This window comes from Kosakonia sp. CFBP8986, from assembly GCF_034044935.1.
In the GTDB taxonomy this organism is placed as follows: domain Bacteria; phylum Pseudomonadota; class Gammaproteobacteria; order Enterobacterales; family Enterobacteriaceae; genus Kosakonia; species Kosakonia cowanii.
The window spans coordinates 57,672-144,851 of the sequence record NZ_JAXCXB010000009.1; the positions used below are offsets into that span (position 1 = coordinate 57,672).

At 54.9% G+C, this 87,180-nt stretch carries 92 protein-coding genes and 3 pseudogenes; 70 read left to right on the plus strand and 25 right to left on the minus strand.

Annotated features, from left to right (window positions below):
* Positions 1 to 95 precede the first annotated feature (95 nt).
* The 9 genes from cheR to bglB all read left to right on the plus strand — a co-directional run bounded on the left by cheR (position 96) and on the right by bglB (position 9,935).
* A complete protein-coding gene (gene cheR, locus SOM48_RS18725) occupies positions 96 to 965 on the plus strand; it encodes a protein-glutamate O-methyltransferase CheR (RefSeq protein WP_023480021.1) in 870 nt (289 codons plus the stop codon).
* Positions 962 to 2,011, plus strand: coding sequence for a protein-glutamate methylesterase/protein-glutamine glutaminase (locus tag SOM48_RS18730; protein WP_042712785.1), 1,050 nt, complete (start codon positions 962 to 964; stop codon positions 2,009 to 2,011). Before cheR ends, SOM48_RS18730 begins: the two co-directional genes overlap by 4 nt.
* A 16-nt stretch (positions 2,012 to 2,027) precedes the next feature.
* Positions 2,028 to 2,417, plus strand: a complete 390-nt coding sequence (cheY, locus tag SOM48_RS18735; RefSeq protein WP_023480048.1) for a chemotaxis response regulator CheY — start codon at positions 2,028 to 2,030, stop codon at positions 2,415 to 2,417.
* 11 nt (positions 2,418 to 2,428) lie between these two features.
* A complete protein-coding gene (gene cheZ, locus SOM48_RS18740) occupies positions 2,429 to 3,073 on the plus strand; it encodes a protein phosphatase CheZ (protein WP_054803260.1) in 645 nt (214 codons plus the stop codon).
* 210 nt (positions 3,074 to 3,283) lie between these two features.
* The gene (flhB, locus tag SOM48_RS18745) at positions 3,284 to 4,435 is read left to right on the plus strand and encodes a flagellar biosynthesis protein FlhB (protein WP_076770066.1); all 1,152 of its coding nucleotides are present in this window, start codon (positions 3,284 to 3,286) and stop codon (positions 4,433 to 4,435) included.
* Complete coding sequence (flhA, locus tag SOM48_RS18750; RefSeq protein ID WP_076770065.1) at positions 4,428 to 6,506, plus strand: flagellar biosynthesis protein FlhA; 2,079 nt, start codon at positions 4,428 to 4,430, stop codon at positions 6,504 to 6,506. The genes flhB and flhA overlap by 8 nt, the downstream gene beginning before the upstream one ends.
* Positions 6,506 to 6,919 (plus strand): flagellar protein FlhE, encoded by a 414-nt coding sequence (flhE, locus tag SOM48_RS18755; protein ID WP_076770064.1) that lies wholly within the window; start codon positions 6,506 to 6,508, stop codon positions 6,917 to 6,919. Before flhA ends, flhE begins: the two co-directional genes overlap by 1 nt.
* Before the next feature lie 291 nt (positions 6,920 to 7,210).
* Entirely contained in the window at positions 7,211 to 8,785 is a 1,575-nt protein-coding gene (locus SOM48_RS18760) for an MFS transporter (RefSeq protein ID WP_200133662.1), read from the plus strand.
* A 10-nt stretch (positions 8,786 to 8,795) separates the two neighbouring features.
* Positions 8,796 to 9,935: a beta-galactosidase BglB gene (gene bglB, locus SOM48_RS18765; protein WP_320512751.1), complete on the plus strand. Its 1,140-nt coding sequence runs from the start codon at positions 8,796 to 8,798 to the stop codon at positions 9,933 to 9,935.
* 138 nt (positions 9,936 to 10,073) lie between these two features.
* Here the strand turns inward: bglB and argS are convergent, their stop codons facing one another.
* Complete coding sequence (gene argS / locus SOM48_RS18770; protein WP_313277072.1) at positions 10,074 to 11,807, minus strand: arginine--tRNA ligase; 1,734 nt, start codon at positions 11,805 to 11,807, stop codon at positions 10,074 to 10,076.
* 145 nt (positions 11,808 to 11,952) lie between these two features.
* On the opposite strand from argS, the gene SOM48_RS18775 reads away from it, so the two are divergent.
* Together SOM48_RS18775 and cutC are read left to right on the plus strand one after the other, a co-directional pair.
* A complete protein-coding gene (locus SOM48_RS18775) occupies positions 11,953 to 12,513 on the plus strand; it encodes a VOC family protein (protein ID WP_054803262.1) in 561 nt (186 codons plus the stop codon).
* A gap of 51 nt (positions 12,514 to 12,564) precedes the next feature.
* Positions 12,565 to 13,308, plus strand: coding sequence for a copper homeostasis protein CutC (cutC, locus tag SOM48_RS18780; RefSeq protein ID WP_320512752.1), 744 nt, complete (start codon positions 12,565 to 12,567; stop codon positions 13,306 to 13,308).
* Between the two features lie 82 nt (positions 13,309 to 13,390).
* Here the strand turns inward: cutC and cmoB are convergent, their stop codons facing one another.
* From cmoB to SOM48_RS18805, 5 genes are read right to left on the minus strand one after another with little or no spacing between them, the layout of a single operon-like run.
* Positions 13,391 to 14,362: a tRNA 5-methoxyuridine(34)/uridine 5-oxyacetic acid(34) synthase CmoB gene (gene cmoB / locus SOM48_RS18785; RefSeq protein ID WP_289746120.1), complete on the minus strand. Its 972-nt coding sequence runs from the start codon at positions 14,360 to 14,362 to the stop codon at positions 13,391 to 13,393.
* Positions 14,359 to 15,099, minus strand: coding sequence for a carboxy-S-adenosyl-L-methionine synthase CmoA (gene cmoA, locus SOM48_RS18790; protein ID WP_128482730.1), 741 nt, complete (start codon positions 15,097 to 15,099; stop codon positions 14,359 to 14,361). Before cmoA ends, cmoB begins: the two co-directional genes overlap by 4 nt.
* 39 nt (positions 15,100 to 15,138) lie before the next feature.
* Positions 15,139 to 15,534: an MAPEG family protein gene (locus tag SOM48_RS18795; protein ID WP_054803264.1), complete on the minus strand. Its 396-nt coding sequence runs from the start codon at positions 15,532 to 15,534 to the stop codon at positions 15,139 to 15,141.
* Between the two features lie 52 nt (positions 15,535 to 15,586).
* Positions 15,587 to 16,405, minus strand: coding sequence for a DUF72 domain-containing protein (locus SOM48_RS18800; protein WP_312203607.1), 819 nt, complete (start codon positions 16,403 to 16,405; stop codon positions 15,587 to 15,589).
* Positions 16,402 to 16,968 carry a hydrolase gene (locus tag SOM48_RS18805; RefSeq protein ID WP_289746126.1) on the minus strand — a complete coding sequence of 189 codons (567 nt, stop codon included), beginning with the start codon at positions 16,966 to 16,968 and terminating at the stop codon, positions 16,402 to 16,404. Before SOM48_RS18805 ends, SOM48_RS18800 begins: the two co-directional genes overlap by 4 nt.
* A 267-nt stretch (positions 16,969 to 17,235) precedes the next feature.
* Between SOM48_RS18805 and aspS the strand changes: the two genes are divergently transcribed.
* From aspS to ruvC, 4 genes are all read left to right on the plus strand, one after another.
* Entirely contained in the window at positions 17,236 to 19,014 is a 1,779-nt protein-coding gene (gene aspS, locus SOM48_RS18810) for an aspartate--tRNA ligase (RefSeq protein ID WP_139965907.1), read from the plus strand.
* A gap of 1 nt (position 19,015) precedes the next feature.
* Complete coding sequence (nudB, locus tag SOM48_RS18815) at positions 19,016 to 19,459, plus strand: dihydroneopterin triphosphate diphosphatase (RefSeq protein ID WP_042714264.1); 444 nt, start codon at positions 19,016 to 19,018, stop codon at positions 19,457 to 19,459.
* A gap of 27 nt (positions 19,460 to 19,486) precedes the next feature.
* Positions 19,487 to 20,227, plus strand: a complete 741-nt coding sequence (locus SOM48_RS18820) for a YebC/PmpR family DNA-binding transcriptional regulator (protein ID WP_023480072.1) — start codon at positions 19,487 to 19,489, stop codon at positions 20,225 to 20,227.
* Between the two features lie 147 nt (positions 20,228 to 20,374).
* The gene (ruvC, locus tag SOM48_RS18825; protein ID WP_023480016.1) at positions 20,375 to 20,896 is read left to right on the plus strand and encodes a crossover junction endodeoxyribonuclease RuvC; all 522 of its coding nucleotides are present in this window, start codon (positions 20,375 to 20,377) and stop codon (positions 20,894 to 20,896) included.
* A gap of 24 nt (positions 20,897 to 20,920) precedes the next feature.
* On the opposite strand, the gene SOM48_RS18830 is transcribed toward ruvC, so the two are convergent.
* Positions 20,921 to 21,742, minus strand: a complete 822-nt coding sequence (locus SOM48_RS18830) for a helix-turn-helix transcriptional regulator (RefSeq protein ID WP_320512753.1) — start codon at positions 21,740 to 21,742, stop codon at positions 20,921 to 20,923.
* A gap of 93 nt (positions 21,743 to 21,835) precedes the next feature.
* Here SOM48_RS18830 and SOM48_RS18835 point away from each other — a divergent pair, with 93 nt between their 5' ends.
* From SOM48_RS18835 to ruvB, 3 genes are all read left to right on the plus strand, one after another.
* Positions 21,836 to 22,717, plus strand: a complete 882-nt coding sequence (locus tag SOM48_RS18835; RefSeq protein WP_320512754.1) for an SDR family oxidoreductase — start codon at positions 21,836 to 21,838, stop codon at positions 22,715 to 22,717.
* 100 nt (positions 22,718 to 22,817) lie between these two features.
* Complete coding sequence (gene ruvA, locus SOM48_RS18840) at positions 22,818 to 23,429, plus strand: Holliday junction branch migration protein RuvA (protein ID WP_023480105.1); 612 nt, start codon at positions 22,818 to 22,820, stop codon at positions 23,427 to 23,429.
* An 8-nt stretch (positions 23,430 to 23,437) separates the two neighbouring features.
* Positions 23,438 to 24,448: a Holliday junction branch migration DNA helicase RuvB gene (ruvB, locus tag SOM48_RS18845; RefSeq protein ID WP_076770056.1), complete on the plus strand. Its 1,011-nt coding sequence runs from the start codon at positions 23,438 to 23,440 to the stop codon at positions 24,446 to 24,448.
* A gap of 43 nt (positions 24,449 to 24,491) precedes the next feature.
* On the opposite strand, the gene znuB is transcribed toward ruvB, so the two are convergent.
* On the minus strand, positions 24,492 to 25,277 hold the full coding sequence (gene znuB, locus SOM48_RS18850) for a zinc ABC transporter permease subunit ZnuB (protein ID WP_076770055.1): 786 nt from the start codon (positions 25,275 to 25,277) through the stop codon (positions 24,492 to 24,494).
* Positions 25,274 to 26,029, minus strand: a complete 756-nt coding sequence (znuC, locus tag SOM48_RS18855) for a zinc ABC transporter ATP-binding protein ZnuC (protein WP_054803270.1) — start codon at positions 26,027 to 26,029, stop codon at positions 25,274 to 25,276. Before znuC ends, znuB begins: the two co-directional genes overlap by 4 nt.
* Before the next feature lie 78 nt (positions 26,030 to 26,107).
* On the opposite strand from znuC, the gene znuA reads away from it, so the two are divergent.
* From znuA to lpxM, 3 genes are all read left to right on the plus strand, one after another.
* Positions 26,108 to 27,052, plus strand: a complete 945-nt coding sequence (gene znuA / locus SOM48_RS18860; protein WP_320512755.1) for a zinc ABC transporter substrate-binding protein ZnuA — start codon at positions 26,108 to 26,110, stop codon at positions 27,050 to 27,052.
* A 15-nt stretch (positions 27,053 to 27,067) separates the two neighbouring features.
* Complete coding sequence (mepM, locus tag SOM48_RS18865; RefSeq protein ID WP_320512756.1) at positions 27,068 to 28,393, plus strand: murein DD-endopeptidase MepM; 1,326 nt, start codon at positions 27,068 to 27,070, stop codon at positions 28,391 to 28,393.
* A gap of 126 nt (positions 28,394 to 28,519) precedes the next feature.
* Positions 28,520 to 29,491: a lauroyl-Kdo(2)-lipid IV(A) myristoyltransferase gene (gene lpxM, locus SOM48_RS18870; RefSeq protein ID WP_289746136.1), complete on the plus strand. Its 972-nt coding sequence runs from the start codon at positions 28,520 to 28,522 to the stop codon at positions 29,489 to 29,491.
* 52 nt (positions 29,492 to 29,543) lie between these two features.
* Here the strand turns inward: lpxM and pyk are convergent, their stop codons facing one another.
* Positions 29,544 to 30,986 (minus strand): pyruvate kinase, encoded by a 1,443-nt coding sequence (gene pyk / locus SOM48_RS18875; RefSeq protein WP_094420719.1) that lies wholly within the window; start codon positions 30,984 to 30,986, stop codon positions 29,544 to 29,546.
* Positions 30,987 to 31,108: 122 nt separating this feature from the next.
* A complete protein-coding gene (locus SOM48_RS18880; RefSeq protein WP_023480183.1) occupies positions 31,109 to 31,978 on the minus strand; it encodes a MurR/RpiR family transcriptional regulator in 870 nt (289 codons plus the stop codon).
* A gap of 342 nt (positions 31,979 to 32,320) precedes the next feature.
* On the opposite strand from SOM48_RS18880, the gene zwf reads away from it, so the two are divergent.
* The 3 genes from zwf (at position 32,321) to kdgA (ending at position 36,517) form a co-directional block, all read left to right on the plus strand.
* On the plus strand, positions 32,321 to 33,796 hold the full coding sequence (gene zwf / locus SOM48_RS18885; protein ID WP_042713375.1) for a glucose-6-phosphate dehydrogenase: 1,476 nt from the start codon (positions 32,321 to 32,323) through the stop codon (positions 33,794 to 33,796).
* Positions 33,797 to 34,027: 231 nt separating this feature from the next.
* A complete protein-coding gene (gene edd / locus SOM48_RS18890; protein WP_320512757.1) occupies positions 34,028 to 35,839 on the plus strand; it encodes a phosphogluconate dehydratase in 1,812 nt (603 codons plus the stop codon).
* A 36-nt stretch (positions 35,840 to 35,875) separates the two neighbouring features.
* Positions 35,876 to 36,517 carry a bifunctional 4-hydroxy-2-oxoglutarate aldolase/2-dehydro-3-deoxy-phosphogluconate aldolase gene (gene kdgA / locus SOM48_RS18895; protein WP_054803274.1) on the plus strand — a complete coding sequence of 214 codons (642 nt, stop codon included), beginning with the start codon at positions 35,876 to 35,878 and terminating at the stop codon, positions 36,515 to 36,517.
* Positions 36,518 to 36,580: 63 nt separating this feature from the next.
* Here kdgA and purT read toward each other — a convergent pair whose 3' ends face one another.
* Positions 36,581 to 37,759, minus strand: coding sequence for a formate-dependent phosphoribosylglycinamide formyltransferase (gene purT, locus SOM48_RS18900; RefSeq protein ID WP_320512758.1), 1,179 nt, complete (start codon positions 37,757 to 37,759; stop codon positions 36,581 to 36,583).
* 128 nt (positions 37,760 to 37,887) lie between these two features.
* Here purT and SOM48_RS18905 point away from each other — a divergent pair, with 128 nt between their 5' ends.
* From SOM48_RS18905 to ptrB, 4 genes are all read left to right on the plus strand, one after another.
* The gene (locus SOM48_RS18905) at positions 37,888 to 38,226 is read left to right on the plus strand and encodes a YebG family protein (protein ID WP_313354177.1); all 339 of its coding nucleotides are present in this window, start codon (positions 37,888 to 37,890) and stop codon (positions 38,224 to 38,226) included.
* Positions 38,227 to 38,284: 58 nt separating this feature from the next.
* Entirely contained in the window at positions 38,285 to 38,635 is a 351-nt protein-coding gene (gene yebF, locus SOM48_RS18910; RefSeq protein WP_320512759.1) for a protein YebF, read from the plus strand.
* A 92-nt stretch (positions 38,636 to 38,727) separates the two neighbouring features.
* A complete protein-coding gene (locus SOM48_RS18915; protein WP_320512799.1) occupies positions 38,728 to 39,396 on the plus strand; it encodes a tellurite resistance TerB family protein in 669 nt (222 codons plus the stop codon).
* A gap of 79 nt (positions 39,397 to 39,475) precedes the next feature.
* On the plus strand, positions 39,476 to 41,530 hold the full coding sequence (gene ptrB / locus SOM48_RS18920) for an oligopeptidase B (protein ID WP_320512760.1): 2,055 nt from the start codon (positions 39,476 to 39,478) through the stop codon (positions 41,528 to 41,530).
* On the opposite strand, the gene exoX is transcribed toward ptrB, so the two are convergent.
* Both exoX and SOM48_RS18930 read right to left on the minus strand, forming a co-directional pair.
* Positions 41,531 to 42,193, minus strand: a complete 663-nt coding sequence (gene exoX, locus SOM48_RS18925) for an exodeoxyribonuclease X (protein ID WP_320512761.1) — start codon at positions 42,191 to 42,193, stop codon at positions 41,531 to 41,533. It abuts the gene before it with no gap.
* An 11-nt stretch (positions 42,194 to 42,204) separates the two neighbouring features.
* Positions 42,205 to 42,435: a DNA polymerase III subunit theta gene (locus SOM48_RS18930; protein WP_034813210.1), complete on the minus strand. Its 231-nt coding sequence runs from the start codon at positions 42,433 to 42,435 to the stop codon at positions 42,205 to 42,207.
* Positions 42,436 to 42,571: 136 nt separating this feature from the next.
* Here SOM48_RS18930 and yobA point away from each other — a divergent pair, with 136 nt between their 5' ends.
* From yobA to SOM48_RS18945, 3 genes are read left to right on the plus strand one after another with little or no spacing between them, the layout of a single operon-like run.
* Complete coding sequence (yobA, locus tag SOM48_RS18935; protein ID WP_054803279.1) at positions 42,572 to 42,946, plus strand: CopC domain-containing protein YobA; 375 nt, start codon at positions 42,572 to 42,574, stop codon at positions 42,944 to 42,946.
* A 1-nt stretch (position 42,947) separates the two neighbouring features.
* A complete protein-coding gene (gene copD, locus SOM48_RS18940) occupies positions 42,948 to 43,817 on the plus strand; it encodes a copper homeostasis membrane protein CopD (RefSeq protein WP_320512762.1) in 870 nt (289 codons plus the stop codon).
* Positions 43,818 to 43,835: 18 nt separating this feature from the next.
* Positions 43,836 to 44,180: a YebY family protein gene (locus tag SOM48_RS18945; RefSeq protein WP_139965924.1), complete on the plus strand. Its 345-nt coding sequence runs from the start codon at positions 43,836 to 43,838 to the stop codon at positions 44,178 to 44,180.
* A 326-nt stretch (positions 44,181 to 44,506) separates the two neighbouring features.
* On the opposite strand, the gene SOM48_RS18950 is transcribed toward SOM48_RS18945, so the two are convergent.
* From SOM48_RS18950 to SOM48_RS18985, 8 genes and pseudogenes are all read right to left on the minus strand, one after another.
* Positions 44,507 to 45,589 carry a tyrosine-type recombinase/integrase gene (locus SOM48_RS18950; protein WP_320512763.1) on the minus strand — a complete coding sequence of 361 codons (1,083 nt, stop codon included), beginning with the start codon at positions 45,587 to 45,589 and terminating at the stop codon, positions 44,507 to 44,509.
* Positions 45,561 to 45,830 (minus strand): excisionase, encoded by a 270-nt coding sequence (locus SOM48_RS18955; protein WP_054803282.1) that lies wholly within the window; start codon positions 45,828 to 45,830, stop codon positions 45,561 to 45,563. Before SOM48_RS18955 ends, SOM48_RS18950 begins: the two co-directional genes overlap by 29 nt.
* Positions 45,831 to 45,895: 65 nt before the next feature.
* Entirely contained in the window at positions 45,896 to 46,138 is a 243-nt protein-coding gene (locus SOM48_RS18960; protein WP_187799165.1) for a DUF4060 family protein, read from the minus strand.
* Positions 46,135 to 46,311 (minus strand): hypothetical protein, encoded by a 177-nt coding sequence (locus tag SOM48_RS18965; RefSeq protein ID WP_167552474.1) that lies wholly within the window; start codon positions 46,309 to 46,311, stop codon positions 46,135 to 46,137. Before SOM48_RS18965 ends, SOM48_RS18960 begins: the two co-directional genes overlap by 4 nt.
* 34 nt (positions 46,312 to 46,345) lie before the next feature.
* Positions 46,346 to 47,422 carry a RecT family recombinase gene (locus SOM48_RS18970; RefSeq protein ID WP_320512764.1) on the minus strand — a complete coding sequence of 359 codons (1,077 nt, stop codon included), beginning with the start codon at positions 47,420 to 47,422 and terminating at the stop codon, positions 46,346 to 46,348.
* An 11-nt stretch (positions 47,423 to 47,433) separates the two neighbouring features.
* Entirely contained in the window at positions 47,434 to 50,832 is a 3,399-nt protein-coding gene (locus SOM48_RS18975) for a RecE family exodeoxyribonuclease (RefSeq protein ID WP_320512765.1), read from the minus strand.
* 140 nt (positions 50,833 to 50,972) lie between these two features.
* Positions 50,973 to 51,148, minus strand: a pseudogene (locus tag SOM48_RS18980) (YdaE family protein).
* A pseudogene (locus SOM48_RS18985) lies at positions 51,141 to 51,290 on the minus strand (hypothetical protein); the annotation flags it as partial. The pseudogenes SOM48_RS18980 and SOM48_RS18985, both read right to left, overlap by 8 nt.
* A gap of 306 nt (positions 51,291 to 51,596) precedes the next feature.
* Here SOM48_RS18985 and SOM48_RS22705 point away from each other — a divergent pair.
* Positions 51,597 to 51,776: an ECs_2282 family putative zinc-binding protein gene (locus tag SOM48_RS22705; protein ID WP_414672796.1), complete on the plus strand. Its 180-nt coding sequence runs from the start codon at positions 51,597 to 51,599 to the stop codon at positions 51,774 to 51,776.
* An 835-nt stretch (positions 51,777 to 52,611) separates the two neighbouring features.
* On the opposite strand, the gene SOM48_RS18995 is transcribed toward SOM48_RS22705, so the two are convergent.
* Both SOM48_RS18995 and SOM48_RS19000 read right to left on the minus strand, forming a co-directional pair.
* Positions 52,612 to 54,219, minus strand: a complete 1,608-nt coding sequence (locus SOM48_RS18995; protein WP_320512767.1) for an SIR2 family protein — start codon at positions 54,217 to 54,219, stop codon at positions 52,612 to 52,614.
* 157 nt (positions 54,220 to 54,376) lie between these two features.
* On the minus strand, positions 54,377 to 55,069 hold the full coding sequence (locus SOM48_RS19000; protein WP_414672797.1) for a S24 family peptidase: 693 nt from the start codon (positions 55,067 to 55,069) through the stop codon (positions 54,377 to 54,379).
* Between the two features lie 104 nt (positions 55,070 to 55,173).
* Here SOM48_RS19000 and SOM48_RS19005 point away from each other — a divergent pair, with 104 nt between their 5' ends.
* The 8 genes from SOM48_RS19005 to SOM48_RS19040 all read left to right on the plus strand — a co-directional run bounded on the left by SOM48_RS19005 (position 55,174) and on the right by SOM48_RS19040 (position 59,728).
* Positions 55,174 to 55,407: a transcriptional regulator gene (locus SOM48_RS19005; RefSeq protein WP_320512769.1), complete on the plus strand. Its 234-nt coding sequence runs from the start codon at positions 55,174 to 55,176 to the stop codon at positions 55,405 to 55,407.
* Positions 55,408 to 55,437: 30 nt separating this feature from the next.
* The gene (locus SOM48_RS19010; RefSeq protein ID WP_320512770.1) at positions 55,438 to 55,983 is read left to right on the plus strand and encodes a toxin YdaT family protein; all 546 of its coding nucleotides are present in this window, start codon (positions 55,438 to 55,440) and stop codon (positions 55,981 to 55,983) included.
* Between the two features lie 85 nt (positions 55,984 to 56,068).
* Positions 56,069 to 56,887 (plus strand): ParB/RepB/Spo0J family partition protein, encoded by an 819-nt coding sequence (locus SOM48_RS19015; RefSeq protein ID WP_320512771.1) that lies wholly within the window; start codon positions 56,069 to 56,071, stop codon positions 56,885 to 56,887.
* Between the two features lie 59 nt (positions 56,888 to 56,946).
* The gene (locus SOM48_RS19020) at positions 56,947 to 57,918 is read left to right on the plus strand and encodes a replication protein (protein ID WP_320512800.1); all 972 of its coding nucleotides are present in this window, start codon (positions 56,947 to 56,949) and stop codon (positions 57,916 to 57,918) included.
* Positions 57,915 to 58,601 carry a replication protein P gene (locus SOM48_RS19025; RefSeq protein WP_320512772.1) on the plus strand — a complete coding sequence of 229 codons (687 nt, stop codon included), beginning with the start codon at positions 57,915 to 57,917 and terminating at the stop codon, positions 58,599 to 58,601. The genes SOM48_RS19020 and SOM48_RS19025 overlap by 4 nt, the downstream gene beginning before the upstream one ends.
* Positions 58,602 to 58,712: 111 nt before the next feature.
* Positions 58,713 to 58,859, plus strand: coding sequence for a hypothetical protein (locus SOM48_RS22710; protein ID WP_414672795.1), 147 nt, complete (start codon positions 58,713 to 58,715; stop codon positions 58,857 to 58,859).
* A 255-nt stretch (positions 58,860 to 59,114) separates the two neighbouring features.
* Entirely contained in the window at positions 59,115 to 59,267 is a 153-nt protein-coding gene (locus SOM48_RS19035; RefSeq protein ID WP_320512773.1) for a hypothetical protein, read from the plus strand.
* Positions 59,252 to 59,728, plus strand: a complete 477-nt coding sequence (locus SOM48_RS19040; RefSeq protein WP_320512774.1) for a type II toxin-antitoxin system YafO family toxin — start codon at positions 59,252 to 59,254, stop codon at positions 59,726 to 59,728. The genes SOM48_RS19035 and SOM48_RS19040 overlap by 16 nt, the downstream gene beginning before the upstream one ends.
* 341 nt (positions 59,729 to 60,069) lie before the next feature.
* On the opposite strand, the pseudogene SOM48_RS19045 reads toward SOM48_RS19040, so the two are convergent.
* Positions 60,070 to 60,408: pseudogene (locus SOM48_RS19045) on the minus strand (hypothetical protein); the annotation flags it as partial.
* 149 nt (positions 60,409 to 60,557) lie between these two features.
* On the opposite strand from SOM48_RS19045, the gene SOM48_RS19050 reads away from it, so the two are divergent.
* The 30 genes from SOM48_RS19050 to SOM48_RS19190 all read left to right on the plus strand — a co-directional run.
* Positions 60,558 to 60,800 carry a hypothetical protein gene (locus SOM48_RS19050; protein WP_320512775.1) on the plus strand — a complete coding sequence of 81 codons (243 nt, stop codon included), beginning with the start codon at positions 60,558 to 60,560 and terminating at the stop codon, positions 60,798 to 60,800.
* A 173-nt stretch (positions 60,801 to 60,973) separates the two neighbouring features.
* Entirely contained in the window at positions 60,974 to 61,423 is a 450-nt protein-coding gene (locus SOM48_RS19055; protein ID WP_320512776.1) for a recombination protein NinB, read from the plus strand.
* Positions 61,416 to 61,583, plus strand: a complete 168-nt coding sequence (locus tag SOM48_RS19060; RefSeq protein WP_320512777.1) for a NinE family protein — start codon at positions 61,416 to 61,418, stop codon at positions 61,581 to 61,583. The genes SOM48_RS19055 and SOM48_RS19060 overlap by 8 nt, the downstream gene beginning before the upstream one ends.
* Positions 61,576 to 62,181 (plus strand): recombination protein NinG, encoded by a 606-nt coding sequence (locus SOM48_RS19065; protein WP_320512778.1) that lies wholly within the window; start codon positions 61,576 to 61,578, stop codon positions 62,179 to 62,181. The genes SOM48_RS19060 and SOM48_RS19065 overlap by 8 nt, the downstream gene beginning before the upstream one ends.
* Positions 62,178 to 62,981 carry an antitermination protein Q gene (locus SOM48_RS19070; RefSeq protein WP_320512779.1) on the plus strand — a complete coding sequence of 268 codons (804 nt, stop codon included), beginning with the start codon at positions 62,178 to 62,180 and terminating at the stop codon, positions 62,979 to 62,981. Before SOM48_RS19065 ends, SOM48_RS19070 begins: the two co-directional genes overlap by 4 nt.
* A gap of 759 nt (positions 62,982 to 63,740) precedes the next feature.
* The gene (locus SOM48_RS19075) at positions 63,741 to 64,100 is read left to right on the plus strand and encodes a phage holin, lambda family (protein ID WP_223284278.1); all 360 of its coding nucleotides are present in this window, start codon (positions 63,741 to 63,743) and stop codon (positions 64,098 to 64,100) included.
* Positions 64,084 to 64,521: a lysozyme gene (locus SOM48_RS19080; protein ID WP_320512780.1), complete on the plus strand. Its 438-nt coding sequence runs from the start codon at positions 64,084 to 64,086 to the stop codon at positions 64,519 to 64,521. The genes SOM48_RS19075 and SOM48_RS19080 overlap by 17 nt, the downstream gene beginning before the upstream one ends.
* 288 nt (positions 64,522 to 64,809) lie before the next feature.
* Positions 64,810 to 65,139: an Rz1-like lysis system protein LysC gene (gene lysC / locus SOM48_RS19085; protein WP_320512781.1), complete on the plus strand. Its 330-nt coding sequence runs from the start codon at positions 64,810 to 64,812 to the stop codon at positions 65,137 to 65,139.
* A 431-nt stretch (positions 65,140 to 65,570) separates the two neighbouring features.
* Complete coding sequence (locus SOM48_RS19090; RefSeq protein WP_054803298.1) at positions 65,571 to 65,771, plus strand: hypothetical protein; 201 nt, start codon at positions 65,571 to 65,573, stop codon at positions 65,769 to 65,771.
* A 367-nt stretch (positions 65,772 to 66,138) separates the two neighbouring features.
* The gene (locus SOM48_RS19095) at positions 66,139 to 67,146 is read left to right on the plus strand and encodes a terminase small subunit (protein WP_320512782.1); all 1,008 of its coding nucleotides are present in this window, start codon (positions 66,139 to 66,141) and stop codon (positions 67,144 to 67,146) included.
* A complete protein-coding gene (locus tag SOM48_RS19100; RefSeq protein WP_320512783.1) occupies positions 67,121 to 68,431 on the plus strand; it encodes a terminase large subunit domain-containing protein in 1,311 nt (436 codons plus the stop codon). Before SOM48_RS19095 ends, SOM48_RS19100 begins: the two co-directional genes overlap by 26 nt.
* Position 68,432: 1 nt before the next feature.
* Positions 68,433 to 69,839 carry a DUF4055 domain-containing protein gene (locus SOM48_RS19105; RefSeq protein ID WP_320512784.1) on the plus strand — a complete coding sequence of 469 codons (1,407 nt, stop codon included), beginning with the start codon at positions 68,433 to 68,435 and terminating at the stop codon, positions 69,837 to 69,839.
* Positions 69,823 to 70,908 (plus strand): structural protein, encoded by a 1,086-nt coding sequence (locus SOM48_RS19110; RefSeq protein WP_320512785.1) that lies wholly within the window; start codon positions 69,823 to 69,825, stop codon positions 70,906 to 70,908. Before SOM48_RS19105 ends, SOM48_RS19110 begins: the two co-directional genes overlap by 17 nt.
* A gap of 81 nt (positions 70,909 to 70,989) precedes the next feature.
* On the plus strand, positions 70,990 to 71,760 hold the full coding sequence (locus tag SOM48_RS19115; protein WP_076770036.1) for a hypothetical protein: 771 nt from the start codon (positions 70,990 to 70,992) through the stop codon (positions 71,758 to 71,760).
* 12 nt (positions 71,761 to 71,772) lie between these two features.
* Entirely contained in the window at positions 71,773 to 72,726 is a 954-nt protein-coding gene (locus tag SOM48_RS19120) for a major capsid protein (RefSeq protein WP_320512786.1), read from the plus strand.
* A gap of 38 nt (positions 72,727 to 72,764) precedes the next feature.
* Positions 72,765 to 73,007 (plus strand): Ig-like domain-containing protein, encoded by a 243-nt coding sequence (locus SOM48_RS22715; protein WP_414672798.1) that lies wholly within the window; start codon positions 72,765 to 72,767, stop codon positions 73,005 to 73,007.
* Positions 73,008 to 73,044: 37 nt separating this feature from the next.
* Positions 73,045 to 73,527 carry a DnaT-like ssDNA-binding protein gene (locus SOM48_RS19125; protein ID WP_320512787.1) on the plus strand — a complete coding sequence of 161 codons (483 nt, stop codon included), beginning with the start codon at positions 73,045 to 73,047 and terminating at the stop codon, positions 73,525 to 73,527.
* Between the two features lies 1 nt (position 73,528).
* On the plus strand, positions 73,529 to 73,879 hold the full coding sequence (locus SOM48_RS19130; RefSeq protein WP_320512788.1) for a hypothetical protein: 351 nt from the start codon (positions 73,529 to 73,531) through the stop codon (positions 73,877 to 73,879).
* 1 nt (position 73,880) lies between these two features.
* A complete protein-coding gene (locus SOM48_RS19135; RefSeq protein WP_320512789.1) occupies positions 73,881 to 74,489 on the plus strand; it encodes a hypothetical protein in 609 nt (202 codons plus the stop codon).
* On the plus strand, positions 74,461 to 74,871 hold the full coding sequence (locus tag SOM48_RS19140) for a phage tail terminator-like protein (RefSeq protein ID WP_320512790.1): 411 nt from the start codon (positions 74,461 to 74,463) through the stop codon (positions 74,869 to 74,871). Before SOM48_RS19135 ends, SOM48_RS19140 begins: the two co-directional genes overlap by 29 nt.
* A 53-nt stretch (positions 74,872 to 74,924) precedes the next feature.
* Complete coding sequence (locus SOM48_RS19145; RefSeq protein ID WP_320512791.1) at positions 74,925 to 75,602, plus strand: phage tail protein; 678 nt, start codon at positions 74,925 to 74,927, stop codon at positions 75,600 to 75,602.
* Between the two features lie 52 nt (positions 75,603 to 75,654).
* A complete protein-coding gene (locus tag SOM48_RS19150; protein WP_320512792.1) occupies positions 75,655 to 75,966 on the plus strand; it encodes a phage tail assembly chaperone in 312 nt (103 codons plus the stop codon).
* A gap of 47 nt (positions 75,967 to 76,013) precedes the next feature.
* The gene (locus SOM48_RS19155) at positions 76,014 to 76,277 is read left to right on the plus strand and encodes a DUF1799 domain-containing protein (RefSeq protein ID WP_320512801.1); all 264 of its coding nucleotides are present in this window, start codon (positions 76,014 to 76,016) and stop codon (positions 76,275 to 76,277) included.
* The gene (locus tag SOM48_RS19160; protein ID WP_320512793.1) at positions 76,277 to 79,993 is read left to right on the plus strand and encodes a phage tail tape measure protein; all 3,717 of its coding nucleotides are present in this window, start codon (positions 76,277 to 76,279) and stop codon (positions 79,991 to 79,993) included. The genes SOM48_RS19155 and SOM48_RS19160 overlap by 1 nt, the downstream gene beginning before the upstream one ends.
* Before the next feature lie 69 nt (positions 79,994 to 80,062).
* Positions 80,063 to 80,413 carry a phage tail protein gene (locus SOM48_RS19165; RefSeq protein ID WP_320512794.1) on the plus strand — a complete coding sequence of 117 codons (351 nt, stop codon included), beginning with the start codon at positions 80,063 to 80,065 and terminating at the stop codon, positions 80,411 to 80,413.
* Positions 80,414 to 80,421: 8 nt separating this feature from the next.
* On the plus strand, positions 80,422 to 81,195 hold the full coding sequence (locus tag SOM48_RS19170) for a phage minor tail protein L (protein ID WP_312480880.1): 774 nt from the start codon (positions 80,422 to 80,424) through the stop codon (positions 81,193 to 81,195).
* Positions 81,196 to 81,207: 12 nt separating this feature from the next.
* Positions 81,208 to 81,939, plus strand: coding sequence for a C40 family peptidase (locus SOM48_RS19175; RefSeq protein WP_320512795.1), 732 nt, complete (start codon positions 81,208 to 81,210; stop codon positions 81,937 to 81,939).
* The gene (locus tag SOM48_RS19180; protein ID WP_320512796.1) at positions 81,927 to 82,526 is read left to right on the plus strand and encodes a tail assembly protein; all 600 of its coding nucleotides are present in this window, start codon (positions 81,927 to 81,929) and stop codon (positions 82,524 to 82,526) included. The genes SOM48_RS19175 and SOM48_RS19180 overlap by 13 nt, the downstream gene beginning before the upstream one ends.
* A gap of 55 nt (positions 82,527 to 82,581) precedes the next feature.
* On the plus strand, positions 82,582 to 86,364 hold the full coding sequence (locus SOM48_RS19185) for a TipJ family phage tail tip protein (protein WP_320512797.1): 3,783 nt from the start codon (positions 82,582 to 82,584) through the stop codon (positions 86,362 to 86,364).
* Positions 86,364 to 87,180: hypothetical protein (locus tag SOM48_RS19190; protein ID WP_320512798.1), on the plus strand; the 817-nt coding region annotated here is incomplete at its 3' end. The genes SOM48_RS19185 and SOM48_RS19190, both read left to right, overlap by 1 nt.

Genomic DNA, 87,180 nt, shown 5'->3' on the forward strand with positions numbered 1-87,180 from the left:
GGTATCAGAATAAAGATGAAAAATATGTCACACCACAAAAGTGGCACCGCCAAAAGCCGTGCTCGTTGCATCCTGAACTGAGTTGAGAAGGCGCTATGACAACATCTATCCCTAACGGGCAAACGTCATCAATATTGCAGCAGATGACCCAGCGCCTGGCGCTCTCCGATGCGCATTTCCGTCGGATATGCCAATTAATTTACCAGCGCGCCGGGATCGTTCTTGCCGATCATAAACGCGACATGGTCTACAACCGCCTCGTTCGCCGCTTGCGCACGCTGGGGTTAGATGATTTTGGCCGCTATCTGAGCATGCTGGAAGCGAACCAGAACAGCGCCGAGTGGCAAGCGTTTATCAACTCGCTGACCACCAACCTCACGGCATTTTTCCGCGAAGCGCACCACTTTCCGGTGCTGGCTGAGCATGCGCGTAAGCGCACAGGGGAGTATCGCATCTGGAGCGCGGCGGCCTCAACCGGGGAAGAGCCCTACTCGCTGGCGATCACTCTCGCCGATGCGCTGGGCATGGCGCCTGGCCGCTTCAAAGTCTTTGCCAGCGATATCGATACCGAAGTGCTGGAGAAAGCACGCAGTGGCATCTACCGGCTTGATGAGTTGAAAACGCTCTCGCCGCAGCAGATGCAGCGCTACTTTATGCGTGGTACCGGGCCGCACGCGGGCTTGGTGCGCGTACGCCAGGAGCTGGCGAACTATGTTGAGTTCACCACCCTCAACCTGCTGGATAAGCAGTACAACGTTCCGGGACCGTTTGACGCGATCTTCTGCCGTAACGTGATGATTTATTTTGATAAAACGACGCAACAGGACATTCTGCATCGTTTCGCTCCGCTGCTTAAACCGGACGGATTACTGTTTGCCGGGCATTCGGAGAATTTCAGCAACCTCGTGCGCGAGTTTAGCCTGCGTGGGCAAACAGTTTATGCGCTGAGTAAGGATAAAGCATGAGTAAAATCAGGGTGTTGTCCGTCGATGATTCCGCATTGATGCGGCAAATCATGACCGAAATTATCAATAGCCACAGCGATATGGAGATGGTGGCAACCGCGCCGGATCCGTTAGTGGCGAGGGATTTGATTAAGAAATTCAATCCGGATGTCTTAACCCTGGACGTGGAAATGCCGCGCATGGATGGGCTGGATTTTCTTGAAAAACTGATGCGTCTGCGTCCGATGCCGGTGGTGATGGTCTCCTCACTGACCGGTAAAGGCTCAGAAGTGACGCTGCGCGCGCTGGAACTGGGAGCGATTGATTTCGTTACCAAACCGCAAATCGGCATTCGCGAAGGCATGCTGGCCTACAGCGAAATGATCGCTGAGAAAGTACGCACCGCATCGCGCGCCCGTATCGCGGCGCACAAACCGATGCCAGCACCGGTAACGTTAAAAGCCGGTCCGCTGCTTAGCTCGGAAAAATTGTTGGTGATTGGCGCGTCAACGGGCGGAACAGAGGCAATTCGCCATGTACTCCAGCCATTGCCGCTCTCAAGTCCCGGTATTCTGATTACGCAGCACATGCCGCCGGGCTTTACCCGCTCGTTTGCTGAACGCCTGAATAAGCTCTGTCAGATCAGCGTGAAAGAGGCAGAAGACGGCGAACGTGTATTACCAGGGCACGCGTACATTGCGCCTGGTGATAAGCATATGGAGCTGGCCCGTAGCGGTGCCAACTACCAGATTAAAATTCACGATGGCCCGCCGGTAAACCGGCACCGGCCATCGGTTGATGTGTTGTTTCATTCGGTGGCGAAACATGCGGGGCGCAACGCCGTGGGAGTTATTCTCACAGGCATGGGCAACGATGGTGCCGCCGGGATGTTAGCGATGCACCAGGCGGGCGCCTGGACCATTGCACAGAACGAAGCAAGTTGTGTGGTGTTCGGCATGCCGCGTGAGGCCATCAATATGGGTGGCGTCAGCGAAGTGGTCGATCTTAGCCAGGTAAGCCAGCAGATGCTGGCGAAAATCAGTGCCGGACAGGCAATACGTATTTAACGAGGAGTGAAGTTATATGGCGGACAAAGAGCTCAGATTTCTGGTTGTGGACGACTTTTCCACTATGCGTCGAATTGTGCGCAACCTGTTAAAAGAGCTGGGATTCAACAACGTCGAAGAAGCTGAAGACGGCGTTGATGCGCTCAATAAACTCCAGGCCGGTGGTTTTGGTTTCGTCATCTCTGACTGGAACATGCCAAACATGGACGGTCTGGAACTGCTTAAAACCATTCGTGCAGACAGCAACATGGCCTCTATGCCGGTGCTGATGGTCACGGCCGAAGCGAAAAAAGAGAACATCATTGCTGCAGCGCAGGCGGGTGCAAGCGGCTATGTGGTGAAACCATTCACGGCGGCAACCCTCGAAGAGAAGCTTGGCAAGATCTTCGAGAAACTTGGCATGTGAGGACTGGACAAATGATGCAACCTTCAATTAAACCCACGGAAGAGCATTCACCCAGCGAGATCATTGCCCGCATTGGTAGCCTGACGCGCATGCTGCGCGACAGCCTGCGCGAACTGGGTCTTGACCAGGCGATTGCTGAAGCAGCGGAAGCAATTCCGGATGCCCGTGACCGTCTCGACTATGTGGTGCAGATGACCGCCCAGGCGGCAGAGCGCGCGCTGAACAGCGTTGAAGCCTCACAGCCGCACCAGGATGAGATGGAAAAAGGCTCGAAAGCGCTGACCAAACGCTGGGATGAGTGGTTTGAAAACCCGATCGAGCTGACCGATGCCCGTGAACTGGTTACCGACACGCGTCAGTTCCTCGCGGAAGTGCCGGGTCACACCAGCTTTACCAATGCCCAACTGCTCGACATCATGATGGCGCAGGATTTCCAGGATCTGACCGGTCAGGTTATCAAGCGCATGATGGATGTTATCCAGGAGATTGAGCGCCAGCTGTTGATGGTGCTGCTGGAGAACATGCCGGAGCAGTCCGCGCGTCCGAAACGTGAAAACGACAGCCTGCTCAATGGCCCACAACTCGACGTGACCAAAGCGGGTGTTGTGGCAAGCCAGGATCAGGTGGACGATCTGCTGGATAGCCTCGGCTTCTGATTTCGCATCAGACGTGGCGTTAAAAGCGGGAAGGGGAGAGCCTTCCCGCTGTTTCAAAAACAGACGTACTCATCCCCCCTTTACGTGGCCTGCGCGTGAATCATTCCTGCCCAAAAGGCGAAAACCCCCTCTTTTTATGCCTTACTCCGCCCATTAGACCCGCTTGACTCTGGCAATATGACGTCACACCTGTAACCCCGGACGTTGAACGTGGCCTCTGAAGATAACGACGACAAAACAGAATCGCCCACCGCGCAACGGTTGCAAAAAGCGCGTGAAGAGGGGCAGATCCCGCGATCCAAAGAGCTGACCTCGGTGCTCATTATGCTGGTCGGCGTCTGCATCCTCTGGTTTGGCGGCGCGTCGTTTGGTCAACGTCTCACCATGGTGCTCTCTTCCGGGTTACGTTTCGATCACAAGATTATTAGCGACCAGAACCTGATCCTCGGCCAAATCATCATCATGCTGAAGACGGCGCTGATCGGCATGCTGCCGCTGCTGGTCGGCGTGGTGATTATCGCGCTGGTGGCACCGGTAATGCTGGGTGGGCTGGTGTTCAGCACCAAAACGCTGGCGTTTAAGTTCTCCAAACTTAACCCGATTAGTGGCATTGGACGTCTCTTCTCTGCCCAGGTCGGCGCAGAGCTGGTTAAAGCGTTGATGAAAGCCCTGCTGATGGGCGGTGTTGCTGGCCTGTTTCTCTGGCATCACTGGCCTGACATGATGCGCCTGATGAGCGAATCGCCGCTGACGGCGATGGCCAGCGCCATGAACCTTGCCGGGCTCTGCGCGCTGCTGGTTTCGCTGAGCATCATCCCGATGGTTGGCTTCGACGTTTTCTGGCAGATCTACAGCCACCTGAAAAAATTGCGCATGTCACGCCAGGATATTCGCGACGAATTTAAACAGAGCGAAGGCGACCCTCATGTGAAGGGGCGTATTCGCCAGATGCAGCGCTCCGCCGCCCGCCGTCGCATGATGGCGGACGTGCCGAAAGCGGATGTGATTGTCACTAACCCGACGCACTACTCCGTGGCGCTGCAGTATGACGAGAACAAAATGAGCGCGCCGAAAGTGGTCGCCAAAGGCGCGGGTGCCGTGGCGCTGCGTATTCGTGAGCTGGGCACTGAAAACCGCGTGCCGATCCTTGAAGCACCGCCGCTGGCGCGTGCGCTCTATCGTCACGCTGAAATTGGTCAGCAAATCCCGGGCCAGCTCTATGCGGCAGTTGCCGAAGTGCTGGCGTGGGTATGGCAGTTGAAACGCTGGCGTCTGTCCGGCGGACAACGACCTGTTAAACCTGAGAATCTCCCGGTGCCAGAGGCGCTGGACTTTTTGAAAGAGAAGGACACTGATGGCTAATCTGGTGGCAATACTGCGTCTGCCGAACAATTGGAAATCGACCCAGTGGCAAGTGCTCGCCGGGCCGGTGCTCATATTGCTTATTTTGTCGATGATGGTGCTGCCGTTGCCGGCGTTTGTCCTCGACCTGCTGTTTACCTTTAACATTGCGCTGTCGATCATGGTGCTGCTGGTGGCAATGTTCACCCAGCGCACGCTCGAATTCGCCGCGTTCCCGACCATTCTGCTGTTCACCACGCTGTTGCGTCTGGCACTGAACGTCGCCTCCACCCGTATCATCCTGATGGAAGGGCATACCGGCGGCGCGGCGGCAGGTCGCGTGGTGGAAGCGTTTGGACACTTCCTCGTTGGCGGTAACTTCGCCATCGGTATCGTGGTCTTTATCATCCTCGTGATCATCAACTTTATGGTTATCACCAAGGGTGCGGGGCGTATCGCTGAAGTAGGTGCGCGTTTCGTACTGGACGGGATGCCGGGTAAACAGATGGCGATCGACGCCGACCTTAACGCCGGGATTATCGGCGAAGAAGAGGCCAAGCGTCGTCGTAGCGAAGTGACCCAGGAGGCGGATTTCTACGGCTCCATGGACGGTGCGAGTAAATTCGTGCGTGGTGATGCCGTCGCCGGGATTTTGATCATGGTGATCAACGTCATCGGCGGCCTGATGGTCGGTGTGATCCAGCATGGTATGTCGATGGGCGATGCGGGCTCAACCTACACCTTGCTGACCATCGGTGATGGCCTGGTTGCGCAGATCCCGGCACTGGTGATCTCTACCGCTGCGGGCGTTATCGTGACCCGCGTCAGCACCGATCAGGACGTTGGCCAGCAGATGGTGGGCCAGCTCTTCAGCAACCCGCGCGTCATGATGCTGAGCGCCGGCGTACTCGGTCTGCTCGGCATGGTGCCGGGCATGCCAAACTTTGTCTTCCTTCTCTTTACCGCCGCGCTGCTGGGGCTTGCCTGGTGGCTGCGTGGCAAAGAGGAGAAAGCGCCGCTGGACGCCGCGCCGGTGAAATTGCCAGAGAATACCCAGGCGGTGGAAGCCACCTGGAGCGATGTGCAGCTGGAAGATAACCTCGGGATGGAAGTGGGCTACCGCCTGATCCCGATGGTCGATTTCCAGCAGGATGGCGAACTGCTTGGGCGTATTCGCAGTATTCGTAAGAAATTTGCGCAGGATATGGGCTTCCTGCCGCCGGTGGTGCATATCCGCGACAATATGGATCTGCCGCCTGCGCGCTACCGTATTTTGATGAAAGGCGTAGAAATTGGCAGCGGCGAAGCCTATCCGGGGCGCTGGCTGGCGATTAACCCTGGCACGGCGGCAGGCTCGCTGCCGGGCGAAGCGACCGTCGATCCGGCCTTTGGCCTCGCGGCAATCTGGATTGAGAGCGCCCTGAAAGAGCAGGCGCAGATCCAGGGCTTTACCGTCGTGGAAGCGAGTACAGTGGTCGCGACCCACCTTAACCACCTGATTGGGCAGTACGCGCCTGAGCTGTTTGGCCGTCAGGAAGCGCAGCAGCTGCTTGATCGCGTCAGCCAGGAGATGCCGAAGCTGACTGAAGATCTGGTCCCGGGCGTGGTGACGCTGACGACGCTGCATAAAGTGCTGCAAAACCTGCTGGCAGAGCGCGTGCCGATCCGTGATATGCGCACCATTCTGGAAACGCTGGCCGAGCATGCACCGCTGCAAAACGATCCGCACGAACTCACCGCCGTGGTGCGTGTGGCACTGGGCCGCGCCATTACCCAGCAGTGGTTCCCAGGCACTGGTGAAGTGCAGGTGATTGGTCTCGATACCCCGCTGGAGCGCCTGTTGTTACAAGCCCTGCAGGGCGGTGGCGGCCTCGAGCCGGGTCTGGCGGATCGTCTGCTGGAGCAGACTCAGGAAGCGCTCTCCCGCCAGGAGATGCTCGGCGCGCCGCCGGTGCTGCTGGTCAACCATGCTCTGCGCCCGCTGCTGGCCCGCTTCCTGCGCCGCAGCCTGCCCCAGCTGGTGGTGCTGTCGAATATGGAGATGTCCGACAACCGCAGCATTCGCATGACCGCGACCATCGGAGGCAAATAATGCGCAAACTCGCTTTACTGCTTTTCACACTGCCGATGCTGGCGCACGCCATGGGTGAGGGAACCTGGCAGGCGAGCAGTATCGGCATCACGCTCGCCAACCGTGGCGTGGTTGCCTCCTCATCGCAGCTCGGCCCCACCGAGCCGGTTAGCGGGCTGATGACCGATGTCTCCTGGCGTTACGAGCTGAATGGCCCGACGCCTGCTGGTCTGATTGTGCGCCTCTGTTCACAGGCGCGCTGCGTTGCGCTGGATGGGCAGAGTGGCACTACCCGCGCGTTTAATGGTGTCCCGGCGCTTGAGCCGCTGCGCTATGTCTGGGAAGTGCCGGGCGGCGGGCGCTTATGGCCAGCGCTGACGGTGCGCAGCAACCAGGTTATCGTCAACTATCGCCGCCCTCCGGCGCAGCCCTGAGCTGTAAACTCAATCAGTTAGCTCAATTTTCTACCGACAATCCCGCCGTTCGCGCGGGATTTTGCTATCTGCCCCGCAATTTTGACCTCTCCTTTTGATGCAAAAGAAACGCTGTTTTATAAATCAGTGAAGCGAGTATTGGCACTCTTTGCATTTTTGCCAGATGGCGCATGTTGATGGCAGAAACAGAAAGGTTTCCCCTTGCGCATCCCCTTACTTTAGCCGTGTAAGAAATTCCTTTGACTCAGCCGGATCGTCAAAGGTCCCCCAAAATGAACAGGGTTGACGGCAATGAAAACACAAAAAATTGGACTGGCTAATTACCTTGCCTACGGGTCGGGCGATTTTCTGGGTGCAGGTACGACGGCGCTTACCGCCGCATGGTTACTCTACTTCTACACCACCTTTTGCGGCCTGACGCCGATTGAAGCGACCTTTATCTTCGCCGCCGCAAGGGTGCTGGATGCGGTGGTCAGCCCGCTGATGGGCTTCCTCACCGATAACTTTGGCTCGACGCGCTTAGGCAAGCGCTTTGGTCGGCGTAAATTCTTTATTCTGCTCGGTATTCCCTGCGTATTTAGCTACTCAATCATGTGGGTAGGGGATATGAGCTTCTGGTATTACCTGCTTACCTATCTGTTGTTTGACGTGGTCTACACCATGATCCTGGTGCCGTATGAGACGCTGGTGCCGGAGATGACCGATGATTTTAAACAGAAAACCAAATTCTCCGGTGCGCGCATCTCTATGGCGCAAATGTCGGCGATCCTCGCCTCGTTCCTGCCTGGCGTGCTGCTGACGCACTTTGGTAAAGACAACGCCGTCTCCTTCTTCTATGCCAGCCTGGTCTTCTCGGTGCTGTGCGCCATTATGCTGACCTTTGTCTGGATCTTTACCTGGGAGCGCCCGCGTGAAGAGTGGACAGAAGCGGCGCTGCGTGCTGAAGAGGAGAAGAAGAGTTTGACGCTCGGGCAGAGCCTGCGCCGGCTGGTGGTGGAACTGAGCTCGACGCTGCGCATTAAGATTTTTCGCCAGCATCTTGGCATGTATCTCGGCGGCTATATCGCCCAGGATGTGTTTAACGCCGTCTTCACCTACTACGTGGTGTTTGTGCTGATGCAGGAGGCGTCATTAGCCTCGAACCTGCTCGGTACGATGGCGATTTTCCAGTTCATTGCGGTGATCGCCATGATCCCGCTCTGCATCCGCTTCGGACCGGCTCCCTCCTACCGCATGGTGGTGGTGCTGTTTGGCCTCAGTGCCGTCTCCTATGCGGTGCTCTATTACGCCGGCTTAAGCGATGTCTACTCGCTGCTACTGCTGATCTCTGCCGTGGCGGGTCTGGGACGCGGGGGCATCAACTATGTGCCATGGAATACCTACACCTATATTGCCGATATTGATGAAGTCGTGACCGGCCAGCGCCGCGAGGGGATCTTCGCCGGGATCATGACCCTGACCCGTAAAGCCTCGCAGGCGGGGGCAGTGATGCTGGTGGGCATTGTGATGCAGGCCTCCGGTTTTGTCTCCGGGCAGAAAACCCAGTTGCCGGAAGTGAGCCACACCATTTTGATGGTTATGTGTTTCGGCACTGTCGCCGTGCTCTGCTGCGGTTTCCTCGTCTCCCTGCGCTTTAAGCTCAACCTGAAAACCCACAGCGTGCTGCGTGCAGAGACGGCAAAAATGCGCCAGAACGGCCGCGCAATGCCGGAGAACATCACGCCAGAGGCGCGTGAAACGGTCGAGATGCTGGCGGGGATGCCGTATGAATCCCTGTGGGGCAATAACAACATTGGTTTTCTGAATCGCAATAAACCGGCTGCGCCCACGCTGGAAGAGGCGCATCTGAAATCGACTTATAACTGAGGTTAATACTATGAAGGTTTGGCCTGTCAAACAGAGCCCGTTACTGCGTCAGCCAGAGCGTTTTATCGCCCGTGATGAACTGAAAGCGTTGATCCGCAAGGTGACGCACAATCTCGTCAACATTCACGATGATAGCGGCGAATTTTTACTCCGTCTCGACGATGGTCGTGTGATTGACACTAAAGGCTGGGCCGGATGGGAGTGGACGCACGGCGTCGGGCTGTATGGGATGTATCAGTATTATCGCCAGACCGGCGATGAAGATATTCTTGGCGTGATTGATAGCTGGTTTGCCGATCGCTTTGCCGAGGGGGCAACCACCAAAAACGTCAATACCATGGCGCCGTTCCTGACGCTGGCGTACCGCTATGAAGAGACGCGCAACCCGGCGTTTCTACCCTGGCTGGAGAGTTGGGCAGAGTGGGCGATGAGTGAGATGCCGCGCACCGATCACGGCGGCATGCAGCACATCACGCTGGCGGAAGAGAACCACCAGCAGATGTGGGACGACACTCTGATGATGACGGTGCTGCCGCTGGCGAAGATCGGCAAATTGCTCAACAAACCGGAGTATGTGGAAGAGGCGGTCTATCAGTTCCTGCTGCATGTGCAGAATCTGATGGATCGCGAAACGGGGCTGTGGTTCCACGGCTGGAACTACGAGGGGATGCACAACTTCGCAAAAGCGCGCTGGGCGCGTGGCAACAGCTGGCTGACAATCGTCATCCCTGATTTTCTCGAGCTGGTGGATCTGCCGGAAAACAACGCCGTGCGCCGTTATCTGGTGCAGGTGCTGAATGCGCAGATAGCGGCGCTGGCAAAATGTCAGCATCAGAGCGGGCTGTGGCATACGCTGCTGGACGATCCCGACTCCTATCTGGAAGCCTCCGCCACCGCCGGGATTGCCTATGGCATGCTGAAGGCGTTGCGCAAGCGTTATATCAGCACCGATTACGCGCCGGTCGCCGAGCGGGCGGTGAAGGCGATCGTCGAAAATATCTCACCAGAAGGGGAGTTGTTGCAGGTCTCATTCGGCACAGGAATGGGCAGCGATCTTGAGTTTTATCGCCAGATCCCATTAACCTCCATGCCCTATGGCCAGGCGATGGCGATGCTCTGTTTGACCGAGTATCTGCGCAAATATTTTTGAGTGTGATGAAAAAGAAAACCCCGGCAAGCCGGGGTTTTTTATTGGGGAGGTATTCCGGGCATCATTGCCTGATGGCGCTTCGCTTATCAGGCCTACGGGTTACGCGGCCTGAATGATGGCGCAGCCGCCATCCGGCAATTACATACGCTCGACGGTTTCGATGCCCAGCGTCTCCAGACCCAGCTTCAGGGTTTTCGACGTCAGCAGCGCCAGCTTCAGGCGGCTGAGGCGAATCTCATCGCTTTCGGCGGTGAGGATCGGGCAGTGCTCGTAAAAGCCGGAGAAGAGACCAGCGACATCGTAGAGATAAGCGCACATCACGTGCGGCGTGCCTTCACGGGCAACCACGCTCAGGGTCTCTTCAAACTGCAGCAGACGCGCGGCCAGCTGCGCTTCACGCTCTTCGCGGATCGCGACCTGCGCGTTTTCCAGCACCTGCTCTTCAATGCCCGCTTTGCGGAACACCGACAGCACGCGGGTGTAGGCGTACTGCATATACGGCGCGGTGTTACCCTCAAACGCCAGCATATTGTCCCAGTCGAAGACGTAATCGGTGGTGCGGTTTTTCGACAGATCGGCATATTTCACCGCGCCAATACCGACCGCATTCGCCAGCTTCTCCAGCTCGTCCGCCGGCATCTCCGGGTTCTTCTCCGCCACCAGGCGACGGGCGCGCTCCAGCGCTTCGTCCAGCAGATCGGAGAGTTTCACCGTCCCGCCCGCGCGGGTTTTGAACGGCTTGCCATCTTTGCCCAGCATCATGCCGAACATGTGGTGCTCCAGCGGCACCGACTCCGGCACATAGCCCGCTTTACGCACGATGGTCCACGCCTGCATCAGATGTTGGTGCTGACGGGAGTCGATGTAGTAGAGCACGCGATCGGCATGCAGGGTTTCATAACGGTACTTGGCGCAGGCGATATCCGTGGTGGTGTAGAGGTAGCCGCCATCCTTCTTCTGGATGATGACGCCCATCGGCTCGCCTTCTTTATTTTTGTATTCGTCGAGGAAGACCACGGTGGCGCCTTCGCTCTCGACCGCCAGCCCTTTGGCTTTCAGATCGGCGACGATGCCCGGCAGCATCGGGTTGTAGAGGCTTTCACCCATCACATCTTTACGTGTCAGGGTAACGTTCAGGCGCTCATAGGCCTGCTGGTTCTGGCTCATGGTGATATCGACCAGCTTGCGCCACATTTCGCGGCAATACTCATCGCCACCCTGCAGCTTAACCACGTAGCTGCGCGCGCGCTCAGCAAAGGCGGCATCTTCGTCGTAGTGTTTTTTCGCTTCGCGGTAGAACCCTTCCAGGTCCGCCAGCGCCATTTCACCCGCGTTCTCCTGCTGCTTGAGTTCGAGGAAGGCGATCAGCATGCCGAACTGGGTGCCCCAGTCGCCGACATGGTTCGCGCGAATCACGTTGTGACCGAGGAACTCAAGGGTGCGCACGGCGGCGTCGCCAATGATGGTGGAGCGCAGGTGGCCAACGTGCATCTCTTTCGCCACGTTCGGCGCGGAGTAATCCACCACGATGGTTTGCGGCTGCGGAACAGAGACCCCAAGGCGATCGGATTTCAGGGCCCGATCAACGTTTTCAGCGAGAAACTCCGGCGCGAGGAAGATATTGATAAAACCAGGACCGGCGATCTCTACTTTGTGGGCGATGCCGTCGAGGGAGAGGTGAGTCAGAACTTGCTCAGCGAGTTGTCGCGGGGCCATACCCAGTTTTTTGGCAACTGCCATCACGCCGTTAGCCTGATAGTCGCCGAACTGAACTTTTGCTGACTGCCGGACCTGCGCTTCGCACTCTGCGGGGGCGCCTGCCGCAATCATGGCCTGACTGACTTTTTCTGAGAGAAGTGCCTGAATATTCACCGGGATACCTTACATTTGCGACGCCGCGAAAGAGGGCGGCGTCCGGGTGTTTATGAAAGGCGGGAGTATACTGCAAATGCCCGGTGGCGTCAGCACCGCATAACACGGTAGATTATGCGCTTTGTTATGAGTTGCGAGCACTGTTATGCGCCATTGGCAAACTATCGAAGAGTTGCAGGATATCGTGGAAGATCTGCCGCGTTTTACCACGGATCTGCAAAATTTCACTTCCCGTCTTGGGCTGTCTATCGCACCCTTAGATGCCGACCATATCTCCCTGCGTTGCCATCAGAACGCCACGGCGGAGCGCTGGCGGCGCGGGTTTGAGCAGTGCGGCGAACTGCTGTCGGAAAATATCATTAATGGCCGCCCCATCTGCCTGTTTAAATTGTACGAACCGGTCTGCGTCGCTCACTGGCAGTTCAGCGTGGTGGAGCTGCCCTGGCCGGGTGAGAAGCGCTATCCCCATGAAGGGTGGGAGCACATTGAGATTGTCCTGCCGGGTGAGGTGGAAACGCTGAATGCCCGGGCGCTGGCGCTACTGGGCGATGAAGGGCTGAGCCAGCCTGGGATCGCGGTGAAAACCAGCGCGCCAAAAGGCGAGCGCGAGCGGCTGCCCAACCCGACGCTGGCGGTGACAGATGGTAAAGTAACGGTGAAGTTTCACCCGTGGAGCATTGAAGCTATCGTTGCCAGCGAGCAGTAAAGGCACGCGTGAGGCCACTCTGCGCGGGCGATAAGAGGAAAAGGAGACGTGATGACATTACTGGAGATCTGCTGTTACAGCGTTGAGGATGCGCTTATCGCCGAGCAGCACGGCGCCGACCGTATTGAGTTTTGCGCCGCACCGAAAGAGGGCGGGCTGACGCCATCGTTTGGCGCGTTGCAGGCGGTGCGTGAGGCGGTGACCATTCCCGTGCATCCCATTGTGCGCCCGCGCGGCGGCGATTTTTGCTATCGCGATGATGAGTTTCGCGTGCTGCTGGCAGATATCGAGCGGGTGCGCGAGCTTGGCTTTCCGGGCGTGGTGACCGGCGTGCTGAATGAGGACGGTGAAGTCGATGTGGCGAGAATGGCGCAGATAATGGGTGCCGCGCAGGGGATGGCGGTGACATTTCATCGCGCCTTCGATATGTGCGCCAATCCCCATCAGGCCATTGAAATATTGGCACAATCAGGCGTGGCGCGCATCCTGACGTCCGGGCAGCAGGCGACGGCGGAAAAAGGAGTTTCACTTATTACGGAACTAAATGCACTTCCCGGTGTTCCAATCATTATGGCTGGCGCAGGCGTGCGTCCTGACAACCTTGAACTGTTTCTTCGCGCCGGATTGAAAGAGGTGCATAGCTCGGCAGGACGCTGGACGGCGTCGCCGATGCGCTATCGCAATAGCGGATTATCGATGTCATCCGACGCGAGCGCTGATGAATATGCCCGCTACGGTGTCGACAAAGAGGCCGTCGCAGAGATGAAAGCGCTGATTGTTCACTACCGCCAGTAACCGTTTTTACCGCCGCATCATGTCGCCCAATGTGATGCTTGCTTGTACCAGGCCCCTGCCATTAACAGGGGCCTTTTTTTGTCTACGGTTTACGGGCAATGAGCACCGCGCGCAGCGGCGCTGGGTAGCCTTCCACCGTTTTTGTGCGATCGTTGGGGTCAAGGAAGTCGGCCAGCGATTCGGTCACCATCCACGGCGTGCGGCGCTGCTCATCGCAGCTTGTCACGTTGGCATCAACGATGCGCACATCGACAAAGCCACACTTCTCCAGCCAGTTTTTTAACGCCAGCGCGGAGGGGATAAAGTAGACGTTGCGCATCTGCGCGTAGCGGTCGCCCGGCACCAGCACGGTATTTTCGTCGCCTTCCACCACCAGTGTTTCCAGCACCAGCTCACCCTCTTTAACCAACTGATCTTTCAACTGCCACAGATGCTCCAGCGGTGAGCGGCGATGGTAGAGCACGCCCATGGAAAAGACCGTGTCAAAGGCGTTCAGCGCAGGCAACTGCTCAATGCCGAGCGGCAGGAGATGCGCGCGTCGATCGTCGCCTAGCAACTTGCGCACCGCTTCAAACTGGCAGAGGAAAAGCTGCGTCGGGTCGATACCGACCGCCAGCTGCGCGCCGGCGCCAATCATGCGCCACAGGTGATACCCGCTGCCGCAGCCGACATCCAGAATAGTGCGTCCGCGCAGGTCAGAAAGATGCGGCAGAACGCGATCCCACTTCCAGTCCGAGCGCCATTCGGTGTCGATATCAAGACCATAAAGGGAAAACGGCCCTTTACGCCACGGCATCAGGTTACGCAGCAGCGTCTCCATCCCCTTTAACTGCCCGGCGCTTAATGGTTCGGCGCTGCGCGCGGTGACGCCATTGACGAAGTCGATCGAGTCCGGCGTCAGGCTGGGCAGGAATTCTACGGCGTTATTCCACTGCTTGAACTGCCCGTGCAGGGTTTCGCGCTGCCAGGCGGCGATTTGCGCCGGTAAGGTCTCCAGCCAGTGGGCGAGGGGACCGGTGGCGATCTGCTGATAAAAACGGCCAAACTCGATCATGACTGCACCGCCTTCAGTGCCACCAGTGAACCGAAGTTAAAGCACTGGAACCACAATTCGCTGTGCTCAAAACCCGCGGTGCGCAGGCGCGCTTTGTGGGCTTCGACGGAGTCCGTCAGCATCACATTCTCCAGCATGCTGCGCTTCTGGCTAATCTCCAGCTCGCTGTAACCATTGGCGCGTTTGAAGTCATGGTGCATGTTGAACAGCAATTCGCCGACGGTGTGATCTTCAAAACTGAATTTCTCTGACAACACCAGTGCGCCGCCCGGGTTCAGCCCCTGGTAAACTTTTTGCAGCAGCTTCAGACGGTCGTCGGGTTCGAGAAATTGCAGGGTGAAGTTAAGCACCACCAGCGAGGCGTTGTTAATCTCGATATCGCGAATATCGCCCTCAATCACCTCAACCGGCGTCGGCGCTTTATAGGCGTCAATATGACGGCGGCAGCGTTCAACCATCGCAGGCGAGTTGTCGACGGCAATAATTTTGCAGTTTTCATGATGAATATTGCGGCGCACCGAGAGCGTGGCGGCGCCCAGCGAGCAGCCAAGATCGTAAACCTGCGTGCCGGGCTGCACAAAGCGCTCCGCCAGCATGCCGATCATCGAAATAATATTGGAGTAACCCGGAACGGAACGCTGGATCATATCCGGGAAGACTTCAGCTACCCGTTCATCGAAGGTCCAGTCGCCGAGGCGGGCGATAGGCGCGGAAAAAAGCGTGTCGCGGTGAGGCATAGTGTAAATATCCGGGAAAACAAAGGGGCGTATTGTGCGCTAACGCAGGGAGAAAACCAACTCCCAGGGCATATACCATACATTCGCCAGCACCATCAGCAGCAGGGAGCAGAGCGTTGCGCCCATCCCATAACGCCGCCAGTAGACCAGCCGGTGATGCAAACCGTAATAGTGCATCAGGCGGCCAACAATAAGCATGATGCCGCAGAGATGTACCATCCAGTTTTGCGCGCCGTTCATCTCCATAAACAGCAGCAGGATCAGCGCAACGGGAATGTACTCAACAGCGTTGCCGTGAATACGCATCGCGTTCTGCAACTCACTAAACCCGCCGTCGCCAAAGCTCACACGGTACTGCATACGCAGACGAATCACATCAGAAGCAAATTTAACCAGTAATAACGCACCCAGCACGGCATACAACGCGCTTACCATACAAACTCCCTTTAAGGTTACGGCGATGGCCCATCAATGATAGGTGCTGCGCTTAAAAAAGAGAAGATTGTAACGGCAGGGAGGGCGCCTCGCCGATGACCGGTAAAGCCGTGCGAAGATCCTGCCACAGCGTCTCGACCAGCTCGGGAGCCTGGGCGATATCGGGTGTGTGCAGAAACAGATAGGGCGTGGTGGTCTGCTCCCAGATTGGCAGCTTGTTTAACCAGACGGCGAAGAGTTCGCGGTTCTGCGCCATATCGTCACTGCCGATAAAACGCACCATTGGATGCGCGGCAGTGACCAGCGCGTGCACCGGCACTTTTGGCTTCTTGCGCTGGGCTTCGCGCACCGCTTCGCTGTGCGGTTTCGCGCTGTGCACCGGGCGGCTGTCGAGCATCACGCGATTTATTTTGCGGGCGTGCAGCCCCTGGTTAAGGGCTTTCTCCTCTTCGCCTTTTTCGAAGAAGGCGGGATGGCGCACTTCAACACCGTAAGTAAAGCCTGCGGGCAACGCATCAAGAAAAGCCCACAGCGCAGGGAGATCGCGCGGGCCAAAAGTCGCTGGCAGCTGGAGCCAGTACTGCCCAATCCTGCCCGCGAGCGGCGACATGCGGCTAAAAAATTCGTGGGTTAGATCATCACAGTTACGCAGCGCCGCCTGATGGGAGATGGTAGCGGGAAACTTAAAGCAGAAGCGGAAATCATCGCTGGTCTGGTCGTGCCAGCGCGCGACAATCTCCGCTTTCGGTAGCGCATAAAGCGTGGTGTTGCCCTCGACACAATTGAAGTGACGGGCATACTCCTCAAGGGAGGTGATCCCAAGGCGCACCCATTTCGGGTGCGACCACTGCGGCAGGCCGATATAGATCATAACGCGGCGATAATCTCCTCGCTGCTGCGCACGCGACCGATACGCGGGAAGATGTTTTTCATGCTGCCCTGATGCTGTTCGGCATCGGCGGCGCTGCAAGCATCTTCGGCGATCACCAGTGAAAAACCCATCTCCCAGGCGTTGCGGGCGGTGGATTCGACGCCGATATTGGTCGAAATGCCGCACAGTACGATGGTGTCGATACCGCGACGGCGCAGCTGCATTTCCAGATCGGTGCCATAAAAAGCGCCCCACTGGCGTTTTGTTACCTCAATATCGCTCGGCTGTTTGCCAAGCGCTGCCGGGTAATCCCACCAGTTTTCCGGCAGGCCGTGACCGCCCATCGCGGCATCCACCGGTTGTTTCAGCGCTTCGGCAAAATCCGCCGACCAGCCGACGCGCACCAGCACCACCGGTGCGCCGTTAGCACGAAACTTCTCGGCCAGCCGTGCCGAGCGCGTCACCACGTCCTGCGCAGTGTGAGGGCCGCCGGCAAAGGGCAGAATGCCTTCCTGAAGATCGATAACCACCAGTGCCGTTTTCGCCGTGTTGAGTTCCAGCATGTTCACTCCTGAAAAAATAATCGCATTGGGGCGTTACCTTACGCGCTCTTTCCGCGCGCCGGGTTTACAATTTTTGTTAAATTTTGTGAGAATGCGCAATAAGCGCGCAGCAAACGTGCGTACAGTCGGTAGCGGGCTTATCGTGGGTCATTATTTCCAGTATAATAGCCCCCTTTTTTCATCCAGATGTGACATACGAAAATAGCTGCCCCCAGCGCGCCTGCGCCGCAGGTGGTGGGTGATGCGCAGCTAATTAAGGGATATCTCATGCGTACAGTATATTGCGGGCAGCTCAATCAGTCCCATGTCGGACAGCAAGTAACGCTTTGTGGGTGGGTCAACCGCCGTCGTGACCTCGGTAGCCTTATCTTTATCGATATGCGCGATCGCGAAGGCATCGTGCAGGTGTTTTTCGACCCGGACCGTCAGGATGCGTTCCAGCTCGCCTCTGAACTGCGTAATGAGTTCTGCATTCAAATTACCGGTACTGTCCGCGCCCGCGAAGGCAAAAATGCCAACAAAGAGATGGCCACCGGTGAAGTGGAAGTTTTCGCCACCGAACTGACCATCATCAACCGCGCTGACGCGCTGCCGCTCGATTCTAACCACGTCAACACCGAAGAAGCGCGTCTGAAGTACCGCTACCTCGACCTGCGCCGCCCAGAGATGGCGCAGCGCCTGAAGACCCGTGCGAAAATCACCAGCTTCGTGCGCCGCTTTATGGATGACCACGGTTTCCTCGACATCGAAACGCCGATGCTGACCAAAGCGACACCGGAAGGCGCGCGCGATTACCTGGTGCCGAGCCGCGTGCATAAAGGCAAATTCTACGCGCTGCCGCAGTCCCCACAGCTTTTCAAACAGCTGCTGATGATGTCCGGCTTTGACCGTTACTACCAGATCGTCAAATGCTTCCGCGATGAAGATCTGCGCGCTGACCGTCAGCCGGAATTTACCCAGATCGATGTGGAAACCTCCTTTATGACCGCGCCACAGGTGCGTGAAGTGATGGAAGCGCTGGTTCGTCAGCTGTGGCAGGAAGTGAAAGGCGTCGATCTCGGTGAGTTCCCAATCATGACCTTTGCCGAAGCCGAGCGTCGTTACGGCTCCGATAAGCCGGATCTGCGTAACCCGATGGAGCTGGTGGACGTGGCTGACCTGCTGAAAGCGGTCGAGTTTAAAGTCTTCTCCGGCCCGGCCAACGATGCCAAAGGCCGCGTTGCCGCACTGCGTGTGCCGGGCGGCGCGCAGCTTAGCCGTAAGCAGATTGATGACTACGGCAAGTTCGTCGAAATTTACGGCGCGAAAGGGCTGGCCTACATCAAAGTTAACGAAGCGGCGAAAGGCCTTGAGGGCATCACCAGCCCGGTCGCGAAATTCCTCAACGCTGAGATCGTGAGCGAAATTCTGTCGCGCACCGGCGCGCAGGATGGCGACATGATCTTCTTCGGCGCTGACAGCAAGAAAGTGGTTGCCGATGCGCTGGGCGCGCTGCGTCTGAAGCTGGGTAAAGATCTGAGCCTGACCGACGAAAACAAATGGGCGCCGCTGTGGGTTATCGACTTCCCGATGTTTGAAGACGACGGCGAAGGCGGCCTGACGGCGATGCACCACCCGTTCACCGCGCCGCGCGACATGAGCCCGGCTGAGCTGAAAGCGGCACCGGAAACGGCGATCGCTAACGCCTACGATATGGTTATCAACGGCTACGAAGTGGGCGGCGGTTCCGTACGTATTCATAACGGCGAAATGCAGCAGACGGTGTTTGGCATTCTTGGTATCAATGAGCAGGAGCAGCGCGAGAAGTTTGGCTTCCTGCTCGACGCCCTGAAATACGGCACGCCGCCGCACGCGGGCCTGGCGTTTGGTCTCGACCGCCTGACCATGCTGCTGACCGGCACCGACAACATCCGTGACGTTATCGCGTTCCCGAAAACCACGGCTGCGGCCTGCCTGATGACCGAAGCGCCGAGCTTCGGCAACCCGACCGCGCTGGCGGAACTCGGTATCTCTGTTATCAAAAAAGAGACGCCGGAGAATAAATAAGATGTCCTTTAAGCATCCCGTTTCTGTGCTGGTGGTGATTTATGCCGAAGAGACAAAACGGGTGCTGATGTTGCAGCGACGCGACGATCCCGAGTTCTGGCAGTCGGTTACCGGCAGCCTGGAGCCGGGTGAAAGCGCGTTGCAGGCCGCCGCGCGCGAAGTCATGGAAGAGGTCAATATCGATGTCGGCGCAGCGCCGCATCGTCTGATTGACTGCCAGCGCACGGTGGAATTTGAAATTTTCAGTCATTTACGTCATCGCTACGCGCCGGGTGTAACTCACAACACCGAATCCTGGTTTTGTTTAGCGCTGCCCCACGAATGCCCGATTGTGTTTACCGAACATCTGGCATACCGCTGGCTCGATGCGCCCGCTGCGGCGGCATTGACCAAGTCGTGGAGCAACCGGCAGGCGATTGAAGAATTTGTTATTAACGCCGCCTGAACGGCGGTTTTTTCTGGAGAATTTTTTATGGCAGGTCACAGTAAATGGGCCAACACCAAACACCGCAAAGCGGCACAGGATGCCAAACGCGGTAAGATCTTCACCAAAATTATTCGTGAGCTGGTAACAGCAGCACGTCTGGGCGGCGGCGATATCGCTTCTAACCCGCGTCTGCGCGCGGCGGTAGATAAAGCGCTCTCCAACAACATGACCCGTGACACTCTGAACCGCGCCATCGCACGCGGCGTCGGCGGCGATGACGACGCGAACATGGAAACCATCATTTATGAAGGTTACGGCCCTGGCGGCACCGCGGTGATGGTCGAGTGTCTGAGTGACAACCGTAACCGTACCGTTGCTGAAGTGCGTCACGCCTTCAGCAAGTGCGGCGGTAACCTGGGTACCGACGGCTCCGTGGCCTACCTGTTCAGCAAGAAAGGGGTGATCTCTTTCGAAGCGGGCGACGAAGACACCATTATGGAAGCGGCACTGGAAGCGGGTGCTGAAGACGTTGTGACCTATGACGACGGCGCGATTGACGTTTACACCGCCTGGGAAGAGATGGGCGCCGTGCGCGATGCGCTGGAAGCTGCCGGTCTGAAAGCGGACAACGCTGAAGTGTCGATGATCCCATCGACCAAAGCAGATATGGATGCGGAAACCGCGCCGAAACTGCTGCGCCTGATCGATATGCTGGAAGATTGCGACGATGTGCAGGAGGTTTACCACAACGGTGAGATCTCCGACGAAGTGGCGGCAACCCTGTAATAGCTGGCAGCCCGCAGGGCGTGCTCGCCTCGCGCCCCGGTCACAAGGTTAATCTGTGTGGCCGGGAACGCACCGGGTAGCCGTCTTCCTGCGAACTGTTTGGGTGTTCGGCATCACCAGGATTATTGCGTTAAGCGGAGAGAAATAATGGCGATTATTCTCGGGATCGACCCGGGTTCACGTATCACCGGTTATGGTGTGATTCGCCAGACAGGCCGCCAGCTGACCTACCTTGGCAGCGGCTGCATCCGCACGAAAGTTGACGATCTGCCGTCGCGCCTGAAGCTGATTTACGCGGGCGTGTCGGAGATCATCACTCAGTTTCAGCCGGACTTTTTTGCTATCGAACAGGTGTTTATGGCGAAAAACGCCGACTCGGCGCTGAAACTTGGGCAGGCGCGCGGCGTAGCGATTGTCGCCGCCGTCAATCAGGACTTACCGGTCTTTGAGTATGCCGCCCGTCAGGTTAAGCAGACGGTGGTCGGCATTGGTAGCGCGGAGAAGAGCCAGGTGCAGCACATGGTGCGCACGCTGTTGAAACTCCCCGCTAACCCGCAGGCAGATGCCGCCGATGCGCTGGCGATTGCCATTACCCACTGTCATGTCAGCCAGAATGCGTTACAGGTGAGCAGCACAAGGCTCAACCTGGCACGCGGACGGTTACGTTAAAAAGCGCCGGTTGCGGCGCTTTTTTTATCGCTTCTGCTGTAACAGCAAGCGTATTTTATCCGCATCTTCCTCGCCCGAGGGGCTATAGACTACCAGCGTCAGATCGGGCTGTCCCTCAACGGAAAAACTGGAGTACTCCAGCGAGAGCCGACCTGCACTGGCGTGGAAAATCACTTTTGTGCCTTCGCCCATCACCTCGATATCATTGGTTTGCCACAGCCGGGCAAACTCCGGCGACGCCGCGCTCAATTCATCGACCAGCGGCTGGACTTCAAGTGACGCACCGGCCCGCGTCGTTTCTGCGCGAAACGCCGCGACCAGAAAGCGCGTCAGCCCCTGCCAGTCGGCCTGCGAAGCACGCGCCTGTGGGTTAAGAAAGATGCGGCGCAGGATATTGCGCTCCTGCGCGGGAAGGGTGGCGTAATCGGCCAGCACCGCCGTGGCGGCCCTGTTCCAGGCAAGCACATCCCAACTGGCATTGCGGATCATCGCCGGGCTGTAGGGCATACTCTCCAGCACTTTCTGTAACCGCCCGGACACCGCTGCTGCTGGCGCATACGCCACGCCCGGTGCTCGCCCCAGTGCCAGATGGAACACATACTCGCGCTCACGCCCGCTCAGGCAAAGCGCCTGGCAAATCCGCTCCAGTACCTCTTCTGAGGGCATCCCGCCGCGACCCTGTTCAAGCCAGGTGTACCAGGTGGCGCTGATACAGGCCAGATGTGCAACCTCTTCACGCCTCAGCGCTGGCGTGCGGCGGCGCGCGGTGTGAAAACCCAGTGTCTGCGGGTCGAGCTGCGCCCGGCGGGATTTCAGATAACTGCCCAGATCTTTTGCGCTCTGCATCCTGTTAGTCCTTATACCACGATAACGTCACTACTTTTCCCCATCGCGGATATTCAGCAGGATAGCGTCGCGAGTCAACATAAGGAGACACAGATGCATGTTTTTCTGACGGGCGCGACCGGATGGGTCGGCGCAAAAGTAGCAGAGGTGTTATTAGCCGCAGGCCATCAGGTGAGCGGCCTTGCGCGTAATGAGGAGAAAGCCCGGGCGTTTATCGCCGCAGGGGGAAAGGTGGTTTATGGCACGCTTGATGACAACCAGCTGCTATTTGATGCGGCGGCAAAGGCCGATGCGGTGATCCATACCGCGTTTAATCATGACTTCTCCCGCTTTGCAGAAAATTGCGCTCAGGATGAGCGCGCCATTACCGTGATGGGTGATGCGCTGCGCGGAAGTTTGCGTCCCTTATTGGTAACGTCCGGCCTTGCGCGGCTGGTAGCGGGACGCCCGGCGACAGAAGAGGACGCGCCCGCCAGCGGGCCGGATTACCTGCGCCGCTCAGAACAGGCCGCACTGGCGCTGGCGCAACAGGGTGTAAAGGCAGCCTGCGTGCGGCTGGCGCCAACGGTACATGGCGTGGGGGATCGTGGCTTTGTTCCTTTCCTGATTGCGCTCGCGAAACAGAGCGGGGTCTCTGCCTGGCAGGAGGACGGGAGCAACCGCTGGGCGACGGTACACCGCAATGACGCGGCAAATGTCTACCGGCTGGCGCTGGAAAGCGGTGTGACACAACCGGTGTATCATGCGGTGGCGGAAGAGGGTATCGCGATGCGTGAGATTGCCATCGCAATCGGCAAAATGCTCGGGGTGCCCGCAGAGCCGCGCGAGGCGTCGCATTTTGGCTGGTTTGCTGGCTTCGCCGGCATGGAGATGTCGGCCTCAAGTGAACAGACGCGCAGGACGCTGGGATGGCAACCTGCGGGGCGTGATTTATTAACCGATCTGCACGATACCGACTATTACGTGAATTCCTGAAGCGCGTTCGCGCTTTTTCCTTCATTATCGGCTGGATATCTATCCAGCCTTTTTTTATGATACAGCATTACTTTTTTAGCACTTAGCGCAGGAGCGTCACGTGATAGGCAGACTCAGAGGCATTATTGTCGAAAAACAACCCCCGCTGGTCCTGCTTGAGGTCGGTGGGGTAGGGTATGAAGTTCATATGCCGATGACCTGCTTCTACGAATTGCCGGATGCCGGCAAAGAGGCGACCGTCTTTACGCAGTTTGTGGTGCGCGAAGACGCGCAACTGCTGTACGGCTTTAACAACAAGCAGGAGCGCACCCTGTTCCGTGAGTTGATCAAAACCAACGGCGTTGGGCCGAAGCTGGCGCTGGCGATCCTCTCCGGCATGTCGGCGCAGCAGTTTGTGAATGCCGTTGAGCGTGAAGATCCCGCCGCACTGGTGAAACTGCCGGGCATTGGCAAGAAAACCGCTGAGCGCCTGATTGTCGAGATGAAAGACCGCTTTAAAGGGCTGCATGGCGATCTCTTTACTCCGGCGGCAGATTTGGTGCTGGCGTCGCCAGCAAGCCCCTCTACGGATGATGCGGAGCAAGAAGCCGTTGCCGCACTGGTGTCGCTGGGCTATAAACCGCAGGAAGCGAGCCGGATGATCAGCAAAATCGCGCGTCCGGACGCCAACAGTGAAACCCTGATCCGTGAAGCGCTGCGTGCGGCGTTGTGAGGTAGAGGATGATTGAAGCAGACCGCCTGGTTGCCGCCGCCAGCACAATTGTAGAAGAAGTTGCGGATCGGGCGATTCGACCAAAGCTGCTGGATGAGTATATCGGTCAGCCGCAGGTGCGCTCGCAAATGGAGATCTTTATCCAGGCGGCGAAACTGCGCGGCGACGCGCTGGATCACCTGCTGATTTTCGGCCCGCCGGGGCTGGGTAAAACGACGCTGGCCAATATCGTCGCTAATGAGATGGGCGTTAATCTGCGCACCACCTCCGGCCCGGTGCTGGAAAAGGCGGGCGATCTGGCCGCCATGCTCACTAACCTTGAACCCCATGACGTGCTGTTTATCGATGAAATTCATCGCCTGTCGCCGGTGGTGGAAGAGGTGCTCTACCCGGCAATGGAGGATTACCAGCTCGATATCATGATTGGTGAAGGCCCGGCTGCGCGCTCCATCAAAATCGATCTGCCACCCTTTACGCTGATTGGCGCAACGACCCGCGCCGGCTCGCTGACCTCGCCGCTGCGCGATCGCTTTGGCATTGTCCAGCGCCTGGAGTTTTATCAGGTGGCTGACCTGCAGCATATCGTTGGGCGCAGTGCGCGTTTTATGGGGCTGGAGCTGAGTGAAGAGGGGGCGCTGGAAGTGGCGCGCCGTTCCCGCGGCACACCGCGTATCGCCAACCGTCTGCTGCGCCGCGTGCGCGATTTCGCTGAAGTGAAGCACGATGGCGATATTGACGCGGAGATTGCCGCCCAGGCGCTCGATATGCTCAATGTCGATGCCCAGGGCTTCGACTATATGGACCGCAAACTGCTGCTGGCGGTGATTGATAAGTTCTTTGGCGGTCCGGTGGGGCTGGATAACCTTGCTGCGGCGATTGGTGAAGAGCGCGAGACCATTGAAGATGTGCTGGAGCCTTATCTGATTCAGCAGGGCTTTTTACAGCGCACGCCGCGCGGCCGCATGGCAACGCCGCGCGCCTGGGATCATTTCGGCATTACGCCGCCGGAAATGCCCTGATGAGCAGTGCCAGCGCCGGGCGGCGCTGGCAGAGGATGAGAATTTAGCTGGCGCTCTTTTTCAACATGCTGAAGATAAACAGCACTGCGGCGCAGAGCACCACAGAGGGGCCAGCTGGTGTGTCGTAGAAGGCGGAGAAGGTCAGCCCGCCGGTGACGGCAATTACCCCGACGCCGACAGCCACTGCGGCCATCTGCTCCGGGGTGCGGGCAAAGCGCCGTGCCGTGGCAGCCGGGATGATCAGCAGTGAGGTGATAATCAGCGCGCCGACAAACTTCATCGCCACGCCAATGGTCAGCGCGGTGACCAGCATCAGCAGCAGCTTCACGCGCTGTAATTTCACGCCATCGACAAAGGCCAGTTCCGGGCTAATAGTCATCGACAGCAGGTTGCGCCACTGCCAGAGCAAGATCCCCACCACCAGCACTACGCCGAGGGCGATAACGATCAGATCCTCGGGCGTAACGGCCAGCAGGTCACCGAAGAGATACGCCATCAAATCCACGCGGATGTTGGACATCAGGCTGACCACTACCAGGCCAAGCGAGAGCGCGCTGTGCGCCATAATCCCGAGCAGTGTGTCGATCGCCAGATGGGGACGCTTCTCCAGCCACACCAGGCCCGCAGCTAACAGTAACGTGACGGCAATCACGGCGTAGAACGGATTAACATCCAGCAGCAAACCAAAGGCGACGCCGAGCAGAGACGCGTGTGCCAGCGTATCGCCGAAGTATGACATGCGTCGCCAGACGACAAAGGAGCCAAGCGGCCCGGCGGCGCAGGCGAGCATAACCCCGGCCAGCCAGCCGGGTAGTAAAAGTTCAATCATGAGTGTCCGTTACCCTGGCGTAAAATAATGCGGCCCTGAAGATCGTGGCGGTGATTGTGGTTATGGCGGTAAATGCCAAGCTGCTCGGCGCCGCGATGGCCAAACATAGAGATAAATTCGGGATGCATGGAGACCACTTCCGGCGTACCGGAGCAGCAGATATGGTGGTTGAGGCAGAGCACTTCATCGGTCTTTGCCATCACAAGATGTAGATCATGCGAGACCATCAGCACCGCGCAATCCAGCTCTTTGCGCAACTCGTCGATTAAATTGTAGAGCGAGACCTGGCCATTAACGTCAACGCCCTGGGTCGGCTCGTCCAGCACCAGCAACTGGGGCTGATTGAGCAGGGCGCGGGCAAGCAGCACGCGCTGCGTTTCACCGCCAGAGAGTTTCTGCATCGGCGCATCGATCAGGTGGGCTGCCTGTACGCGTTTCAGCGCCGGGATGAGATCGGCTTTACGCGTGCCTGGGCGCAGACGCATAAAGCGGCCTACAGTAAGAGGAAGCGTAGCGTCGAGCTGCAGTTTTTGCGGCACATAGCCGATGCGCAAAGCTTTATCGCGCTTGATAACCCCCGCGTCGGGTGCTACCAGGCCAAGTACGACGCGCACCAGCGTCGATTTACCCGCGCCGTTAGGTCCGAGCAGCGTCAGAATTTTACCTGGACGCAAATTTAAAGAGATGTCAGAGAGCACGCGGCGTTGACCGAAAGCGACGCTGACATTTTCAAGCGTTATAAGATTCGTCATAGCATTTAAGGGGTTGCAGAAGTTGTCGAATGTTATAATATCACATTCCACACACTCATTACGATGAATAGACGCATTATGTTACATAAAAATACGCTTCTTTGCGCAGCGCTTTCCGCTGCGTTTCTCACCCTAACAGCACAATCCGCTAACGCCGCCGTCGTCACTTCGCTTAAGCCGCTGGGCTTTATTGCATCCGCCATTACAGATGGCGTGACCACAACCGAAGTTATCCTGCCAGACGGTGCCTCCGAGCATGATTATTCTCTGCGTCCTTCTGATGTAAAACGCTTGCAAAACGCGGACTTACTTTTTTGGGTTGGCCCGGAAATGGAAGCCTTCATGGTGCGTTCCGCTCAGCAGGTACCTGCGCAAAAACAGGTGGTGATGGCGCAACTTGACGGCGTGAAATCGCAGCTGATGAAAGGCGCGGATGAAGATGAGCATGAAAGTCATGAAGGTCACGATCACGACGAAAATAGTGAGCATCATCACCATCATGGCGAATACAACATGCATTTGTGGTTAAGCCCAGAGATTGCACGGCTTTCGGCGGTTGCAATCCACGATAAATTAGTGGAAGTTATGCCGCAAAGTCGAGCTAAGCTGGACGCCAACCTGAAGGCATTTGAGGCATCATTAGCCCAGGCCGATAAGCAGGTCGGTAACGAGCTGGCACCGCTGAAAGGGAAGGGGTATTTCGTTTTTCATGACGCCTATGGCTATTTTGAAAAACAGTACGGTCTGACTCCGCTGGGTCACTTTACCGTCAACCCTGAAATTCAGCCTGGTGCGCAGCGTTTACATGAAATCAGAACACAGTTGGTTGAGCAAAAAGCGGTCTGCGTTTTTGCTGAGCCACAGTTCAGGCCAGCGGTCGTTGAAGCTGTTGCACGAGGAACCTCCGTTCGCATGGGAACGCTGGATCCACTCGGCATCGGTATCAAGTTGGGTAAAGAGAGCTATCCCCAGTTCCTTACACAACTCTCTTCCCAGTATGCGAGCTGCCTGAAAGGAGAATAACGAGGAAGTGAACACGTGCAACAGATAGCCCGCTCTGTCGCCCTGGCATTTAACAATTTGCCGCGACCCCATCGCGTGATGCTGGGGTCGCTCACCGTACTGACCCTCACGGTCGCCGTCTGGCGGCCCTACGTTTATCACCCCGAAAATAACGCGCCGATTGTCAAAGCCATCGAGCTGCCTAAAAGCGAAATCCGCTCGTTGCTACCTGAAGCCAGTGAACCAATTGACCAGTCCACGGCGGATGACGTTGACGATATTCCGCAAGATGAGCTGGACGAGAAAACCGCCAACGAAGCTGGTGTACATGAATATGTCGTCTCGACCGGCGATACGCTCAGCAGCATCCTGAACCAGTACGGCATTGATATGGGCAACATCAGCCAGCTTGCCGCTGCGGATAAAGAGCTGCGTAATCTGAAAATCGGCCAACAGCTCTCCTGGACACTGACCGCTGATGGTGATTTACAGCGTCTGACGTGGGAGATGTCACGCCGCGAAACCCGCACCTATGACCGCACCGAAAACGGTTTCAAGATGTCCAGCGAGATGCAGCAGGGCGACTGGGTCAATAAGGTGATGAATGGCACCGTCGGCGGCAGTTTTGTTGCCAGTGCAAAAGAGGCGGGCATGAGCAGCGGCGAAATCAGCGCCGTTATCAAAGCGATGCAGTGGCAAATGGATTTCCGCAAACTGAAAAAAGGCGATAAGTTCTCAGTATTGATGTCCCGTGAGATGCTTGACGGTAAGCAGGAGCAGAGCCAGTTGCTCGGCGTGCGTTTGCGCTCTGACGGTAAAGATTACTACGCGTTCCGCGCCGAAGATGGCAAATTCTACGATCGTAACGGCACCGGCCTTGCGAAAGGGTTTATGCGTTTCCCGACCGCGAAGCAGTTCCGCGTCTCCTCTAACTTCAACCCGCGTCGCCTTAATCCGGTCACCGGGCGCGTTGCGCCGCACAAAGGCGTCGACTTTGCCCTGCCGCAGGGTACGCCGGTGCTTGCCGTCGGTGACGGTGAAGTGGTGATTGCGAAGCGCAGCGGCGCGGCGGGTAACTATGTTGCTATCCGCCACGGGCGCACTTATACCACGCGCTATATGCACCTGCGTAAACTGCTGGTGAAACCGGGGCAAAAAGTGAAGCGTGGCGATCGCATCGCGCTCTCGGGCAACACCGGGCGCTCCACCGGGCCACATCTGCATTATGAAGTATGGATCAACCAGCAGGCCGTGAACCCGCTGACCGCTAAACTGCCAAGAACGGAAGGGCTGAGCGGTTCGGATCGTAAGGATTACCTGGCGCAGGTGAGAGAGGTATTACCTCAACTGCGACTGGAGTAATTCGCGTAATAATCAGGCGTTCAAAGCCGGTGCTTGCTTAGCATCGGCTTTTACTTTTGTGCGAAAGATAACGCATCGCTACACTATCCCCTTATCTTGTTGAGATTTTTGACCAGCGGACGATGCATGGAAACCAAAAAAAATAACAGTGAATACATTCCTCAGTTTGAGGGCGAGTTTCGCCATCCGCGCCACTGGGGCGCCTGGCTTGGGGTGCTGGCTTTTGCCGGCGTCGCCCTGATCCCGCCCTCCGTTCGCGATCCGCTTCTGGCGAAACTGGGCCGTTTTGCCGGACGACGCGGAAAAAGCGCCCGCCGTCGTGCGCAGATCAACCTCTACTACTGCTTCCCGGAAAAGAGTGAAGCCGAGCGCGAAGCGATCATCGATCATATGTTTGCCACCGCGCCGCAGGCGATGGTGCTGATGGCCGAAATGGCGCTGCGCGGTACGGAAAAAGTTGCCTCGCGGATTGAGTGGCAGGGCAGAGAGATTATCGATGAGATGCACCGCAACGATGAACGCGTCATTTTCCTCGTGCCGCATGCCTGGGGTGTCGATATTCCGGCGATGCTGATGTCCTCTCAGGGCAAGCGCATCGCGGCGATGTTCCATAACCAGGGCAACAAAGTCTTCGATTACATGTGGAACAAGGTGCGCCTGCGTTTTGGCGGTCGCTTACATGCGCGCAATGACGGCATCAAGCCCTTTATCCACTCGATACGCAACGGTTTCTGGGGATATTACCTGCCGGATCAGGATCACGGCCCCGAGCAGAGCGAGTTCGTCGACTTCTTCGCCACCTACAAAGCGACGCTGCCGGCGATTGGCCGCCTGATGAAAGTGTGCCGCGCCCGTGTGGTGCCGCTTTTCCCGGTTTACGATGCCGAAACGCACCGCCTGACGATTCTGGTGCGCCCACCGATGGACGATCTGCTGACGGCGGATGACACCACCATCGCGCGGCGGATGAATGAAGAGGTGGAGAACTTTGTCGGCCCGCACCCGGAGCAGTACACCTGGATCCTGAAGCTGCTGAAAACGCGCAAGCCGGGTGAGATCGAGCCCTATAAGCGCAAAGAGCTCTACAAAAAGAAATAGCCAAAAAAAAGGCCTCTCACTGTGAGAGGCCTTTTACTTTCTGAGCAATCCGTTATTCGACGGTCAGAATGCGCGTGGTGTTAGTGGTGCCAATGGTGCTCATCACGTCACCCTGCGTCACAATCACCAGATCGCCTGAGAGCAGGTAGCCTTTATCACGCAGCAGGTTCACCGCGTCGTTGGCCGCGGCAACGCCGTCGTTATGGCTGTCGAAATAGACCGGCGTCACGCCGCGATAGAGCGCGGTCAGGTTAAGAGTGCGCTCGTGGCGGGAGAGGGCAAAAATCGGCAGGCCGGAGCTGATACGCGAGGTCATCAGCGCGGTACGACCCGATTCGGTCATCGAGATGATCGCCGTAACGCCTTTCAGGTGGTTGGCGGCATACATCGCTGACATGGCAATCGCCTCTTCGACATTGTCGAACTGAATATCGAGACGGTGCTTGGAGACGTTGATGCTTGGGATCTTCTCTGCGCCCAGGCAGACGCGCGCCATCGCGGCAACGGTTTCGGAAGGGTATTGCCCGGCGGCAGTTTCCGCAGAAAGCATCACTGCATCAGTACCGTCGAGCACGGCGTTCGCCACGTCCATCACTTCCGCGCGGGTCGGCATTGGGTTGGTGATCATCGACTCCATCATCTGCGTTGCGGTGATCACCGCACGGTTCAGCTGACGGGCACGGCGAATCAGCGCTTTCTGGATGCCGACCAGTTCCGGGTCACCAATTTCAACACCGAGGTCGCCGCGGGCAACCATCACCACGTCAGACGCGAGGATCACATCGTCCATTGCATCCTGGCTGCACACCGCTTCTGCTCGCTCGACTTTGGCGACAATCTTCGCATCGCAGCCTGCATCACGCGCCAGACGACGTGCATAGTTGAGATCTTCGCCGCAGCGTGGGAAGGAGACGGCGAGGTAATCGACGCCAATCAGCGCGGCGGTCACGATATCCGCTTTATCTTTATCGGTCAGCGCTTCAGCAGAGAGGCCGCCGCCCAGTTTGTTGATGCCTTTGTTGTTGGAGAGCGGGCCGCCGACGGTCACTTCGGTAAACACCTTCATACCCTGAACTTCCAGCACTTTGAGCTGCACGCGGCCATCATCCAGCAGCAGGATGTCGCCCGGCACCACGTCAGCAGGCAGGCCTTTATAGTCGATGCCGACTTTCTCTTTATCGCCTTCACCTTTGCCAAGGTTAGCGTCGAGCAGGAATTTGTCACCGATGTTAAGGAAAACCTTACCTTCCTTAAAGGTGGAGACGCGAATCTTCGGTCCTTGTAGATCGCCAAGGATAGCAACATGACGTCCCAGTTTTGCCGCAATCTCACGCACTTTGTCCGCGCGTAATTTATGATCTTCCGGTGTTCCGTGTGAGAAGTTCATCCGCACCACGTTAGCGCCAGCAGCGATAACCTTTTCGAGGTTGTTATCGCGGTCGGTGGCCGGGCCTAAAGTGGTGACGATTTTGGTTCTGCGAAGCCTTCTGGACATGTAATACTCCGTTGACTGAAATAACGAGGTGTTGCGTGAACATGAATTCGGGTTACGCGCGCCGTGACGGGCAAGGCCGCTAACCGAATAGCGTAAGTAACTACCGTTTTTGTTATGGTCTCTTAATGATTATCGTCTTTGATAAGCAGTTCCTTATCAAAGCGCGATTCTTTGAGTGCTTCTTTGACTCGCTTCAAGTTATCCCGGAATTTTGCGCCGCGGCGTAATGTGAACCCGGTCGCCAGCACATCAATAACCGTCAGTTGCGCAAGACGGGACACCATCGGCATATAGATATCTGTATCTTCAGGGACATCCAGCGTGATAGCAAGGGTTGCTTCACGCGCCAGCGGCGTACCCGCTGAGGTCAGTGCAATCACCATGGCATCGTTTTCGCGCGCCAGATGCGCCAGCTCCACCAGGCTTTTCGTGCGCCCGGTGTGGGAAATCAGCATAACGACGTCATCATCGCTACAATTCATACAGCTCATGCGTTGCAGCACAATGTCATCGGAGTAGACCACCGGCACGTTGAAGCGGAAAAACTTGTTCATCGCATCGTGGGCGACGGCCGCAGAGGAGCCCAGACCAAAGAAGGCGATTTTTTTCGCCTGCGTCAGCAGATCGACAGCGCGATTAACCGCAGCCATATCAAGAGACTGACGCACATGATCGAGGCTTGCCATCGCCGACTCGAAGATTTTGCCAGTGTAGGCTTCTACACTGTCATCTTCATCGACATTTCGATTAACATAGGGCGTGCCGTTGGCGAGGCTCTGGGCCAGATGCAGTTTAAAGTCGGGAAAGCCGCGCGTGTCCAGACTGCGGCAAAAGCGGTTTACCGTCGGTTCGCTGACCTCCGCTTGTTGCGCAAGCGCGGCAATACTAGAGTGGATAGCCAGCTGCGGCGCGGTGAGGATCACTTCCGCGACTTTTCGTTCTGATTTGCTAAGGTGTTCCAGTCGGGACTGGATTTTTTCCAGCATATTCATAGGCGTTAATGCGCTCCTGGTGAAACGATTACACTGATTGCGCGAATCGTTACGCAGTTTGCGTCGATATTACGCCTGCGCAGGGTAGAAAGGTAAGTGATACGCTGAAATGTTGTTGTTTTTTTTCATAACATGATCAGAGTCAGATTTTCGCCAGCGGCTGGTGGGCAAATAAGTCGCGCAATCGGCGCAAATATGCGCATTTTTCATGACAACCCAATAACGCACTTCCTGACAAGGCCTGATAGTTTCGGGAATTACGTAAAAGCAGTACAGTGCAGTGTAATAAAATTACAACTGAAGCGCACGATAGCTTCAGGATAGCTAACTGAGGAGAGTGACATGGCGGTAGTCCAAACAGCCCAGGCGTGTGACCTGGTCATTTTCGGCGCGAAAGGCGATCTCGCACGCCGGAAATTGCTGCCTTCCCTGTACCAGCTGGAAAAAGCCGGTCAAATTCATGAGGAGACGCGGATTCTCGGGGTCGGCCGCGCCGACTGGGACAAAGCAGCCTATACCAAAGTGGTCCGTGAAGCGCTCGAAACCTTTATGAAAGAGAAGATCGACGAAAGCTTGTGGGACAAGCTGAGCGGTCGTCTCGATTTCTGCAATCTCGATGTAAACGACACGCCTGCCTTCAAACGCCTCGGCGCGATGCTGGATCAGAAAAACCGCACCACCATCAACTACTTCGCGATGCCGCCGGATACTTTTGGTGCCATCTGTAAAGGGCTGGGCGCTGCGAAGCTCAATGCCAAACCGGCTCGCGTCGTGATGGAAAAACCGCTCGGTAACTCCCTTGAGACCTCCCGTCAGATCAACGATCAGGTGGGTGAGTATTTTGAAGAGTGCCAGGTTTACCGTATCGACCACTATCTCGGTAAAGAGACAGTGCTCAACCTGCTGGCGCTGCGTTTTGCCAACTCCCTGTTCGTCAATAACTGGGATAACCGCACCATTGATCATGTCGAGATCACCGTGGCGGAAGAGGTGGGTATCGAAGGCCGCTGGGGCTATTTCGACCAGGCCGGGCAGATGCGCGATATGATCCAGAACCACCTGCTGCAGGTGCTCTGCATGATCGCGATGTCACCGCCGTCCGATCTCACTGCCGACAGCATTCGCGACGCGAAAGTGAAGGTGCTCAAATCCCTGCGTCGTATCGATCGCACCAACGTGCGGGAGAAAACCGTACGTGGTCAGTACACCGCCGGTTTCGCCCAGGGCAAGAAAGTGCCGGGTTACCTGGAAGAAGAGGGCGCGAACAAGTCGAGCCATACCGAAACATTTGTTGCGATCCGCGTTGATATCGACGACTGGCGCTGGGCCGGTGTGCCGTTCTACCTGCGTACCGGTAAACGTCTGCCAACCAAATGTTCTGAAGTCGTGGTCTACTTCAAAAACCCGGAACTCAATCTGTTTAAAGAGTCCTGGCAGGAGCTGCCGCAGAACAAACTGACCATTCGCCTGCAGCCGGACGAAGGGGTGGATATCCAGATCCTCAATAAAGTGCCGGGGCTGGATCATAAACACAATCTTCAGACCACGAAGCTTGATCTGAGCTACTCCGAAACCTTCAACGAAACCCATCTGGCGGATGCCTACGAGCGCCTGCTGCTGGAGTCAATGCGCGGTATTCAGGCACTGTTTGTGCGTCGCGATGAAGTGGAAGAGGCGTGGAAGTGGGTCGACTCCATTACCGAAGCCTGGGCTGCGGATAACGACTCACCGAAACCGTATCAGGCAGGCACCTGGGGCCCGGTAGCCTCGGTTGCGATGATCACCCGCGATGGTCGCTCCTGGAACGAATTCGAGTAACCACCGAGGATGATGTTGCGCAATTTTACCGGTAACATGATCTAACACAGCTCTGCGAACAATTTTTCTTTTTCAAAGCCCTGCTGGATTCACCAGCGGGGCTTTTTTTATTACACTGGCTGCAGTGATTTTGCCTTTGGGGCGCGGCGCTCAGGTGTTTTCAGCTTGTTACGCATAATGAAACGCACGGTTAGCACGCTCTCCCCGAACAGATAAATTTCAGGAGCCTCTATGAATCCAGTAATGTTACGCGTAACAAATCGCATTATTGAACGTTCACGCGAAACCCGCTCAGCCTACCTGGCGCGCATTGAGCAAGCCAAAAGCAATACCGTGCGTCGTTCGACGCTGGCCTGCGGGAATCTGGCGCACGGTTTTGCCGCCTGCCAGCCCGAAGATAAAGCCTCGCTCAAAAGCATGTTGCGCAACAACATCGCCATTATCACCTCCTATAACGACATGCTCTCCGCGCATCAGCCTTATGAAGTCTATCCCGACATTATTCGTAAAGCGCTGCACTCGGTGAATGCGGTCGGCCAGGTAGCAGGTGGCGTACCGGCAATGTGCGATGGTGTGACGCAGGGTCAGGATGGGATGGAGCTATCGCTGCTGAGCCGCGAAGTGATCGCCATGTCCGCGGCGGTGGGACTCTCTCATAATATGTTCGACGGTGCGCTCTATCTTGGCGTTTGCGACAAAATTGTCCCGGGGCTGGCGATGGCGGCGCTGTCGTTTGGTCACTTGCCCGCGCTGTTCGTGCCGTCAGGCCCGATGGCGAGCGGCCTGGCTAACAAAGAGAAGGTGCGTATTCGCCAGCTCTACGCGGAAGGCAAAGTCGATCGCATGGCGCTGCTGGAGTCAGAAGCTGCTTCTTATCATGCCCCAGGCACCTGTACTTTTTACGGCACCGCCAACACCAACCAGATGGTGATTGAGTTTATGGGCATGCAACTGCCCGGCTCCTCCTTTATTCACCCGGATGCGCCGCTGCGTAAAGCGCTGACCGAAGCCGCTGCCCGTCAGGTGACGCGTTTGACCGGTAATGGCAACGAGTGGATGCCGCTCGGCAAAATGATCGATGAAAAAGTGGTGGTGAATGGCATCGTCTCTCTGCTGGCAACCGGCGGCTCCACCAACCACACAATGCACCTGGTGGCGATGGCGCGCGCGGCGGGCATTATCATCAACTGGGATGACTTCTCCGAACTCTCCGAGGTGGTGCCGCTGCTTGCCCGTCTCTACCCGAACGGCCCGGCTGACATCAACCACTTCCAGGCAGCAGGCGGTGTGCCGGTATTGATGCTCGAACTGCTTAAGGGCGGTTTACTCCATGAAGAGGTGAATACCGTGGCCGGTTTTGGCCTGACGCGGTATACCCAGGAGCCGTGGCTCAACGATGGTGAGCTGGACTGGCGTGAAGGCGCTGCCGCGTCGCTGGATGAGTCGATTATCGCCACCATTGATAAGCCGTTCTCGCAGCATGGCGGCACCAAAGTACTGAGCGGTAACCTTGGCCGCGCGGTGATGAAGACCTCCGCCGTGCCGGTAGAGAACCAGATCATTGAAGCGCCAGCGGTGGTGTTTGAGAGCCAGCATGACGTATTACCGGCCTTTGAGGCGGGTCTGCTGGATCGTGATTGCGTAGTCGTGGTGCGTCACCAGGGGCCGAAAGCCAACGGCATGCCAGAATTACATAAACTGATGCCGCCACTTGGTGTATTATTGGACCGCCGTTTCAAAATTGCCTTAGTTACCGATGGACGGCTGTCAGGGGCATCAGGTAAAGTGCCGTCGGCAATCCATGTGACACCTGAAGCTTACGACGGTGGGTTGCTGGCAAAAGTGCGTGATGGCGACATTATCCGGGTTAACGGGCAGACAGGCGAGTTGACCCTGCTGGTTGCTGACAACGAACTTGCCGCACGTCAGCCGCATATTCCTGACCTTAGCGCAATGCGCGTGGGCACAGGCCGTGAAATGTTCGGCGCGCTGCGAGAGAAGCTCTCCGGCGCAGAGCAGGGCGCAACCTGTATCACTTTTTAAGACGACAAGATTTTATTCTGGCGAGAGAAAAGATTGATGAAAAACTGGAAAACAAGTGCAGAAGCCATCCTGAAAACGGGCCCGGTTGTACCGGTGATCGTGGTAAACAAACTGGAGCACGCTGTTCCGATGGCGAAAGCGCTGGTTGCAGGTGGCGTTCGCGTACTGGAAGTGACGCTGCGCACCGCATGCGCGATTGACGCTATCCGCGCCATTGCAAAAGAAGTTCCTGACGCTATTATCGGCGCTGGCACCGTGTTGAATCCGCAACAGCTGGCGGAAGTTACCGAAGCGGGCGCGCAGTTCGCTATCAGCCCGGGTCTGACCGAGCCGCTGCTGAAAGCCGCCACCGAAGGCACCATCCCGCTGATCCCGGGCATCAGCACCGTTTCCGAACTGATGCTGGGCATGGATTACGGCCTGAAAGAGTTCAAATTCTTCCCGGCGGAAGCGAATGGCGGCACCAAAGCGCTGCAGGCGATTGCCGGTCCCTTCTCCCAGGTGCGTTTCTGCCCGACCGGCGGCATCTCTCCGGCTAACTACCGCGATTACCTGGCGCTGAAAAGCGTGCTCTGCATCGGCGGTTCGTGGCTGGTTCCGGCCGACGCGCTGGAAGCAGGCGATTACGATCGCATCACCACACTGGCACGCGAAGCCGTTGAAGGTGCGAAGCAGTAATCAGCAGGCGGGTATGAAACCCGCCTGATAACAAGCCCGGACGCACTGCGCACCGGGCTTTTTTTATCCGTTGACCTGCACCGCGTTAGCTGAGGCCACGGCGCGGGCGACCGCACTCTCAACATCCTCAGCGACCGCCAGCGCCACGCCCAGACGGCGCGATCCTTCAATCTCCGGTTTACCGAACAAGCGCAGCTGCACGCCTGCGCCAACGGCGTGGTGGAGATTATCAAAGGTGACGTTCTGGCTGTGCAGCTGCGGCAAAATCACCGCAGAGGCGGCCGGGCCGTACTGGCGGATCGCGCCAATCGGCAGGCCTAAAAAGGCGCGTACATGCAGGGCAAACTCGGAGAGATCCTGCGAAATCAGCGTCACCATGCCCGTATCGTGCGGGCGCGGGGAGACTTCGCTGAAAATAACCTCATTGCCGCAGACAAAGAGTTCGACGCCGAAAAGACCATGTCCTCCGAGCGCCAGCACCACCTCACGGGCGATCTGCCGGGCGCGCTCAAGCGCCGCGGCCGACATCTGCTGCGGCTGCCAGGACTCACGATAATCACCATCCTCCTGGCGGTGGCCAACCGGCGCGCAGAAGTGAACGCCATCCACCGCGCTGATGGTCAAAAGGGTTATCTCAAAATCAAACTTCACTACGCCTTCGACAATCACGCGACCGGCACCGGCGCGGCCACCCTGTTGCGCATAGGCCCACGCGCTTGCCAACTGGTCGGCAGATTTGATAAAGCTCTGCCCTTTACCTGAGGAGCTCATTACCGGCTTCACAATGCAGGGCAGGCCGATTTCGCCCACCGCCTGGCGGAAGCTCTCTTCGCTATCGGCAAAACGGTAGCTCGACGTAGGAAGCTGCAACTCCTCTGCCGCGAGGCGACGGATCCCTTCCCGGTTCATCGTCAGTTTTGTGGCGCGCGCACAGGGAACCACACGCTGCCCGGCTGCTTCCAGTTCAATCAGCGCGTCGGTGGCGATAGCTTCAATCTCCGGCACAATAAAGTGCGGCTTCTCCCTGGCGACCAGCGCTTTTAACGCCTCGTCATCAAGCATGTTAATCACATGGGATCGGTGCGCGACCTGCATTGCTGGCGCGTCCGCATAGCGGTCAACCGCAATCACTTCGATACCGAGCCGCTGACATTCGATAGCCACTTCTTTGCCCAGCTCGCCTGAGCCTAATAACATCACACGCGTGGCTGCCGGACGCAGCGCAGTTCCTAAAAGAGTCATAGCGAAGTACCATTAGAAAAAAGTGGGCGCAGTATAACGAAAACGTTTGCGTCTGTCTTTTTCACTTGCGGTGGTTTTTTCATCGCGCTATTATACTGTACAAATACACAGTAAAACGAGGCTGCATCATGGCGGTAGAAGTTAAATACGTAGTCATTCGCGAAGGTGAGGAAAAGATGTCTTTTGCCAGCAAAAAGGAAGCCGATGCTTACGACAAAATGCTCGACCTGGCGGAAGTGCTGGGCGACTGGTTAGGCACCGGTCCGGTCACTCTGGAAGAAGAGACCCGTGAACGCATGGCGATGTGGCTCGCCGAGCAAAAAGATGCGCTCAACGGTATTCTGAAATCCGGCAAACTGCCCGGCACAGAGAGCGAAGAGGGCGCACCATCGGCAAAAAGTGTTGAAGATGAATCTTCTGACGCGGTCGACATTAAAAGCGCCAGCAAGCGGGCGAAAGTCGCCTGATCTTGCACCGCCAGCAATTTGTACCATGCTTTGAATGGGTATTAACCAGGAGATAAGCATGAAAATAGCAGGGGTAGTAACCAGTCTTTTTTTGCTGGCGGGCAGCATGGCGGCAGATGCCGCCGCACAGAAGGTCGTGAAGTTTCCTTCCTGTGAAGGGCTTAACGCTGAGGGCATCGCCGCCAGCGTTAAGCGCGACTATCTGCAAAACCGCATTGTGCGTTGGGCTGACGATCAGAAAAAAATTGGTCAGGCGGATCCGGTGGTATGGGTTAATCCGCAAGAGGTCACTGGCAAAGGTGATAAGTGGACGGTGCCGCTCACCGTGCGCGGTAAAAGCGCCGATATTCACTACCGCGTGATGGTCGACTGCCCGGCGGGCAGCGCGGCCTACAAAACGCAGCCATAGCGCCGAAATTTTCCTGATCTTTCCAGATATAGACACTTCCTGACATCTCCCTCGCTTACTCTTGCCTGACGAAAGCGGTTAAGCGAGGGAAAATCATGAACTGGTTAAATCAATTACAGTCGCTGCTGGGTCAGAAAAGCGGTGCATCTACATCCTCCTCTTCCTCAGAGGGTCAGGGCTTAAATAAGCTTCTGGTGCCGGGAGCACTGGGCGGTCTTGCCGGGCTGCTGGTTGCCAACAAATCATCACGCAAACTACTCGCCAAATATGGCACCGGCGCGCTGCTGGTCGGCGGCGGGGCGGTTGCCGGTACGGTGCTGTGGAACAAATACAAAGACCGTATTCGCGAAACCCATCAGGATGAGCCGCAGTTTGGCCAGCAGCAGTCGCCGCTGGACGTGCGCACCGAGCGTCTGATTCTGGCGCTGGTCTTTGCGGCGAAAAGCGACGGCCATATTGATGAGCAGGAGCAGGCGGCAATTGAGTTGCAACTGCGCGAAGCGGGCATCGAAACCCAGGGGCGTGAGCTGGTGGCGAAAGCGCTGGAACAGCCCCTCGATCCGGCGCGGCTGGCACAGGGTGTCAAAAATGAGGAGGAGGCGCTGGAGCTCTACTTCCTCAGCTGTGCGGTTATCGACATCGATCACTTTATGGAGCGCAGCTATCTTAACGCCCTGGGCGATGCGCTGAAGGTGCCGCAGGACGTCCGTGAAGGCATCGAGCAGAATCTTCAGCAGCAAAAACGCGCCCTTACATCCTGAGTGCTATAACGTTTCGCTTGCAACGCGCGTTTGTTTTGCCACCCTTATAGGTATGGAAAACAGAAAAAAGATAAGTGCTATGTTGCCGAAAGCAAAAAAGATCCCCCACGCCATGACCGTTCATGGCGATACCCGCGTCGATAATTACTACTGGCTGCGGGACGACACGCGCTCTCAGCCAGAGGTGCTTGAATATCTGCATCAGGAGAATGATTACGGGCGGGAAGTGATGGCCTCCCAGCAAGCGCTGCAGGATGACCTGCTGCAGGAGATTATCTCCCGCATTCCGCAGCGTGAAGTTTCCGCGCCCTATATTCGTAACGGCTATCGTTACCGGCATATTTATGAGCCGGGCAATGAGTACGCCATCTATCAGCGCCAGTCGGTGCTCAGCTCTGAATGGGACGACTGGACAACTCTTCTGGATGCCAACCAGCGCGCCTCGCACAGCGAGTTTTACACCATGGGCGGCCTCGACATCTCGCCCGACAATACCATTATGGCGCTGGCGGAGGATTTCCTCTCCAGGCGCCAGTATGGTCTGCGCTTTCGCAATCTGGAGACCGGCAACTGGTACCCGGAGGTGCTCGATAACGTCTCGCCAGATTTTGTCTGGGTGAATGACTCCGAGACCGTCTACTACGTGCGTAAACATGCCACCACGCTGCTGCCTTATCAGGTCTGGCGCCACACGGTCGGCTCGCCGAAGCAGCAGGATGAGCTGGTCTACGAAGAGAAAGATGACACCTTTTACGTCGGGCTGAGCAAAACTACCTCACAGCACTACATCACCATTCACCTGGCCAGCGCCACCACCAGCGAAGTGTTGCTGCTCGATGCTGAACTGCCGGATGCGCAGCCGCTCTGCTTTTTGCCGCGGCGTAAAGAGCATGAGTACAGCCTCGATCACTACCAGCACACCTTCTATCTGCGCTCCAACCGCGATGGCAAAAACTTCGGCCTCTATCGCACCAAAGTGCGTGATGAGCGGCGCTGGGAAGCGTTAATTCCCGCCCGCGATCACATTATGCTCGAAGGCTTTACATTGTTTACCGACTGGCTGGTGGTCGAAGAGCGGCAGCGTGGCCTGACAAGTCTGCGGCAGATCAACCGTAAGACCCGTGAAGTGGTCGGCATCGCTTTTGACGATCCGGCTTATGTCACCTGGCTTGCCTACAATCCCGAGCCGGAAACCTCGCGGCTGCGCTACGGTTACTCCTCAATGACCACGCCGGATACGCTGTTTGAGCTGGATATGGATACCGGCGAGCGGCGCGTGCTGAAGCAAACGGAAGTGGCGGGCTTTGACGCCAGCGACTATCGCAGTGAGCATCTTTGGGTAATCGCTCGTGACGGCGTTGAAGTGCCTGTCTCGCTGGTTTACAACCACAACCATTTCCGCAAAGGCGAGAATCCGCTGCTGGTCTACGGCTACGGCTCCTACGGGGCAAGTATCGATGCGGACTTCAGCAGCAGCCGCTTGAGCCTGCTGGATCGCGGTTTTGTCTGCGCGATAGCGCATATTCGCGGCGGCGGCGAGCTGGGGCATGCCTGGTACGAAGAGGGGAAATTCCTCAACAAGCAAAACACATTTAATGACTTTATTGATGTCACCGATAGTTTGCTGGAGCAGGGCTACGGCTCGCCGCAATACTGTTACGCCATGGGCGGTAGCGCGGGCGGCATGCTGATGGGCGCGGTAATCAATATGCGTCCCACTCTCTACCATGGCGTGATCGCCCAGGTGCCGTTTGTCGATGTGGTCACCACCATGCTTGATGAGTCGATCCCTTTAACGACTGGCGAGTTCGAGGAGTGGGGCAATCCGCAAGATGAGACCTATTACCACTATATGAAGGGCTACAGCCCGTACGACAACATTGGCGCGCACCCCTATCCGCATATGCTGGTGACTACCGGGTTGCATGATTCGCAGGTGCAGTACTGGGAGCCGGCGAAATGGGTGGCGAAACTGCGGGAACATAAAACCGACGATAATCTGCTGCTGCTCTGCACCGATATGGATTCCGGGCACGGCGGTAAATCGGGGCGTTTTAAATCCTACGAAGGGGTGGCGCTGGAGTACGCGTTTCTGATCGCGCTGGCGCAGGGGACACTGCCCGGCAAAGGGTAATTACCCTTCGCCAAGGTAGTGTTTAAGCGTTAAACGCAGTTCCGGGCTCATGCTGTTGAGGTTGTTAAACAGCCAGCGCAGGTAGCCCGGATCGCGGTCAGCGATCTCGGCAACCGGTTTACCGCGGTATTTACCAAAGGTAAAGGTGGTCATCAGCGCCGGGCGTCCGGTGATGGTGGCCATCTGCTCCGCTGTCCAGCCAGAGACCTGCATGATGTCAATCAGCAAAGCGGCGGTGATATAGCAATCATAGAGCGCGCGGTGGTGATGCAAACCGGCTGGTGTCTCTACGCTGAGCTTGCGGGAGTTATAGAGCGCCATATTGCTGTATTTGATCCCCGGCCATAAACGCCGTGCCAGCTTCATGGTGCAGATCCACTCGCCGGACATCTCCGGCAGCACGCGGCGGTCAAAGCTGGCGTTGTGTGCCACATACCACTCACTGCCGTGATAATAGGGCACCACCTCTTCGATCCACGGCTTATCCGCCACCATCGCTTCGGTGATGCGGTGGATGGCCATCGCCTGCGGGCTGATGGGACGGTCGGGGCGCACCAGGTGGCTCTGGGGATTAACGATTTGCCCGTCTACCACGTCCACCGAGGCGATCTCGACGATACCACCCTGCAAATCGCAGGTTTCTGTATCGATAACACGTAACATAGTCGGCTCCATTATTTCACTTTCGGCTCATAGGGGAGGCGAGAGAGCGAGACGGAGGCCAGCCGGTGGGCAATCAGACGTTCGCGAAACCAGCCGCGCAGATGTTCGGGCTGTTCGCGCTCAACCGCTTCGGCAATAACCGGCATATTGTAGCGCTCTTTGAAGGCAACGCCTGCGGCGGCCAGATCGACATTCACCTTATCCATCTCTTCTTGTTCGAGCTGCGCAAGATTGGTCATTATGAAGTTCTCCTCAGTTCAGGCGGCAAAAGTTACTAAGGCTGTCGCAGAAAGACAAGCGTGGCGGCGATGAGACTCGACTCAACTATTGTACAGGTTTATCCTCTATATCGTATGCATAACAAAAAGGAATGCTTCTATGCTTATCTCCCCGACGCAGCGCTTACGCGCTTTTGCCCTCATTACCACCCTTTTTGTAACCCCGGCAGTGCTGGCGCATGCCCACCTCAAAGGTCAGTATCCGGCTGCGGATGCCGATGTGACGGCGGCACCGCAGGCGCTGACGCTCAACTTTTCAGAAGGGATTGAGCCAGCGTTCAGCGGGATTAAGGTGACAGACGCGCAGCAGAAGGCGATCAAAACCGGGGCGGTAAAGCGCAATGAAAAGGATAAGACCCAGATGATCGTGCCGCTTGAACAGCCCCTGACTTCCGGGAAGTACACCGTCAGCTGGCATGTGGTCTCGGTCGACGGCCATAAAACTCACGGGCAGTACAGCTTTTCTGTGAAGTAACATGCTGTCATTGCTCTTTGTCGGGCTGCGCTTTATTCATTTCGCCGCCCTGATGCTGTTATTTGGCAGCGCGCTGTTCAGCGCCTGGCTGGCACCGCGCGATCTGCGCCGGACACTCACTCAACACTTCCTGCCGCTGCAGCGCGTCTGCCTGATCCTTACGGCATTGAGCGCGCTGTTGCTCTATGCGGTGCAGGGCGGGATGATGGCCGGTGGCTGGCCGGAAGTGTGGCAGCCCGCGATCTGGCGTGCGGTTGCCGGTACGCAAGCGGGTTCACTGCTGGCCTGGCAAATCTTCCTCGCGTTGCTGACCCTCTTTGCCGGGTTGATGCAGCCAGCGCAGCAAAGGAAGTTGCTGCTGCTGACGGCGCTGCAGTTTCTGTTGGCGGCGGGTCTCGGCCACGCAGCGATGCGCGCAGGGTTGCCCGGTGTGCTGCAACACGTCAACCATGCGCTGCATCTGCTGTGCGGGGCGATGTGGCTGGGCGGCCTGCTGCCGGTGCTGTTTTGTATGCAGCTTACGCGTGAGGGGAGCCACCCTGCGGCTATTGGCGCGATGATGCGCTTCTCCCGTTATGGTCACGTAGCGGTGGCAGGCGTTATCCTTACCGGCATCGTTAATGCGGTGTTGATTCAGGGGCTGGCATGGCCGTGGCAGAGCGCCTGGGGGCGCATGCTGTTGCTCAAATGTGCGCTTGTCGCGCTGATGGTGGCAATCGCGCTTGTGAATCGGTATGTTCTGGTGCCACGCTTGAGCCTGGTGGATAGCGGAGCGCGGCAGCGCTTTATAACGTTAACCCGGGCAGAATTGATAATCGGTGCGCTGGTGCTGGCAGCGGTAAGCCTGTTTGCCACCTGGGAGCCTTTTTGAATAAATCTGGTGAAAAGAATGAAAAAGAGTGTGATTGCAGTATTGTTGCTGACCAGCTCAGCCGCCGCGCTGGCTGCGCCGCAGGTTATTACCGTCAGCCGTTTCGAGGTTGGCAAAGAGAAATGGGCCTTCAATCGCGAAGAGATAATGCTCACCTGCAGACCGGGCAATGCGTTGTTCGCCATTAACCCCAGTACGCTGGTGCAGTATCCGCTCAATGATATCGCGCAGAAACAGGTCGACAGCGGGAGAAGCACCGGTCAGCCTGTCAGCATCATTCAGGTTGACGACCCAGAACATCCCGGGCAGAAAATGAGCCTCGCCCCCTTTATCGAGCGCGCGAAATCCCTCTGCACGGGCTGATGAAAATCACCTGATACAGCATAAAAAAACGCAGGTCCGGTTAACACCGCCTGCGTTTTTTTATGATAAACGTGACAATTACCGGATTTTTCTGACCACATTTGTCGCGGACTGGAAAAGCTGGTGTCGTCATCTATTCTTAAGGTGCAAGGCGACTAAGCCTGCATTAATGCCAACTTTTAGCGCACGGCTCTCTCCCAAGAGCCATTTCCCTGGACCGAATACAGGAATCGTATTCGGTCTTTTTTTATATGCTTGAATAATAAGGGTTTTTTAGGCGTTCACACTAAAATCCACCAAAATTCCACCAAATCCTTATATTCAGTCTAAACCGTAACATACTCTGCCCCACGGGAGTCCAAGTATTTTTTGGTCATTGATAAATTTTTATGACCCAACAGCCGCTGCGCAAATTCTTCGCCTTTTTCCTTCTCATAAAGCCTACTGGCCAGACTTCTAATTTCGTGAAATGACGGCGGGTAAGGGCCAAATTTAAGCACAGTGACATCACGGGTATCTGAGAATGCCTGGGTTAACCCGTCCGGCGTCAGTGGTCCGGGCTTTCTTCCACCCCGACGCACCGGCGAGTAAAGCAGGAACTCAGATGGATTGTTCACTCTGCAACGTTCTATCACTTCTTTTAAATGAAGATCGGCCGCTTCCAGTTTCAGGTCTAAAGGGATGGCTAATTTATTCCCTGTTTTCTCCTGTATGACAAACAATCTGTCTTCCCGGATGTCAGTGAATTTCATCATGGCTATATCCTCGCGTCGCTGAGCAGTGACAAGCGCAAGATCAAATGCATTTGCCGCCCATACTGAATTAGCAGCTGCTGTTTCTCGTATCGTAAAATACGCTTCGAGCAGTAGACGTTCCCGCTTAACTTTTGGTGCCGGGGTGCGAGTAGGTTCTGCCGGGTTCCTTTCTATATGGCCCTCCACGAGCGCCTCTCTGAATACATCGAGCAGTACAGATCTCAGACCTGCAGCCATGCTTTTTTTATCGCAGGCAATGTATGTTTCCAAAAATTCCGCAATGTCTTTTGTTGTAACTGCGCTAAGAGCGATAGTGCCGAACTCTTTTCTGATCGTGTCCAGCTGGTTCCTGCGAACTTTCATTGTGTTTGGTTTTAATTCCCTTCGCTCGAGAATAACGTCATACCTCTCCAGCCATTTAGCCATAGTCAGGGTGGGCGTTTCTTTAATGCGCTGAAGTAGACTGGAGGGGATATAGTTTTGATCAAGATAGCTGTTGGCTTCAATGGCCTGGGCTATCGCTTCCCTGCGATCAATGCGGCCCAGATAGATTACCTGGCCGGTTATTGGGTTGCGCCAGGAATAAAGCTTATCTCTCTTGCGAAAGGTCAGGTTACGGGGCAGGTTAGCGTCGTAACGGGCTGGCCTCTGCATTCTGTAATCTCTCCAGTAAAGTCCCTTTGGACGGAATTTTTAGATGCTGCGGTTTTAAGCGCAAATTCTTCTTGCTCGGATCAACATAGATAGCATCCGGGCGGAGCTTATACTCTTTACCGTGTAGCTCGGGGGCAGGATAGATCTTGCCTTCACGTACCCATCTGCGAAGAGTAGAAAGCGATGGCGGTGATGAGTACACTTCAGCGGCCCATTCCTGCAAATTAAGAAGCTTTGCCATTCTGTTCTCCTGCGCCCACCACCCGATTATAAGGACGGAAGGCGCTGTTTGATGATAATTCGATATCAAGACATCCGGCCGGCGAGGGCACGCAGACGCCGAGCGCCCATGATCGCTGTGGCCACGTAGCTGGTGCTGCGGTTTTCCACCTCTACCGTTACCTTCATTCCGTCCACCAGCACTGTGTATACGCTGGTCATGGCCCGGCTGGCATAATCACCGAACCTTTCAACATGCCGGGCCAACGCTGCATCGCACGCCCTGCGGGCCATCGGGGAATCTTTCCTGCTTCGGTTAATAAGTCTCATTCGGCACGCTCCGGGTCAAACACGTCCCAGCAGTTTCGCTCGATATTCGCCAGCAGGCGGCGATCTTCTATCTCGGTCAGCGGGCGGCCGGTCAGCTCTGCCACTTGCTGGTTGTTATGCGTCAGCAACATGTTCAGCTCTTCAACACTCCAGCGGGCTTGTTTCTCGCTCATATCATTACCGGGAGGGACAACCCTCCCGCCTCCCTCATGCCACGTATTCGGGCTTCATATCGAGCAGGGTAACGGCAAACTGGTCATACAGCTCGTCACCCAGATGGCGCTTCGCAGCAGCCAGTGCCTGCTCTGCTTTGGTGAACTGCTCTGTAGCATCCGGTTCGTCAGGCTGGGGCAGGGAGTTGATCGCCGCTTCCACCTTGTTGCGGGCGTCTACCAGGTAGTAGCGCCGTACGGCTTTGTTTTTCAGCTCAGTGAACAGCGCCGAACCGAGAGTAGTTTTGGCTGCTTCAATATCAACCCGCACGGCTTTGGCCTGGTCCACGGATTGAGCTACTTCAATGCGATCGCGGAACTCGTCGGCCATGCCATCAATATTGGTACCGGACTCTTGCGCGCTGTTAGTTGTCGATTCAGCCGGGATATCAGCAACGCTTACGCGCTGCTGCGGTGCTAGGTTGATTTCTTTTTCCTGACGATCTTCAAGCTCATCAGGTGTATAAACGCCCAGGATCACATCCGGACAGAACAGACGCGCCCAGCGTTTTACTGCCAGATAGGCGAGTTGCTGGCGGGGATCGTCAGCCCACAGTGTCGAATTACGGGTGCGGGCCTGAGCCAGCAGCAGATCCAGCTCACGGGGGTGATCTTCGCCTTTGAGCGTTGCGCGGATGATAATGCCGATACCTGCTTCTTCCGCCATGGTCCAGCCAGGAACGCGGTATTCGCCTTTTTCACCTTTGCGGATATGAAATTTTCCGACCACTTTTTCCCATGGGCCGTACCACTCATACTCAAAGCGATTCGCCAGCACGCCGCTGCGTGAAATCACTGCGTTTACCAACTGGGCCTCATATCCCAGCACGCCGTTAATCAGATGGGTTTTCTGCGCCACGGCGAAAGGGTTCATTTGCCACTGCGCCGCCTGCATTGCAACGGCCATACAGTCGGCCTGGTTGCCCTGAAGGTGTTTCGGTACTGTCGCCGCACCCTGCGCCATAATCTGGGCGAAAGTGCTGATGGCATTAAGGTACTGTGAATCGAACAGCGCGATGTTTGAGTTAATGACAGCGTTCTGGTCGGCTACTGCTACGTTTGTGTTCTGCATTCTTGTTCTCCTTAAGCCGCGCGCAGCGCTTCAAGGCGGCGCAGATCGTACTCGGTGAGTTCGTCGGTGTAGTCGGTGGTGATCGGCGCTGGCCACTCGCCGGTATCGAATGCGTTGGCAATGGCGCGCATCGTGGCGCGGTACTCTAGGATGCCCAGCTCCACCAGCTCCTGCGAAGCCTCAACAATGGCAATCCAGTGATATCCCTCGTCCTTGTTGACGAAGATCCAGAAGAATTGGTCGAGGCTTGCCGTCTCCATGTACATACCGGCGCTCAGGTGGTAATCGCGATCGATGATTTCACGGTGCAGCTTCGCCCGCAGACCTGACTGCTTGATGTTCCACATAGAAATCGTTTTGAGGTCGGCACCGATGCGCACGCCATCTACGTCCAGCTCAAGGTCAGGGCGCACACGGATTTCGAGGCCGGTCTCTTCGTCGATGCCGAAATAGCTTGTCTCAACGGCGCGATCAGGATGCTGCAGCAGCTTTCCGGCGGTCGGGTGCGCATGCAGCGCTTTCTGTATAGCCAGCGCGGTTTCCAGCTGCTGGCGGGTCACCAGCACCTTGCCTTCCGGGTTCTCACGCCATGCGTCCAACAATTCGTCGGCGAACACGGTATCCGGGCGGACAGCCTTGAGCGCCTGAATCAGATCCACTTTGGTGCCGCCCACTTTCAGCGGCGCGGGCTTCTGCGCCTCCTGCGCAACCAGGTCAGGATTGACGATCGCCAGCTGCTCCAGCAGCGCGTCACGGCTGCCGCTGGTTTTCACCGGAGCGGGCAGAGTGGCGTTGTACTCTTTTATGCAGGCTTTCATAGCTGCAGCGGTCTGCTTCTTATCAGACTCGATGCGCTGGAACTCTTCCGGCAGCGCCATATAGCTTTCTGCGGTTTCGTCTACAGCTGCGCCAAGCGGCAGCAGCGCGGGCAGGGTGGCGTTATGGGCCTCCAGCAGCGCTTTGATATCATCAGCGCTCAGCTGCGGCGGCAGGCTGGCGTTGTACTCGTCAATGCACTCGCGGATCGTCGCCGTGGTGGTGAGTGCACCTTCCGGGATCTCCGGCTCAATGCTGAACTCGGCGGCCAGCGTCTCCGGCTGCAGCGCAAGCGCATGCACCAGATTGCCCATGTCGAGAACCTTCGACCGCTCCTTCTGGATGGTCTTAGAGACGTGGCGCGCTTCGAAATACATCAGGGAGACACGGGCATCCTTCACCTGCGTGCTGCTGATGCCGTTCGCGGAGTGGTAAACGTCGTTCGGCAGACCTTCATAACGGCCTGGCTCGAAGTAAGCTGGCCATTCCTTAGCTGCAGCCTCTGGCTCGGAAATATCCGCTACCGGTCCTATTTCTGTCGTTTCTGGTTCGGTTGGAGGTAATTCCGGCTCATCCTGGCTAAGAGCATCAATATTCTGGTCCAGATCGGCGGCAACGTTGCTCGTCAGTTCCGGTGTGGCAGCTGCGAGGATATCCACCTGGCTTGCGCTAACTGTTTGCGCAGCAGCTTCATCAGCGACTTCGACTGCTTGTAACGCATTACAAGCTTCGACTTTGCTCGGGTCAGTCTCTTCCATCTGCACATTGCCAACGATCTCCACTTCCTGTTTTTCGACTTCGTTTGAGGGGGTATTGATGACCGGGTTTGCTTTTTCATCCAGCAGACCATCGATGGAAAATATGCCGCCGCCGAGGTTGGATACTTCTGGCTGATGGGTGGCGACGAGCTGGTGTGACGGCTCGGTGCACTGAATGACTCCGGCATCCACGGCCGCGCTATCAATCTGACGCGCAGCGGCGAGGATTCTGGCCTCAGGTGTATCATGCTTGTATTCATTGAGGGTCGCGCTGATATAACCAGTCATGCGATCCGGGAACGTAGTTATGCCTGAGGACGCTTCGCGGATGAGCGCAAAAATTGCAGCGCGCGAGTAATCCAGGATACCTGCAGTTTTACGCAGTGCTGTGGACCACTCTTTCCAGGGACTTTCTTTTGCAGCAACAATATCTTTAGCCCGGCGGTGAATAGAGCCGGGGATATTGTAGATATCAAAATCCATCGGCAGAGTTGCGCACGCGATCTCAATATCAAGTGTGTCCAACGTATGCTCATAGTCTGCATTACGGTCTGTTTTGATGCCGCCGCCCGCGTTCGTACCGGTGTCGGTGCGCTGAATGGTTGAGACCCGGTTACCGTTAATCCATTCCTTAGCGAGCAGGCCGCGATCGATATAGTCCGTCGTTTTCCAGGCCTTCATGAACTGGAGCATCAGAGATAAATCAGGCGTCGCTTTGTCAGAAGGAAATACGCGCTTAACAGCATCGGTAAGCCTCCATAAATCGAAGTCACGAAGCTTTTTCATCCCCTCGACATTCTCGGCGGCCAGCAGCAGGTTTTGCACGTAGGAGTTATCGGTGTCCATTTCCAGCTGGCGCACTGTATTCAGTTGTTCATTGTCAATGTGGTACGCGTATTCCTTCTCGGTAATAAACTGTGCGAGGAGGCGGTGACGGAACGACAGCGTAGGAACAGCGTGCAGTTCAGTAATGTCCCTATCGCGGAATGCCTGTACCTGAGACTGGGCCTGGGCAACTTCTTCAGGCGTAGCTTCCTGCCGAACTATTTCACTGGAAGCAAGCGCATCTTCACCAGGTTCGCTGGCGTCGGCGAGTTCAGTGGCGGGCAGTTTGCCGCCGAGCCAGTCTTCGACCAGTTGGGCACGTTCGCCGACCTCTGCTTTAACCCAGCTCGACATGAAAGCAGCCAGCAGCGCGGGTTCGTGTTCTTTATCCTGCGAGAAGACGTCTTTGACAGCCTGCACCAGTTTCCACTCAGCGTGAAGGCTGAGATCGTTCAACTCAGGAACATCATTTTTGGCCTGCAGCACATTCTTGAAGTAAACATTTGCCTCATCCATCACCAGTTCATTAGCGACTATCAACTGCTCCTGGCTGATCTCCGTATGGTATTTGTCGCCCAGCAGATGGAAGGCGTAGCGGACGGCCGGGGTGCGATTTTCAAGCAGAGAGGTGATGCCAGTATTTGCGATATCAGTGGCGGTTACCGGCGCGGCAAGCAGGTCCGCATCGCTGGTGATCTCCGGGGCGAGGGCGGTCTCATCCTGTGACGCAGTACCGAGGATCACGTTCCAGGTGCGCTGGTCGTCGGCCAGGGTGTAGCGCTCGCACCAGGTGTAATCGATGGTGCTTTCTTCAGGCAGGTCGTTAACAATCGGAAAATCGGTGCGGATCGGTTTGGCATAGTCTTTGCCTCGGCCAGTTTCGATGCCTGTATCTTCCAGCTTAACATCGAGCGTCAGCGCGGCTCGTGCTTCGGTTTTGGCACTGAACCAGATAACGCCGTCAGGTTTCCCCGACTTCTGCGTTGCCTTGATTAAGTAGAAAAATTCCATGTCAGATCCTCATTTTTGGATGTAAGATCCCCGGGCCAGAGATAGCGCCCATTGGGTGAACTTTGGTTTTTTAAGTAGTTTTCCGGTGTAACTTTGGTCGGGAGCACCGGACGTACGGGCCGCCTTGCGCGGCTTTTACGTTATGCCTCGTGTGCCATCTTGTCGTACGAAGCACAACGTTCAGAGCAGTATTCTTTTTCTTTGCGCGCCAGCTGCGCGCCAGCTGCGCGCCGTTGCGATAGAGAAGGGCACTTTTGACTACGTCCTCCGGTTTAACCGGCTTGCCGCAGTATCCACATTTCGTAGAGTTACACATCTGGATTCCCCTTTTGCGCCAGCAGGTAGCATAAGCGGCGAAGGAGCACCTCTAGGAAGTTCAGTTTTACGGCCTGCTGCCGTCCTGGTTTGCGTGCGAAATCTATCATTCTCACCCTCGTTTACCTTATCGCCGGCCAGCGGAGCTATTAACCTTTGCGCATAAAAAAGGCGGTGGATGGCCGCCTGTGTTTTGGATACCCGCTGATGCGGGAGAAATGCTTTGTAATGCAGCGCCGGATGCTTATCTCCCGGTTGCCGTCGTGCGGCTGCAATTCACCGCACTACAAAACATTCCTGCTTGTGCCGGGATATTTATCCGCGCCCGGCGCGCGCCTTCCTGCTATTCCCCAACAGCAAGAAATCGCTTACTCTTTAATCTCCTCAACAGTAGAAAGGATATATTCATGCAAACCATGCGTACCATGTGCCCTGACTGTGGATGTGAGATGTTCAACCAGCCCGATGATTTTGACTTTGAGACAAATTTCACTGGCGTCAGTTGTGCTGACTGTGGTCGAGAAATCACTAAAGACGACGTTGTCAATCAGGCCACGGACACGGTTAAAAAACAGATCGACGACGTGCTCAGGAATTCCCTCAAAGGAACTGGCTGGAAGTTCAAGTAACTTAAATAATTCCCCGATCTGAATAAGGACTTCACTGGCGTCGACGTTAAGCAGTAGTGACGCCTTTTTTTTATCGCCCATACACACCCCTCTGTTTGTTTACCGTCAGCCCCTCGAAAAGAGCTGCTGGTAAATCTGCCCCGATGTTCAGGGCTACTGAGCAACTAAACCATTCCAGACCATGTCCTCTTCGTTTGCTATGCCCGCCACACGTTACACACCTGCCTCAATCCCATTGGGCGCTATTGCAACTTGCCAGGGTAGGTCCGGATGATTTGCTACTTAGTCGATTTGTTAATGTGCAGGCTGACTCATGTCTGCCGCGGTTTAACTTCCGGTGGCCGCATCGCTGTTTCGTCGCGATGGTTTGATTAAAAACCATAGTTGTTTTTCAGTCAACAACAATAGTTGTATAAATAGTTGTAATGGTTTTAAATGGTTGTTTTAGAAATGAATTTATTTTTCTTTAGCTTTGTGGTTCAACTGAAAAAAACATTAGGAGGTGAATATAGATGAAGACAAGGCGGGGCTGATTCTGAACGCCATCGACCTAACTGTGGTCGCGTTGGTAGGCGAGTGCGTACCGATCACCTGAGATAACCTGGTTGATAGGTTGTAATGTAATCGCTTAAGTCCTCATGCGGGAATAGATTGGAAATCAGTCATTTAGCAGTTTTGGGAAATATTAAGATAAAAAACGCATATAGATATCGATGAATTTTAATTTTATCTTATAGTTTAAGAAATTTTTCCTTCACTATAAGGAAAATATTCCGCCACGATACGGGGTTACTTACAGAACCCCAAAATGACATTAGCATTTCGGGGTTAATGTTTATCGTATCTGCTTAATGTCACCATTAATTAATAAATCATAGGCTAAAAAAAGCCTTCTATAATCTGTTTTTAAATTGTTGTTCTCGCATAATTTGAATTGGGGGAATAAATCATTTTTGATGTATGACTCTATTTCCTTTATATCAAAATTCCTAATGTTTTTAATAATTATCAATAACTCTTTTTGTTTGCTTAACTCTGTTCTGTTTATATCAGCTAGTCTATTAAATACTTTTGCGGAGTTAATTATGTCTAATGCAATTGAGTCAATTATTTCATCAAGTTTACCATGTCGCTCAATACGTTGATTCAATCTGGTAATTGATTTAGCTGGTAGATTTAAATCTTTAATATTGCAGGAGGAAATTACCTTTGCAAAAGGAAGTCTTAAGGTATTTGTTGATGAGGTAATAAACTCTATAGCTAACTTATTCGATATTTCATTTTTTTCAAATAAGTAATCCTCAAGATAGTTAAGTTCTTTAATTTGAGTAAATACATATTTTTTATCACCTAGTGCGACCACAAGGTTTTTTCCTTGCTTTACACTTTCTTCAAGTTTGTCTAAATCTGATGGAGACACCAAGAGTGTATTGAGATTTCCTTTTTCACCTTCATTAACAATAAGCGTTTTAATTGCTCGTTGGTACCTCAAAACGTCATAAGGGGACAGGCCCTCATCTACGCTACTAATTTCATCGTAAATCATTTGATAATTATCAGTTTCGACGGATGTATAGGTCACCTGAAGTTGTTGATCTGTAATTTGCTTAGTTACTACTTCGTTTTCATCTGGTTTGTACTGTAACAGAATAATTCTTTCAGCTGATTTCCGCCCATCTTCTTTCGGCAGTTGTGATGAAAAGTCAGAAAGTAATTTTTTAACATTTCTATCAGTCAGTGAATACCCGATAAATAGTATAGGGTTTTTAATCATGTTAGAAAGGATTTTTGCACTTATTAATATGGCCTTACTATCATACATTTCATAGTCGGCGGTGTTTATTATTATTGATAGCGGGTCTTTAATATCTCCATGAATTTTATATAACTCACTCCAGCCGACTGTATCCTCGAAGAAACCATTATTCCCAATATAAAGCTTAGGTGTTACTCCCTGAGAGATCAATAAGGATTCGATAAAGGCATCGTAATTTGTTGTTATTATCATTTTTGCCTTTTTTAGAAAGGACTTAAATGAATTTAACTCATTTGAATTAATATTATCTCTTAGTTTTGGGTTGGCGAATCGTTGGCATATTGCATATTTGAATGGTGATATGTTTTCACTGAAAACCCTTCGAGCATCCAAACCTTCTAGTTTGAAAGCGTTTGAAGTGAACATTTTATTAAAATCACTTTCAATTTTACTTGCTGCCTCCGTATAAATCTTATGATCAAGATCGGAGTTATCAAAAACAGTATTTTTATACTTTTCTTTTATTGAGAGCAAGTAATTATAGAAATCCATTTCAGGATTTGTAATCTGCCAGTACTCATTTAATAGCTCCTCCCATGTTGGGTAGTCCTGAAGGTATCGTTTTGAGATTCCTGAGCCAATGAAAACTATCGGATAATTTTTGAATTGAAAAATTTTGTTCGGCATATTAAAACCCTTCCACGTTAGCAGCGCAAACATTTTGATGCCTTACTTGCTGTAGTCTCATAATTACGGCCTCACATCAAGAGCCATCTAAATAGTTACATTTAATTCTTTTCCATTTCTACACAATGTAAGTTTAATACATGCACTAGGGTAATTATTAACCAAATCTCTTATACGCGATGGTCTGCTTAATTAAGACCTTCGCCATGATGTGAAAGCGATCAAACTCTCCATCCTCGATGTACCACTCTTTGTATCTTGCGTTATCCGATATCACTAACAGTTTGTCCTTATGCATCTGCAGGCGCTTTACGTGCAAAGTGTTGCCAAACACAAAGACGTACACTCCGTCCCCATCGAACTGCCGCACACCGATGTTCACGAAGATTTCATCGCCTGGGTCAATCGTGCCTTCCATACTGTCACCGCGAACGGTAATCACCTTAACCTGAGAAGAGGGCACCGGCCCAAACAGGGCATGCCCTTTGTCTGGCGTGTATTCGATTGCTCTGATGGTTTCGATAAAGTCGGTCGACAACATACAACCAGGCCCCGCGCTTGCGTGAACATCCAGCACATCTACTCTGTAGATATCAGAGCGAGGCGGGGCGACAACTTCAGCAGGCATTTGGCCATCAGCACGCATGCCTCCTTCACCGGTGGACAACCACTCAGGTCGAATTTTAAGGACCGAGGCTAAATCGACAAGCTTCGTTGTCTGATTCACCTTTCCAGTTTCTATTTTTTGAATCGCCGCTTGGCTTACGCCAACCAGATCTCCCAAAGCCTTTTGAGTAAGGCCTTGCATGTTCCTGGCTTCTTTGAGTCTTTCTGCAAGTGTCGTTTTCATATCAGAAATGTACAACCATGGTTTTATTACATCAAACGAAAATGGTTGTTGACTAAATACAACCATAGTTTTATTGTTCTTTCGTATTCACTACGGAGGTTGTTATGAACCCAACCATTAAAACCGCTATCACTATTGTTGGCTCTCAAAAAGCCCTTGGTGACGCGTGCGCAGTGTCGCAGCAGGCGGTTTACAAGTGGCTCCACAACAAAGCAAAAGTTTCTCCGGAGCATGTGAACAGTATCGTGAAGGCTACAGGTGGTGAAATTCAGGCTTATCAAATTCGCCCTGACTTACCGACGCTGTTCCCAAGCCCTACCAACAATAGTTCCACCTAACCGGCGGACATTCCAACGAAAGGGAAAGCAATGCATACGCAATCACTTACGTATCAACACAATACCGGATTTGTTCCAGCTGCGGTGATAAACCGTACTCAACCTAAGAAGTCAGTAACCCACGACGATATCCGCGATGCGGTGCGCGCATGGTCAGCAGCAGCAGGGCAGGACGTTGTCGCTGCATTGATTGTTGAAGAGTGGCGGCAGCAGGGCGGGGAAGCCATCAGCTTTCCGGCCGACATCTCCCGCCAGCGCCAGAAGCTGTTTCGCTTCCTCGATAACCGCTTCGACAGCGAAGAGTACCGCCAGCGCGTAGAGCAGATGACGCCAGCAATCATGGCCGTTCTGCCGCTGGAGTACCGTTCGCGCCTAGTGGGTCAGGATGATGTTACCGCGCGCATTGCTGCTGCGGTGAAGGAATGTGCCGAAGCAAAACAGGCAGTTCTGCTTGGCGCTCCGGAGCATCAGAAGTTGAAAGAGGTGAGTGAGGGTATCGCTTCGCTGTTCCGTCTTATGCCGGATCAGGTTGGCCCGCTGATGACGATCGTAACCTCAATGCTGGGGGCAGTATGACGGGTTTAAAAATGGCGAAAGCCGCGGTGCAGCAACACCAACGGCTTTCTAAGCGAATTAACTGGATCAATTCACAGGAATAATTATGAGTTCACTATCCCAGCTTTACAAGCAAAAAGACAAGAACGGCACCGAAACCACGGTTAAAAAGACGTTTCTTGTCCCGCTGTCAGAAATCTACGTTGAGCCGGGCTTTAACGTCCGTGAAATCGATGAGCAGCATGTCGAAGAGTTTCGCGATGCGTTTATCGCTGGTGAGTTTGTGCCGCCTCTGGCTGTTCAGGTGACAGAGCAGGGCGTCAAAATCATCGACGGTCACCACCGCTATTACGGCGCGCTGGCTGCCACTGCATCGGGCACTGAAGTTGCGCGCATTGAGTGCAAAGACTTTGTCGGTTCAGAAGCTGATCGCATCGCCTTCATGATTACCAGCAGCCAGGGGAAAGCGCTGTCTCCGCTGGAGCGCGCGGCAGCATATCAGCGCCTGGTAAATCAGGGCCGCACGCCGACTGAAATAGCGAAGATGGTTAAGCGCTCTGTCGGTGACGTCGATCACCACCTCCAGTTGCTGTCCTGCGGCGATGAACTAATCGACATGGTGAAGGCCGGCGATGTCTCGGCTACCACCGCCGTTGCACTGTCCCGCGAGCACGGCGCTCAGGCGGCCACAGTGGCAACCCGTCAGCTCGACAAGGCAAAAGCCTCCGGTAAGAACAAGCTCACCCGTAGTGCTGCCATCCCTCAACTATCCCCGGCGCGAGCCCGTCGCCTTGCCGAGCTGCTGGCAGATGCAGAAATCGAAAATGACCGCATCACAGTGCCCGCTACGGCGCTCGAAGAGGTTATGGCAATCATCGGTGAGCAAAAAGCTCTGCTGCGTGACAGCGGCTGGGAGGAAGCGTGAACACTGCAAAAATTCTCAACTTCCCCGGTAATGATCCGGGGCAACTCAGGAGCAACCGGATGGAGAACCAGAGAACAGGTTTCATCCCGTTGTACCGAAGTGTGCTTAAGCAACCTTGGTCGAAGGACGTATTCCTGCGCACGCTGTGGGAAAACCTGCTGTTGTCTGCCGCCCGACAGCCTTACACAGCAAACTTCAAGGGTCGCCAATGGCCGCTGTTAACCGGACAACTGGTAACCACCTCAGCCGATCTAGGTCTGAGTTTATGCGACAGGGAAGGGAAGCCATGCAGTCGTCACGCCGTAGACAGGATGCTGGATGTTTTCGAGCGTGAGGGGATGATTTCTCGCTCAGGAGAGAAGAGAAAAGGCTCTGTGATAACCATCACAAATTACGCTGAATATGCTCAAAAAACGGACGATTCACCCGCGCATTATCCCGCGCAAATCTCCGCGCTTAATGCCGAGCATGGTGAAGCCAGTAATGGCGCGGCTTCCGATGGTAGTGCCGAGCATAAGGCCGAGCATTTAGCCGAGCGTTTCCCCGAGAATCATGAACAACAAAGTAATAACAACAATAAAAACATTAAAAGATCTTCGTCGAAGAATTCTCGCGAATTCACCGACGACCGTCTGAAGAAATTTTTATCTGCTCATCCTGAAGCGGTGATTTACACACCGACAGGTGCCAAGTGGGGCACCGCTGACGACCTGAGAGCCGCAGAGTGGATCGCCATCCGCGTTAAGAAAATAAACCCGACCAGCAAAGAGCCCGACCTGAAAGCCTGGGCAAATGACGTTCGCCTGACTAACCAGATTGACGGACGGACACACCGTGATATTTGCGACCTGTACGACTGGGCCAGCAAGCATCACTTCTGGCAGACCAACATCCTCTGCCCTGCCAGCCTGCGCAAGCAGTGGGACAAGTTGACGATGCAGCGTGCTGCATCTGGAACCGATATTGCCGCTGCTGGCAAGCCGAAGGTGGACATGAATAACACTGACTGGATTCACGGGGTGAAACTATGAAAAGCCTTGCTGAGCAGATGCACAACTACGACCGCGAACAAATGCGTCGCATCGCGCACAACCTGCCTGAACAGTACGACGATCAGCCAGGCATCGAACATGTGGCGCAGGTCATCAACGGCGTTTTCATCCAGCTTCTCGCAGCGTTCCCGGCGGCAATGGCCGGTCGTGATCAGGCGGAGATGAACGAGATTCGCCGCCAGTGGGTTATGGCATTTCGCGAGAACGGCATCACCACCATGGATCAGGTAGCTGCAGGTATGCGTGTCGCCCGCCGCCAGGCAAAACCATTCCTCCCGTCGCCGGGGCAATTCGTGGCCTGGTGCAAGGAAGAGGCGCGGGCGTTCGGCATTACCGCTGACGATGTGATGACCGAATTCTGGAAGTGGCGAAAGATGGTTTTTCAGTACCCGAGCAGTGAGCAGTACCCATGGCCGCAGCCGGTTCTCTATCACATCTGCCTGGAACTTCGCCGCCGCAGCACTGACGGGCAGTTAAGCCAGAAAGAGCTGCAAAACGCCGCAGCCGATGTACTGGCCTACTGGGTAAAACGAGCCGCTGAAGGGCACCCGGTGCCACCCGTACGCCGCGCTTTGCAGGCACCGAAGGCAGAGCATGGACTAACTCCCGCGCAGTTACTCAAAGCGCGCTACGAACTCATGAAGAATGACGGGAAGGTGTGAGATGCAGGAAGAGAAGCAATTGAGCAGTACGCCAACGATCCGCGTATGTGTAACGTCAATGAAGAAATTCGCACGATGGCCCGCCTGCTGACACAGGAGATGACGAGGAATATGCTCCCAGCAATCATGGATGCGTTGCAGGTTGAGCAGAAAACTTACAGCGTGCCACTGAAGCCCTGCTACCGGGATCTGATTCATTCACCTGAAGGTGTTGCCGGTCTGGCAGAACAATCGCTCCTGCTGAACCTGCTGCGGTAGATGGAAAATCACAGACATGATGTGTCGGGAGCGGTGGCTGAGTTTACCACCATGGTCAACTATGTTGTCGGCGCACAAAATGCCTTGGTGATAACAGGTCGCATGCGCAGTACATCATGCATCAGACCGCAGGACACTGATCGGACACCGGTTGGACAGCGCAAGGATGCGCTTATAAAATAATCATTGACGATGCCGTCAAGCAAGGCCAAAATTACCTCAAAGGTAAACAGGTGTCAGTCAGAGGAGGTAAGCATGTCCCAGATAGCTGATAAAAGAAAAGGTAAAGAAAGGCCGGGTCGCCCTTCGATTCGTCGTTCTCCTGAGTATAAGGCGAAACTGAGTGCTGCTTCTGATCTTCTTGCTGCAAAAATGGAAGAGAAGCGCTTAGTATGGGAAACAAAATAGTTCGCTCTGAATTGATTAAAGAAGCAATTATTGAAGACCCTTTAGCCCAGTTCCCCATAGATGAATTCGAAGAGTACAAATTAATCTGCCTGGAGGAAGGTAAAATCCCCGCCCCTCCAGAGCCTGAGCAGTACGAATTCGTTTCTTACATAGAAACAATAGGGCGAGATAAATACTTCCGAGCGCCAACCTCTGCAAGAGCCGAAGAGCTTTTCCATGCTCATGTCTGGCAAGAAGGGTGCTGTTGGGGTGAAGGTGAAGACCTGTTAATCCAATGGGCTTGCACCAGTAATAGTTATGTCGTTTACTCTTATTTTGTAGATAGTGATAATGATAATCACATTTATATAATTGATTATTGTAAAGATAAAGCTCACACCCTTATCGAAGACAAGGAGCAAGTTCTCAAATGGACTGAGCAAGCTAATCATTATCGACAACTGCATGTAAAGCCCGCTTAGCGGGCTTTTTGTATTACAGATTAATATATTAACCGCATGATATTTTATTTGATAAAAGATTAATTATTACATCACCGTTTTTATCAATGTATTCTGTTGAAACTGTGTAAAAACTTTTTAACAATGGCTTTATGACAATATTTTCACAAATCAAAATACTTAGATATCTTACCTTCGCTAATGAAAGCTAAAGCATCTTTACCCTCCAGTGGTATTTTTATTGTATAAAATATCCCATACCCTGGTTCTTCTGGTGGAGTCTTTAGACCATTGTGCCTATTACCAAAAGAATTACTAATGTAAGAATTTATTTGAGCTAAAACTATCTCGTACCCTCGCTACTATTTTTTGGGGCATACACAAAAGGCATCCATAAAACCAATGCAATGCACACAAGCTTTTCTAATAGCATAGATTTCCTTACGAGGTGTAACGTCCTGAAGACGCCACCAGTATGTTTGGTTAAATTCTTTCTTAGACCTCTGCTCTATCTTGCGCAGATTGCCTGGTGAGAAGTATTCCTGAAGCTGGTTGAATATCATATGGTCAAGCGCAGCTTTTGCCTCTCAGAGATTGGCACCAGGGATAAGAACTTTCCCGAGTTTAACCAGATTACCACCGGTCTGCTCCGGCTTACCTTCGACCGCATTAAGAGGGATGCCCTGCGCAAATGGGAAGATTTACCACCGGCAGCGCCTGAGCAGGAGGTGTGAGGTGGATAACCCGTTCGACGCCGTAATGTTCGTCTTACTGGTAGTAAATAGGCACATCTAAATAATGGTTATTGGAATGGTATAATTCTCTCACCCAAGAAAATGAGAGTTAAACCATGATATTATTTACTAAATGCGACCTACAACACAGCCATTTAAGCAGCATCAATGCTGCCTTTGAGGACGAAGAAACTTTAATCGTTGAAAGGAACTTTAATCTTCCAATGGAGCTATATATTTCACACCCTAATGATTTTTATGGACGCTGGGTTAGCACGGGCGAAGTAGTTATTGCTGGGCCAGTAAATGACATCCTAGGTGTGAGCGGTATTAGATACCATAAAGTTATCGACGATTGATTTAGCATTATCAACCCGCCATAATATCAGTGTCGCCGGATTGAGCACCGGCGGTACCTTTGCGCTAACGGGGACGTTATGCGCACATACAACGAGCAAATCACCTTGTCACAGATGCAGAAATGCACCTGCGATTTTCTGCATTCTGCGTTTTACCTCTCAGGGGGTGAAGCGTGAAACAGCAATTCCACCTCGTCAACGACGCCATCAAGCAAAACGCAATCAGCTACATCCGCGACCTGCCGGTGGACCAGAAGCGCCCCTTGGTGCTGGACATCAAAGAGCCCACCCGCACTATCGAACAAAACAAAAAAATGTGGCCGCTTTTGAAAGACCTGTCAGATCAGGTTATCTGGTTCGGCCACAAATACGACTCCGACGACTGGAAAGACCTCATTACCGCTCTGGTGGCTAAGTCCAAGAAACAGCAGCAGCGTATGGCCCCAGGTCTCGACGGGGGCGTGGTGGTGTTCGGTCAGCGTACCAGCAAGATGAACGTTCGTCAGATGGTCGAAGTCATTGAGGCTATATACTGGTTCGGGACGCAGCAGGGCGTTCAGTTTAGTGAGAAATCACGCCTCGAAATCGAGTGGGCCAAGCGCTGGGGAGAAGAGCATGCATAGTCCTCTCGCTAAAGTCATTGAGCGCGCAATCTTCCGCATACCAGCGCGCCGCCGCAAGGCTGCTCCGGCACCTTCAGAAATACCAACCCTCAAGGGCTATACCGCCCGTCTCGTCGATCAGAAGTGGCTACGCCTGGCCGCGAGGAGAAAACATGCATAAGTTACCTCGCCGCAAGTGCGCCCACAAATCCTGCCGCCAGTGGTTCAACCCGGTCCGCGAAGGGCAGGTCGTCTGCTGCTACGAGTGCGCTACTGTGGTTGGCAAAGAGCAGGTCGCAAAGAAACGCGCTGAGGCTCTGCGGGCTGAGAAGAAGCGCCAGCTTCAGGAGGAGAAAGAGCAGCGGGCACTGCAGGCCGAACGCCGCCAGGCTGTGAAGAAACTCAGTTACTTCGTCAAACAAGCCCAGCAGGCATTCAACGAGTTCATCCGGTACCGGGATCGTCATCTTCCATGCATCAGCTGCGGCCGCCACCATGACGGACAGTATCACGCCGGGCATTTTCGCACGACCGGCGCGAACCCAGAGCTGCGCTTCAACGAAGATAACTGCCATCGCCAGTGCGCCCCCTGTAATAACCACCTTTCCGGCAACCTGACAGCATACAGCCCGGCGCTGATAGCCAAAATTGGCCAGGCCCGCTTTGAGGCCCTGATGGGCCCGCACGAACTACCGAAATGGAAGCGAGACGATTACATCCGAATCCGTGATGAGTACCGCGTAAAACTCAAAGAACTGAAACAGCAGGAGGCTGCATGAAACTTGAATCTTCACTAAAACACTTCAGCCCTCAGGGGATGAATATCAGCGACAGCGTTAAAGGCACCTCTCCTGACAGGCTGACCGGTACAGATGTAATGGCAGCGATTGGCACCACCAGCAGCCGCGCTCGCTTCGGTCTCGCTGCATTCTTTGGAAAGGCCGGGATCAGCATAACGGATGAGCAAATCGCAGTGCAGGCGCTGGTGCGGCATGCGATGGAAGTTGCCCCGAAGAACGTGCGTAAAGCAGCTGGTGGTGAGTTGGGCTGGTGCATGCAGGTGCTGGCGCAGTTTGCCTTTGCTGAATATGCCCGTTCGGCAGCCAGCAGCAGCACCTGCACCACCTGCAGCGGTACGGGATTTATCTCAAGGCATGAGGATGTGATCAAACATCCGGGCATTTTCAATGCTGACGGTGCGGAGCTGGTTGCCGCGAAGATTAAAAATGAGCCGGTTAAACATGCATGCACAGCCTGTGGAGGTAAGGGCATCATTCCAGCACGCTGCCGCTGTGGCGGGAAAGGGGAAGTACTCGATCGGGTGGCGACTAAAGAGCGGGGCGCGCCGGTATTCAAAACCTGTGAGCGATGCTCCGGCAATGGCTTCTCTTCAGTACCATCTACGGCTGCGCACAAGGCTATTATCCGGCGCTTGCCAGATTTGCATGTCAGGACATGGACTCGCAACTGGAAGCCATTTCTTGAGTCGCTGGTGAGGATTTGTCAGCAGGAAGAGGCCAAAGCTGAGAAAGAATTTCAGAATGCAACCAGCTTTAACGAAGAAGAGAACAAAATTTAGCATTTTAACTACATAAAGCTTGATTTTGTCCGAACTTGTCTAGTATTCTTCAAATCGTGGCATATATCGCCTGTACGAAAAGAAAGTTTAAACCTCGCTTCGGCGGGGTTTTTTATTGCTTGAAATATTCGGTTTTGCATCTGATAACATAACTATTTATCTTCATATTTCTTAAAAATTATTGATTTCAATGCCGATTCATAATCATTAATTTCTGAAATTGAAAGACTGTTTTCATATTTTTCCACGAACATTTCTTTAAGCGTTTTGATAAGTTCATCTCTGCTAAACTCTTCCCGAGACTGAGAATTTATAAAGCGCAAAATTGCTTCGCCTACTATGGCGTCAGTATTTTTGATAAAGGTTCCTTAGTAACTGATTATTCGACGGAACCTAGGGAAAAGTTGTTTTTTATCAGTAGGTTTCAGGGTGGGTAAATCTTGCATGAAGTAACAACGATTTTTCAAGCATACACGCTTTACCTTATGAAAGCTTTTATTTTAAGAAAGAATTAAATTTATAGATTTTTTTGCCAGTTCTTAAATAAAATTTATCTTCAAGTATCGCCTGGAGCGCATCAGGCGTGGCCGTCGCAGAAAGCGTAATAAACCCTCTAATTAGAATTTCTCAAGGCTGCCATCTGGCGGCTTTCTTCATTTCAATCCACAGGAAAACTATCAAGGCCACATTGTCGAGTGCAGCCTTGGCTCCTGACTCTTTAAATTACACAGCACCGACCCTTTACAGGCGGAGGTGGAGATGAAACGTATGCCGGACAAAGACGCTGGTTTCTGGGCAGGTCTTATTGCCTGGCTATACAGCCACAAAACAGAATGGGGATATGCAGGTGTGGCGGGCATGTTTTCTCTGCTGCGAAGTGCTTATGCGCAGTCCTCATGGAGTAAGCGTGTTCTTGACGCCGTGTCGTGCAGCGCACTGGCATTCTTCGCCGCGCCGACGCTTCAGGTGGTCGGGGGCGTTCTTAACTGGAATGTCCCCGATACAGCCGCTCAGGTGTTTGCGGTGTACATCGGGTATGTCGGCAATGACTACATCAGCGAGAAGCTGCGCGGGTGGATTAGCCGCAGAACGGGAGATAACAGTGAAAATCAGTCCTGACGGGCTTTCCCTGATTAAGCGTGAAGAAGGCGAGCGCCTGAAAGCGTATCGCGACACCAAAGGCATTCTGACGATCGGCGTCGGTCATACCGGGCCGGTGGATGGCCGGGCCATCACTCCAGAGCTTACAATCAGCAAAGAGAAATCAACCGCGTTGCTCCTGGCTGATATTGCCTGGGTTGAGAAAGCTATTAACGCCAGCGTTAAGGTGCCGCTTACCCAAAATCAGTATGACGCGCTTTGCAGCCTGGTCTTCAATATCGGCAAAACTGCCTTTGAAGATTCCACCGTCCTTAAGCGGCTCAATGCCCATGAATATCACGGCGCGGCCGATGCTTTCCTGATGTGGAAACGCTCCGGTAACGATCCGGATATTCTCCTGCCGCGCCGCCAGCGTGAAAGAGAGGTGTTTCTGACATGAACCCGATCAACTTCATAAAGAACTATTCACACATTATCGTTATCGGCCTTATTTGCATTGCGCTGTGGGGACTGAATGCCCGTAACGCCCAGTTAACTGCGACTAATGAGCGGCTGGAGAAGCTGGCGAACAGCAAAGATGACCAGATTAACGATCTGCGTTCAAAAAATGACGGCCTGGCCGCCAGCGTGGGCGAACTGGTAACCGCCGTCAGGCAGCAGAACCAAGTGATGTCCCAGGTCACTGAACAGCGCGCTGTAACCGCACAGCAAAACCGGAAGCTACAGAATGAAATTAAGCAATACCTTGAAGCGGATAAGTGTGCACAGTCTCGTGTGCCTGATAATGCTGCTGACCGGCTGCGCGCCGCAGCAAAAGCCGCGGGTGGAGTACCGGACAATAAGCCAGCCGCAAATCAGCCTGCCCGCAGAGCTGACCTCCCGCATTGATGCACCTGAGCCGCCGGACGGAATGACGTTCGGTGACAGCGTTCAGCTCAGTGCGCAGTTATACGGGCTGGTGGGGCAATGCAATATCGATCGCGCTGCCATCCGGCAGATTGAAGAGAGCAGGCAACATGCTGCTGGTGTGTTGGAAAAAATTTCCCCTCCGAAATGAAATCCGACACTTCGGAAGGGAGACCAAATGGTCGCTCGTTACGTATAACAAGCGAAGCATAGTGCAAAGTGGATAAATAGATGTATAACTTAAGTCAAATCAGCAGGTTTCTTATTTACTTTTTTGATTTGTGTCGGTTTGACGGCTTATTTGCGTAAAAAAAAAGCCCTCCAGGTGAGGGCTGCAATAATGCATGCTTGATTTGAAGAGATACTTGTCATTGCTACGACGTGCTCATCTCTGAGCTTCCCCTGGTGTGGGTAGGAGCCACAGTGAGGAGATGTAACTGTTGCACACAATTCCCAAACAACAAGCGTAAGCGGTGAGTATTAGGAAGAATCCTACTGCATCAGTAGATTTAACTGCTCCTGCGCTGCCTGTATTTTGTTTAGCCTCCTATAATTTCAGAAATCAATACGGAGGCAGCAACAATGACTTTCTTCATTGTCTGGGAAGCATACACACGCGACTGGCAACTGATGCAGAAGGGCTCACGCTTCATGAGCACTGACGATCCTGACATCATTGATGTTGATCTTGCTGACTATGTGGCAGACATGGCAAAAGCACTCGGTATTGAGGAGAAATACCTCGTAATCACTTCGGTTCAATCGCTTGGATTTTTGAACTAGCCTCAAAACTGCTATGTTTAAAGCTTCATTAATTTTATTGAGGTCTCCATGCCATTTAGCACGCTGATCAAAACCATAACAATTTCAAATGCAGTTTCAGGGGATTTCAAATTCGAGATTTACCAGAATGAAAAGGCTCTTTTCCATGCCGATATATCCCGTAAGGATCCACTCGGTAAATGAGAGCAGTTCCGCAATAAGTTTAGATTTAGCAAAGCTTTAGACGTTGAGGAAGTTATTGGGCGTTGTAGAAAACTTGTTGATGATCAATTCCTTGCTATGAAAGAGTAAGGTCGTCTCGGGACAGTAAATTTGAATTCGATCAAGCCACTGGCGTCCGCTGGTGGCTTTTTTATTGGAGTAACTAATGGCAAAGCCGGACTGGGGCGAGCTTCAGCAGCGGTTCCTGTCCGATCATGCCGCAACTGGCGTAACACCGAAGGAGTGGTGTGAAGCGCAGGGACTGAACTACGCGACCGCCCGCCGATATATAAAAAAGCCCGCAGCGCAAATTGCGCAAAAAAATGCGCAGAAAAAAGTGCGCAATGCGCAGAAGGAAATAGACGTTAATGCACTGGTGGAAAACGACGGGTTGACAGCTCAGCAGCGAATCTTTGTGGCGGAATACCTGAAAGACTGCAACGCCACCCAGGCCGCCATACGTGCCAAGTACAGTGCAAAGACTGCTGAGCAAATTGGTTATCAGCTCCTTCAGAAAACTTCAGTTGCCGCTGCTATTGATAAACAGCAAAAGGCCTCCTTGATGCGAACGCTTGCCAGTGCTGATGAGGTGCTGGCGCAGATGTGGCAGCTCGCTACTTTTGACGCTAACGAGCTCTCGCAATATCGCCGTGGTGCGTGCCGCTACTGTCATGGCTTCGGCCATAACTATCAATGGCGCGATATGGTGGAGTTTGAAGAGCATCGGCTTAAAGCAATCGAGAAAAAGGGTAAAGAGCCTGCGGACGTTGGCGGTTACGGCTATGACCACAACCGGGAACCTAATCCGGCATGCCCTCGCTGTAATGGTGACGGCATCGGCCAGCCGTATTTCGCTGATACCCGTAAGCTGCCGCCTGTTTCCCGTCTGGCGTATTCCGGCATCAAGCTCGGTAAGAACGGTGTTGAGATCACTGCCATTAGCCGTGAACGGATGTATGAAGCCGTAATGAAGCGGCTTGGCCTGGCGGACAGCGAGTTTGCGCAGCAGCTGCAGCAGATCGAAATCGAACGTCGCCAGCTGGAGGTGGAAAAACTCCGCAAAGAGCTGGCAGCAGATCCTGAAGATGAGGTACCGATGCCCGTGGCAATTAACATTAACGTCGCGGATGCTCGCGTAAGGAAAGACGATGACGGGGATATCGCCGACCCTTAACGTACCGCAGGCACAGTTTCTGGCTATGCCGCATAAGTTCAAGTCCTACGTGGCAGGCTTCGGCTCCGGTAAAACATGGGTGGGCTGCGGGGGCATCTGCAAGGGGATGTGGGAACACCCTAAGATCAACCAGGGCTACTTCGCTCCGACCTATCCGCAAATCCGGGACATCTTCTATCCGACAGTGGAGGAGGTGGCGTTCGACTGGGGACTTAAGGTCCAAATCAACGAGAGCAACAAAGAGGTCCATTTCTACGCCGGAAGGCAGTACCGCGGCACCACCATCTGCCGCTCAATGGAGAAACCGGCCACGATTGTCGGCTTTAAAATCGGCAACGCGCTGGTGGATGAGCTCGACGTGATGCCCGCCCTCAAAGCGCAGCAGGCCTGGCGGAAAATCATCGCCCGTATGCGCTATAAGGTCGCTGGACTGCGTAACGGCATTGACGTTACCACCACACCAGAAGGGTATAAGTTCGTTTATCAGCAGTTCGTTAAGGCAGTGCGCGATAAGCCTGAGCTGGCAACTCTGTACGGACTTGTGCAGGCTTCCACGTTTGATAATGAAGCGAACCTGCCTGATGACTATATTCCCTCGCTGCTTGCGAGCTATCCACCAGAGCTGATAAAAGCCTACCTGCGCGGGCATTTCACTAACCTGACAAGCGGCACCATTTACCACCAGTTCGATCGCAGGCTGAACAACTGCACAGATGAAGAGCAGCCGGGCGAGCCGCTGTTTATTGGCATGGACTTCAACGTCGGTAAGATGGCAGCCATCGTTCATGTGAAGCGTGAAGGGTTGCCGCGCGCGGTGCGGGAGTTAGTGAAGGTCTATGACACTCCGGCGATGATCAAACGCATTCAGGAAGAGTTCTGGCGCTATGAGGGCGGCCGCTACGTTGCCAGCCGCCAGATCTACATATATCCGGATGCCTCCGGCGACAGCCGTAAATCCAACTGCGCCAGCCTGACCGATATTGCCCAGCTTAGAGAAGCTGGGTTCAGCGTCATTGTTAACGCTTCCAACCCGCCGGTGAAAGATCGTATCAACTCGATGAACGCCATGTTCTGTAATGCGCTGGGCGAACGGCGTTACCTGGTTAATGTCCAGCGCTGCCCGGTCTATACGGAAAGCCTTGAGCAGCAGGTATGGGATAAAAACGGCGAGCCGGACAAAAAGGCAGATAACGATCACCCCAATGATGGTGGCGGGTATTTTATTGTTAAGGATTACCCCATCGTCAAACCTGCATACTCAATCACTATGGATACCACCTTCTGATATGGCTAATAACGACATCACTTGGGTTCGTCCTGAGCACCGGGCGGCCAGTGCTGCCTGGAAGAAAATCAGGGACTTTTGCAAAGGGGCAGAGGCGGTAAAAGAACCGGGCAACAACTATCTGCCTTTACTTGACTCCACAGACAAGAGCATGCGCAACCGCAAGCGCAACGAAGACTACCTGCAGCGGGCGGTCTTCTATGCGATTACTGGTAATACCAAGATTGGCCTCCTTGGGCTGGCCTTTCGAAAGGATCCGACCTTTTCCGCGCCGGAGAAACTGAGCTATCTGCTGAAGAACGCCGACGGCGCTGGCACCAGCATTTACCAGCAGTCGCAGTTGGTGACCGAGAACGTGCTGGAGGTGGCACGTGACGGGCTTTATGTCGATTACGCTGAGGGTAGTGGGCAGGCCATTATCCTGCGCTATCTGGCCGAGAACATCATCAACTGGCGCACGAAGCGCATCAACGGGCGCGATCAGTTGGTGCTGGTGGTGTTGAGGGAATGTGTGGAGCAGGAGGATGGCTACGCGTTCAAGGATGAGGTCCAGTATCGCGAGCTTGCGCTTGAAGAGGGCCGGTTCATCTGCCGGGTGTGGCGCCGCAGCGCGGATGCCGGTTCCGCTACATACGCTGCTACCAGTGAATACCAGCCGAAGCCCAAAGGCAAAGACAGCTGGGACGAAATCCCGTTTACCTTCGTCGGCGCGCAGAATAACGATCCGACTATAGACGACTCACCACTCGCCGCGCTGGTGGAGATAAACCATGGACACTTCCGGAACAGTGCTGATTACGAAGACAGCGTGTGGTTCTGCGGCCAGGTCCAGCCCTACATGACGGGACTTGATGAAGGATGGCGCGATCATCTGGAAAAGAAGGGGGTTAAAATCGGCTCCCGCTCGCCGCTGCTGCTGCCCAGAGAGGGCAACTTTGGTTATGCCCAGGCGCAACCCAACATGCTGGCGAAAGAGGCTATGGACAGTAAGCGCGACTACATGGTGCAACTGGGTGCCCGGCTCATCGAACAGAACGCGGCGGTTAAAACCGCAACGCAGTCCAGCAGCGAGCAGACATCGTCCACTTCTGTACTGGGGATCTGCGTCTCGAACGTATCGGAGGCCTATTCACTGGCCATCGGCTGGTGCGCGAAATATCTGGGCGTCGGCGAGCAGCAGGCGGCCTACGCGATAAATCAAGAGTTCATAGCTAAGGTCGCCGAGTCCGGCATGGTTACCGCCATTGTGAACGCCTGGCAGTCCGGTGCAATCCGTGACACTGATATGATTCGTGCGCTGCAGAAGCTTGACCTCATCAACCCAGCAGACAGCCCCGACGATATTATTGACGAGCTGCACAACCCCAACCCCACCCTGATTGGCGGTAACAATGGCAACGGTAAATGAAACGTTACGTGACGAAGCCATAGCCCACACCGTCTGGATCAGTCGTTACAGCACTGGTGTGGCAAACCGCATGGTTAAGCTGCTGAACGACAGCGACGCTGAGCTTACCGCACGGCTGCTGTTGGCGATGGACAGCCTGCCCACCAGTCAGTTTACGGTCAGCCGACTGGAAAGCATGCTGGGGAGCGTACGCGAGCTTAACCAGCAGGCAATAGCGGGCATGCAGACCAGCCTGGAGGATGAGCTCCTGCAGCTGGCCGGGCATGAAGCAGGCTATCAACTGAGCCTGTTTGATTCACTGCTGCCGCAGCGGGTGAAAGAGCGGTACCCGCTGCAGAGCATCACGCCTGAGCAGCTTTACGCGGCCGCCATGGCCCAGCCCTTTCAGGGACGTCTGTTGAGCGAATGGGCCGATAACCTTGAAGCCGACCGCATGGCACGCGTTGTTAATGCAATGCGTCGCGGCTACCTGCAGGGTGATACCACGGAGACCATTGCTCGGCAGGTCCGCGGGATCGCCAGCAAAGGCTATAAGGACGGGGCGCTGCAGCTCAGCCGGACCAATGCCGCCAGCATTACCAAAACGGCTGTGAATCACCTGGCAGCCACGGCGCGGACTAATTTTGCAGAAGCCAACGGCGATGTCCTGAAAGGTAAACAGTGGCTCTCCACCCTGGACAACAAAACCACGCCGACGTGCATCATCCGTGATCGCCTCCGTTACACTCTGGACAACAAACCTGTCGGTCACAAGGTTCCTTATCTGCAGGGGCCGGGGAAAATCCATTTCTGCTGCCGTTCCACGGAGACGCTGATTACCAAATCATGGCGTGAGCTTGGGATCGACAGTAACGAGCTGGATGAAGATACTCGCGCCAGCATGGACGGGCAGGTGCCAGCGGATACCACATATCTTGACTGGCTGGCCCGGCAGTCGCTGCCGCGACAGGATGAGATCCTCGGGCCGGAGCGGGCCGCGCTTTACCGCGCTGGCGAGCTGAAGCTCGGGGAAATGTTCACAGACAAGGGGGAATGGATAAGCCTGGCCCGCCTCAAAGCGCTCAGTTGATCCCAAAACATTTTTCACTTACGGCTGCCTCCGGGCAGCCTTTTTTATTGGGCGAGGCCCATAACATCCCAAGGGGAAATCATGTTAATCCGAAATATGCTCCTGAAATACTACGCACCAGAAGATGATGGCCAGGGCGGCGGGGGCGGCGGTACCGAAATTACGCCAGAAATTCAGAAGCTGATTGATGATCAGGTCGCTGCCCAGGTCTCCGGCCTGAAAACCAAAAACTCCGAGCTGCTGGGCACCATCAAGCAGCAGAAAGACAATTTGTCTCGCTTTGACGGTATCGACCCAGATGCGGTGCGCGGCATCCTGCAGCGATTTTCTGACGACGAAGAGGCAAAGCTGATTGCCGCCGGGAAAATTGATGAGGTGCTGGATAAACGCACCGAGCGCCTGCGCGCTGATGTTGATAAGCAGATCAAAGCGGCCAATGAACGCGCGGATAAAGCCGAAGCGTTCTCCGGCAAATTCCGGGATCGCGTTCTCGGCGATGCCATCCGGTCGGCAGCGTCAAAAGCTGGCGCACTGGCGGAAGCATCCGATGACCTGATCCTGCGTGCCAAAGGCACATTCCAGCTCAACGACGAAGGCGAGGCCGTAGCAGTTGATGCAAATGGCGACGTTCTGTTCGGTAAGGACGGCAAAACCCCACTAAGCCCGCTTGAATGGGCTGAGTCGCTCAAGGAGACGGCCCCGCACCTGTTCCCGCGCGCTGAAGGTACCGGCGCGGGTGGACACAAGCCAGGCGGTGGTGGCAGTCAGAAACGTTCAGAGATGAGCGCCAGCGATAAGGCGGACTATATCCGCAAGCATGGCCAGCAGGCCTTCCTCAAACTTCCGAAATAAGAGACTTACTCAATGGCTACAACTGTTAATAACGATCTGGTCATCTATGACGATCTGGCGCAGACCGCTTTCCTCGAGCGCCGCCAGGACAATCTGGAAGTGTTCAACACTTCCTCCAATGGCGCGATCCTGCTGGACAATGAGCTCATTGAAGGCGACTTCCGCAAGCGCGCCTTCTACAAAGTAGGTGGCTCCATCGAATCGCGTGATGTGAACTCCACCGGCAAGGTGAATGGTAAAAAAATCGGTGCCGGTGAGGCGGTGTCTGTTAAGGCACCGTGGAAATACGGTCCGTACGAAACCACAGAAGAGGCCTTTAAACGCCGTGGCCGCTCCGTTGATGAGTTCTCCGAAGTGATCGGCGTTGATGTCGCAGATGCCACGCTGGAAGGCTACGTGAAATACGGCCTGAAAGCGCTGACGGCTGCAATTGGTGCTAACGCCGACATGGTCGTAACCGCCGATATTGAGACCGACGGTAAAAAGACCCTGACGCGCGGCCTGCGTAAGTACGGCGACAAGTTCAACCGTGTGGTGCTCTTCGTGATGCACTCTGCCACCTACTTCGACATTGTTGATGAGGCGATTGCCAACAAAATCTACGAAGAAGCGGGCGTGGTGGTTTACGGCGGGCAGCCTGGCACGCTGGGTAAACCTGTGCTGGTGACCGACACCATGGACGCTGATGCGATCCTTGGGCTGGTAGCTGGAGCGGTTACCGTCACCGAGTCTCAGGCGCCGGGCTTCCGTTCCTACGATATCAACGATCAGGAAAACCTTGCGGTTGGCTATCGCGCTGAAGGCGTGGTGAACGTTGATCTGCTGGGCTACAGCTGGGATACCGCCAAAGGTGATAACCCTGACCTGACCGCCATCGGCACTGCGGGCAACTGGAAGAAACACTTCACCAGCAACAAATCTACGGCAGGCGTGCTGATTAAACTGGAATCCGCAGTGGGGGAATAACGCTGTCAGCGGATAAAACCTCCGCAACTGCTGACAGTATCGATGCGGTTACCTTTTCCCTGAAATACACCCGTAACGGCGCGGGCGTGTCCGGAGTAGCTGTCGTCTGGTCGTCTACTGGCGGCACGCTGAGCACTGAGGGATCACAGACCGGCTCTGCCGGCGGCGCTACGGTGAAACTTAACTCCGATACCGCCGGAACGTTCACCGTGACGGGTACAGCTGGTGGAGTGGCGCAAACCAGTGAAGAAATCACTTTCACTGCCGCTGCCGAAGACTAACTGACGGGGCGCAAGCCCCGTTTCTTTGGGTGCAACGATGATCATTACCGATATCACTTCACCGGCCATGAACAGCTATGCAGGCGAGGGGGATTTGAAAGCCTTTGCCGATCTGCGCGAGATCACGCTGCCGGAAAAGATCGCGCCATTGCTCATCCGGGCGATGGATTACCTTGAGGGGCTGGACTGGGCCGGCTGGCGAAGCGAACCAAAGCAGCCGCTGGCGTGGCCGCGTGTGGGCATCGAACTGGACGGATACGAACTGCCCGCCGGAGAGGTACCGCGTCTGGTTGTTACTGCGCAATGCATGCTGGCGGTCGAGGCGATGGATGGCGATCTGCTGGGCAGTGTGCGAGAAGCAGCTGTGAAGTCCGACCGCGTGGAGGGAGCCGTAACCACGACTTATGCCGTCGCTGACGGCGAAGTGTTCATACCGTCTTACCCGGCGGTGATGGCTTTGCTCGGCGAGCTGGCTGGTGGTCGTGGCTATGCAGTAAACGCTTTTGCGGAGCGTGCGTAATATGCCTGTTAACTACACTCGCATGAAAGCCACAAGCACGCGCCTGCTCACTGAGAACGGCGCGGCGTACCCGGTAAAGCGCAAGGGCACAGTAACTGTCATCGGCGGCATTGAGCATCGCGAGCCGGATAAGACCTTCACTGCGATCGGCGTGCGGACTGAGTATAGACCCGGCGAAATTGACGGTACGGTCATCATAAACGGCGACATGCGTATTGTGTTTACTGCTGATACCGAGCTGCGCACCGGTGACATGGTGGACGTGGACGGCAAATGGTACCGCATTGAGAAGCCCAACCCGGTCAATCCTGGCAAGCTGCTGTTGTGCTACCGCGCTCAGCTGAGGGCATAACATGGCAGATAACCAGGCGTTTATGGTGTCCATTAATGCGTTCGTCAGCCAGGCAAAGGAGCGACAGGAGGAAGTGGTGCGGGTGGTCGGCATCAAAATCCTGGCGCGGCTGGTGCAGATGTCGCCTGTCGGCAATCCAGAGCTTTGGGCGGTGAACCAGACGGCGGCGGCCTATAATGCGGCGGTCTCCGAGCATAACAGTCTGCTGCGGCAAAACCCGGACAACCTGACTAAAGCAGGCCGGCTGCGGCCAGGCCGTAAAGTTAAGGACGGCATGGACCTGAAAGCGCCGCCGGGCTATACGGGCGGGCGTTTTCGCGGTAACTGGCAGGTGTCGTTTGACGCGCGCACTACCGACGAAACAGGGCGGGTTGATAAAGCTGGCCATCTGACGATGACTGCCGGAAATGTCACACTGGGCCTGTTTAAAGTCGGTGTGCGCGATATCTACTTCTGCAATAACGTCCCGTACTCTTACCGTCTGGAGATGGGGCATTCCAGCCAGGCGCCCGGCGGCATGGTGCGCATCACCGCCGCCGAGTTCCAGCGGTATTTCAGCCAGGCAGTCAGCGAGGTTAAAAATGATACCGGACATCACAACGGCGCTTGAGTCCATGCTGGGTCTGTGGGCAGATGGCGAGGGCGTGCGGGTGTCATGGGATAACATTCAGTTCGACCCGCCTGGCGACGGGCTGTATCTGATCTCCCATGATATGCCCGCGCAGCCGTACAGCATTGATATGGCCGGGGGCTGCCGGGTCTACCCCGGCGTGTATCAGGTCACCGTCGTCGCGCCAGCGGGTGGCGGCAAATCACAGGCCAGAGTGCTGGCCCACCGCGTCGCCGGGTTGTTCCCTGAGAACCAGGATATCCCAGGCGACGGCTTTACCGCCTGGGTGACATCACCGCCCTCCATTTACCCCGGCATAGCGGACGGCGTGTCCTACTCCATCCCCGTCAGCATCAACTACCGGGCTGATATCTCAGCTTGATCATCCCTGCCGGTTCTGCCGGCTTATTTACTTTCATTTTACGGAGAATCCCTATGGGCTTCGCATTACCTAATGGCGCCACGGTATTTGTCGGCTCGAAACTCGCCACGCCTGTGGCAGTGACGGGCGTCAGCAATGCCGCAGGCGCTGTCTTTACCGTTGCAAGCGGCCACGGCCTCGCTGTAGGCGATGTGGTGCTGGTTTCCAGTGGCTGGGCTCTGATTGATAGCCTGGTGGCGCGCGTCACGGCGCAGACCACCACCAGCGTAACGATCGGGGTGATTAACAGCACCGATACCAACTTCTTCCCGGCTGGCTCCGGCACCGGTTACTTAAGCAAAGTAGCCGAGTGGACTGAGATCCCGCAGATCACCGAAGTATCACAGTCCGGCGGTGACCAGCAGTACACGCAGATCCAGTTCCTTGCCGATGACCGCCAGCGCAACCTGGCGACCTACAAGGCGGCCAAGTCGCAGACCTTTACGGTTGCGCATGACTCCACGCTGCCTATCTATGCCGTGCTGTCAGCTGCTGACCGTTCTGGTGACACGCTGCCGCTGCGCATGTATGTGCCAAAGGCGAAGGAAACGCGTTACTGGTCGGGTAAGCCGTCTTTCGATCCGCAGCCAACCACTGCGCCGAATGCCGTTGAGACGGTACAGCCAGCGTTTGCCATCCAGTCCCGCGATATCACCTTTTACAAAGATGCTGCCCCGCAGGCAGCCGCTTAATCCATTCCATTAACAGGCCCGATAGCGGGCCTTTCTTTCTGTCGAGGAACACATGACCACTAAATTTCAGCTCCAGCCCAAACCGACTTTCAAAGCAGACGTCACCATTCCGCGCGCTGGCGAAGATGATGGCGTACTTACGTTTACCTTCCGTCATAAACCGGTCAAAGAACTTGCTGCACTCGAAGAAATCGAGGGAAAAACTGCTATCGACTTCCTGACTGAAATCACCGAGTCCTGGGCACTACCGGATGAGTTCAGTCGTGAAAATCTGGAGATGCTCCTGGATAACTACCCGGGCGCGATGAAAGCGATCGTCGGCACCTATTATCGGGAGTTGACAGGTAACCGCGAAAAAAACTAATAGCGGTTGCCTCGGCGTTTTATACGCCTGAACCCTCCACCGAAGATCTGGCTGCGTTTGGCCTCAGTGCCGAAGACTACACAGAAGAAGAGCAGACCGTCGAAGTTTGGCCCGATGTTTGGACTGCGTTCGCCGTCTTCCAGTCAATGAGCACTCAATGGCGCACGGGCATGGGCGGCATCACCGGGCTGGATTACAACGTGCTGCCCTGGCTGATGAAGCTGAACGGGGTGGAGGATGAGGCAACCGCGTTAACGGATATCCGCGTAATGGAAAGCGTGGCGCTGAAGATTATGCATCAGGGGGCGTAATGTCTGATATTGCAACAATTTCGCTCCGGGTGAATACCGCCGAGCTGGAGCGCGGGAACAAGGCGCTGGACGATTTCCAGCAGACGGCCGGCAGCGCGGCAAACAAGGCCGATGATCTGAACAGCGTTTTCCGGGCGGGTGCCGACAGTCAGAAAAAAAACACTCAGAGCCTGAAAGAGCAAAAAGAAGAGTTGCAGGCTCTTCTGAATAAAATCAGCCCTGTTAACCGAGCAATGGATGAGCTGGAAACGCTGCAAAGCAAACTGGCTGGCTTTCGCGGTAAGGGACTGCTCGGTAATGAGGATTACAGCCGGTTTAGCGCAGTGCTGGATACCACCCGCGATAAATTATTTCAGGTCATGGAAGCAGAGACCGCCGAAGGGCAGGAGCGACTGAAGCTGGCTCAGGACACGCAACGTGCCGCCGCAGCGCAGGACTCGTTCCTGAAATCTGTGAGCGAGCAGGCTGCTACCTTCCGGGCCTCAAAGTCAGATGTGCTTGAGTATCGGGCCTCCATACTGGGTTTAACGCAAGAAGCCGCCCCACTGATTCAGCAAATCAGGGAAAGAGAACTGGCTATCGCCAGTGAGGCTGTGCAGACCCGGATTGCCGCACAAGAGCTTCGTGAGAAACAGGCCGCAGAGCGCCAGGCGTTAGCTGAAGCATCCCGGCTGCAGTCACAAAATGATAACTTCGTCGAGTCTCTCCGTAATCAGGCTCAGGCTATCGGTAAATCACGTGCTGAGGTGCTTGAGCTGAAAGCGGCTCAGATGGGACTGCTGCAGGAGGCCGGACCGTACATCGCTGCGCTTAAGGCGCAGGAGGCCGCAACCGCACAGGAAGCAGCAAATAAAAAAGTTTCTGCCATGCAATCCCGCATGCTCAGGGATGCGATTGCAGAGCTGGAGGCTGCAGAGCGCGCCGAGGCATCCGAGATGCAACGTGCGCAGAATATCCGCGACTCATTTATTCGGACCCTCGAAGAGCAGGCGACATCGATCGGAAAAACACGGGTCGAATTGCTGGAAATAAAGGCTGCCCAACTCGGTGTTTCCCAACAGGCTGCTCCTTTCATCGAAAAGCTGCGTGAACAGGATGAAGCGTGGAGGAAGGGCGGGATCAGCGCCGGGCAGTACCGGCAGGCATTGAGAATGTTGCCAGCGCAGTTTACGGATATCGCCACGTCCATTGCTGGTGGCATGCCATTGTGGATGGTGCTGATCCAGCAGGGCGGGCAAATCAGTGATTCTTTTGGAGGTCTGGGCGGGCTTTTTCAATTTATCAAGGAAGAGGTTCTTGGGTTTAAAGAGGCAACAGACGACTCTTCAGAATCACTTTCAGAAAATGCGAACTCACTGGCTGAGAATGCCGAACATGGCAGGGGTATGCTTTCTTTCCTGACTCCTGCCAGGCTTGCTGTTGGTGGGCTTGTGGGGGTGGCTTCACTTCTGGCAATTGCATGGTACAAAGGCGCCCAGGAAGCCAGTGAGTTCAACAAGCAGCTTATCTTAACCGGAAACTATGCTGGTAAAACGGCGGGGCAACTTAGTCAACTTTCCAGGCAAATAGCTGATGATGCTGGTGTGACAATAGGAGAATCATCGGCAACTCTGGCGAAAATTGTTGGGTCGGGAAGATTTGATGGAAATAAACTTGAGGTTGTTGCCAGAGCAGCTGCGGCCATGGAAGATGCGGTTGGGCAGTCAGTAGATACTACGATAGCTAATTTCCAGAAACTTTACGACTCACCAGTAAAGGCGTCCATTGAGCTAAACACTCAGTTGCATTACTTAACTGCGGCGGAGTTTCAGTACATTTCGGCTCTTGAGCGCCGCGGTGATAAGGAAGAAGCAGGGCAAAAAGCTGCTGATAGTTATAGTCGGGCAGAACAGCAACGCAGCCAGCAGGTTATTGACAACCTTGGCCTTATTGATCAGGTGATTCGTGGCGTATCTGATACATGGAAAGCATATTGGGATGCAGCCTTAGGTATTGGTAGAAAAGAATCGACAGCTGAACAGCTTGAGGTTGTGAGGCAAAGAATTAAAGAAATCACCAATCAATCCCGTCCAGGTGTTTTTGGTATGGGTAATGTCGGTGATGGTGGTGCTGCAAAAAGGGAGTTGGCGGCATTGCTTCAGCAAGAGAGAGAGCTTGGGTTTGTTATTAAATCTCAGGAAGGTTTTAACCAGAAAAGGGCTGAGTTTAATAAGATAAATCAAGATGGTATTGATGCGCAGATATCGTTTAATAAATATTTGGATGCTGGAACCACTCAGGCAGAAAAAAGAGCTCTTGCACAAAAGGATTTGAACAAAGCTATTGCCGATAACGCGAAAGCAGTTAAGGCGACGCAGGGCTTGCCTTATGAGCAGAGAGTCAAACCATTGACTCCTGAACAAATATCTAAGGCCCGAGCTGGCATCGAGAAGCTGTATAAAGATCCAAAGATCCCTAAAGCCAAGGGCATAACGGTGGCCGCAGGCGATCGTGCCGAAGATTCTGCGCAGGCTGAACTTCTGGCCCTCCAGGCTCAGCTGAAAACCCTTCAGGATCACCGCTCTGTCAATGACACCATCAGTCAGCAGCGTAAAGACCTGTATGCCGCTGAATCTAAATTTGCCGTCTTGGAAGCGGCCGCGAGCACCCGGCAGTTATCGAAGCAGGAGAAGTCTCTGCTGGCGAGCAAAAATCAGGTGCTGCAACTTGCGCAGCAGAAAGCTCTTCTTGGTGACCAGATCACCGCTCAGGAGCAACTGAATAAGCGGATGGATACGGCGCAGAAGTACGTTACTCAGATGGTGGAGAAGCAAGCCGGGCTTGCATCTGGAGCCACAATGAGTGACAGACTTGCCGGGCGACAGGCGTCTATGTCCCAGCTGCGTAGTGGCTGGCTCAATGCGGGCGGTAGTCTCAGCGATAACGGTTATAAACAGGAGTTAAAGGCCGCCAACGATTACTATGCAGCAGAAGACAAGCTACGTGGCGACTGGATGGCAGGTGCCAGAAAAGGCTGGGCCGAGTACCTTGATGCGGCAACCAACGTTTATGGCTCAATGCAAAGCGTAGCGCAGTCAGCCTTGGGCGGTATATCAGATATGCTGACAAACCTGGTCACTACCGGAACGGCCAGTTTCAAAAGTTTTGCCGCCTCCATGATGAAGATGATCGCTGATGTTATTAATCGACTGCTGGTGGCGTACACCGTGCAGGCCGCAATGGGATGGATTTCTGCGGGTACCTCATCAACAGGTAGTGGTGCAGGCCAGTCTTTTGCTGTCCCGTCTTTCCGGCCAGCGTGGAACGGGGGATATATCCCTGAATTCGACACCGGCGGTTACACAGGCGATGGTGGCAAATATCAGCCAAAAGGGGTGGTACACGGCGGTGAGTTCGTCTTTACCAAAGAGGCCACAGCTGCAATCGGTGTCAATAATCTTTATGCGATGATGCGTGGTGCTCAGGGATATTCTGAAGGTGGGGTTGTCGGCAGGCCGCCTATGCTGGGGCTCTTGTCCGGTTCTGGTAATGCTGCACCGGTAATTAACACCACTGTAAATGTCGATGCCAGTGGTAACGCTTCGGCTCAATCCAGCAGCTCTGGGGACGCTATGGGGCGCGCCATGGCGGCTGAAATACAAAACGCTGCAACCCTGGTAGTTCAGAAGCACCTGAAGCCGGGGGGCATGATCTACAACTTTACGAAGGGACGTTAGTTTTCAAAGGTATATTGCCGAATCCCTGATGCCAGCCTCGCTTATGCGGGGCTTTTTTATGGAGCAAACATGGCTGTTGAAACCTATAAATGGCCCGCGCAACTTGGAGCGGGCGCAATTGAATATAACCAGACAATCCGGGCCTCACAGTTCGGTGACGGTTATGAGCAGGTGGCTGAAAATGGCATCAACTCTACTGCCATTCAGGTTCCGATGATTTATGTTGGCAAAGAGGTGCTGATAAACGAAATTCGCTCATTCCTGCTTGCTCATACCGTTAAGGCTTTCATCATCGCGCCACCCGGCGAGGAGAAGGGGTTGTATCGGGTCGTCAAAGATTCTGTGCGTAAGAACCAGATCAGCAGCAACGCAGCAGAGCTTACTTTCACCATAAAGCGCGCCTACGGCGTCTATGCCTGAGGTCAACCATGACAGCACTTATTGATACGGCAGCCATGCTTGCACCTGGCGGAAAAGTCCGGCTGGTGGAAGTGGACGCCTCAGAATTCAGTGGTGGTATTCACCGCTTTCATTACAGTCCTTTTCCGCATACTCCACGGGAGATTGACGAGGCGCAGGGTGACGAAAGCAAGCTCGGGCCTAAGCCTGTAGTCTTCGATGGTGAGGTCTATGATTTTTGGCCTTTCCAGTTAACAGGCCTGGCTCTCTCAACTGACCAGGCGGCAGAGCCGTCACTCAGCGTCTCAAACCTTGACGGCCATATCTCCGCGCTATGCCTTCAGTTTAAGGACATGGTGAACGCGAAAGTGAGCATTATCGACACCTATACGGTGTATCTGGATGCGGTGAATTTTCCCGACCACGTTAATCCCACTGCCGATCCGACTATGTTCACGCTTCAGACCTTCTGGCTGGATACCAAAACGTCCGAAGATGACGAGGTGGTGACCTGGGCGCTAAGCAGCCCGGCAGACCTGCAGGGGCTGGTAATTCCCACCAGACAAATTACTTCCCTCTGTGAATGGGCGCTACGCGGACAATACCGGAGCGGTGACGGTTGCACCTATAACGGTACGGCTTACTTCGATGCAAAGGGAAACCCCGTAGCGGATCCGGCCCTTGATGTCTGCGGCGGTTGCCTGAGTGACTGTCGGAAACGATTCGGTGCCGGGCTTGCAGAGCCAAACGCGGCGATCCTCGATTTTGGCGGCTTCCCGGCGACGGTTCTTTTCACTCGTTAAACGGACATACCAATGAACAAAACCATAATGTCGGCTATCCGGGCGCATGCGCTAGAGGAATCCCCGCGCGAGTGCTGCGGATTCGTTATCCAGTCTGGCCGTCGCCAGCGCTATATCCCCGTATCGAACACCCACGAAAACCCGACCGAGCATTTCCGTATCGATGGCGAGTTCTGGGCGAATGCTGAGGACATCGGTACAATTATACGCGTTATACATTCCCACCCCGGCGACGGTGCACGGCCTATACCGTCAGACCTGGATCGCCAGCAGTGCAACAACTCCGGCGTGGTCTGGGGCGTTTACGCGCCGGACAGCGATGAATACGCCGAGATCATGCCCGAGGCGGTGCCGCTTATCGGCCGCCCGTTTATCCTGGGTTCACACGACTGTTGGGGGCTTATCATGGACTGGCACGCCACCCAGGGCGTCACGTTAGACGATTTCCGCGTCGATTATCCGTGGTGGGAAAGCCAGTACCCGGACAACTTCTATTTCGATAACTGGGAGCAAGAAGGCTTCATCGAATGTGATCCGGCGCCCGGTTGCATGGTCATCATGCAGGTTGAATCCGATAAGTGGAACCATGCGGGCATTATCACTGAAGATGGTGAACTGCTCCATCATCTGTATGGCCAGCCCTCCTGCATTACCCCCTATGCCCGCGGCTATTTCAAGGACAGGACGATGATCTGCGTTCGCCACAGGAGCCTGCCAGAGGAGATAAAGCCATGGCGCGTTTAACCACTATTCGCCTGTATGGCGCGCTGGGCGCCCGGTTCGGGCGAGTGCATAAGCTGGCGGTGCAGACATCCGCCGAAGCGGTAAAGGCCCTGTGCATCAACTTCGACGGGCTGGAAGACTACCTGATGAACGCCAAAAAGAACGGCATGACCTTCGCCGTGTTTCGTGGAAAGCGCAACATAGGCGTGCAAGATTTCCAGGAGCTGGCTGGTAACAGTGATATTCGTATTGCGCCGGTTATGGAGGGGGCGAAGAAGGCGGGTATGTTCCAGACCATCCTGGGGGCAGTGATGGTGGTCGCCGGTATTATCGTCGGCGTGGCGACTGGCTGGACCGGTGTAGGTCTCACCTTTGGTGCCGGGCTTATCATGTCAGGCGCATCAATGATGGCCGGCGGCATTTACCAGATGCTCTCTCCACAGCCTAAAGGGCTACAGGGACGCGACGACCCTGACAACAAACCAAGCTACGCCTTCGGCGGTTCGGTTAACACTCTGGCGATGGGTAATCCGGTGGCGCCACTTTGGGGCGAGCGGGAAATTGGCGGTGCGATCATCAGTGCCGGCATAGTCGCGGAAGACATTTGATACTACCCCTCTGACCAATAAGCACCCAATCGGGTGCTTTTTTTATGGACACATTATGGAAACGATCACTGGTGCAAAGGGCGGCAGCCAGAAGCAGCACACGCCTGTAGAACAGCCAGATAGTGCCCAGTCGATGGCGCGCTGCCGCATGCTGCTGGCGCTTGGTGAAGGGGAATTCGCCGGCGGCCTGGATGCAACTCGTATTTTTCTGGACGGGACGCCGCTGGGCAATGCCGACGGGACGATGAATTTTGAAGACGTCACATGGGATTTCCGGCCGGGCACCCAGACACAGACCCCGATCCCTGGCTTTGCCGCGGTCGAGAATGAAACCAGTATTGGCGTATCGCTGACGAAAGTTGCCTCCTGGACCCGCGCGCTGAGTAATACCCAGATTGATGCGGTGCTCGTGCGCATTGGCATTCCCGGCCTGCAACAACAGCAGAATAATGGCGATATCGTTGGTACGACTGTCAAATATCACATCGACCTGGCTGTAGACGGCGGCGCGTTCTCGACGGTTATGACCAGGAGCGTTACCGAGAAGCTCAGCTCGCTTTATGAGCTTACCCACCGCATCAACCTTCCCAAAGCCACTACCGGCTGGCAGATTCGCGTGGTACGCGATACGGACGACAGCACCAGCCAGCTGCTGCAGAACAAAACGCAGGTGCAGGCCATCACAGAGGTTATCGACGCTCGTCTTCGTTATCCGCACACAGCACTGTTGTATGTGTCGTTCAATGCAAAATCATTCAGCAATATACCGAAAATCTCCTGTAAACCGAAGGGGCGCATCATCCGAATCCCCTCAAACTACGATCCGATAGCCCGTACTTACAGCGGCACCTGGGATGGCACGTTCAAGTGGGGATGGTCGAACAACCCGGCATGGATCTGGTTCGACGTTCTGACCGAACCACGTTTCGGCCTTGGCCGCCGCATCACGGCGGATATGCTGGATAAGTGGGAGCTATACCGCATAGCCCAACGTTGCGATCAGAAGGTGCCCGACGGAAAGGGCGGCAGCGGCACCGAGCCGCGCTTTATGTTTGACGTTTATATACAGTCTCAGGCCGACGCATGGCAGGTGATCAAGGATATCGCCGCCGGGTTTAACGGGATGACGTTCTGGGGCAACAACATGTTCAACGTTGTCTCTGACATGCCGGCGGATACGTCGAAACTGCAGATCCTCAACCGCGCAGCAGTGATCGGCAAGCCGGTCTACTCAAGTGGCAGTGAAAAGACCCGTTTTTCCAGCGCGCTGATTAATTTCAGCGATCCGGACAATCACTATCAGGATCGAACTACGGCGGTGATGTTCCCGGACCTGGTGAAACAGTTCAAGTTTAAGCAGACGCAAATCACAGCGATCGGCTGTACGCGAGAAAGTGAGGCTCAGCGGCGTGGTGGTTGGGCGGTGTATTCCAACTCTCTTGACCGCATTATCACCCTACAAACTGGGCTTGATGGCTATGTCTATGTGCCGGGCACGGTGTTTGCCTTTGCCGATGAACGCCTTTCTGGTCGCGTGTACGGTGGTCGAGTTGCCGCGTACAACGCCGGGCTGAAGGCTGTGACAACTGATCGGGGCACCAGCGCGGTTGCTGGCGACACGCTGATGATTCGCACGCAGGGTGGAACCGTCGAAAGTCGGGTTATCCAGGCTGTAAATGGAACGCAGCTTGTGGTGTCCACGCCCTTCAAGGCGGACCCTTTGCCGAATGTAGTATTTGTTATAGACGCCGGGCAGTTGAGATTACAGTACTTTAGAGTAACTAATCTGACGTTCAATGATGAGGAAAACACCTACTCCATCACAGGGGCAGAATATAACTCCTCTAAATATGACGCGGTTGATAATAATGCCCGGCTGGATACGCCGCCGATCAGCCTGATTCCGACCGGGCTTGTTAATCAGCCGACTAATATCCAGGTATCAAGCTTTGAATCGGTACGACAGGGCCAGCGCATTACTACACTGATCGCCTCCTGGGATGCGCCACTTGATAAAAATGGCAAGCCTCAGGCTGATGTTATCTCATACCAGGTGCAGTGGAAGCGTGGAGATAATGAATGGATTAACGTGCCAGAAACAGGACTGCGCAATATAGAAGTGCCCGGTATTTTTGAGGGTGACTATCTTGTACGCGTGCGTGCCATCAACTCAGGAGGGGCTTCTAGTCTGTGGGCCTCTTCACTGCTGACACACCTCAAGGGGCGCGCGGGCGATGTTCCAAAGCCGGTAGGTCTGTCTGCGTCAGAGGATGTCGTATTCGGTATCAATGTCACCTGGGGTTTTCCGGAAGATACTGGCGACACGCTGAGCACGGAACTGCAGTACAGCCTCGCTGGGGACGGCTCAAACCCGATGCTGCTGGCGGCTGTGCCTTACCCGCAGAAACTCTACCAGCAGATGGGGCTCAAGGCCGGGCAGGAGTTTTGGTACCGGGCCAGGCTTGTTGACCGTACCGGCAATCAGTCAGCCTACACCGACTGGATCCGCGGCCAGTCTAGCTCCGATGTGACGGACATTACAGAGGCGATGCTCGCGCAAATCAAGGACACCGACCTGTTCAAAGACCTCATCGAGAACGCTGTGGACAGCAGTGCGAAGGTTGCGGAACTGGCCGAGGCAGTGAAGCAGAACGCCGACGGTCTGGCTGCGGCGGCAGGCGCAACGCGGCAGACAGCAGAAGCCATTATCGGTAATGCCCTGGCGATCGCGGATGTTGTTGTCCGCCAGTCTGCCCAGCAGGGCGCTAACTCCGCGAAATTTGAGCAGCTGCGCGAAGTTATCGCCACCGAAACCGAAGCGCGCGTTACCGATGTGACGCGGCTGGAGGCTAAAACACAGCAGAACGCCGCCGGCATCACCGAAGTGCGCCAGGCGCTGGCAAACGAAACCGAGGCACGGGCTACAGCTGTCGATCAGCTTACCGCGCAGACGGAAGAGAATAAGGCCAGTGTCACAGCGCTGACGCAGACCGTGACGGATCTGGACTCCTCGACCGCCTCGCGCTTTGAGGAGATTTCAGCAGAGATCGCAGGCATTGATGGCAGTGACATCAGAGGGGGAATACAGAGCAACTCCATCGCGCTGATCACCACCACGCTGGCGCAGGTTAACGATCGCACACGGCTCAGCGTGCAGTACGGCGACAACAAGGCCGGGATTGAGCGTGTTGATAACGTGATGGCCGATGCCAGCCAGGCTGTCGCGGAGTCGCTCAGGTCGATGGATGCCAGTTCCGGCGCCGGCACGGCAAACACCACCGACTTTGCGAAAACCATGGCTGACTTCTCGCAGGTTTCGGCGACAAAAATCAATACGCTTTCAGTGACAGTCAACGGGCAAAGTGCGGCGATAACGCAGGCATCGCAGGCAGTCGCAGATATCAGCGGCAACCTCAATGCGATGTACAGCATCAAGGTGGGGGTGGATGCGAACGGGCTCCGGTACGCCGCAGGCATGGGTATCGGCGTGCAGAACACCCCGGCGGGCATGCAGTCGCAGGTCATTTTTCTGGCCGACCGTTTCGCTGTGATGTCGCAGGCAGGCGGAACGGTGAGCCTGCCGTTCGTTATCCAGAACGGGCAGACATTCATCAACGAGGCCTTCATCAATTACGCGTCGATCACCCTCGCACGCGTGGGCTCCTGGTATTCAGCAAATTACGTGGCGGGGCAGACCGGGACCATCATGAAGGCGGACGGGACGTTTGAGGTCAACGGCGCGGTATCAGGCCAGGGACGCATGCAGATAACGAATAACCGTATCATCTCTTACGATGCACAAAACCGGCCGGCAGCCGTTATGGGGCAACGCTTATAATGCAGATGTTTATTGCAGGGACCAGCTTTGACGCCATCAACGCCATGGCGGCCAGTTATGTTCTGGATGTCATCACCATTAACGGCACAGGGAGCAAGACCTACTCCCTTTCCGGTGTGTCGCTGACATATGCCATTGTGAATGATTTTATGGGAGGGCAGTTAACGGGCGCGACCTACAGCGTCAGTGTCAGCGGATTAACCGTGTCGTGGAACGTCAATAATGCCGTCACCCTTATTGTGTACGGCAGCCCGGTAGCGGGCACGCAGAGTGACTACTTCGGCTTCCAGCTGTTCCAGTACATAAACGGGGCGAGGACGGTCAAGCTGGCCCCGAATTATGTGCCGCTGTGCCTGCGCCAGATTATAGATGTGCCGGCCGGCGCGCGAACTGTGCAGACGCAGGTTCCGGCGGGCAACCCGGTAATGTGTTTTCACCGTCACACCGGCGAGGCGATGGACTTGTGCTGGTGGAAGCCCGTCACGGCCAGCGGGTATCACGCACTGCAGTTCCCCACTGCGGCAAGTAACCAGACCGGGTGCCGGGTGTATGTATTTTCGAATATTCTCGCGAATATCCCGGACTATGGCTTCTTTCTCTACCGGGCCGGACAGATGGTCTGGCACAGCAACTGCCTCCCGCTGCAGGTCATTCCTCTGACTAACGGGGATATCACCAGTGCCACGCCGCTGGCGGTGTCATCGAGTGTCACGTCACATATCTTCGTGCCTCAGGACCCGGCATATCCGACGGGATACAGCAATTTCATGTGTGCATCAGCGGGAAAAGACGGGGCTGCATATAAAGTGCAGGTCG

Coding starts and splice junctions, on each gene's coding strand:
- cheR (WP_023480021.1), top strand. CDS start 96: ATGACAACATCTATCCCTAACGGGCAAACGTCATCAATATTGCAGCAG.
- SOM48_RS18730 (WP_042712785.1), top strand. CDS start 962: ATGAGTAAAATCAGGGTGTTGTCCGTCGATGATTCCGCATTGATGCGG.
- cheY (WP_023480048.1), top strand. CDS start 2,028: ATGGCGGACAAAGAGCTCAGATTTCTGGTTGTGGACGACTTTTCCACT.
- cheZ (WP_054803260.1), top strand. CDS start 2,429: ATGATGCAACCTTCAATTAAACCCACGGAAGAGCATTCACCCAGCGAG.
- flhA (WP_076770065.1), top strand. CDS start 4,428: ATGGCTAATCTGGTGGCAATACTGCGTCTGCCGAACAATTGGAAATCG.
- flhE (WP_076770064.1), top strand. CDS start 6,506: ATGCGCAAACTCGCTTTACTGCTTTTCACACTGCCGATGCTGGCGCAC.
- SOM48_RS18760 (WP_200133662.1), top strand. CDS start 7,211: ATGAAAACACAAAAAATTGGACTGGCTAATTACCTTGCCTACGGGTCG.
- bglB (WP_320512751.1), top strand. CDS start 8,796: ATGAAGGTTTGGCCTGTCAAACAGAGCCCGTTACTGCGTCAGCCAGAG.
- SOM48_RS18775 (WP_054803262.1), top strand. CDS start 11,953: ATGCGCCATTGGCAAACTATCGAAGAGTTGCAGGATATCGTGGAAGAT.
- cutC (WP_320512752.1), top strand. CDS start 12,565: ATGACATTACTGGAGATCTGCTGTTACAGCGTTGAGGATGCGCTTATC.
- cmoB (WP_289746120.1), bottom strand. CDS start 14,362: ATGATCGAGTTTGGCCGTTTTTATCAGCAGATCGCCACCGGTCCCCTC.
- cmoA (WP_128482730.1), bottom strand. CDS start 15,099: ATGCCTCACCGCGACACGCTTTTTTCCGCGCCTATCGCCCGCCTCGGC.
- SOM48_RS18795 (WP_054803264.1), bottom strand. CDS start 15,534: ATGGTAAGCGCGTTGTATGCCGTGCTGGGTGCGTTATTACTGGTTAAA.
- SOM48_RS18800 (WP_312203607.1), bottom strand. CDS start 16,405: ATGATCTATATCGGCCTGCCGCAGTGGTCGCACCCGAAATGGGTGCGC.
- SOM48_RS18805 (WP_289746126.1), bottom strand. CDS start 16,968: ATGCTGGAACTCAACACGGCGAAAACGGCACTGGTGGTTATCGATCTT.
- aspS (WP_139965907.1), top strand. CDS start 17,236: ATGCGTACAGTATATTGCGGGCAGCTCAATCAGTCCCATGTCGGACAG.
- nudB (WP_042714264.1), top strand. CDS start 19,016: ATGTCCTTTAAGCATCCCGTTTCTGTGCTGGTGGTGATTTATGCCGAA.
- SOM48_RS18820 (WP_023480072.1), top strand. CDS start 19,487: ATGGCAGGTCACAGTAAATGGGCCAACACCAAACACCGCAAAGCGGCA.
- ruvC (WP_023480016.1), top strand. CDS start 20,375: ATGGCGATTATTCTCGGGATCGACCCGGGTTCACGTATCACCGGTTAT.
- SOM48_RS18830 (WP_320512753.1), bottom strand. CDS start 21,742: ATGCAGAGCGCAAAAGATCTGGGCAGTTATCTGAAATCCCGCCGGGCG.
- SOM48_RS18835 (WP_320512754.1), top strand. CDS start 21,836: ATGCATGTTTTTCTGACGGGCGCGACCGGATGGGTCGGCGCAAAAGTA.
- ruvB (WP_076770056.1), top strand. CDS start 23,438: ATGATTGAAGCAGACCGCCTGGTTGCCGCCGCCAGCACAATTGTAGAA.
- znuB (WP_076770055.1), bottom strand. CDS start 25,277: ATGATTGAACTTTTACTACCCGGCTGGCTGGCCGGGGTTATGCTCGCC.
- znuC (WP_054803270.1), bottom strand. CDS start 26,029: ATGACGAATCTTATAACGCTTGAAAATGTCAGCGTCGCTTTCGGTCAA.
- znuA (WP_320512755.1), top strand. CDS start 26,108: ATGTTACATAAAAATACGCTTCTTTGCGCAGCGCTTTCCGCTGCGTTT.
- lpxM (WP_289746136.1), top strand. CDS start 28,520: ATGGAAACCAAAAAAAATAACAGTGAATACATTCCTCAGTTTGAGGGC.
- pyk (WP_094420719.1), bottom strand. CDS start 30,986: ATGTCCAGAAGGCTTCGCAGAACCAAAATCGTCACCACTTTAGGCCCG.
- SOM48_RS18880 (WP_023480183.1), bottom strand. CDS start 31,978: ATGAATATGCTGGAAAAAATCCAGTCCCGACTGGAACACCTTAGCAAA.
- zwf (WP_042713375.1), top strand. CDS start 32,321: ATGGCGGTAGTCCAAACAGCCCAGGCGTGTGACCTGGTCATTTTCGGC.
- edd (WP_320512757.1), top strand. CDS start 34,028: ATGAATCCAGTAATGTTACGCGTAACAAATCGCATTATTGAACGTTCA.
- kdgA (WP_054803274.1), top strand. CDS start 35,876: ATGAAAAACTGGAAAACAAGTGCAGAAGCCATCCTGAAAACGGGCCCG.
- purT (WP_320512758.1), bottom strand. CDS start 37,759: ATGACTCTTTTAGGAACTGCGCTGCGTCCGGCAGCCACGCGTGTGATG.
- SOM48_RS18905 (WP_313354177.1), top strand. CDS start 37,888: ATGGCGGTAGAAGTTAAATACGTAGTCATTCGCGAAGGTGAGGAAAAG.
- yebF (WP_320512759.1), top strand. CDS start 38,285: ATGAAAATAGCAGGGGTAGTAACCAGTCTTTTTTTGCTGGCGGGCAGC.
- ptrB (WP_320512760.1), top strand. CDS start 39,476: ATGTTGCCGAAAGCAAAAAAGATCCCCCACGCCATGACCGTTCATGGC.
- exoX (WP_320512761.1), bottom strand. CDS start 42,193: ATGTTACGTGTTATCGATACAGAAACCTGCGATTTGCAGGGTGGTATC.
- yobA (WP_054803279.1), top strand. CDS start 42,572: ATGCTTATCTCCCCGACGCAGCGCTTACGCGCTTTTGCCCTCATTACC.
- copD (WP_320512762.1), top strand. CDS start 42,948: ATGCTGTCATTGCTCTTTGTCGGGCTGCGCTTTATTCATTTCGCCGCC.
- SOM48_RS18945 (WP_139965924.1), top strand. CDS start 43,836: ATGAAAAAGAGTGTGATTGCAGTATTGTTGCTGACCAGCTCAGCCGCC.
- SOM48_RS18950 (WP_320512763.1), bottom strand. CDS start 45,589: ATGCAGAGGCCAGCCCGTTACGACGCTAACCTGCCCCGTAACCTGACC.
- SOM48_RS18955 (WP_054803282.1), bottom strand. CDS start 45,830: ATGGCAAAGCTTCTTAATTTGCAGGAATGGGCCGCTGAAGTGTACTCA.
- SOM48_RS18960 (WP_187799165.1), bottom strand. CDS start 46,138: ATGAGACTTATTAACCGAAGCAGGAAAGATTCCCCGATGGCCCGCAGG.
- SOM48_RS18965 (WP_167552474.1), bottom strand. CDS start 46,311: ATGAGCGAGAAACAAGCCCGCTGGAGTGTTGAAGAGCTGAACATGTTG.
- SOM48_RS18970 (WP_320512764.1), bottom strand. CDS start 47,422: ATGCAGAACACAAACGTAGCAGTAGCCGACCAGAACGCTGTCATTAAC.
- SOM48_RS18975 (WP_320512765.1), bottom strand. CDS start 50,832: ATGGAATTTTTCTACTTAATCAAGGCAACGCAGAAGTCGGGGAAACCT.
- SOM48_RS22705 (WP_414672796.1), top strand. CDS start 51,597: ATGTTCAACCAGCCCGATGATTTTGACTTTGAGACAAATTTCACTGGC.
- SOM48_RS18995 (WP_320512767.1), bottom strand. CDS start 54,219: ATGCCGAACAAAATTTTTCAATTCAAAAATTATCCGATAGTTTTCATT.
- SOM48_RS19000 (WP_414672797.1), bottom strand. CDS start 55,069: ATGAAAACGACACTTGCAGAAAGACTCAAAGAAGCCAGGAACATGCAA.
- SOM48_RS19005 (WP_320512769.1), top strand. CDS start 55,174: ATGAACCCAACCATTAAAACCGCTATCACTATTGTTGGCTCTCAAAAA.
- SOM48_RS19010 (WP_320512770.1), top strand. CDS start 55,438: ATGCATACGCAATCACTTACGTATCAACACAATACCGGATTTGTTCCA.
- SOM48_RS19015 (WP_320512771.1), top strand. CDS start 56,069: ATGAGTTCACTATCCCAGCTTTACAAGCAAAAAGACAAGAACGGCACC.
- SOM48_RS19020 (WP_320512800.1), top strand. CDS start 56,947: ATGGAGAACCAGAGAACAGGTTTCATCCCGTTGTACCGAAGTGTGCTT.
- SOM48_RS19025 (WP_320512772.1), top strand. CDS start 57,915: ATGAAAAGCCTTGCTGAGCAGATGCACAACTACGACCGCGAACAAATG.
- SOM48_RS22710 (WP_414672795.1), top strand. CDS start 58,713: ATGCTCCCAGCAATCATGGATGCGTTGCAGGTTGAGCAGAAAACTTAC.
- SOM48_RS19035 (WP_320512773.1), top strand. CDS start 59,115: ATGTCCCAGATAGCTGATAAAAGAAAAGGTAAAGAAAGGCCGGGTCGC.
- SOM48_RS19040 (WP_320512774.1), top strand. CDS start 59,252: ATGGGAAACAAAATAGTTCGCTCTGAATTGATTAAAGAAGCAATTATT.
- SOM48_RS19050 (WP_320512775.1), top strand. CDS start 60,558: ATGATATTATTTACTAAATGCGACCTACAACACAGCCATTTAAGCAGC.
- SOM48_RS19060 (WP_320512777.1), top strand. CDS start 61,416: ATGCATAGTCCTCTCGCTAAAGTCATTGAGCGCGCAATCTTCCGCATA.
- SOM48_RS19065 (WP_320512778.1), top strand. CDS start 61,576: ATGCATAAGTTACCTCGCCGCAAGTGCGCCCACAAATCCTGCCGCCAG.
- SOM48_RS19070 (WP_320512779.1), top strand. CDS start 62,178: ATGAAACTTGAATCTTCACTAAAACACTTCAGCCCTCAGGGGATGAAT.
- SOM48_RS19075 (WP_223284278.1), top strand. CDS start 63,741: ATGAAACGTATGCCGGACAAAGACGCTGGTTTCTGGGCAGGTCTTATT.
- lysC (WP_320512781.1), top strand. CDS start 64,810: ATGAAATTAAGCAATACCTTGAAGCGGATAAGTGTGCACAGTCTCGTG.
- SOM48_RS19090 (WP_054803298.1), top strand. CDS start 65,571: ATGACTTTCTTCATTGTCTGGGAAGCATACACACGCGACTGGCAACTG.
- SOM48_RS19095 (WP_320512782.1), top strand. CDS start 66,139: ATGGCAAAGCCGGACTGGGGCGAGCTTCAGCAGCGGTTCCTGTCCGAT.
- SOM48_RS19100 (WP_320512783.1), top strand. CDS start 67,121: ATGACGGGGATATCGCCGACCCTTAACGTACCGCAGGCACAGTTTCTG.
- SOM48_RS19105 (WP_320512784.1), top strand. CDS start 68,433: ATGGCTAATAACGACATCACTTGGGTTCGTCCTGAGCACCGGGCGGCC.
- SOM48_RS19110 (WP_320512785.1), top strand. CDS start 69,823: ATGGCAACGGTAAATGAAACGTTACGTGACGAAGCCATAGCCCACACC.
- SOM48_RS19115 (WP_076770036.1), top strand. CDS start 70,990: ATGTTAATCCGAAATATGCTCCTGAAATACTACGCACCAGAAGATGAT.
- SOM48_RS19120 (WP_320512786.1), top strand. CDS start 71,773: ATGGCTACAACTGTTAATAACGATCTGGTCATCTATGACGATCTGGCG.
- SOM48_RS19125 (WP_320512787.1), top strand. CDS start 73,045: ATGATCATTACCGATATCACTTCACCGGCCATGAACAGCTATGCAGGC.
- SOM48_RS19130 (WP_320512788.1), top strand. CDS start 73,529: ATGCCTGTTAACTACACTCGCATGAAAGCCACAAGCACGCGCCTGCTC.
- SOM48_RS19135 (WP_320512789.1), top strand. CDS start 73,881: ATGGCAGATAACCAGGCGTTTATGGTGTCCATTAATGCGTTCGTCAGC.
- SOM48_RS19140 (WP_320512790.1), top strand. CDS start 74,461: ATGATACCGGACATCACAACGGCGCTTGAGTCCATGCTGGGTCTGTGG.
- SOM48_RS19145 (WP_320512791.1), top strand. CDS start 74,925: ATGGGCTTCGCATTACCTAATGGCGCCACGGTATTTGTCGGCTCGAAA.
- SOM48_RS19150 (WP_320512792.1), top strand. CDS start 75,655: ATGACCACTAAATTTCAGCTCCAGCCCAAACCGACTTTCAAAGCAGAC.
- SOM48_RS19160 (WP_320512793.1), top strand. CDS start 76,277: ATGTCTGATATTGCAACAATTTCGCTCCGGGTGAATACCGCCGAGCTG.
- SOM48_RS19165 (WP_320512794.1), top strand. CDS start 80,063: ATGGCTGTTGAAACCTATAAATGGCCCGCGCAACTTGGAGCGGGCGCA.
- SOM48_RS19170 (WP_312480880.1), top strand. CDS start 80,422: ATGACAGCACTTATTGATACGGCAGCCATGCTTGCACCTGGCGGAAAA.
- SOM48_RS19175 (WP_320512795.1), top strand. CDS start 81,208: ATGAACAAAACCATAATGTCGGCTATCCGGGCGCATGCGCTAGAGGAA.
- SOM48_RS19180 (WP_320512796.1), top strand. CDS start 81,927: ATGGCGCGTTTAACCACTATTCGCCTGTATGGCGCGCTGGGCGCCCGG.
- SOM48_RS19185 (WP_320512797.1), top strand. CDS start 82,582: ATGGAAACGATCACTGGTGCAAAGGGCGGCAGCCAGAAGCAGCACACG.